Genomic DNA, 111,441 nt, shown 5'->3' with positions numbered 1-111,441 from the left:
GGCGGGATTCAAGGTGAGGGTGACGTTGTCGATCAACCGGGTGGTGCCCACCGTGGCGGCGACCGCGAGCACGGCCATCCCCGCGTACGACTCGTCGACCTCGGCGAACGTCGCCGGATCGACCAGCGCCAGATAGTCGGTCGTCAGCCGGGGCCCGGCCGCGTCGAGCACCTCCTGGGCCACCGTACGGACCCGGGCCGGGGTGAGCTCGGCCGCGCCCGCCCGCAGCGCGCGGGAGAGCGCCAGCGCCACCTGGCGGTCGTCGTCGGACAGGTAGCGGTTGCGGCTCGACAGGGCCAGGCCGTCGGGCTCGCGTACGGTCGGCGCCCCCAGGATCTCGATGGGCAGGTCGAGGTCGGCGACCATGCGGCGGATGAGGGCGAGCTGCTGGGCGTCCTTCTGCCCGAAGACCGCCAGGTCGGGCTGGACCAGGTTGAACAGCTTGAGCACGACCGTCAGCACGCCGTCGAAGTGGCCGGGCCGGAAGGCGCCCTCGACGATCGAGCCCATATGGCCCGCCGAGACGCTCACCTGGCGGTCGGACGCGTACATCTCCGCGGCGTCCGGATGGAAGACGACGTCCACGCCCTCGGCCCGGCACACGTCCAGGTCGGCGTCGAATGTACGGGGATAGCGTGAAAAATCCTCGCTTGGGCCGAATTGCAGGGGGTTGACGAAGATGCTGACCACGACCTGATCGGCGCGGACGCGGGCCTGCCTGATCAGCGACCTGTGCCCCTCGTGCAGCGCACCCATGGTGGGCACCAGAGCCACTGCACCACCCCGACGCGCCTTGACCAGGTCTTCCCGGCCCTTGGCGACGATCAACTCCATAAGATGCCCCTTACCGTCAGGTCCATATATTGCCCCCCAGCGCGTCGAGGAGCCGCTCCGCCTCCTCCGGTTTGAGCAGCCCCGCGGCCAGCGCGCGGTCGGCCGTGAGGCGGGCCAGCGCGATGTAGGCGTCCGCCGCCTCGGGCGCCGCCAGGATCAGCGCGTCCACGTGCCTGCGCACGGTGCCGGCGTCGCCGCGGACGACCGGGCCGGTCAGCCCCGTGATGCCCAGCCGCAGCACGTTGTCGAGCGCGGCCCCGAGCAGCGGGCCCAGCATCCGCCCCGGGTGCTCGACGCCGATGCGCCCCAGCAGCTCCTGCGACTCGGCGATGAGGGTGACCATGTGGTTGGCGGCCCCGGCCAGCGCCGCGTGGTAGAGCGCGCGGTCGGCGTCGGCGATCCAGACCGGCTCGCCGCCCATCTCGATCACCAGGGCCTCGGCGATGGGCCGCAGCACGTCGGGGGCGGTCACGCCGTACGAGATGCCGGTGAGCTTGTTGAGGTCGTCGTCCCTGCCCGTGAAGGTCATCACCGGGTGCAGCGCGAGCGGCAGCGCGCCGGCCTTGGCCGCCGGCTCCAGCACGGACAGCCCGTACGCCCCGCTGGTGTGCACCAGCAGCTTGCCGTGGAGGTCGGCACCCGTCGTGGCCAGCCCGTTGACGAGGTCGGGCAGCGTGTCGTCGGGCACGGTGAGCAGGATGAGCTGGGCCTGCGCGACCACCTCGTCGGGCCTGGACGGCTTGACGCCGAGCCGGTCGGCCGCCCATCGCTGTGAATTGTCCGAAACGCCGCTCGCGGCCGCGATCCGGTGGCCCGCCTGAGCCAGTGCGGCACCGAGGGCCGAGCCGACCTTGCCCGCCCCGAGTACGCCGACAGTCAGCCGTGCCGGGCGATCCCCTGCGTCCATGACGTCACACCCCTGTCGACCTGCTGATGAGAAGCCTGCCGGGCGGACTGCCGCCCTGGCCTCAACCAGGCACGACGAGCTGGACTCCGGTCCGACGAGCAGGCTTCTGTTGTGGCACTGCCGACCAGCGTAACGGCCTCCCAAGGGCTGCGGACTGTCGGGCGCGTCTCGCGACTCGCCCGAGGGCTCCTACGTGACCGCGGTTTTGCCGCCCGTTGAGTTAACGACAAAAGCGACAAGGGCATACAAAACGTGCACCCCCTGTCGGAAGAGATGAGGAGAGGGGTTTCATCGCATGGCAGCGGGCGCCGAGTCCCCTCATCCAGGACCCGACGCCCGCAGGATGTGACCTCTTGGAGGTGCGACCGGCCGGCCGCTCGCCGACCGACCAGCCGGAGTCGGAGCCCGGGCCGGACGAGTGCCGGCCCGGGCTCTCTTCTTTCAGTGGTGGCTCGGCACGTAGGCGGTGGCGCCGCCCTGGCAGCCGGCGAACGCGGCGCCGATGACGGCCACGGCGTTGCCACAGATGTTGATCGGGATCGCGATCGGAAGGTGCAGCTGGTTGCCGCCGAGCACACTGCCGTTGCCGCTGGTCGTGTCGGCGTGCGCCGGGGCCGCGAGCGACAGCATGGCGACGGCTCCTGTGACGACCATGACCTTCTTCAGCACGAGGGCTCCTCTCGGTTTCGCGGCCTGGGGCCGCTGGTGCTTGCTCGGGAGCGGTCGGTCGCGCCAAATGGGGGTGACGCAACGCGCACGCTCGATGACATTAGGTAAACGTACCGCAAGTCGGCGACAATGAGTAGCCAAACGATGACGATGCGTGTCACCCGAAAGTCATGAGATAGTCCTGACATGTGGCTCACCTGGCGCGCCGCAATGGAGCGCGCGCTGTACGGCGAGGAGGGCTTCTACCTTCGCGAACGCCCTTCGGGCCACTTCCGGACCTCGGTCAGCGCCTCCCCGGCGTTCGCCGACGCGGTGCTGGCATTGCTGTCGGAGGTGGACGCCGAGCTCGGCGGTCCCGACGTGCTCGACCTGGTCGACATCGGCGCGGGCGAGGGCACGCTGGTCGCCCAGGTGCTGGAGGCCGCCGAGCCCGCGCTGCGCGACCGGCTCCGCGTCACCGCCGTCGACCTCTCCCCCAGGCCGGACGGCCTGCCCGAGCGGATCGCCTGGCGGCGGAGCGTGCCCACCGGCATCACGGGCCTGGCCATCGCCAACGAGTGGCTCGACAACGTGCCGCTCGACGTGGTGGAGCAGACCTCCGCCGGGCCACGCCTCATCATGGTGAACGTCCGCACCGGCGAGGAGCGCCTCGGCGGGCCGCCGCGACCGGACGACTGCGCCTGGCTCGACCGGTGGTGGCCGCTGACCCGGGTGGGCTCGCGCGCGGAGATCGGCCGCCCCCGCGACGAGGCGTGGGCCTCCGTCCTGGGACGCCTCACAAGGGGCCGAGCGATTGCCGTGGATTATGCACACCCTGTGGATAACCGGCCGCTCTGTGGCACGTTGACCGGTTACCGCGACGGCGCGGTCGTTGCCCCGATCCCCGATGGGACCTGCGATATCACGGCTCATGTCGCGCTTGACGCGTGCGCCGAGGCCGGGCGCCAGGCCGGCGCGATATCCACAGCCTTGTCCACACAGCGCGACGCGCTGAGGGCTTTGGGGATCACCGGCACCAGGCCCCCGATCGACCTGGCCCGCACCGAGCCGCGCACCTACATCCGGGCGCTGGCCAGAGCGTCGGAGGAGGGTGAGCTGATCGACCCGGCGGGGCTCGGCGGGTTCGGCTGGCTCAGCCAGCGGCGGTGACCTCCAGCGACCGCAGCCCCCTGATGATGTAGCCGGGCTTCCAGCTCGGCTCCTCCCGCAGTTCGAGCTTGGCCGCCCGGTCCAGGAGAGCGCCGTACGACTCGATGAGCTCGATGCGGGCCAGCGGCGCGCCCAGGCAGAAGTGGATCCCGGCCCCGAACGAGATGTGCGGATTGTCGGCCCGCCCCACGTCGAGCCGGTCCGGGTCCTCGAAGACCGCCGGGTCGCGGTTGGCGGAGCCGAACAGCAGCGCCACCTCCGACCCGCGCGGGATCTCCACCCCGTGCACCTCGATGTCCTCCAGCACCCAGCGTTCGAACATCTGCAGCGGCGTGTCCCAGCGCATCACCTCCTCGACGGCCGTGGGCAGCAGCGAGCGGTCCTCGCGCAGCCGGGCCAGTTCGGAGGGGTTGCGGAACAGGGACCACCAGCCGTTGCCCGTCACGTTCACGGTGGCCTCGTGTCCGGCGTTGAGCAGCAGCACGCACGTGCCGACCAGCTCGTCCTCGGTCAGCTCGTCGATCTGCGCCAGGGCGCTGATCAGGTCGTCGCCGGGAGCCCGGCGGCGCTCCGCGGCCAGGGTCTTGAGGTAGTCGGCGAACTCCGACGCCGCCCGTACCGCCGTGTGCTGGGCCTCAAGGCTCGGGTTGAGCTCGTACATGCCGCAGATCTCCGCCGACCAGGGGCGCAGCAGGTGGCGGTCGGCGTGGGGGATGCCGAGCATCTCCGCGATCACCGTCACCGGGAGCGGCTCGGCTACCTCGGCGAGCAGGTCGCCGCCGCCCTTCTCCACGAACGCGTCCACCAGGCCCGCGGCGATGGCGCGCACCCGGGGACGCAGCGACTCGACCATGCGCGGAGTGAACGCCTTGGAGACCAGCCGGCGCAGCCTGGTGTGCACCGGCGGCTCCACGTCGAGCATGCCCGCCCTGATCACCCGCCAGAACGGCTCCTGGAACTCCGGCTCCGCCGGCCTCCCGAACTCCTCGTTGGTGGCCACGTGGAGGTGGGACCGCCCCAGGCGGCGGTCCCTGAGCAGGGCGTTCACGTCGGCATGACGTGAGATCAGCCACTGGTTCGTCGGCTCGAAGTAGCTGACCGGCGCCTCGCGCCTCAGCTCGTCGTACACCCGGTACGGGTGCGCCACGAAATCCGGATCCCAAGGGTCAAATCGCACTATTTCATCTTAAGGAGTGAGGTCCTCCTGTGGCGCCGTCCGCTTGCTCCGCATCCGGATGTTCAGCAGCTCGACGACGAGCGAGAACGCCATCGCGAAGTAGATGTAGCCCTTGGGGATGTGCTGGCCGAAGCCCTCGGCGATGAGCACCACGCCGATCAGCACGAGGAACGACAGCGCCAGCATCTTGATGCTCGGGTGCCGGTCCACGAACCTGCTGATCGGCCCCGACGCGAACAGCATCACCAGCACCGCCACCACGACCGCCGCGATCATCACGCCGAGCGTGTCGACCATGCCGACGGCGGTGATGACGGAGTCGAGCGAGAACACGATGTCCAGCACCATGATCTGGATGATCACCGAGGCGAAGGAGGCGGCCGCGGCCTTCTTGCCGTCCTTGCCCACGGGGCCGTCCATGCTGTGGCCGATCTCGGTGACGCTCTTGCCCAGCAGGAACAGTCCGCCGAGCAGCAGGATCAGGTCGCGTCCCGATATTTCGTGACCGAAGACGGCGAACAGCGGCTCGGTGAGCTGCACCACCCACGACAGGGCGAGCAGCAGGAGCAACCGGGTGATCAGCGCCGCGCCCAGACCCAGCACCCGGGCTCTGTCCCGTTGTTCGGGAGGTAGTTTCCCGGCCAGGATGGAGATGAAGATGATGTTGTCGATCCCCAGCACGATCTCCAGGGCGACCAGGGTGAAGAAACCGATCCAGATCTGCGGGTCGGTTACCCAGTCCAACATTTACGCACCTCCATGACACATGAGCGGGATTTCCGGTAGCAACGAGTCAGCCGCCGGATAAGTTCACCGACTTGCGATCGATGGAGGGGATTGGGTTATAGTCTCCGCCGTAGGTCATGAGTGCCAGCGACAAGCCCCGGCTAGCTGGCCGGCAACCCTCGCGTCCGCGGCGGGGTGCCCCGGGTGAAGACCTGGTCCGTCACGAAGTGTGGCGGGCAAGCGCGGGCTCCGTGGCTGCTTCCAGGGGTCCGATGACCCTGAGGGAGATGTGCCGTGTCCACGTTGACGATCTTCAGCTCCGTCCCCGCTCGCGCCGCCGAGGCCGAGGCCGTTCCGGTCGCCACGGGCAGGCCGATCCCCGCCGTGCTCGGGGCCGACCTCGAGGTGCCGGTCAAGGGCGGCCGGCTCGTCGGCTACGCCAACCTCGACTACGCCGCCAGCGCCCCCTGTCTCGAGCCGGTCAGCGCCGCCGTCACCGCGGCGCTCCCGGCCTACTCCAGCGTCCACCGGGGCGCGGGCTACGCCTCGCAGCTCACCACCGCCCGCTACGAGCAGGCCCGCCACACGGTCCGGGCGTTCGTCGGGGCCCGCCCGGACGACGCCGTGATCTTCACCCGCAACACCACCGACGCCACGAACCTCCTGGCCCGCTGCCTGCCCGCCGGCACCACCACCGTGGTCTTCGACACCGAGCACCACGCCTCTCTCCTCCCCTGGGAGAAGTCCGTACGGCTGGCGCCGCCCGCCTTCCCCGGCGAGGCCGTCCGCGCCGCCGACGCGGCCCTGGCCGGCATCGACGGCCCCAAGCTGCTCGTGGTCACCGCCGCCTCCAACGTCACCGGCGAGCTGTGGCCCATCGCCGCCCTGGCCCACGTCGCGCACCGGCACGGCGCCCGCATCCTGGTGGACGCCGCCCAGCTCGTACCGCACCGGCGGCTCAACCTGACCGCGCTCGACCTGGACTACGTGGCCTTCTCCGGGCACAAGCTGTACGCGCCGTTCGGCGCCGGGGTGCTGGTCGGGCGGCGGGACTGGCTCGCGGACGGCGAGCCGTACCTCAAGGGCGGCGGCGCGGTGCGCTCCGTGGGCGACGACACCGAGTGGCACGACGACCCGGAGCCGCGCCACGAGGCGGGCACCCCGAACGTGCTGGGCGCCATCGCCCTGGCCGCCGCCTGCGACGCGCTCACGGCCACCGGCTGGACCGCGCTGGTGCGGGAGGAGGAGCGGCTGATCGCGCGCCTGCGGTCCGGGCTGGCCTCGATCGAGGGCGTACGGGAGCTGTCGCTGTGGGGGGACGACCACCCGCGCGTCGGCATCGTGTCGTTCACCGTGGCCGGCTACTCGGCCCGCGAGGTGGCCGAGGTGCTGTCCGGCGAGTACGGCATCGGGGTGCGCGACGGCAAGTTCTGCGCGCACCCGTTCGTCCGGCACCTGTTGGGTGAGGCCGACGGCGGATGTGAGGACGGCACCGCTTCCGCGGTGCGGGCCTCCATCGGCATCGGCTCCACGCAGGAGCACGTGGACCGGCTGGTCGAGGCCGTGCGGGACCTCGTGAATCGCTGAGTCGGCCGCTGGGTGAGCCGCTGAGTGAGCCGCTGGGTGTGCCGTTAGACGGCGTCGGAGCGGTTCGGCGGCTTGCGGTGCGGCGGCGGCTCGTCGGAGACCAGGGCGTCGATGTCCCTCATGTCGTCGTCGTTGACCCCGCCGGCCCGGTGCTCGGTCGGCTGCCTGGGCACCCGAGGCGCCTCGGCGGGCGTCGTGAGGCCGGCGGGCCTGGTCGTGACGTTCGACGGCTCCGGACGCTGTGGCCGCGCGGCGCTTTCCTCCTCGGCGGCCCGGCGTTCCGAGCGCCGGCGGAACATCGCGGCGAAGATCCCGTCGATCCCGATCCGGCCGCCCCCCAGCGCCAGGAACAACAGGGCCAGTGCCCCGAGCGCGCCGGGCAGCTCCCAGCCGCCGGCGCTGGACAGCACCCCGTGCCCCGCGTGCACGTACGTGATGGCGCCCAGCATGTTGATCAGCAACAGCAGCCCCACCAGGCGCACCAGCAGGCCCAGGATCAGGAAAATGCCGCCTGCCATCTCGATGAGGGTCGCGAACATGGCGGCGAGCTCCGGCATCGGGATCCCCATCCCCTTGAACGCCTGCCCGGTGGCCGCAAGGCCGCCCTCCCACTTCTGCGCGCCGTGGACCAAGAAGATCACGCCGGTCACCACCCGTGCGATCAACGCCGCGACATCAAACACAACTCTCTTCATGGTGTTATCTCCCCCCGGTTCCTTGTATTCCTCCCCGTGTCCGAGTTAGGGATGCGTTTCCGTACCATTCCTTGACCCGGCCCCGCCCTGGCCCAGCAACCGGCGCGGTGGCAGCATTGCCATATGACGGAACGTGTGGTCGGGATCGGCGCGGGTGCAAAAGAGCTGGCCACCGAGGACATGATCCTCAACATCGGCCCGCAGCACCCGTCGACCCACGGGGTGCTCCGGCTCAGGCTGACGCTCGACGGCGAACGCATCACCGCCGCCGAGCCGATCATCGGCTACATGCACCGGGGCGCGGAGAAGCTGTTCGAGGTCCGCGACTACCGTCAGATCATCATGCTGGCCAACAGGCACGACTGGCTGTCGGGGTTCGCGAACGAGCTGGGTGTGGTGCTGGCCGCCGAACGCCTGCTCGGCATGGAGCCCCCGGTCCGGGCCGTGTGGGCGCGCACGCTGCTGGCCGAGCTCAACCGGGTGCTCAACCACCTGATGTTCCTCGGCTCCTATCCGCTGGAGCTCGGCGCGATCACGCCGCTGTTCTACTCGTTCAACGAGCGCGAGCGCATCCAGGCGGTCATGGAGGAGATCTCCGGCGGCCGCATGCACTACATGTTCAACCGGGTCGGGGGCCTCAAGGAGGACCTGCCGCTCGGCTGGCTCGACCGGGTGTCGGAGGCCGTCGCGGAGACCCGCCGCCGCGTGCCCGACATCGAGAACCTCATCCTGCACAACGAGATCTTCATCGCCCGCACCAGTGGCGTCGGCGTGCTCTCCCGCGAGCAGATCACGCAGTACGGCGTCAGCGGCCCCATCGCCAGAGCCTCCGGCGTGGACTTCGACCTGCGCCGCGACGACCCGTACCTCGCCTACCCCGAGTTGCCCGTGAAGGTCGTCACGCGGCAGGCCGGCGACTGCCACTCCCGGTTCGAGGTGCTGTTCGACCAGCTCAAGGTCTCGCTCGACCTGGCCGAAGCCTGCGTCTCGCGGCTGCGCTCGCTGCCTCCCGGGCCGATCAACCAGCGCCTGCCGAAGGTGCTCAAGGTGCCGGAGGGCCACACGTACGCGTGGACCGAGAACCCTCTCGGCATCAACGGCTACTACCTGGTCTCCAAGGGAGACAAGACCCCGTGGCGGCTCAAGCTGCGCTCGGCCTCGTACAGCAACGTCCAGGTGCTGCGGGAGATGCTGCCCGGCCACCTGGTCGCCGACATGGTGGCCATCCTCGGCTCGATGTTCTTCGTCGTGGGTGACATCGACAAGTGAAAGTCGAGCGCGACAAGTACGTCGACTGGCTCCGCGCCCTGAGCCTCTGCGTCGTGGTGGTCTGGCACTGGGCGTTCACCATCCTGGAGTGGAAGCCGAGCGGCCCCGAGCCCACCAGCCCCCTGGGCTTCACCTCGGGGCTGTGGATCCTGACCTGGCTGCTGCAGGTGCTGCCGCTGTTCTTCTACGTCGGCGGCCACGTGCACCTGCTGTCCTGGGAGCGGGCCAAGGAACGCGGCGTCGGCATCGGCTCGTTCGTCTGGCGGCGCATCCGCGCGCTGGCCTTACCCGCCCTGTTCCTGTCCGGGGTGTGGATCGCCATCGGGGCGGTCGTGACGTACACGTTCCAGGTCGACTGGATGTGGCGGGTGGTGCTGCTGGTGCTCAGCCCGCTGTGGTTCCTGGGCGTCTACCTCGTCCTGATCGCGCTGCTGCCCGTGGCGCTCTGGCTGCACCGCCGCTACGACGTGCTGGCGCTGATCTGGCTCGGCGGCGCGTCGCTGGTGGTGGACGTGGTGCGCTTCCGGTACGGGGTCGACTGGGTCGGCTGGCTCAACATGATCATCGTCTGGGGGCTCGCCCACCAGGCCGGGTTCTTCTACGACCGGATCGTCATCCTGCCCAGGCGCTATGACGTCGCGGTGCTCTGGACGGGGCTGTTCGCCCTGTTCGGCCTGGTCTATTCGGGCATCTACCCGGGCTCGATGGTGGGCGTGCCGGGCGACAAGTGGTCGAACATGGCGCCGCCCACGTTCGTGATCGTCGCCCTGCTGCTGTTCCAGGTCGGGCTGGTGGAGGTGCTGCGGCCGTCGATGGAGCGGGTGCTGGAGCGTCCGGGCTGGCGCCGGGTGAACGAGTTCATCAACCGGTACTCGCTGCCGCTCTTCCTCTTCCACACGACCGGGATGGCCATCGCGCTGGGCCTGTCGTGGTGGCTCTTCGGCAGCCTGGGCACCGAGATCCCGCCGGACCTGAAATGGTGGCTGGAGCGCCCGATCGCCATCCTCGGCCCGCTGATCTGCACCGCCCCGGTCATCTATCTTTTCGGCAGGCGCTCGTCTTAGTCCGGTTTGTGCTCGTCCTGGTCCTTGGGGATCCGGCAGGCGTGCTCCAGGTAGAGGGCGGCGCAGATCAGCGCCACGCAGGCCACGAACGACCCCGCCGCGACGAAGAACTCCGCCCGCGGCGTCTCCCGGTCCAGGATCTGCACCGTGTAGAGCCCGAACCCGGCGAACAACCCGCCGAACACCGCCCCCGCGTACGCCGACGCCTTGGCCAGCGCCGCCAGCCGGGCCACCGACAGCGGCTCCACCGGCTTGGTGCCCGGCTTCCTGGCGATCCTGGCCTTGGTCACCCAGGCGCTGTAACCCTCGCCGATGGCCAGCAGCAGCACGGTCGGGATCGCCGTCCACGGCATCAGGGGCAGGTCTGAATAGAAGGGCCTGACCGCCGCCCACGCGATCAGCGCGACAACAGCGATGATGCCGACCAGGCGGCCCGGATGGGTGGGCTTCAATCGGGCCTCTGCAGCTTCAGGTCGTCGCGCAGGCGTACCCCCTGCTGGTCGATGCCCGCCAGCAGCTCCGCCACCCGGCCGCGTCCGGGCACCACCGCGTCGGGGTCGGCCTTCGCCCACGGCACGAGCACGAACGCGCGCTCGTGAGCGAGCGGATGCGGCAGCGTCAGCTCCGGCTCGTCGCAGATCGTGTCGCCCACCACGATCAGGTCGACGTCGAGCGTGCGCGGACCCCAGCGCTCGGCGCGCACCCGCCCGAAGGCGTTCTCCACGCTCTGTGCCCGCTCCAGGAGCGTGCGCGGCTGCAGGGTGGTCTCCGCGATCACGACCGCGTTGAGATACGGCTTCTGTCCCGGCGGACCGCCCACAGGGTCGGTCTCGTAGACCGGCGACGCCTGGACGAACTCCAGCCCCGGGGCGTCGAACAGGGTGTCCACGGCGCCTTGCAACGTCTGGAACCGGGGCCCCAGATTGCTGCCGAGAGCGAGGACGACTTTCATACGCGGCTCCGCTCAATGGTCACGACCACGTCGTCGAACGGCAGCGGGATGGGCGCCGCCGGTTTGTGCACGCTCACCTCGACCCTACGCACCAGCTCACTGGCCAGGCACACGTCGGCCAGCCGCTGCGCGAGCGTCTCTATCAACGCGACCGGCTCGCCCTCCACGACCTTGACCAGCGCCTCGGCCAGCTCTCCGTAGTGGACGGTCTTGGTGAGGTCGTCGCCGGCCGCGGCCGGCGCGGTGTCGAGGAACAACGTCGCGTCCACGACGAACTCCTGCCCGAGCTCCCGCTCGGCAGGGAGCACGCCGTGCCTCCCCCTGGCCCGCAGGCCCTTGAGAGCGATGCGATCAGGGCTCAAGCTCGCCTTCCTCCTCCTCGTCGTCATCTCCCTGGAGCACCGGCGAACCGTGGTGCATCCACAGCCGCCAGCCCTGCGGGGTGCGGATGTAGACGTTGCTGGCCACCACCTTGCCCGCGGCGAAGCTGGACTCACCCTCCTCGCCGGCGGTGAGGATGTTCTCGACGCAGGTGAGCACGGCCACATCGCCCAGCACGGTCGTGTCGACGTCGGTCAGCACGAACTGGATGTAGGTGGTGTTGGCCATGATCAGGGCCCACGACCGCAGCACCTCGGACCGGCCGCTGAGCAGGGTCCAGCCCGGGTGCACGCAGCTCACCTGGTCGTCGGCGGTGTCCTCGGCCCAGATCTCGGTCATCTTGTCGAGATCCGCGTTCTCGATCGCGGCGTAGAACTCCTGGTTGATCGTCTCGATCGCGACGGTGTCGACGCTCATGTGTTGGCTCCGGCTCTCTTCCATGCGGCTGCCACGCGTACGGCATCGGCGTTGGGACCCACCTCGTGGACGCGTACGCACCAGGCGCCCGCCTGGGCGGCCAGTGCGGTCACGGCCAGCGTCGCGGCGTCGCTGCGGCTGAACGGCCGGGGTGTGCCGTCAGGACCTGCCAGCAGGCGCCCGAGGAAGCGCTTGCGCGACGCTCCGATGAGCAATGGGTAGCCGAGCTCGGCCAGCTGGGGGATCCCGGCCAGCAGTGCCCAGTTGTGCTCGGCGTTCTTGGCGAAGCCCAGGCCGGGGTCGAGCACGATCTGCTGCTCCGTGACGCCTTCGGCCAGGACCAGATCGACCCGCTTGCCGAGCTCCTCGCGGACCTCGGTGACCACGTCGGCGTAGACCGCGCGGTTGTCCATGTCATGACTGTGGCCGCGCCAGTGCATCACGACGTACGGGACGCCGGTCGCGGCCACCACGCGCGGCATCTCCGGGTCGGCGAGACCACCGCTCACGTCGTTGACCAGCCGCGCCCCCGCCTCGACCGCGGCCTTGGCCACCTCGGCCCGCATCGTGTCGACGCTGACCGCCACTCCCTCGGCGTGGAGTGCCCTGATCACGGGGACGACCCTGGCCAGCTCCTCCTCGAGGGACACCCTGGCCGCGCCCGGACGGGTGGACTCGCCGCCCACGTCGACCAGGTCGGCCCCCTCCTGGACCAGCTCAAGGCCATGCTGGATGGCGGCCGCCTCGTCGAACCACAGGCCGCCGTCGGAGAACGAATCGGGGGTCACATTGACCACACCCATGACGAGGCACCGATCCGCACCTCCCGGCACGCTGATGGGCACGCTAGTCATGGGCCAAGCCTAGGCGCTCCCCCACACATGTTGACATCGTGGGTCCCCGTTCGGTCATCAACGACCCAGGATCAGCGCCATCGCCTCAGATCGGGTCTTGTCGCTCGTGCGGAAATCGCCGCGAACCGCCGAGGTGACGGTCTTGGCGCCCGGTTTGCGTACGCCGCGCATCGTCATGCACAGATGCTCGGCCTCGACCACCACGATGACTCCGCGCGGCTCCAGAACCCGCATGAGAGCGTCGGCGATCTGGGAAGTCATGCGCTCCTGGACCTGGGGGCGGCGGGCGAACACGTCGACCAGCCGGGCCAGCTTCGACAGGCCCGTCACCTGGCCGCGGTCGTTGGGGATGTAACCCACGTGGGCCACACCGTGGAACGGGACCAGGTGGTGCTCGCAGGTCGAGTAGACCTCGATGTCCCGGACGAGCACCATCTCGTCGTGATCGACGTCGAAGACCTTGGTCAGGACGTCTTCGGGCTTCTGGCCGAGCCCCGAATACTGCTCGGCCATGGCGCGGGCGACCCGGGCCGGCGTGTCGAGGAGGCCGTCGCGGTCGGGATCCTCGCCGATGGCGTAGAGGATCTCGCGTACGGCCTTCTCGATCCGGCCCAGGTCAACGTCGTACTGAGTCACACACTGTCCCCGGACGGGAGGGCGTCCTGGTGGCCCGCGGTGAGCGAGCCGTTGGCCGACTGCTCCTTGGGGGTCAGGATCGGCGGACGGTCGGAGGGGAGCCGCTTGCCGTAGCCCGCGTAGGACGGGCGGTGAGCCCTGACCACGACCGAGGCGAAGATCTCCAGCACCTGCTCGCGGGAGAGCGTCTCCTTCTCCATGAGCTCGAGCACCAGGTTGTCGAGCACGTCGCGGTATTCGACCAGGATGTCCCACGCCTGGTCGTGCGCCGTCTCGATCATCCGGCGGACCTCCTCGTCGATCGTGGAGGCGATCTTCTCGGAGTAGTCGCGCTCGTGGCCCATCTCGCGGCCCAGGAACACCTCGGCCTGGCCGGTGCCGAACTTACGGGCGCCGAGCTGCTCGCTCATGCCGTACTCGGTCACCATGCGGCGGGCGACCGCCGTGGCCTTCTCGATGTCGTTGGAGGCGCCGGTGGTGGGCTCGTGGAAGACGAGCTCCTCCGCCGCGCGGCCGCCGAGCAGCATCGCGAGCTGGTCCATCATCTCCGACCTGGTGGCCAGGAACTTGTCCTCCATCGGCAGCGTCATCGTGTAACCGAGGGCGCGGCCGCGGGACAGGATCGTGATCTTGTGGACCGGGTCGGAGTTGGGCAGCGCGTGCGCCACCAGCGCGTGACCGCCTTCGTGGTAGGCGATCATCTTCTTTTCCTTGTCGGACATGACCCGCGACTTGCGCTCGGGCCCTGCCATGACGCGGTCGATCGACTCCTCGAGGACGTCCATCGTGATCAGCTTCTGGTCGGCCCGCGCGGTGAGCAGGGCGGCCTCGTTGATCACGTTGGCCAGGTCGGCGCCGGTGAACCCGGGGGTGCGGCGCGCGATGACGTCGAGGTCCACGTTGGGGGCGAACGGCTTGCCGCGGCCGTGGACCTTGAGGATGCCCTTGCGGCCCTCGAGGTCGGGGCGGTCGACGGTGACCTGCCGGTCGAAACGGCCCGGGCGCAGCAGCGCCGGGTCGAGGATGTCGGGCCGGTTGGTCGCGGCGATGAGGATCACGCCGCCCTTGACGTCGAAGCCGTCCATCTCGACGAGCAGCTGGTTGAGCGTCTGCTCGCGCTCGTCGTGACCGCCGCCCAGGCCGGCGCCGCGGTGGCGGCCGACGGCGTCGATCTCGTCGATGAAGATGATCGCCGGGGCGTTGGCCTTCGCCTGCTCGAACAGGTCGCGCACACGCGAGGCGCCGACACCGACGAACATCTCGACGAAGTCGGAACCGGAGATCGAGTAGAACGGCACGCCCGCCTCACCGGCCACGGCACGGGCCAGCAGGGTCTTACCGGTGCCGGGCGGGCCGTACAGCAGCACGCCCTTGGGGATCTTGGCGCCGATCGCCTGGAACTTGGCCGGGGCCTGCAGGAACTCCTTGATCTCCTGGAGCTCCTCGATGGCCTCGTCGGCGCCTGCGACGTCGGCGAAAGTCGTCTTGGGGGTGTCTTTGGTGATGAGCTTGGCCTTCGACTTGCCGAAGTTCATCACCCGGGAGCCGCCACCCTGCATCTGGTTCATGATGAACAGGAAGATCAGCACGATGAAGACGATCGGCAGGAAGCTCACCAGGATGCTGACCAGGAAGTTCTCCTGGGGCACCTCGGTGGTGAAGCTCTTGGTCTTGCCGGCCTCGTACTGAGCCTGGAGTTCGTCGGTCAGCTTGCTGCCGTAACCGGTGACCCAGTTGGACTGGATCAGCTTCGTCGGGGCGTCGCCGGCCTTGACCGTGATGGGGTTGGTCAGCGTCACCTCGATCCGGTTGTCCTTGTCGACAATCTTGGCGTTGCTGACGTTTCCGGCGCGAATCTGCTGGAGAACCAGTGACGTGTCGGCCTGCTTGTAATTACCGCCGCCACTCCAAAGCTGAGTGACGAGTAGGAGCAGCACGACGATGCCCAGGATCCACAGCAGTGGCCCACGTGTAAATCGCTTGAGATCCATCCGATGCGGAACCCCTTGCGGGCCCGTCCCTTCCTGACCATGGCCTGGAACCCCGGGCTGGCCCGGGGCCGCGGCATCCGGCACCGCGACTTCTGACTACCCGAGGGGGACACGCGGTCACCCTCCAGGAGTCTGAAGGTACACCGGCAGAGCGCACGGGGGGACCCGCCCGCTGCACCGGCCTTGCCCTATCAACGTACGTCACGGTGCGCGGTGTTCCCGGCCGAGGTCCAGATTGCTACTTGTAAACGTGTGGGGCGAGTGTGCCGATGAACGGCAGATTCCGGTATCGCTCGGCGTAGTCGAGGCCGTAACCGATGACGAACTCGTTGGGAATGTCGAACCCCACGTATTTCACATCGATCGGCACCTTCACCGCGTCGGGTTTCCGCAGCGCGGTGCAGATCTCAAGTGAGGCGGGATTACGCGACTTCAGGTTTTCCAACAGCCAGTGCAGGGTCAGGCCGGAGTCGATGATGTCCTCGACTATCAGCACGTCGCGGCCCAAGATGTCGGTGTCGAGGTCTTTCAGCACGCGTACGACGCCGGATGACTTCGTGCCCGCGCCGTACGACGACACCGCCATCCAATCCATTTGCACGGGCACGTGCAGGGATCTGGCCAGGTCGGCCATCACCATGACGGCGCCCTTCAGCACGCCCACGAGCAGCAAGTCTTTACCCGCGTAGTCCTCGTCGATCCGCCCGGCAAGCTCTTTGATCTTGGCCTGGAGCTTGTCCTCGGGAATGAGGACATTTTCCAGGTCATGGCCCATGTCGGCAGCGTCCACCTGTGGTTCCTTATGCGATGGGACTGATGGCGAGTATCAGGGTGCCATACCGCCGGACAGCGAACAGACCCCCGGGCAGGTCCACGGCCTTCTGCCCGCGCCAGCTCGTGACCAGCCGGTCCACGGCCAGCACGTGCGTGGCCGAGAGGGCTCCTGACGGGGTTCCCGCCGCGATGGCCGCCCGCCGCAGCACCCGCCGCCTGACGGCGTCGGGGAGCTTCTCCAGCTCTGGCAAGGCCAGTGTCACCGATCCCGGAATATCGCTAAGAGCGCAATTTTGGTACGCCGATTCGGCCCATTGATCGAGAGCGTCGGCGTCCTCCCGCGCCATCCCCGCGGTCCTCGCGAGCGCCTCGGCCACCCCGGGGCCCAATTCCGCCTCGAGGACGGGCAGGACCCTCCTTCGCACGCGGACCCTCGTGTAGCGGGGGTCCTCGTTGTGGGGGTCGTCCCAGGGGTCGAGCCCCATGGCCTCGCAGGCCCTGACGGTGGTGGCCCTGGGGATGTTCAGGAACGGCCTGCGGTAGCGCCCGCTGCGTGCCGCCATCCCGGACAGGGACCTGACGCCGCTCCCCCTGGCCAGGCCCAGGAGCACCGTCTCCGCCTGGTCGTCGCGGGTGTGCCCGAGCAGGACCGCCTCCGCCTGGAGCCGGTCCGCCGCCTGGGCCAGCGCGGCGTACCTCGCGTCCCGCGCCGCCGCCTCGGGGCCGCCCTCGGTGCCGACCGTGACGGTGAGCACCTCGGCCGGGCTCAGATCCAGCCGGCGGGCCCCGATGTCCGCGACCGTCCGGGCCCGCTCGGCCGAGCCGGGCTGAAGCTGGTGATCCACGGTGAGCAGCCCTGCCCTGAGGCCCGTCCTGGGCGCCACGAACGCCAGCGCCGCCGCCAGCGCCAGGGAGTCGGCCCCGCCGCTGCAGGCGGCCAGCACGAGCGCGCCTTTCTCGACGTCGGCCAGCGCCTCACGCACTGCCCGGCGCACGTCGGCTACGGCTGGATGTGGACCCACGGGTGCCATTCTCACCCCCCGCCGCCCACCCCAGCACCACGCGCGCTGCCCGTTGCCTGCGCCACCCGCGCCCGCCGCCAACCGTCCGCCGCCAGCGCCGCCCACCAGCGCCGCCCACCAACGCCCGCCACCTCCGCGGCCCGCCACCTGCGCCATGCCGCTCACCGGCGCGGGGCGCCGAACTCCCCCGCACCACGCCCTATCGGCGCGGCACCCCAAGGGGACGGAGCGTTGGCCTCATGCACCTGCATCACGAGGTACTTGCGCCACCCACCCACCGCCGGCCGCCTTCGCAGCCCGCTGGGCGGTCGCTGGCGTAAGGGGCCGGGGCGGGCCGGGAGGGTCAGGCCGGGAGGGTCAGGCCGGGAGGGTCAGGCCGGGAGGGCCGGGGTGCCGATGACGCGGCTGATCCAGGCGTCCGGGTCGGAGATCTCCGACGTCGTCGGAAGCGTCTCGGGAGAGGTCCAGATCTTGTTGAAGCCATCCATCCCCACCCGGTCCACCACCTTCCGCACGAACGCCGACCCCTCCGCGTACTGCTTCATCTTGAGGTCGATCCCCAGCAGCCGCCGCACCGTACGGTCGAGGCGGGAGCCGCCCTCCCGGCGCTGGGCGAACTTGGCGCGGATGTCGCCCACCGAGGGCACCACGGACGGGCCGACCGCGTCCATGACGTAGTCTCCGTGCCCCTCCACCAGGGTCATCACGGCCGTCAGGCGGTCGAGGATCTCCTTCTGCCCCGGCGACTGGATGGCGTCGATGAGGTTGCCCTCCCCGCCGCGCACCACGTCGGCCACCGTGTCGGCGGCGCTGCGGAGGCGTTCGAGCAGCGTGGGCAGGTCGAGGTCGGAGGCGAGCAGGAACTCGGTCATCTGCGACCGGACGTATTCGCGCAGCCACGGCACACCCGTGAACTGCACCCGGTGCGTCTCCTCGTGCAGGCACACCCACAGACGGAAGTCGTGCGGGTCGACGCCCATCTCGCGCTCGGCGTGGACGATGTTGGGGGCGACGAGCGTCAGCCGGCCCGCGGGCTCCTGGCCCGTGGGGTCGGGCGGGAGGAACAGCTCGTACTGCCCGAGGACCCGCGAGGCGAGGAAGGCCAGGACGGCCCCGACCTCGACGCCCGTGATGCGGGAGCCCACGGCGGTGACGATGGCGGGCGGCTGGTTGTCGCCGCCGCCCATGCGCTCCGTCAACGGCTCGAGCACCACGCGGAAGCCCTCGACGTTCGCCTTGATCCAGCCGGGCCGGTCGACGATGGTCGCGGCCTGCGGCGCGGCCTCCGCGTGGATCTTGGTGAACTCGCGCACGTGGCCCTCGGCCTCACGCGACAGGGTACGGAGCTCGGTGACGGCCTGCCTGGCCTCCTCCCGGCTCACTTGAGGACCGGGGCGCACCAGGCGCGTGCCGGTCGTGACGGCCAGATCCCAGTCGATCACCTGCATACCGTCCACCGTACGTGCTCGATGCCCAACCTGCGAAGGAGCGACCATCCCAGGGATCGCCGATCAGGACCTTGCCACGGTGGCGGCGAGGCGGTCGAGTACGGGTTCGGCCGTGACCGGGACGCGGTCCGCCATGAACGCGAAGGTCACCAGCCGCCCGTCCTTCGTGGTCGCCATGCCCGCCAGCGTGTTGACGTTGTTCAGCGTGCCGGTCTTGGCGCGTACGAGCCCCACCTGCCCCCTGCTGTCGCTGCCCGTGAACCGCCGGCCGTTCCCCAGCGTGCCGGAGAAGCCCGCGATCGGCATGCCGGAGGCGACGGCGTGCAGGTTGGGCTGGCTCGTGGAGCCGGCCATGGCGATCAGCTTGGCCAGGGCGCTGGGGCTGATGCGGTTGCGGGTGGACAGGCCGCTGCCGTCGGAGAGCGAGATCCCCTGCGCGGCCCCGAGCCGCTGGAGCACCGCCACAACCGCCTTGTTGCCCCCTTCGAACGACGCCTCCTGGCCTTCCTTGATGGCCACGTGCCTGGCCAGGGCCTCGGCCATGTCGTTGTCACTTCGGGTGAGCGTGTGCTCGACGAGGGAGTAGATCGGGGCGGAGTCCACCCGGCCCAGCTCGGGGGCACCTGCCGGGGCCTTGTCGGGCTTCACGGACCTGGAGACCGTGATCCCCTGCTTGGCCAGCAACTTGGCGAAGGCCGCGGCGGCGTACTGGGGCGGGTTGGCGACCCGGGGCTGATGGAAACGGGGATTCTGGCGGCCTTCGTCGATGGTCAAGGCGTAGACGGGAGCGACCTCGCCGTCCGGGACGTAGTTCGGCTTCCAGCCGGGCGCGATCGGTGAACCGACGAACAACGAGGTGTCGTACGAAAGGGTGATTTTTCGAACGTTTTGCGACTTGAGGGTGGCGGCCGTGCGGGCCGCCAGGGTGGCCAGGCTGGCCTGCTTCGGGTACGTCGGTTTCGCCGACGGGCCGGCCAGCATCGGGTCGCCGCCTCCGACCAGGATGGCCGTGCCCGGCTTCGCGCCCTGGACGACCCTGGTGGACAGACGCGTGTCCGGGCCGAGGGAGGCGAGGGCCGCGGAACACGTGACGATCTTCGTGGTCGAGGCCGGGACGATGGGGACGTCGGCGTTGGCGGCGAAAATCCGTTCGCCGGTGGCCGCGTCGAGCACCACCGCACCCACATGAGAGCCGAGCGCTTCGTCACCCAGGGCGCTGGTGAGCTGGCGCGTCAAAGTACCCTTAGTCGGGAGAGGTCCGCCCCCTGACTTCACCGAAAGCTGGGCCAGCACAGGCCCTGAGGTGACCACGGGGACGGAGGAAGACCCTTCCGGCGGGGACGCCGTCGGCTTGGTCGGTGGAGACTGCCTCGTCAACGCGCCCAGGCTGAAGTCGGTGGTCATCGCGTAAACGCCGATGACGATCGTCAGGGCCTGCAGCACGGCGAGAGTGGTCAACATCACCCACCGGTCGTGCCGCGCCACGTCGTCTGCCTCTCTCCTGTGTTCGCCTACGAGACATTAACGCCCAACCGGGGGTCCCCGGGGGCTTGAGTGCGGGAGACGAAGCCGAACCAGGCACTGCCCGGTGAAGCGGAATCGGCCCATGAGAAAGGACCGCGGTGGAGTTCGACGTCGTCGTTGAGATTCCGAAGGGGAATCGGAACAAGTACGAAGTGGACCACGAGACCGGGAAGATCAGGCTCGACAGGCTCCTGTTCACCTCCACGCAGTACCCCGCCGACTACGGCTTCATCGAGAACACCCTCGGCGAGGACGGCGACCCGCTGGACGCGCTGGTGCTGCTGCAGGAGCCGACCTTCCCCGGGTGCTACATCACCTGCCGGGCGGTGGGCATGTTCAGGATGACGGACGAGAAGGGCGGAGACGACAAGGTCCTCTGCGTCCCCTCGACCGACCCGCGAATGCACCACATCCAGGACATCCATCACGTGTCGGAGTTCGACCGCCTGGAGATCCAGCACTTCTTCGAGGTCTACAAGGACCTGGAGCCGGGCAAGTCCGTCGAGGGCGCCAACTGGGTCGGCCGCATCGAGGCCGAGGCCGAGATCGAGCGTTCCTTCCGCCGGGCCAAGGAGGAGGGTCACCACTGACCCCCTCAGCGGGGCCTGGTGGCGCCCACCAGGTCCCCGCGCCAGATCGAGGCGACCCGTACGACGTCGCCGGTCTGCGGCGCGTGCACCATCTGACCGTTGCCGACGTAGATCCCGACGTGGTGGATGGTGCCCGGGTCGCTGCTGACATAGCCGAAGAACAGCAGGTCGCCCCGTCTGAGCTGGTCCAGCGGCACGTGCGGGCCCGACGTCCACTGGGTGCCCGTCCAGTGGTCCAGCTGTATGCCCACCTTCTCCCAGGCCCGCATCACGAGCCCTGAGCAGTCGTACGTGTCCGGGCCCGCGGCCGCCCACACGTACGCCTTGCCCAGCTGGGTCAGCGCCCAGTCGGCCGCCACGTCCCCCATGGCCGAGCCGCCGGTGGCCATGCTCTGCAGCGCCGCGGCCCGCTGCCTGGCCAGCAGCTCCGCGCGGGTGCGCGCCGCGTCCACCCGGCGCTGGAGGACCACCGTACGGGCCTGCAGCTCCGTCGTCTCCTGCCGCTGCCGGGCCACCGCCTGCTCGGCCACGGTCTTGGCCAGCGCGACCCGCTCCGAGAGGACCCGGTGGGCGGCGTAGGCGTTCGCGGCCTGCGTACGCAGGATGGCGGCCACCTCCTGCGCGTCGCGCATGCTGCCGAGGGTCGCCGACTGCTCGCTCCTCATCTGCGCCAGCAGGCCCGCTCTGCGCAGGACACCCTCTCGGTCGCCCTGATCGACGATCATGCTGACGACCGGGGTCATCAGCCCCAGCCCGCCGTAGCTCTGCGCCGCAAGCAGCGCGACGGCCTGCCTGGCCCGCTCGACCTCCGCGTCCGCCGATGCCAGCCGCGCCCTGGCCTGCGCGTAGGTCTGGTCGGCCTGCTGCAGCCTGACCAGCTCGCCGTTGTACGCCTCCACCAGCCGCTCCACCGCGGCCGCCATCCCGTCCAACCGCGCCTGCGCGGTGGCCAGGTGGGCGCTGGCCGCCCCCAGCTCCCGCGAACGGTCCTGCGCGGCCTGCCGGGCCTTGCGCACCTCCCGCGAGGAGGGGACGGGGTCGGCCACGACGGGCGGGCACAGAGCGACGACCAGGCAGCACACGAGGAGCCCGGCCCGGAATGCGCGCATTGGTCCCCCCGGAAACGCATGGTTACTCTATGCACACAGTTCCCGGCAATTCACTCACGTAACGTGATCGCGGCTCGCAGATTCAGACGAGGGCGGCATCAAGCCCCCGGTGGACCGGTCAGCCGGTGGTGGTGGGTGAGGGGGCTTCGGTGGGGGTGGTCGTGGCGGGTGGGGTGGGGGTCTGGGTGGGGGTTTGGACCGGGGTGGGGGTCGGGGTGGGGCAGGGGGTTCGGGTGCCGGGGGCGGAGGGTGGCGGGTTGTCCTCATGCGGTGGGCCGCCCGCCGGTGGCCGGTGCGTCGGCGGGGACGGTGGAAGCTGGGGGACGTACGTCGGGGGTTGCCAGTCCGAGGGCGGAGGAGGGTCGGAGGGGTCGTGGGAGGCGGGCGCCTCGGCCTCAGGCGAGGAGCGTACGGAGTCGCGGACCGGCGCGACGGACGGCACCAGCATCGGGACGCCGGTGACGCCGATCGGACGGGTGGTCCTGCTGTCCAGGACGGGATCGCCCGTCACCACCACGTCCGGGGAGTCGGAGCGCCAGGGCAGGTGGATGGCGGGCGGCTCGCCCGTGGCCGGGAACGCGGCCGTCGCCACCCCCGACACCCCGCCCTCCTCGGTCTCGAACTGATGGAAGATCAGCGCTATCGCCACCACGGCCGCGACCGCCGCCAGCGCGCCTGCCAGCGCCTTAGGCCACCCTCGAACGTTCCTGTCCGCGGGAACGGGAAATCCGGCGGCGCCGAGGTTGCCCGTACGCCTGGCGACGTAACGGCGGTACGGCAGGAGTTCGGGGTCGACGAAGCAGCTCATCACCCGCAGGCGGAGCGTGTCGGGCAGGGTCTGCTGGGGCAGCAGGCCGAGGACCTTGGCGGGCGACACCTCGCGGGTGCGGTGCGGCGCGCAGGTCTCGCAGCGCCGCAGGTGCCGGACCAGGCGCTCGCGCATCTCCTGGGTCAGCTCGCCGGAGAACCCGGCCAGGATCGCGGCCCGCTGCGGGCAGTCGTACGGCCCCTTCAAGGCGAGGATCTCGGCGGTGATCGCGTCGCGCAGCCGCTCGCGCGCCCCCTCCAGGACCTGCTCGACCTGCCGCGTCCCCAGCACCTGGGCCAGCTCCGGCGCGGGCAGCGAGTGCCGGTACGTGAGCTCCAGGGCCTCGCGGTCGGCGACGGGCAGGCTCTGGACGGCGTTCCAGGCCATGACCCGCAGGTCGGCGTCGGCCGCGTCGTGCGGCGGCGGCGCCTTGGCCAGGGCCTCGGCGGACCCCGGCGGCGCGGCGGCCCGGCGGCGCAGGCACTCGGCGCGGGCCAGCGCGTACAGCCAGGTGCGCAGCCGGTCCGGGTCGGCCAGCGCGCCCGCGTGCGCCTCCGCCGCGATGAGGGTGTCGCGGAGCGCCACCTGGGCGCTGTCCGCGTTCAGCAGGAGGGACCAGCAGTAGCGGTAGACGCTCTCCGCGTACGTGTCATAGAGCGCGGCGAGCGCGCCCGGGTCACGGGCGCGGAGTGCTTCGACCAGGACGCGGTCATTCATATGACCGAAGGTAATTGATTGGTAACTAGTAGTTCTACCGCTTTCGGGGTGTCGGTATAACAACGCCTTTGGATTTTACCCAATTCATTGTTTATGCTCCGACACGACCTGTGTGCTCCGGTCTACCGAGAACGGCTCGGTCACCGGCTTGACGGTATGGACCGGTGCGGCTCCGGCGAGCGCCAGCTCCTCGTAGGGACGGCCGGTCGAGCCCCAGGTCCTGGCCGTGATGTCGGTCCTCGCGACCTTTGTCCCTTGGGGCAGCCCTGACACGGTGAGGATGAATCGCGGCGGGCTTCCGGCTTTGACATCGTCCACGAATGTGCTCCCGCCGCCGAGGAGTTTGCCCGCTTTGTCGCGCAGCAGCGCGTTCACGACGAGGCTGCTGGCCGACATTTGATAGGGATTGCCGACATATCCAGTAATAAGGTATGAGCCGTCTTTCTGGGGCAATGTCTGGACTCGGCTCACAGGGAACCGCTGGAACGCGGAGGGAATCCGCGCCGCCGCCCGCCAGCGCGCGGGACGGTACTGGATCGTCACCTTCGCCGGCTTCTCGGATGCGGTGGCCTGGCCGGTGAAGGCCAGCGAACCGCCCGGCGGCACGGCGTCGAGCGGCTGGTCCATCCTGACCACCTCGGTGCCCTTGGCGTCGTGTCCGACGATCGTGGCCACCACGTGCTCGCCGAAGTGCCACGGGTTGGCGTTGCTGAGCACACCCGCCCAGGTGACGGCGTACCCGTCGGCGGATTTGACGATATTGGAGACCTGCTCCTTGAGCGCAAGGGGCTTGAGCTCTTGCACGGGTCGCTTCTCGCTCGCGCACCCGGAGAGGCAGATCGCCCCGAGTGCGCAGAGTGCGAGCAGGCTGACGGTTCGGCTGCGCGGGATCACTTTGCCGTGATAACCCGTGCATGGGCACGGCTGGCAGAGGACACGCGCCAGGCGTACCAACTCTTTAACGGGGACGTACGACCCTGGCCTCGTCCCAAACGGGCTCGGACGACTCGTAGACCGTGCCGTCGGAGCCGAAGACCAGGTAGCGATCGAAGTCGGCGGCGAACCAGCGGTCGTGGGTGACCGCCACGACCGTGCCGTCGAACGCGTCGAGGCCGGCCTGCAGCGCCTCCGCACTGGCCAGGTCGAGGTTGTCGGTCGGCTCGTCGAGCAGCAGCAACGTGGCCCCGGACAGTTCGAGCAGCAGGATCTGCAGCCGGGCCTGCTGCCCGCCGGAGAGCGTGTCGAACCGCTGTTCGGCGATCAGCCCCGCCAGCTCGTAGCGGGCCAGCGTCTTCATGGCCTCGTTCTTGAGCTTGGCGTGCTCGGTCATGACGATCTCGACCGGGGTGCGGCCGAGCAGGTCGGGCCTGGCGTGCGTCTGGGCGAAGTGGCCGGGGACCACGCGGGCGCCGAGCTTGGCGACCCCCTCGTGGTTGACCGGCTCTCCGGCCAGCAGGCGCAGGAAGTGGGACTTGCCCGAGCCGTTGGAGCCGAGGACCGCGACGCGTTCGCCGTACCAGACCTCCAGGTCGAACGGGCTCATGAGACCGGTGAGCTCGAGCACCTCGCAGATGATCGCGCGCTTGCCGGTGCGGCCTCCCCTGAGGCGCATCTTGATGTTCTGGTCGTTGGGGGGCGTCTCGGGCGGGCCCGCCTCCACGAACTTGCGCAACCGGGTCTGGGCGGCGTGGTAGGGGGCGGCCATGCCGTCGTTGTATCTCGCCTTGTTCTTGAGCATGTTGACCAGGGCCTTGAGCTTGGCGTGCTCTTCGTCCCAGCGCCTGCGCAGCTCGTCGAGGCGTTCGTTGCGGGCCTTGCGGGCCTCGGCGTACGTGCCGAACCCGCCGCCGTGGATCCAGATGTTGCCGGACTCGACGGTCACGATGCGGTCGGCCGCGTTCGCCAGGAGCTGGCGGTCGTGGCTGACCAGCAGCACGGTCTTGGGCGTCTCCCTGAGCTGCTGCTCCAGCCACTCCTTGCCGGGGACGTCGAGGTAGTTGTCGGGCTCGTCGAGCAGCAGCGTCTGGTCGGGGCCGCGCAGCAGCGCCTCCAGGACGAGCCGCTTCTGCTCGCCGCCGGACAGCGTGGACACGTCCCGATATTTCACCCTTTCGTACGAGACGCCGAGCGCGGCCACCGTACACGTGTCCCACAACACCTCGATGTCGTAGCCACCCGCGTCGGTGTAGTCGCTGATGGCCTGCGCGTAACGCATCTGCGTCTTCTCGTCGTCGCGCTCCATCATGACCAGCTCGGCCGCGTCGAGCCGCTCGGCCGCCTTGCGCACCGCCGGCGGGGCGACGCCGAGCAGCAGGTCGCGCACGCTGCTCCCGTCGCGCACGCTGCCGATGAACTGCCGCATCACGCCCAGCCCGCCGGAGCTCGCCACGCTGCCGTCGACCGGCTGGAGGTCACCGGCGATCAGCCGCATGAGCGTGGTCTTGCCCGCGCCGTTGGGCCCGACGAGCGCCGCTTTGACGCCTTCGCCGATCCGGAAGGACACGTCGTTGAGCAGGGGCCGCCCGTCGGGCAGCACGTACGTGAGATGTCCTACTTCGACGTGGCCCATCCCGGCAGGCTACCGGGCCCCTTCCGGCGCGGTCACCACATTTTCCGCCGCTCAGCCGGCCGCGACACCGCGCAGAAGGGCCGTCTCCTCAGACGAGGGCGGACTTGTAGAAGATGCTGGCCTTGCGGGCCCCCGCGACGCCCGAGGCGAGGCCGAGGCACAGCCTGGGCCGTCCCGAGACGATCTGGATCGCCATGCCCTCCGGCTCGCGGTAGTCCAGGGACTTGCCCGCCTGGCTGAGCGAGCGCTGGACCTTGGCGCCCGTGCGCAGGTCGACGCAGGTGATGTACGTGTTGCCCGGCGCGGGGTTGGAGGAGCCGTAGGCCGTGCCGTCGAGCAGGTAGAGGTAGTTGCCGTAAGCCGTGTAGCCCTGGAAGACGCCCAGGCCGGACGGCTGCGCGACGTCGTACAGCTTCTTGGCCGTGCCCGCCTTGACCGCCGCCAGCGAGTACGCCACGAACCGCGCCTGGCCGCCGACCCGGCAGCGCATGATCAGCCGGTTGGTGGACGGGTCGATGGCGCAGGTGGTGCTGGTCGCGCCCGAGATCAGGGTGTACTTGGTGAGCGCCGAGGACGACGGCGTGAGCGTCTGGCCGTTGACGAACTTGAACCTCGCCAGCCTCCGCCCCCACGCGTTCCCCGAGCCGTCGGCGACCGCGTCGGTCTCCGTCCACAGGTAGGCGGAGCTGCCCGACGGCTCGACGCCGATCTGCACGCCGTGGCCGAAGCCCTTGAGGTACATGTGGCCGAGCACCGATCCGGACAGGCTCAGCTTGGTCACGCAGAGATCCCCGGCCGCCGCCGAGCCCGAGCCGTTCTTCAGCTGGGCCAGGTAGATGTGCCCGTGGGTGTTGTCGAAGGCGAACGACTGCAGCACGGTCTCGTCGTACAGCGCCTTCTTCCAGATCAGCTGGTCGGCGGGCGCCGCCAGGTCGAACCGGCCCGCTGCGGAGGCGGCGGCCGCCGCCGTCTCCGTGCCTGCCAGAGCCGCCGCCGCGGCTCCGGCGCCGACCTTGAGCAGATCTCGGCGAGTGACCGGCATACGACCCCCATAACGGATATTTACGGATATTTCAGGAAGTCACTCACCCTAGTGCAGCTCGCTGAGGATCACCTCCGAACTCCAACGATCTGATTCAGCCGAGTGTGAGAGGGCCCTAGACAGTAAGTGATCTAATGACTAGAACTGTAGGGAACTTCCCTCCCCCAAGGACGAGTGATGACGCGATTCCGCTCCGCCTTAGCACCCCTCGCCATCGCGTTGGCCGGCCTGACGGCCGTACCGCAGCAAGCCTGGGCCGCCCCGCCCAAACCCGTCCCCTCGGTGGCCCAGCAACAGCAGCCACCGGCCGCACCGAAGGCCGCGTGCGGCCCGACCGTCAAGGCAACCACGACCGACGCCCGCCTGACCAGCCTTTTCACCAACTACGGCAACGACAACAGCCGGCTGGACGACTGGACGGGCGCCGACGGCACCTACTCGGTCAAGCTGCCGAACGGCAAGGAGTTGTGGATCTTCTCCGACACGTTCCTCGGCCGGGTGAACGCCGACGGCTCGCGCCCGCCCGTGGTCGGGGAGGGCGGGGACACGGTCTTCCTGAACAACTCCTTCGCCGTCGAGCGCGACGGCAGGCTGTCCACGATCCACGACGGCACCGCCGCCGCGCCGACCGCCGTCATGCCTCCGCGCGACCAGAACCACTGGTACTGGGCCGGCGACGCGACGGTGGCCGGCGGGCTCGTGGAGGTCACCTACCAGGAGTACGAGCGCTACGGCACCGGCGCGTGGGACTGGCGCTGGCACCGGAACGTGGTGGCCAGGTTCGCCCCGGGCCGGCTGAACGCGCCCGTCAGCGTCACCGACCTGCCGTCCGGGCACGGCGTGGCGTGGGCCTCCGCGATCCTGAAGGACGGCGGATACACCTACGTGTACGGCGTCGAGGACCTCGGCTCCCCCAAGTACATGCACGTCGCCAGGGTCAGCGGGCAGAGCCTGCTGGGCACGTGGGAGTTCCTGAAGGCGGACGGCACCTGGTCCCCGAACGAGGCCGACTCGGCGCGCGTCATGAGCGGCGTCGCGAACGAGTACAGCGTCACCAAGGTCGGATCCGGATATGTCCTGATCACGCATGACACGACCGAAGTGCTGAGCCCCAACATCGTGGCCTACACCTCGTGCTCCCCGTTCGGCCCGTTCACCGGCAAGCAGCACGTCTACACGACCCCCGAGACCAAGGGGAACATCTTCACCTACAACGCCCACGCTCATCCCGAGGTCGCGGGCAACGGTCTCGTGATCTCCTATAACGTCAACAGCTTCGTGAACACCGACCACTACCGGGACGTGACCATCTACCGGCCGAGATTCCTGGATGTGACCTTCCAGTGAGGCGTAACTGGGCGGCCCGCCTGCGGCCCGTCACGATCGACGGGCTGCGGGCGGTCGTGCTGGAGAACGAGCGGCTACGCGTGACCGTCCTGCCGGACAAAGGCGGCGATGTGCTGGAATTTCTGCACAAGCCCACCGACACGGACTTCGTCTGGCTCTCCCCGCAGGGCCTGCGCAACCCGCACGACCACCTCCAGGGCGCGGCCGACGACGTCGCCCAGTTCATCGACCACTACGAGGGCGGCTGGCAGGAGGTCTTCCCGAACGGCGGCGCGCCCAGCGAGTATCGGGGCGCGCGGCTGGCGCAGCACGGGGAGGTCTCCGGGCTGCCGTGGCGCTGCGAGGTCGTGGCCGACTCCGAGGAGGAGGTCGCGGTACGGCTCAGCGTACGGACGCGGCGGCTCCCGTACCGGATGGAGAAGGTCTTCAGGCTCAGGTCGGGCACGGCGGCGCTGGAGATCGAGGGCCGGGCCACCAACGAGGCCGATCTCCCGCTGCACGCCATGTGGGGGCAGCACATCGTGTACGGCCTGCCGTTCCTGCGTCCCGGCGCCCGGATCAGGCTGCCGGAAGGCGTCAAGGTGATCCCCCACGAAAGCGCGATAAATCCGGCGGGCCGCCGGGTCCGGGCAGGCGGGCCGTGGGAGTGGCCCGTCGTCCCGGCCGACGGCGGCGGCGAGACCGACCTGAGCGTGGTGCAGGAGCCGGGGTCGCCGAGCGACATCGTCTACCTGACGGGCTTCGACGAGGGTTGGTACGAAATTTCGGGGGATATCGGTATGCGGGTGGAGTGGGATGCGACTCTCCTGCCGTACCTGTGGATGTGGCAGGAGCTCGGCGCGTCCACCGGCTACCCCTGGTGGGGACGGGCGTACACGCTGGGGCTCGAACCGTTCTCCAGCATGCCGACCGACGGCCTGGCCGCCGCGGTGGACAACGGCACGGCCCTCGTCCTGGGCCCGCACGAGACGAAGGTGTTGAGAATGCGCGCGGAGGTTCTGGCGTGAGTGAGCGTAGCAAACGAACAATTAGACGCAGTAGTGAATCACTCATGCGCCCGACGAAGGAGGGCGCATGAGTGAGTTCAGCGGGAAAGTGGCGCTGGTCACGGGTGGTTCGATGGGCATCGGGCGGGCCGTGGTGGACCGGCTGGCCGACGGCGGGGCATCCGTGGTGTTCTGCGGGGTCGACAAGGACGCGGCGCTCGATACCGAGAGCGTCACCGGCGTGGTCGCCGACGTGCGCCGGGCCGGCGACATGCGCGACCTGGTGGACCTGGCCGTGACCAGGTACGGCGGGCTCGACGTCGTCGTCACCTGCGCGGGCGTGCAGCGCTACGGCACGGTCGAGGACACCCCGGAGGAGGTCTGGGACGAGGTGCTCGACATCAACCTCAAGGGCGTCTACCTCACCTGCAAGGCGGCCGTCCCCAAGCTGAGGGCCCGCGGCGGCGGCTCGATCGTGATCATGTCGTCGGTGCAGGCGTTCTCCTCGCAGGCGCAGGTGGCCGCCTACACCGCGAGCAAGGCCGCGCTCAACGGCCTGACCAGGGCCATGGCGCTCGACCACGCCGCCGACGGCATCCGGGTGAACGTGGTCTGCCCGGGCTCGGTGGACACCCCGATGCTGCGCTGGGCGGCGGACCTGTGGCGGGGCGACCTGTCGCAGGAGGAGCAGGTCGCGCAGTGGGGCCGCTCCCACCCGCTGGGCCGGGTGGGCCGCCCTGAGGAGGTGGCCGAGCTGGTGGCGTTCCTGGCGGGGCCGCGCTCGTCGTTCATCACCGGGGCCGAGCACCGGGTGGACGGCGGCCTGCTCGCGCAGAATCCGGCTGCCCTTCCCGAATAGCCCACAGGTTCCCCTGGGGGCGTACCAAAGCTGGCAAGTGTTGTGTCAACGCGAGGAACTTGCAGGTCGTACCACTGATACCAGTGGTCCTCGGCGTGCCGGGCACGCGACCCGATCCGCGGGCGCGCAGCCCTTGATCGTGCGGCGAGTCATAGCGGCTCGTGATCGATCTTGCACGTTAGGTTACGAGGTCGAAACGACTCACCGAGGAGAGACCTGTGAGGCTATCGAGAAAGGCCGCCGGCATCGTCGCCGCGGCCGCGCTGTTGACCGCGGTCGTGCCGGCCACCGCAGCGGTGGCCAGCCCCCGCTCGACCTGCTACGGCGGTCGAGTCTGCCTGTACGCCAGCTTCGACTACAACCGCGGTCAGGTCGACCACTGGCGTGACTTCATCGAGGACGACTCGGACTTCGCCGACAACAACTGGCTGAACTGGGACTTCAGCAACTCCTGGGAGACCATGGACAACGAGACCAGCTCTGTCAGGAACCGCATCGGCTGCAGCGCCACCCTCTGGCAGCACCCGGGGTACACGGGAGCCCACAGCACGTTCATGCACAACTCGAACGACGGCTTCCTGGCGAACAACGCCATCGGCAACAACCGCGCCAGCGCGCTCGACATCTGGTGCCGCTGAGCAGTAACGGGAGTGCCGGTTTCCGGGCTTGGCCGCCGGAAACCGGCTGTCGCGGACTCCTCGCGGGCGCACTGCTGCTGACCACGGTCACGGCCTGCGCCGCCGACGAGCCCGCGCCGCGAGCGCCGGTGAAAGGCGTCTCCTCGGTGTCGGAGCTGGTGCTGCCGTTCGACGCCTACAAGACCACTCCCGAGCAGCGGGCCGTCCTGGGCAACGCCCACAACCAACTCGTCGTGCAGTGCATGCGCAAGCAGGGCATCACGATCGACCCACCCGCGGAGGACGCCGCCGCCCTCGCCGCGGTGGACCCCGGCAACTCCCGCCGTTACGGCGTGGCCGACATCGAGGCGGCCAGGACCTACGGCTATCACCTCGCCCGGCCGCCCTCGCCCGACACCACGGGCGCCTGGGCCGGCAAGCTCCCCAAACCCGCCCGGCACCGCCTGTACGGCACCGCCGCCGACCGCGGCTGCCTGGACCGGGCCACGCTCACCCTGGACAAGGGCTCGACGAAGGCCGACTGGCCGTGGCTGGCCCTCCAGGACTCGCTCACGCTGGAGCAGGCCGCCAAGGATCCGTCCGTGACGGCGGCCGCCAAGCGCTGGGAGACGTGCATGGGCCAGGCGGGCGAGTCATACCCGGCTCCCGAGGCCGCCATCGCCGACAGCCGCTGGGACCTGGACAAGCCTGCCGTCAGCGAGGACGAGAAGCAGACCGCGACCGCCGACACGACCTGCAAGTGGTCGTCGGGCCTGGTGGCGGCCTGGTTCACGGCCGACGCGGAGCTCCAGCGGGCGGTCGTCCGGGACAACCCCGACCGCTTCGCCGCGCTCCGCGACAACCTCAAACAGCGCCTGGCCCGGGCCTCAGCCCTGCTGACCGAGCACGAAGGCGGCCAGGTCGGCTGACTGCCGGAGCCTGCTCGGCTCGTGGACGTACATCATGTGGCCGGCCTCGTAGTACCTGAACTCGACGTTGGCGGCCAGCTCCGCGGGCACGGGCAGGTGCGCGAACGCGTGCTCGGCGGCGTAGTACGGCGTCGCGCCGTCGTGGTAGCCGCAGGCCACGTGCACGCGCAGGTGCGGGTTGGCCCGCATCGCGTCGGCCAGCTTGTCGACCACCGCGACGTGGGCGCCCTCGAACTCCTTGAACGACCACGGGTGCACCCGCGACGTGAGCACCTCGTACGGCAGGTCGTTGGCGTAGCCCAGCTCGGCGCGCAGGTAGTGGTTGAGCGCGGCGCTGTAGGGGCCCATGATCGCGTTCATGCTCGGGTCGGCGGAGAAGTGCTCGCGCCCCGAGTCGGGGTCCCAGCCGGTGAACCGGCCGTCGAGGCGGCCGACCACCTGGCGGCGCGAGCGCAGCACCTCGGTGAAGAACCTGATGTGCTCGATCCGCAGGTCCACGCGGTCGACGTAGTCCTCGCTCAGCCCGGTCAGCGCGGCGACCGTGGAGACGGCGGCCGAGCGCTCCTCACCGGTGAGGCGGTTGCCGCGGGCCAGCGCCCACGGGTAGTCGCGCTCGGCGTACGCCTCGGCCTCGCGCAGCACGTCGGGCAGCGGCCGGTCACCGTGCAACCCGTGATAGTGCGCAATAGCGGCATAAGTCGGCAAGTAGAGGGCGTAGGACAGGTCGTTGCCCTGGTTGAAATCCCCGGTGATGAAGTCGAGCACCGAGGAGATCAGCATCACGCCGTTGAGGTACATGCCGTACCGCGACTGCAGGTGGTCCGCCAGCCCGGCCGCCCTGACCGTCCCGTACGACTCCCCCGCCAGGAACTTCGGCGACATCCACCGCCCGTTCCTGGTGGTCCACAACCGGATGATCTCCCCGACGGACTCGATGTCGCCGGTGAAGCCGTGGTACGGCTCCGGCTTCTCGCCCTCGGCCGCCCGCGAGTAGCCCGTCGAGACCGGGTCGATGAAGACCAGGTCGCTCACGCTCAGCAGGCTCTCCTCGTTGTCGGCCAGCCCGTAAGGGGGAGGCAGGAGCGCGCCCGCGTCCCCCATCACGACCCGGCGCGGCCCGAGCACGCCCAGGTGCAGCCACACGCTCGACGATCCCGGGCCGCCGTTGAACGCGAACGTGACCGGCCTGCTCAGCGGCTCGGCCCCGTCGAGCGTGTACGAGGTGACGAACATCTCGGCCTTGGGCCGCAGGCCCCCGAACTTGCCGTCGTCGATCACCTCCTCGCGCAGCACCATGGTGCCGGTGGTGGCGGTGTACGCCTGCCCGGACGGCAGCGTGTGCGAGGTGGTGACGAGATTGTCAGCCGGCGGGGCCGGCTGGGTTTCTTCCGACATGTCGCCCAATTATGGAGCTATATCGAGGGACACGGTGGGGTCGGCGAACCGTTCGTTCGGCACAGTGGCGTACCAGCCGGGCCGCCCGGGGTCCCGGTCGTACGGATAGCCGCCCGTCTCCCGGTAGAACTCGGCGTACTGAGCGACCCGCTCGGGATCCAGGCGCACCCCCAGCCCGGGGCCGGACGGCACCGCGATGGCGCCCTCCGAGTACGCCAGCTTCCCGCCCTCGATCACGTCGTCCCTGAGCTGGTGGTAGTGCGCGTCGGCGGCGTAGGTGAGGTTCGGCAGCACGGCGCCGAGGTGCAGCATGGTCGCCAGCTGGATGCCCAGCTCGCCCGAGGAGTGCACGGCCACCCCGAGCTGGAACGTCTCGCACACCCCCGCCGCCTTCACGCACGGCCTGATGCCGCCCCAGAACGTCGTGTCCAGCAGCACCACGTCGGCGGCCCTGCGCATGACGTTGGAGGCGAGCTGCTCGAAGTTGACGACGACGGTGTTCGTCGCCAGCGGCACCCTGACCTGCTCGCGGATGGCCCTGAGCCCTTCGAGCCCCCAGACGGGGTCCTCCAGGTAGTCGTTGTTCAGCCCCTCGATGGCCCGGCCGAAGCGCAGCCCCTCGGCCACCGACAGCACGGCGTTCGGGTCGTACCTGAGCCGGTCGCCGGGGAACGCCTCGGCCAGCGCCCGGTAGCACTCCAGCTCGTGGTCCGGCGGGAACACGCCGCCCTTGAGCTTGTGCACGGTGAACCCGTGGTCGGCCTTGAGCTGCTTGGTGTGCTCGACGAGCTGGTCGGGCGTGCGGATCTCGCCGTACCCCTTGGCCGCGTACCGGAAGAACAGGTACGAGGCGAACGGCACGGCGTCGCGGATCCGCCCGCCGAGCAGGTCGTGCGCGGGCACGTCCAGGTGCTGCCCGATGAGGTCGATGCAGGCGAACTCGATGGCCGCCAGGAGCTGCGTCCTGTTGTTGTAGAGCGAGGCCGTCGGGTTGGCGATCTTGAAGCGCAGCGCCTCCAGCTGGAAGGGATCATGGTCCTTCAGGTACGGCACGAGCGCCCGGAACGCCGCTTCCGCGCTCTCGCCCCCGCCGCCCATCTCGCCCAGCCCGACCAGCCCGTTGTCGGCCTCGACCTCGACGATCGTGCGCACGAACCGGCCCCAGTGGGCGCCGTTGCTGTGCCGCAGCGGCGCCTCCAGCGGGACCGCGACCGTCGTGGCCCTGATGTCAACGATCTTCACGAACACGTCCCCCAAACAACGGCCACCCCGCACGCGGGCAGCCGTACCTTGACCGTCTCGTCCACGACATCGAGCCTGCGGGCCGAGCGCAGGCCCGGCAGGCCGACCGTCACCTCGACCGGCTCGGCGGCCAGCGACTGCAGCCGCACCACGCGCTCCTCACCCGTCCGACCGAGGGACGTGACGAGCACGTCGGGGTGGTCGACGGACACGTAGGTCTCGGTGACGTCGGGGCTGTCGGTGACGAGCGCGCCGACGAACGGCTCGGTCAGCCCCGAGGCCACCGCCGCGCCGAGCCGCCTGCCCTGGGCCCCGGCCTCCGAGGTCACGGCGTAGCGGAACGTGGTCTCGCCCTGCTGCTGGGCCGGGAAGTTCGTGTCCCAGATGTTATTGAGCGCCCACGAATAGACCGTGCCGTCCTCCTGGTCGAGGGTCGGCGGGAACGGCGCGTACGGCATGTGGATGGTGCCGAGCTGCACCAGCGGCGCTTCCAGCGTGGCCCAGGCGACGGTCAGCTCGGGGTCCTCGAAAGCGATCCAGTGCCTGATCGGCAGCATGTACTCGGCCGAGCCGGGCACGCGCGGCACGTCAGGACCGCCGACGCCGCCGGTCAGCTCCCAGGCGGTGGCCGGCCCGGTGGCGAACGGGAAGGCCAGGAAGACGGCCTCCTTGGCCGGGGTGCCCTGCTTGGCGAGCTGGTAGGTCAGGTCGACCCTGGGCACGCCGGCGTGCAGCTCGATCGTCGTGCGGATCCAGTCGACGCCCTTGCCGTGCAGCTCGACGACCAGCTTCTCGCCGACGGCCGTGCGCTGGACCTTGGTGATCGTGGCGCCCTTGCCGATGGCGCGGTCGCCGAGGAGCGTGCGGTCGTGCGCTCCGACGTGTCCCGACAAATGGTTGAAATGCGGGGCGGTGGCGTACTGGTCGTAGACGTACTGGCCGAAACCGGCCGCCGCGTCACCGTTGACCAGCTCGCGGCCGGCCCGCTTGTCGAAGATCGAGCCGACGTAGCCCTCGCGGACGTCGTAGGCCACCCGGTAGAACTCGTTCTCGATCACCCCGCTCGGGTCCAGCTCGACCGGCTCGGGGGCCTGGTTCACGCCGGGCACGACGTCGAGGCGGGCGTAGCTGTAGCCGGGCACGCCGGGGACGACCGCGTGGACGTGCCGCCCGATGGGCCGGGTCGGCCAGTCGTCCGGGTGCACCAGCTCCTCGTGGTGCGGGAGCGTCTCCCCGGTCCGCGAGTCCACCAGCGCGATCGGCACGTCCACGCCCACCACGTCCCTCGGCAGGAACGCGCGGACCACGTCGGTCCGCGTCCAGGTGCCGGGGTTGAAGACGGCGAACGAGGCCAGCGCGCCGCCCTCGGTGCCCGCCTCCGACAGCGCGGCGCCGAACCTGCGGACCGCGGCGTGCAGCAGGTCGGCCGCGTCGTCCTGGGCGTCGTAGGCGCCGGACGACTTGCGCGTCCACTGCAGGCCGCCCGAGTCGCCCGCCTCCTCGGCGTCCTCCCACGGGTTGGCCGCGCCCCAGGTGTGCTCGTTGAACAGGGCGACCTTGTCGTAGGCCGCGTCCACCTGCTCGGTCGCGTCCACCCCGGCCAGCGTGTGCAGCGTCTCGGCGACCCGCAGGGCCGACTGCGCCCGGCGCACGTAGCCGAGCGGGCGCGCGCCCGAGCCGAGCCCGTCGGCCCACCAGTCGGTCCAGTCGCCCTCGTGCACGGCCAGCCGGTCGTGGTAGCGCTCCTCGACGTGCTCGAAGAAGTCGCTGTTCACGGCCGAGCGCAGGCGCGGGTAGGCCCATTCCTCGTTCCACCGGCGCGCGATCGACGCGGGCACGATCGACGGGCCCGCGTTGTCGGCGTGCGCTCCCTGCACGCGCAGGTGCAGCACGTCCAGCTCGTACGGCTCCTTCGGCGCGTCCGGCCCCTGCCAGCCGAACGTCCCCGGCCCGTACGGGTAGCCGCGCGTGGCCAGCGCCGACAGGTAACGCGGCAGCAGGTCGTCGGCCAGCTCGTAGGAGTCGGTCAGCCCGACCGTGTTGCCCTCCATGTACGCCATGCCGTGCGGCGTGTCCGTGAACCAGACGATGATCTCGTTGCCGCTCGGCGCCCGCCAGCGGAACGGCCTGGTCAGCTTGTCGCCGCCGTGCAGGTAGGGCACGGAGCGACCGGCCCAGTTGTGCGCCGCGGCCAGGTAACGCACGCCGTGCGAGTGCAGCGCGTCCACCAGGCCGACGACCGCGCCCGGCACGTCGGTGTGCATGGCGGACTTGGTGGCGAAGCCGTACTTCTGCTCCAGCTGGGTGGTGAAGCGGAGCTGGCGGTGCAGCTCCTCGGTCGAACACGCCTCCGTGTGGAGCTGGAACGGCAGCGCGGTCACCTCGATCACGCCCTCGCGGGCCTTCTGCGCGAAGGACTCCACCATCTCGGCCGGCCGCGCGGCCAGCCACTTCAGCGCCGGCATCGACGACTCGACCGACCAGCGGAACTTCGCGTCGTCCGGCCAGGACGCGGTCTCCTCGGCCAGCCGCAGCGCCGCGTCCAGGTAGTCGAGGTGGTGGCGGAGCACGGTGCCCTGCGGGTCGGTGTAGCCGATGTCCAGGTGCGAGTGGTGGACGACGAACACGCTCCACTTGCGCTGCGGGGTCACCGTGACCTGCGCGGTGCCGACCACCCCCGCGTCGTCGCGGCACTCCAGCGTGAACGCGCGCGGCGCGTCCACCTCGGGCACCAGCAGCGTCACGTCGCTGCCCGACGCGCTGTCCACGCCCACCAGCACGTGGGTCAGCGGCTCGGTGCTCGACACCCTGACCGCCTGCCGGCCGTCATGGGTGAACAGCGGCAGCACCGCGACCCGAACCTCCAGCCCGCGCACGCTGATCACCGGTGTCGAGGTGTCGTCGCGCAGCGCCTGCCTGATCCCGTCATAGTCGGGACTGCCCAGACTCCGCTGGAGCAACCGGCTCGTCATCAAACACTCCCTAGAGACAGGCCCCTGGCGAAGAGGCGCTGGGTGGCGAGGAACAGCACGACGGTCGGCAGCGAGACCACAAGGCCCGCGGCCAGGCCGACGGGCACGGGCGTCCCGGCGTACACGTCGGTCATGAGGCCGGCGATGGCGGTCATCACCGGCCGCACGTCCTCGGTCTGGGACAGGGTCAGACCGAAGATGAGGTCGTTCCAGACGAAGGTGAACTCCAGGATGAACACCGCCGTCAGCGCGCTGAGCGAGATCGGCAGGTAGATGCCCCAGAAGATGCGCCAGGTGGAGGCGCCGTCCATCCTGGCCGCTTCGAAGATCGAGAACGCTACGCCAGTGTAGAAGTTGCGCAGCACGAAGGCGGCGAGCGGCACGCTGATCGCCGTGTAGATGAGGATCATGCCGAGGCGGCTGTCGTACAGGCCGGCGTCGCTGTAGCCGACGAACAGCGGCACCAGCAGCATCTGCGAGGGGAAGACCGTGCCGCCGAAGATCAGGATGAACCAGAAGAACCCGTGCCGGAGCCGCAGCACCACGATCGTGTACCCGGCCAGCGCCCCGATGAGCACGCCGAGCAGCGGCGAGACGACGGCGTAGAGCGCGGTGCTGGCCAGGCTCTGCGTCAGGTTGGCGCTGTCGAGCGCCCGCGCGAAGTTCTCGAACAGCGCGAAGTCGGACGAGGGCGCCCACGCCCGGCCCGGATCGTACGAGGCGGCCGGGCGCGAGGCGTTCACGAGCAGCAGGTACGTCGGCCCGAGCCAGACCAGCCCGAGCACGACCAGGACGGCACGCCGGATCACTGGGACACCTGCCGCTTGAGATAGAGGTAGGACGCCAGCCCCGTGACGACGGTCAGCATCACCGCCACGGCCGAGCCGTAACCGTAGTCGCTGGCCACGAACGTCTCCTTGTACATGGTCACCGCCAGCGTCTCCGAGTTGCGCCCCGGCCCGCCCTGCGTCAGCACCCACACGATGTCGAACGTCTTCAGGCTCGCCACCAGCGCGAGCCCGACCACGACCGCCGTCAATGGCCTCATGAGCGGCCAGATGACGTACCTGAACAGCCGCCACCCGCCGGCCCCGTCGAGCCGGGCGGCCTCGATCGGCTCCTTCGGGATCGACTGCAGCCCCACCACGAACAGCAACATGTTGACGCCGAGCTGCTGCCACGTCCAGACCAGCAGCATCGCCAGCGTGTTGACCGGCGCGTCCTGCAGGAACGCGGTGTCCACGCCGAGCAGCTTGTTGGCGATGCCGTCGTGCGACAGGATCGGGCTCCACACCATGGCCAGGCCGGCGCCGCTCAGCGCGTACGGCAGCAGGAACGGCACCCGGAACCACACGCCGCCCTTGATGTCGTACGACAGCACCGCGACCAGCAGGCCGAGCCCCACGGGCAGCACCATGGTGCCGATGACCCAGAGCAGCGTGTTGCGGATCGAGGTGAGCAGGGCGGGGTCGTCGAGCAGCTTGCCGAAGTTGTGCGCGCCGATCCACTGGGCCGGCTCCAGGCCGTCATAGCGGGTGAAGCTGAGGTAGGCCGTCCACAGGAACGGCGCGTAGAGCAGCCCCGCGACCAGCAGAACCGCGGGCGCCACATAGCCGAACCCGAACCGCCCGAGTATGGGAGCCCTTGTGCTCACTGATGGGTGCTCCAGTACTCATCAGCCGCCTTCTGGATGGTCTCCAGGACCTCCTTGTAGCTGCCGGGCTCCGTCACGAACTTGCCGAACCCGTCCAGCGCGGCCGTCAGGACCGGCGGCGGCGTGGCCTCGAAGTACCGGTTGACCAGGCGGTACTGGCCGCTGCCCGCGTCCTTCGTGACGGTGCCGAGCGCCTTGTCCGAGATGCTCACCTTGGGGTTGGCGCTCACGTCTCCCCTGCTGCTCGCCCACTTCTCCTGCGCCTCCGACGTGGTCCACCACTTGAGGTACTTCTGGTTGGCGGCGGGGTCGGCGCCCTTGGTCAGCGAGCAGAGCGGACCGCTCTCGAAGATCATCGAGGTCTTGGGCAGCGAGGGGTTGACGTTGGGGATGACGAAGAAGTCGTAGTCCTCGCCGGCCTTCATGTTGCGCTGGGTCATGCTGGTGTTGAACCAGGTGCCGAAGGAGACCATCGCCGCCTTGCCGTTCTTCAGCACGTCACCCGGGTCCGTTTTGTCGCCAGGGTTGATGAAATATCCGGCGTCGATGAGGGACTTCCACTTCTCCATCACCTGGACCACGCCCGGGTCGGTGTACTTGGCCTTGCCGGTGGACAGGCGGTCGTACAGGTCGGGGTCGGAGCCGGCCATGAGCTGCTCGAACCAGACGAAGGAGAACAGCACGCTGGTGTGGTAGAAGGCCTTGACGCCGTTCTTCTTCAGCGTGTCGGCCACCTTGACCAGGTCGTCCCACGTCTTCGGCGCGGTGAGCCCGTACTTGTCGAAGATCTTTTTGTTGTAGAACATGCCCCAGTACGCGACGTTCATCGGCACGCAGTACTGCTTGCCGTCGATCGTGTAGTACGGCGCGAGGTCCTTCGACAGATCGCCGGCCTGGATCGCCTGCTGCCAGATGTCCGTGGTGTCGGCCACCTGTTTCTGCTTGACGATCTCTTCGAGCATCCCCCCGGTCTGCCAGGTGAACAGGTCAGGCTTGACGTTCGTGCGGAACGACGCCTTGATGAACGCCTGGTATTGGGCCGAGTCCGTGTATCCCGTCGGCTTCATGCCCAGGCCGATGCTCTGCTTGGACAGGGCGCCCATCTGGTCGAAGTACTTCGTCCAGGCGCCCTTGTCGTTGTACAGGGTCAGCTCGCTCTTCTTCTGCGTCTCGGCGCCGTTTCCGCCGCAGGCGGTCAGGACGAGCGCCGCCACGCCGAGCGTGACCACACGTGACCGGAACATGGACCGGCCTCCTTGTTTCTTCAGGGGTCTTACGTCAGGGGTGATTGCAACCTGTGCTCTATAACCGTCTTGACGTCCACCAGGTGGGCCCGCATGCGCTCCTCGGCCTGCGCCGCGTCGCGTGCTTCGATGGCCTCCAGGATCGCCAGGTGCTCGTCGTAGTCGCGGCGCCGGTCGTCGAAGATCTGCAGGATCTCCTGCTGCTCGGGTCCGTGGACGGTGAGCAGCGAGTCGACGACCTCGTGCAGCACGCTGTTGCCGGCCAGCCGGGCCGTCGCCCGGTGGAAGGACATGTTCGCGTCGTGCAGGAGGGCGTCGTGGCCGCGCAGGTGCCTGCCCGCCTCTTCGAGCACCCGCTTGAGCGGGGCCAGCTCCTCGGAGTCCGCGTTGTGCGCGGCCATCGCGGCGAGCGGCGGCTCGATCACGATCCGCGCGCCGAGCAGCTCCAGGAGCTGGGCGGCGTGCATCTCGCGCATGTTGGGGTTGGGCAGGACGACCCGCTCGATGTCGGTTCCGACGTAGATGCCGGAGCCGTGCCGCATCTCGATGGCCCCGGTGGCCTCGAGCCTGCGCAGCGCCTCGCGCAGTGTCGGGGTGGTGACGGCGAAACGCTGGGAGAGCTCCCTGGTCGAGGGCAGCCTGTCGCCCGGCCGGTGCCCTCCCGTACGGATGAGCTCCAGCATGCGCTCGGTCAGAGCGTCGGACAGCGTCGGCCGCGTTACCTCGGACATATCAAGTGATCTAATCACTTATTCGTGTGGCCGTCTATGATTTCGTCATGAGACGTGTGCTGGCGTGGATCGCGGCCGTCCTGGCGGTCCTGGCGCTGGTGGGGCTGGGTGGCGCGGGCTGGTATTACTCCGGGCTGGTGATCGACCCCTCGCACGGGGGATCGTACCCGCTGGAGGTGGTGGCCTTCGACGGCTCGAAGGTCACGCTGAAGGGCGGCTCCGACACCGCGGCGCCCGGCACGTACGGGCTGACCTGGCGCGGCGGCAACGCCACGCTGGGACCGGTGGTCTCCGTCGCCGGCTCCACGGTCGTCAGGAAGGTGACCCGCGTGCGGAGGGGCACGCTCGCGCCGGGCGTCCACGCGTACCTCGACCGCTGGATCTGGGGTCACGAGGACCCGCGCTCGGCGCTCGACCTGCCGTACGAGACGGTGTCGATCCGCGGCGAGTTAGGCGACTTCCCCGCCTGGCGAACCCCCGGCACCTCCAAGACCTGGGTGATCGCCGTGCACGGCCGCAACGCGAACGCCTCCGAGACCCTGCGCTTCCTGCCCGTCCTCCACTCGCTGGGGATCCCGGTGCTGGCGATCAGCTACCGCAACGACGAGGGCGCGCCGGCGAGCGAGGACGGCAAGTTCCACCTCGGCGCCACCGAGTGGCGCGAGGTCGCCGCGGCCATCTCCTACGCCCGCGGTCAGGGGGCGACCGGGGTGGTGCTGTACGGGTTCTCGATGGGCGGGGGCATCGCTCCGATGGCGGCCAGGATGTTACCCGGCGAGCCGATCAAGGGCCTGATCCTGGACAGCCCGGTCATGGACTGGAACGCGCCCATCGACCTGGGAGCGCGGCAGCGGGGGGTGCCGGGCTGGCTGGCCTCGGTGGGCAAGTTCGTGGTGGAGCGGCGTACGGGGATCTCGCTCGACGACCTCGACCACGTGCGGCACGGGAAGGAGTTCAGACAGCCGATCCTGCTCTTCGTGGACGACGACGACACCAGCGTGCCCGTCGAGCCCTCGCTGCGGTTCGCGAAGCTCAGGCCGGACCTGGTGACGCTCGTACGCACGAAGGGCGGCGGCCACGTGGGCTCCTGGAACGTCGACCGGGCTCGCTACGAGGGGGCCCTCCGGGACTTCCTCACCGCTTCAGCAGCTTCATCATGATCTCGATCTGCCCCTTGCGCGAGGTCCGCACCTGCCCCGCCCACTGCTGAACGGCCGGGTTGGCCCCGCCCGCCACCTCGGCGGCGGCAAGCTGCACGGCGTCGTCCTGATGCGCGATGAGCAGGTTGAGCAGGTCGTGCTCGAAGCTCTTGGACTTCCGCAGCGCCTGGATCCGCTTGACGTCGGTCTCGGGCATGCCTCCGTGGTGATCGTGCGCACCGCTCGGGGGCGTGAGCGGCTGGTCCCAGGAGTGCAGCCAGCGCAGCATCCGCTCGACCTCACTCTGCTGCGTGCCGGCGATGGCCGCGACCAGCGTCCTGAGCTCCGGCGTGGTGGCACGCTCCGCCCCCACCTTGGCGATCTCGATGCCCTGCCGATGGTGCGGCACCATCATCTGCACGAACATCACGTCCTCGGCGTTGACCGGGGCCTCCTGGGTCCGGGCCGGGCCGCAGGCCGTGATCAGCAGCAGAGCCGCTAAGGCGGGCAGCGCGCGCATAATCGATAGGAAACCTTCCTAAGGGTTTCCTGTCAGGCTACGTGACTTCGTAACGAAGGTAAACGATCCCCGAGGGGAACGCCCGGGTTTCCAGCAGCCGGGTCCTGATGGAGGCGTCGAGCTGGGGGAAGAACGGCTTGCCCGCGCCCAGCACGAGCGGGTGGACGAAGATGCGGAACTCGTCCACCAGACCGAGCCGCAGCACGCTCCACGCCAGCGTGGCCCCGCCCAGGTCGAGGTCGCCGCCGTCCTGCCGCTTGAGCGTGGTCACCTCCTCCTCGAGGTCGCCGGTGACGAGCGTGCTGTTCCAGCCGACCTGGTCGAGAGTCTTGGAGAAGACGTACTTGGGCATGGCCCGCCAGATCCTGGCGAAGTCGACCTCGAGCGCGTGGGCGTCGGGGCTCTGGTCGGCGGTGGGCCAGTAGGCGGACATGTTCTCGTAGAGGCGCCGGCCGTACAGGGATCCGCCCATTTCGCGGGACATGTCGTTGATGAACGCGTGGACCTCTTCGTCGGGCGCGGACCAGCCGATGTCGCCGTTCGGGGACTCCACGTAGCCGTCGAGGGAGATCAGCATCGAGTAGATGATTTTCCGCATGCCCTTAAGACTGCTCCGGCCCGCGGAACTCATCGCCTTCCCGCGAGGAACTCCAGCGCCTCCCCGCTGTGGAACTTCGAGATCCCCAGCATGAACTCCCGGTCCGGGAAATCGCCGTCGAGCAGCCGGAGCGGCCCCGCGGTGAGCGACAGATGCTGGGCCAGCTCGTACAGCCTCATCCGGCCCTCGTCCAGCCCGTCGACGCGCAGCCGTTCGTAGTGCTCGTGGAACCGGATCCGCAGGAAGACGTGCTCCCATTCGACGTCGAAGAACATCGTGCCTTCGATGTCGATCAGCACCGGCGCGTCGTGGTCGTCCACCAGCACGTGGTCGGGCCCGAGCTCCCCGTGGATGAGCCCGTGATCCGCCCGCGGCCGCACGCCCGCGGCCATCTCCCGCAGCGCGCTCTCGAACTCCTCCCGGACCGCGCCGATCCGCCCGACCCGGACGGCCGCCTCGTCCAGGTCCCGCAGCGCGTGCTCCAGCACGACCTCGACCGCGGATCGCCGTCGGATCCCCTCGATCTTCCCCACCCACGGGGCCCGCTCCCGCCCCATGGCCTCAAGGTTCTCCGCCAGCCGATCCATCACGCCGCCCGCCCGCGCCGGGTCGTCGCGCAGCAACGCCTCCAGCGTCCCGCCGCGTACGTCCTCGACCACCACGACGTCGCCCGGCCGGTCCACCAGGTAGACCTCGGGCACCCGCACCCCGAGGCCGCTCAATCGCCCATGGGCGACCTCGAAGAACCGCAGCCCGGACGCATGACCGAACGGGGTCTCCGCGTCGGCGTTCGCCGCGGCGGGCCAGAAGTCCTCCTCCTGGGACCAGACGTAGACGATCGCGCCGGGCCCGTCGTCGTCGAACGAGAGCCGATAAACGCCCTTCTTGCTCCCGCCCTTGAGCCGCTCGACCCCTGCCGGCCAGCGCCCCTTCCCGAAGGCCGCACGCGCGATCTCGGCGAACCGCTGACCATCCATCACATGCCCTTCATCGCTGTGCCGTGGATCCTCAAGCGCCCAGACTCCACACCCGGAGGGTCTTGTCGATCGCCTTGGCCGGCGCGCTGCGGATTTTCCTCATGGTCCCAAAGCTGATCATCCAGATCGCCGCAACGTCAGCGACTGGAACCGGAGTTTGTCAGATCCCACGACGTGGAAATCCACCACCTCGAAAGTCTTTCGTGCGTACTCCTGGAGCTGCTCATCGCTGCGGAAAGAGAAGAACCGAGGAGGATGGTGATCGTCCCCTTCGAAGGGACCCTCACCCGTCACGCTGCCTCCGCCATACACGCCGAAAAAGAAGAGGCCACCGGGCCGCATGAGCGTGTGGATCGTATCCAGTACCGCTGGAAGGTCGCTGTTGGGCACATGCAGCAAGCAGTTCAGCGCGTACACCGCGTCGAACGAACACGGTGCGAAATCGAGGCTCAGAAAGTCCATGACATGCGCTTCAATGCCCTTCTCCCGGCAGAGAGCCACCATGGCAGGCGACAGATCGACGGCCACGACTTCCAGGCCGTTTTCCTGAAAGTACGCGCTGTCCTGGCCCGTTCCGGCGCCGACCTCCAGCAGTCGCCCGCGACGGTCGCCCTGCAGACGGCTCAGGAACGCCTCCCGCTCCGCCAGCTTCCACGGGGCTTTGCCGCTGACCTCACGTCGCTCGGCGCCATCGTCGTATGCCGTTCGGAGGGGGCCGATCACGTCGTCGTAGCGCACGCTCATCGCGCCATGATGCCCTACGAAGGATCTTCGACGACAGGCACCCGTCAGCCTGGAGCCGCCTTGGGGACGGCAAGACCTGCGACCGCCAGGGATGCGGCTCAGCGCGGCTTCGCCGGACGGCGGCACGAGGCCGGAGCCAGCCGGCGCTGTCCTACGAGGCGTCGTGGACGACCAGGGCCAGCTGAACGCGGTTGTCCAAGCCTGCCTTGGTGAGGATGCGGGAGATGTAGCCCTTGACCGTGCCCACGCTCATGTGCAGCTCACCGGCGATGATGGCGTTGGTCTTGCCCTGCCCGACCGCGAGCGCCACCTCCCGTTCGCGCTCGCTGAGTGCCGACAGCACCCGCCGGGCGTCGGCCCGCCGCCGGTTGTCCTCCTCGGGCACCAGGTGGGCGATCAACCGCCGGGTGACGCTCGGCGACAGGCTGGGCTCGCCGGCGGCGACGCGCCGGATCGCCTCGACGATCCCCTCGGGCGGCGTGTCCTTCAGCAGGAACCCGCTGGCTCCCGCGCGCAGCGCCCGGAACACGTGCTCGTCGGCGTCGAACGTGGTCAGGATGATGACCTCCGGCGCGTCCTGGCGGGCGCGCAGCCTGCGGGTCGCGTCGATGCCGTCGACGCCGGCCATCCGGATGTCCATCAGCACCACGTCGGGAGAGTACTCGCCGACCGCGGCCTGGACCTGCGCACCGTCGGCCACCGCGCCCACCACCTGGAGGGCGGGCGCGCCCTTGAGCATCAACGTCAGCCCGGTACGGACGAGCGCGTCGTCGTCCACGATGAGCACCCGGATCGCGGCGGACGCACCCCCACCCCCGGCCACACCCGCAGACCCACCCCCGGACGGACCCGCACCCCCGGACGGACCCGCAGACCCACCCCCGGCCGCACCCGCAGCTCCGCTCACGGGCGGATCCGTGGACCCGCTCACCGGCTCACTCATGGGGCCGCTCACGTGGCCATGGTAGCCGCGCCGCCAGCCGGAACCCGCCGCCTTCGGTACGTCCCCGCTCCAGGCGCCCGCCCGCCAGCGAGACCCGTTCCTCCAGCCCGGCCAGCCCGGCCCCGCCCCCCGTCGTGGCCAGCTCCGCCGCCTCCCGCCCGGCGGCCGGCGGGTTGCGCACCTCGACCGTCAGCTCCCCACCGGCCGCGCCGGAGACCACGACGGTGACGGGCCGGCCGGGCGCGTGCTTGCGCGCGTTGGTCAGCCCCTCCTGCACGACGCGGTACGCCGTGCGCCGCGTCGTCTCCGGCAGGTCAGCGAAGCGTACGTCGTGCTCGTACAGCTCGATGCGCATCCCGGCCCGCCGCGACTCCTCCACCAGCGGCGCGAGCCCGGTCAGCGGGAGCTCGGCCGACGGGCTCTCGCGCAGCACGGAGATGACCGCGCGCAGCTCCTGCAGGGCCTGGTGGGCGCTGGTCCGGATCACCCCGGCCGCCTCGGCGACCTCGTCCGGCCTGGCGCCGGCATTGAACTCCAGCGCCCCGGCGTGCACCGCCAGCAGCGACAGCCGGTGGGCGAGAACGTCGTGCATCTCGCGGGCGATGCCGAGGCGTTCGGCGCGGCGGGCCTCCTCCGCGCGCAGCCGCTGGTCGGCCTCGGCGCGGCGGGCCCGTTCCGCCAGTGACGCCAGCAGCTCCCGCCGGGTCCTGGCCAGGATGCCCCAGCCGGTGATCGCCCCGCCGAACAGCACGCCGACCAGCGCCCACACCGGATACGGCGCCAGCCCCGGCGGCCGCCAGGCGAACCTGACCAGCGTCGCCGCCACCCACGCCACCCCCACCGCGACGGCCGCGGGCGGTCGCCGGTAAAGCGCCGCGACGAGCGTGGCGATCCCCGCGGCCACCGACGCGGCCGCGGCCGGGATGGACAACGCGATGACGACCAGCGAGGCCGCCATTGGCCACCGCCGGCACAACCACAGCCCCACGCACGCCAGAGCCCCGCCGGCCACGTCGGCCCACAGATACCAGCCGGGCATCCCCGGGACCAGATCACCCCAGACCACCGCCCCGGCCCCGGCCACGGCGAGCACGATGCCACCGGCCCCGACCGCCCAGTCACGCCGCGACCGCCCCGCCCTCGGCCGCCCACCCGCCCCCGATCCCCAGCCACTCCCGCCCTGGCCACCACTCCCGGCTGCGCGATCCCGTCCCGAGCGGTCATCGCCTGCGGCTTCTCCATGCCTCCAGGGTTCGCCGTCGCGGCGGCCCCCGTCCTGGCCCTGTGCTTGTGCTGCGAACACAACCGCAGATCGTATCCACCAGCCTTACACCTGGTAAGCAACCAAGGTCACCATCACCGCCCCGCCATGGCAACCAAAGTCACCACCCGGAAGCGACCGAAGAGGCCAAGGACCGGCCTGGCGGCAGCAGCGCCCCGCGCCCGCCGCGGGAGACCGTAGGCGCATGGTCACCTCACGAGCACGCGGCCGGTGGGCCGCGCTCCTGCTGGCCGGGCTCACCCCGGTCGTCGCCGAGCTCACGCTCGGCAATCCGCCCCTCCGCCAGGCGTGGCTGCTGCTGCTGTGGGTGCCGATCTACGGCGCCGGCACCGTACTGATCCGCGAGCTGGTACGCCGTACCGGCCGGGGCTGGCTCGCCATCCTGCTGCTCGGGGCGGCGTACGGGATCGTGGAGGAAGGGCTGGCGCTGCAGGCGCTCACCAGCCCGACCATCTACGGCGTGGCCGACTGGGCGCCCAGGATCCTCGGCCTCAACAGCGCCTACACCGAGCTGAACATCCCCTACCACGCGGTCTTCAGCGTGGCGCTGCCGATCCTGTTGGTGGATCTCATCGTCCCGGATCTTCGCCATCGTCCCTATCTGGGGCGGACCGGGCTGGTCGTGGCGGGGGTGGTGTTCGTGCTGGGCGCCCTGCTGCTGCGGTGGACGACGGCCTTCATCGACCCCGGCTACCAGGCGCCGCCGGCGGTACTGGCGGCGTTCGTGCTGGCGATCGCGGTACTCGCGGTGCTCGCGCTGCGGTTCGTCCCCCGCCCGACGGACGTGCCGGCCGCCGCGCCCCGGACGCTTCCCGCGCCGCCGGTCGTCGCGTGCCTGGCCGGGGTGATGGCGTTCGGATATCTCGCGCTCCTGTTCCCCTTCGGCGGCGCCCAGCACCCGGCCTTCACCCAAGGCGGCTGGGTGGCGGTCCCGATGCTGGCTGCGGCGCTCCTGGCGGTGGTGGCAGCGGTACTGCTGCGCCGATGGACGGCACACGGCGGATGGCGCGACCGGCACAGCCTGGCGCTGGCCGGCGGGGCGCTCGTGGCGCACACCGTGTTCGGGGTGATCGCCAACGGCGAGAACACCGCCGACCGCCTGTCGCTGGCCGCGCTCGGACTCGTCATGACCATCCTGCTGGCCCTCCTTAGTCGGATCAATCGCCCTGCTTGACCAACCCAGACCGTGGCCGGGTACGTGTGCGCGGTGGCGCGGTTGTGTCAGCGTGGGAGCGCCGCAGGTTGATCACGAGAGGATCCCGGATGGGGGATCCGATCCTCTTCCAGATCTTGGGGATACATACTGGTGCACACCTCGATCCCCCCTTCCGAAGGCCTCCAGGTGATGCAGCTCTCTCAAGGGCGATTGCGCCCGGTCGGTGGCGTCGCGCTCTTCGCCATCGCGGCCGTGGTGTCCGATTCCCTCGCCGGGGCCGCCACAGTGGGGATCAACCTCTGGTATGCGTCGCTCGTGGATCGTATGAGCAGTGATTTCGAATCCGTCTCCGAGGCGGCGATGCGAACGGGGGAGCTGCTCCTCCAAGGGTCCGGGGTCGCGCGATTCTTCATCTTCCTCGTGGCCGTGGCCGGGTTCCTGGCCTGGTTGTTCCGCGTCAGAACCAACGCCGTGAGCCTCTCGCTGAACGGTCACCGGCACAGCAGTGCCTGGGTGATCGCCGGGTGGGTGATGCCGATCAGCTGGTTCTGGATTCCCAAGCAGATCGTGGACGACATCTGGCGCGCCTCCACGCCCCCAGGCTCTGCAAAGGGGCTGATCAACGCCTGGTGGGCGGCCTGGCTTGCCGCCTGGGTGATGACGAAGGCGACCTGGGGCCTGCTCAACTTCTCCATCAACCTGGAGGGAATCGCCTTCGCCCTGCGCTTGGAGGTGGTCGGCCTCGGGCTGATGCTGATCGCGGCCGTTCTGGCGATCGGCGTCATCCGCAAGATCACCTCGGCCCAGGAGACGCTCCGCTCAACGCCTCCAGCCAACCCCGCTGCCGGCTCGGGTGCGCCTCCGGCACCCGGCGGAGCACCCGAGCCGGCCGCGGCGTCATAGGGCTTCGCCCCAGTACGGCGTCTCCGGGTCACGTCCACGGACGCGGTACGTGAACCGAGGATCTCCCGGCGGCCGTCGGCGTTGATGATGCGGCCGCCCTTGCGCACCTTCTGGGTCAGCGCGTCCAGCCAGACGAAGGTGTCCTTGCTGCTGGGTAACCCCGATGCGAGTTACGCCGAGACGGTTGGCCTGAGCGCTCGCCCTCTCGAAGCGACCGAGGACGTCCATGATCGAACGCCTTCGTTGTCAGCCACTTCGTCACCCGGTCGGGTCGGCAAGACCTTCGAGCGCCAGGCACAAGGATGCAGCTCAGCGCGCCCAGCTTCTCAGAAGAGCGCGCCTGCAGGGATGGCCCGCAAGCCTGCACGCATGGGCCACAGCGAGCGAAGAGAAGCCCGTGGTCAGCAACAGTTGGCCGAGGCGCTGACCGGCTCGGTGGCCTGCTCGCCGGCCGGGGTGCAGCAGGCCGAATCGGTTTCCTTGGTCAGCGTGCCGGCGTCGCCCTTGACCACGTACACCTCCCATGGCTCGGCGCCAGGACCGTGTACCCAGACCTTGTCCTGGAGGGCGTAGCAGCAAGAGGTGTCGTTCTCCTCGAAGGTGGCCAGCCCGGCGTCCTTGAGCCGCTGGGTGGCGGCGTTGACCTGGGCGGTGTCCTCGACCTCGACGCCGAGGTGGTCCATGCGGGTCGGCTCGCCCTCCTCCCCCTCGATGAGCACCAGCTTGAGCGGGGGTTCGGCGATGGCGAAGTTGGCGTAGCCGGGGCGGCGCTTGGCCGGTTCGGTGCCGAACAGCTTGGAATAGAACGTGATCGAGCTCTCCAGATCGGCGACACGGAGGGCGAGCTGGACACGAGACATGACGATCTCCCATCGTTGCTTCGACGGATGTCTAAGTAGTGTTGAGTTTGCGCCGCTGCTTAGGAATCTGTCAAATTAGAGATATGTCGAAACAGGAGCTGCCGGTGCTCGCCCCCGAGTGCTGCACACCGTTGATCGCCGAGCCGATCGCTGAGGACGAGGCCGCGGAGATGGCTCGCGTGTTCAAGGCGCTCGGCGACCCGATCCGGTTGCGGCTGCTGTCCCTGATCGGCGCGCAGGAGAACGGCCGGCGGATCGGCGACGGGGTGTGCGTGTGCGAGTTGACCGGCGCCTTCGAGGTCACCGCGCCGACGATCTCGCATCATCTCAAAGTGCTGCGTGAGGCCGGCCTGATCGACAGCCAGCGGCGCGGCACCTGGGTCTACTACTGGATCATCCCGGCCACGCTGAAGCGCCTGACCGGCGTACTGGCCCTGCCCGAAACGCTTGTCGCGGACGCGCGGTGAACCTGGCACGCCGGGCGCTTGCCGAGTTCGCCGGCACCGCCGCCCTGGTGGCCGTGGTGGTCGGCTCCGGCATCATGGCAACCGATCTTTCGCGTGACGTCGGCGTACAACTGCTGGCCAACAGCCTGGCCACGGCGGCAGGTCTGGCGGTGCTCATCCTGATCCTCGGACCCGTGTCCGGCGCGCACTTCAATCCGGTCGTCTCCGTGGCGGCCTGGGTACTCACCCGACGCGACGCTGCCCCGGCGATGCGCGGACGGGAAGTGGCGGCCTACCTGCCCGCTCAGGTCACCGGAGCCGTCGCGGGGGCAGTCCTGGCGAACGCCATGTTCGCGCTCCCGGCCGTTCAGATCTCGGCTCATGACCGGTCGGCCCCTCACCTGCTGCTGGGTGAGGTGGTGGCCACCGCGGGGCTCATCGTGGTCGTCTTCGCGTTGGCCCGGCAAGGCCGCGCCGTGCTCGCCCCGGTCACGGTCGGCGGCTACATCGGCGCCGCCTACTGGTTCACCAGCAGTACGAGCTTCGCCAACCCTGCTGTCACCCTGGGCCGGGCCTTCACCGACACCTTCGCCGGGATCGCCCCTGCTTCGGTGCCCGCTTTCATCGTCGCCCAGTTGGCCGGAGCCGCGCTCGGCGGCCTGCTGCTGGTCGCGCTCTACCCGAACAGCCCGCAGCCCGCTGCGGAGCCCGTCCCCGGCTCCGCCTACCAGCCTCGATAGGAGGAACCCGTGCCGGACCAGATCGACGCGCCGCCGCAGGTGTTGTTCGTGTGCGTGCACAACGCGGGCCGCTCCCAGATGGCCGCCGCCTTCCTGACCCACCTGGCCGGCGATCGGGTACGCGTGCGTTCGGCCGGTTCCGCGCCCGCCGATCAGGTGAACCCGGCCGTGGTGGAGGCGATGGCAGAGCGTGGCATCGACATCTCCGCCGAGATTCCCAAAGTGCTCACGGTCGATGCCGTCCAGGCCAGCGACGTCGTGATCACCATGGGTTGCGGCGACGCCTGCCCGATCTTTCCCGGCAAGCGCTACGAGGACTGGGTGCTGGACGACCCGGCCGGCCAGGGCGTCGAAGCCGTACGCCCGATCCGCGACGCGATCGAGGCCCGCGTACGTGCGCTGATCTCCGACCTCACCTCCACTACCGCGGACACGGCGACCAGGTGAGCGTGGACGGGACGGCCCATGGGCCGCTCATCGAGTCCATGCGTGCCGCTCATGCCGATCAGGTTCTGGCCGTCTACCAGCTCGGCATCGACGAAGGCCGGGCCACCTTCGAGACCACCGCCCCGACCTGGGCCCAGTTCGACACGTCCAAGCTGCCCGACCGTCGCCACGTCGCCCTCGGCACCCTCGACGGCCCGCCTGATCGGCTACTCGGCTGGATCGCCACATCGGCCGTTTCGGCCCGCAGCGCCTACGCCGGGGTGGTCGAGCATTCGGTCCACGTGCATCCTGGTGCCCGCCGCCGTGGCGTCGGCCTGGCGCTGCTGCGGCCACTGATCGCCTCCACGGAGCCCGCGGGCATCTGGACGATCCAGTCCGGCATCTTCCCCAAAGACGCCGCCAGCCTGACCCTGCACGCTCGCGCCGGGTTCCGGGTGATCGGCGTCCGCGAACGCATCGGCCGCCACCACGGGATCTGGCACCAAGGCCCGCGAGTGGTTCGACAGCGGCTATTTCGGAGACAGTAACGTCAACAACCTAAGCCGCTCCATCCTGGAGTTCGCCATCGCGCTCGTCGAGGAGCGCTACTTCTTCGATGCCATGGACAAACAGCGACACAGAGCACTCGCCGCCGCAACAGCCCGCGTCACCGCGCCGCTGATTGGTCTTTAAGCTCCGGACGACGGCTGAACTTTCGGCTAGCACCCTGGTCATCTCCACCGCCGCGGGGACGGGCATCGACGGCTACGGCGAGGGACGGCGGCCCGGCCGCCAACGCCAAGCTGCACAGCCCTGAGGGTGGCATTGGTAGGCAGGGCGCGGTCTGGCCCACCAGCCTGAGAACGCTGGATAAGCACAGGTGAGGGGCGTATCCGTTGGATCCTGCGCCGTTACTACCGGGACCCCTAGAAGCTCACGTAGGTGGGCACCCCGGCGATTGCCTGTCTAGTCGTTGTCCTGGGCGATGAACTCGGCGTAACCGTCCGCGTCCCAATTGAAATCGGACTTGGGCTTGTGGTCATGGATCTCCATCTCAAACAGCCAGCCCTCGCCGTAGGGGTCCCTGATGAGTAGCTCCGGAGTGTTGGCGAGCTCGGTGTTGACGGCGACGACTTTCGCCTCGACTGGTGCGCAGAAATCGCTCCAATCCTCGTCAGGAGCAGCATCCCCGTCCTCCCACTCCTCGTCAGAATCCCCCTCCTGACTCCAACTGACCCGACCGAAGTAGTCACCCAACTCGACGTAGCTACCTACCTCAGGCAACTGCACCCGCAGCCCTCTGTCGGGGATCTGACCTATGAAGAAGGTGGTGAAGCCGACCCTCACCCGGTCGCCAGGCGTGTCCAGCTTCCTGTTGCGCTTGAACCACTCCCCGTTGCCCCACATGTGCAGCTCGCCGGCGTACAGGCGATCCTGGGGATACTCGCTCACTTCTTCCTCCCGTAGAAAGGCAAACCGAACTCTTCTGATCTTCACCGGCGGCGGACATAGTGTCGAGGCCCCCGGACGGAGCGGTGCTGGACGACCGCCTTGGCGACCCTGTAGCGGAAGTAGGTCGCCCACCCGCGCAACATCCGGTTCAGACTCGTGATCGCTCGCCTGGCGGGCCGTCCCTTCCGAGCGGCCCGCCAGCGCCAAAACCTGCTGCAACACCGGGGCCCCTAGGGTGTTACGGCCTGCCTTCCGCGCGCAGCGCGCTCAGAAAGGCGTGGTTCACAACAAGACCGTCACCGACCCACTACCGATGATCCGCCTACACGATCTACGCCACGTGCATGCGACCCTGCTGCTCCTGGCCGGCGTCCCCGTACACGTCGTCGCGACCCGCCTCAGCCACGCCGACCCCGCGATCACCCTCCGCGTCTACGCCCACGTGATCCGCTCGGCTGAGACGGCCGCCGCTGACATCTTCGCCCACGCTCTGGAGAGCGGACCATAACCAACTCAACCAGCGCTCAGGCCCTTGTGCTCCGACGCAGGGGCCTGCAACATTTCCCCTGCCGCCGACGCGGGCCGCCGTCTCCAAAGACCACGAGGTGGGACGTTGGTGCCGACGTGGATCCTCAGGTCACGTCGGGCCTGCTCGTAGAAATAGTCTCGCGCCGCCCCGGCATCCGCGTAGACCGACGCCCACTCCTCGGGGTCGTTCCGGCTACCGTGAGCGAACTCTTCCATTCGAAGCGCGAGAGAGTGCCATGCGCGTCCCGCCTCGATTGTCTTGTCATCGCCAAGCAGCAGGACCGATTCCCATTTGGCCGAGCGCTCAAATGCGACGCGGGCGAGCTCCTTGAGACTCTCCTCAACATCGACCTTGTTCACGATCCTGAACCGAGTGTTGACACCTCGCGCTGCGGCTATCTCGGCCGACATCTGAATCACCGCCTTGACGGAGTGCGCGTACTCCGCGTAAGCCTTTCGACGTTCCTCATCCCACCGAGTCGTCTGTTGCCGGTTCCAACGGACACGCTCTACCAGGTAGGTAGCCATATAGGAGCCCACTGCGCCGACGATCACTCCCAGTAGGGCGGGGAGTTGCGAGAGTAAGACGTCCACAGCCCCATGCTGCATCACAACGATCATCTGGGCGAGCGCCCGTTAGCAGAAGTGTTAGCAAAAGGCCCTCCCGGATCATCCGGAAGGGCCTCTGACCTGGAGCCGCCTTGGGGATTCGAACCCCAGACCCCTTCATTACGAGCAAAATAAAGGACCTGCTCATCCTCCCCCGCCGAGGAGGTGACCTGCCTTTTGTGGTCCGTCAGAGTCCGTGGACGTCCATGATCGAACGTCCTCATTGTCACCCACTTCGTCACCCGGTCGGGTCGGCAAGACCTTCGAGCGCCAGGCACAAAGATGCGGCTCAGCGCGGCTTTGCCGACCGGATCGCTCTCAGGCCGCATGCCTGGTGAGCGGCAGGCGCACGGCTGGGTGACGGCGCCCAGCGCCGCCGCCCCTTGATCCCCATGAGATCCATTCGGCAGGGCACTGGACGCCGTTTGGACTCATTCCTTCAGTTCGGTCTTGGCTGCGAACAGAGTTCCCCGTTCCGTGCCCTGCCCCCGGCGAATGTTCAGCCCCTCCTTGCGGAAGCTGATCCAGCCTTCACCGTCAGTCAGTCCCCGCACGACTCTGGTTTTCACGATGTCGTGGGTCGCATAACCGACGTCCAGATGAGTCAGGTGGCTGTTGTCCTTCCGGTGGACTTTGAGCCCCTCCACGGGGAAGGTGATCCATCCGTCGTCGGCGCTTCGTCCTTGCACCCATTCGGTGTTGATGCCGTTGAGGTCAGCCTTGTCGGCGTGCACGGTTCCCCAAGCTCCGCTTCCGTTGCGGACATCGAGCCCGTCCTTGGGGAAGGTGATCTTTCCGTCGTCGGCGCTTCTCCCCTGCACCCATTCGGTGTTCACTCCGTGCAGGACGGCCTTGTCGGCGTGCACAATTCCCTCAGCTCCGCTTCCAGTGCGGACGTCCAGCCCGTCCTTGAGGAAGGTGATGCGCCCCTTGGTCGCGTTCGCCGCCCCCTGGACCCAGGGTGTGTCGATGCCGGTAGTGGCGGTGAGTGTTTCCAGGACGGGATGGCGCACCTGAACGGTCGTGGTGAGGAAGTGTTCCTGCTTGGGCGTGGTGCCGGAGGTGGCGACGAGGGTGTAGGTGGTGGCCCGCTTCGGCGGGTCGGCCAGGGTCCAGGTACGCGTGCCCACGGAGAAGGGCATCTCTCCGCCGGGGAACAGGATCTTGTAGGTGAAGTCGTCGGAGCCCTCCCAACTCAGCGTGAGGGAGTCTCCGACGTCCAGCATGGCCTTGTTGGGGCGGAAGTCGCGCGGCGCCGGAATCTCCTTCGGAGTGGCCTTCACCAGCGGTACTGCCGCGAAGCTGACTTCATACCCCCGCCGCGTTGGCCTGGTCTCCTTCACTATCAGCACGGCCAGCCCGGCGACCTTGGCGACAACGATGTCCTCCAGCGCCAGCACCATGTAGTCGCCGGGGGAGAAGCTGTCGGCACCCCCCGGAGGGGTGGCCTGGAAGACGTTGGTGTTCTGCAATCGCTGGAATGTCACCGACTGGGTGGCCGGCGAGGTGAGCAACTGGGCGTTCACATGGGTGTGGGTGTACGTGCCCCTGGGCGTGATCGCGTCGATATTCGGGGTGAGGTCTCCGGGCACCGTTACCTCGATCGTGGACCATTTCACATTCTTGTGGGTGTTGGTCACGACCAGATACACCTTTCCCTTGGATGGGGACCGGTCGGCCTGTGACGCCTCCAGATGCGCCGGGTCGGTGAGGAGGGTGTAGGTCAGCATGGTCACGGTCATGACTCCTTTTCTGGGAGGACGGCGCAGTCCGATGACCTGTCCACGACGAGAGGACGGTGCAAGGCAGGACCGGCGACACGGGTGACGCATCCGAAAGCGCCGCTTGCAGCGCACTGCGGAAGATCACCCCTAGATCCAAACGCCAGCATTGGACCGCGACAAGAGCACTCAAGGACGCCATAAGGGGGCGCTTCGGCAACATCTTCAGCGTCTTGACATGAATCCGGACAATGCGTTATTGCGCCGCTACGAGCAGTAAGCGCGCCTCGTCACACTGTGGCCCGTCCGGGGGGAAACCTGCTGCAACACCTGGAAGCCCCCAGGTGTTACAGCTGGTCTTCCGCGCGAAGCGCGCTCAGAAGGCGTGCGGAGCACCATTCGATTTCTCGATTTGCGATCGATGTAGTCACCGGCACCAGAGACAGCAGGGACACTGACTGCTGCAGCCGATGGCTATCTTGGGTTGTTGACCTCTTCCACGCGGAGCCTCTAAGCCGCCAGAGCACAGGCCAACGCTCAGACCGACGCTCACCCAGTACGCCATGATTCCGGTGCGTCTGTCGGGCTGGCTGAGGATGGCGGCGGTGCCGACCTGCCCGACGCAGTACGCGTAACGCATCACGACGTCGCCGCTACCAACTCTCCCATGGCACACCCGCTCCGTCTGCCTCCGGCTCAGAACGGGTGAGTTCCGTCGGAGCTTCAGGTGCGGGCGCCGCTCCGACGCAAGATAGTGCTGCCCATGGGCCGGAGCTGGGACACCAAGATCAAGGATTGAATTTTGTCGGAGTACTGCGTCCGGTCGCGTCGACCCGAGCGGCGAGCTTACAGCGTGGTCATACGGGCCGGTCATTGACCGTTGCGCAAGCTGTCCGGGAGCAAACAGCGCTGTGTGGAAGCGCTCAAAGCACAGAGGGCTCAGCGGGAGGCGGACAAGGAAGTGGCGGGCAAGCGGTGGGTGGAACACGGGCTCGTGTTCGCCTCGACCGTGGGCACACCTCTCGACTCCCACAACATACGGCGCGCCTTCCGCGCGGTCATCGCCAAGACTGACCTCGACCCCGACAAGTGGACCCCCCGAGAGCTACGCCGCAGCTTCGTGTCCCTGCTCTCAGACCAAGGCATCCCCTTGGAGGAGATCTCCCGGCTGGCCGGCCACAGTAGTACGGCGGCGACCGAGCTGGTCTGCCCCGTACTCCAGGAGGGCGCGGTGGCCATGGATCGGATCTTCAAGACATGAGATCGGGAGGCTTAGTCACTCACTTGGACACCCAGAAGCCCCCCGCGATCACGCGGGGGGCTTCTGACGTGGAGCCGCCTTGGGGATTCGAACCCCAGACCCCTTCATTACGAGTGAAGTGCTCTGGCCGACTGAGCTAAGGCGGCGTGCTCTGCGACTTGCAAGAGTCTACAGGAGCCGGAGGGGTCCTCGCTCCCCTCGATCACGCCTCGGCCGGATCCCCGTACGTCGAGTCGTACGCCTTGCGCGGCGCGCACACACTGGCCTTCGAGCAGGCGCAGCGCCGCCCCCCGTCGTTGAGGCGCACCACCACGGAGTCCGACGGGACGTTGTGGCCGACCACGACACCAGGCCCCTGCGGGGTCTCCACGTTCGCCCCCGCCCGCGGGGCAGAGGCGCGGAACTCCTGGTAGAGCGGGTGTTCGTACTTCAGGCAGCACATGAGCCGGCCGCACGCCCCAGCGATCCGCAGTGGATTGACCGGAAGGTCCTGGTCCTTGGCCATGCGTACCGAGACCGGCTCGAAGTCCTTCAGGAACGTGGCACAACACAGGTCACGGCCGCAGGGCCCGATGCCGCCCTGCAGCCGCGCCTCGTCCCTCGGCCCGATCTGCCGCAGCTCGACCCTGGCCCGCAGGTTGCGGGCCAGGTCGCGGACCAGGGCGCGGAAGTCGACCCGGTGCGGCGCCGAGAAGTAGACCGTGTAGACGTTGTCCTCGTCGAGGTAGTCGATCCCGACCACCTTCATCGGCAGCGTGTGCCGCTTGATCAGCCGTTTCGACACGCTGCGGGCCTCGGCCCTGCGGCGCTTGTTGGTCTCGTCGCGAGCCAGGTGCTCCTCGCCGGCCAGGCCCGCGCACAGGGGCAGGCCGTCGACGTCCTCGCTCGTGTACTGCGGCGCCCAGACGCACTCCGCCACCTCGGGGCCCGAGTCGGTCGGCACGAGCACCTTGTCGCCCACCTTCGGGCTGTGCTCGCCGGGATCGAGGTAGTAGAGCCTCCCGTAACGGGTGAAGCTCACGGCCATGATCATTCCCATGGGCTCGAGCTCGCCTCCTGACGCCTAAGGGGTCGTACGACCTTCCCTGCCACATTACGTGTGCCGCGCCCGGATGGTGAGGGGGGAGCCGGATCACTTGTCCGTCGGGCACACCTTGCTCTCGGGCAGAGTCAACCCGTAGTAGTACTTCAGCCGAGTGCCGTCATTCATGCATCGGTGCAGAACCTGGCTCACCCCTGGTTCCCGCCTCAACCTGTTGGCGGCCTTGCTCCAGTCGGCGTCAGGCATCAGCAAGATCCTGAACGATTGGGGCATGTCACTGACTTTCGTGGCGTCGACCAGCGCCTTGTTGACTTTGTACATGCGGCGGAAGTTCTCGTAAGCCGCCGCCTGATCCTCGAAGAACACCTCTTTGGCGCCGGGCATCGAGATGATCAGCTTCCGGATGGCCTCCCTCTGCGCGGGCGTGACTCCTTTCCCCTCCCTCGTGACGATGGGGCTGACTGTACGGTCGGACTTATGCTCGGCGCCGCAGGACGGCATGCTCGACGAGGGGGTGCAGAGGAAGACCGTCACATCCCATTTGTCCGCCGGAGTGGACTCGTAGGGCGTCACTTCCTGAACGGTCAAGATCCCGGGCACCCCACGCAGCGCCTCCTGCACACGGCGCGGATCAGTGCCCTTCGTGAGGGTCAGCCCGAACGAAGCGGGGAGGTCATCGACGCCGACGGCGGCCAGCAGGGCCTTGTTGCGCTCGAAATCGCGCCGGAAGTTCTCGTACGCCGCGGTCTGATGCGTGTAGCTCACCTCTGTGACCCCCGGCGCCTTCCGCACCGCCGCCGCGATCTTCTGCGTCTCCTCCTCGCTGACAGCGCCCTTGCACGCCGTCTGCTCCCGGTCCGACGACTTCGCGCACAGGAAGACGTTCATCTTCTGCCCGTCGCCCGCCGGATCGGCCGCCACCGCGCGGTCCTCGTCACCCGGACCGCTCAGCAACCCGACAGTGGTCGCCGCCCCCGCGAGCACCACGGTCGCGGCCACCGCCACCAGCCGGAAATCCACCCTGAACCGCCGCCGCTCCGACGCCCTCAGCGGCCTGAGCGTGGTGGGGTCCACCGTCGCCCCAGCCTCGGCGAAGGCCTCCCGCAGCCTGTCTTCCATGGCGCTGTTCATGAATACTCCCCAAGTGCCCGGCCGAGGGCGGCCAGCCCCCGCGCGATGGTGGACCTGACCGTGCTGGCGCCGATCCCCATGGTGTCGGCGATCTCCTGGTCGGACAGGTCGAGGTAGTAGCGAAGAGTGAGCGCCTCCCGCTGCCTGCGCGGCAGCTCACGCAGGGCGAGCAGCACCCCGCGCCGCTCCTCGCCCATGAGCGCGGCGCTCTCCGCCGACCAGACGGGCGGTTCGTACGGCACCGCCCGCCGGAACACGGTCGCCCGCCTGCGCAGCACCGACCGGCACCCGTTGAGCACCGCGGAGCGGACATAGGCCAGCGCCTTGTCGGCGTCACGCAACCTGCCGCGCCCGGCATGGGTGCGCGCGAACGCCTCCTGTACGACGTCTTCCGCGGTCGCCTGATCGCCGACCATGATCAGGGCAAGCCGCACGAGGCCCACGTGGTGCTCGGCGAAGATCGACGCCACGTCTATTCGCTGCCGCGCCCGAGCCTCTTGTTGGGTGAGTAGTTCGACTTCCACGTATCAGAGACGCCCGTCAGCCCCATCTGCTGCTCGCGTCACCCGACGGGTTCACTGGCTCGGCGCGCAGACCTTGCTGTCGGGCAGGTCATCACGCCCGTACTCCGCGACAAGCTTGATCTGGGCGTCCATACACCTCTGGTTCCGCACCTGACTCACCCCTGACAGCCGCGCCAGCCTGCGGCTGACCGCGTTCCAGTCGGCCTCGGGCCGCATCGTCAGCCGGTACGACTCAGGAATGTCCGACATCCGGGTGGCACTTACGAGCGATTCGTTGTCGGCGTAGCTCTCGACAAAGTTCCGGTACGCCGTCGCCTGATCCTCGAAGACATACTTCTCAACCCCAGGTGTCCGCTCGATCTCCGCGACGACGGCCTTCTTTTCCTTGAGAGTCGCGATCTTCCCGTTCGCCTTGCCACGACTGGACAGGCAGGCCGGCGTGGCCGAGTCCTTCACGCACAGGTAGACACTGATGTCCCATTCCGACGCCATAGGCTGCGTATCGCCATAGAGCACGGCCTGGTCGATGACGTCGCCCACCCCGGGCCGCCGATACACCGCGTGCCGCACCCGATCCGGGTCGGCCCCCTTCTTCACCTGGAGGCGGAACGACTCCGGCAGGTCCTTCGCCCGTACGGCCTTCAGCAGCGTCCTGTTGCCGGCGAAGTCCCGCCGGAAGCTCTCGTACGCGCTCGCCCGATCGACGAACCGGACCCCGCTCAGCTCCGGCCTGGACTCCAGGAACGTCCTGAGCGCCCGCTTCTGCCTCGCCGTGGCACCGCGCCTGTGGCACCCGTACGTGGTCGGAGTGCACAGGAAGACGGCGATCTCCCACTCGTCGCTCGTGCTGACCTCCGGGGCGGTCACCGGGTCCGCCGCGGCCGGCGTGCCCACGAGGACCGACATCCCGGCCAGCAGCACGGCGATCAACGACCGTAAGCCCGAGGGTGCCTCGTCAGCCACTGCCGCTCCTCATCCCCGCCCAACGCCCCATGATCACGAGTCAGGAACGCAGCGACAGCATCATCGCCTCTACGGCCATCTGCGGGTTGACGTTCGCCGCCAGCCGCTCCCTGCACTGCATGATCGCATCGATCCGGCGCAGCGTCTCCTCGGGCGTGGCCACCTTGGCCAGCTGGTCGAGGTCGAAGCGGAGATCGTCGTTGGCCAGCTCGACCCCGGCCCCGAACTGCATGGCCAGCACGTCCCGGTAGAACGACACCAGCTCCAGCAGCGCCGCGTCCAGCGAGTCGCGCTTGATCCGCGTGGCCCGCGACTTCTGCCGGTCCTCCAGCTCCTTCAGCGCCCCGGCCCCGCCGCGTACGAGCCCTCGGTTGAGCCCCTTGCCCGTGGATCCCTCGCCGTAGAGCTTGCGCAGCTCGGCGGTCTCGTTCTCGTTGAGCGCGGCCGTGGCCGCGGCGGCCTCCTCCTCCGCCGTCTTGACCAGCCGCTCGGCGGCCGAGACGCACTCCCCCACCCCGGTCAGCGAGCGCGGGATGCCCAGAACGGCCTCACGACGCCGCCTGACACCCTCGTCGAGCGCCAGCGCCCGCGCCCTGCCGATGTGCCCCTGAGCGGCCTTGGCGGCGAACCTGGCCACGTCCGGCGGCACGCTGTCGCGCGTGGCCAGCACATGGGCGACGGCCTCCGTGGCCGGGGTGGTCAGGTTGACCACCCGGCAGCGCGACCTGATGGTGATCATGAGGTCGTCGGGAGCGGGCGCGCACAGCAGCCAGACCGTACGTGGCGGGGGCTCCTCGATGGCCTTGAGCAGGGCGTTGGCGGCCGACTCCGTGGCCCGGTCGGCGTCCTCGAACAGGATGACCCGCCACCGCCCCTGCGTCGGCGCCCCGGCCGCCCGCAGGATGAGCTCGCGGGTCTGCTTGACGCTGTAGGACAGGCCCTGGGGGCGTACGGACTCCAGGTCGGGATGGGAGCCGATGAACACCTGGTGGCACTGGTCGCAGTGGCCGCACCCGCCGTCGGGGCAGAGCAGCGCGGCGGCGAAAGCGCGGGCGGCGTCCTCCCGGCCCGAGCCCGGCGGCCCGGTGAACAGCCACGCGTGTGTCATGCCCGCGCCGCGCCCGCCCCTGACGACCTCCCCGGCCGCCGCCGCGGCCCGCGACAGCACGGCCACCGCCTGGTCCTGCCCGACGAGGTCATCGAAAACTGCCACGACGTAAGGCTAACCGCCGACGGCAGTCCCCACGCCCGTACGCGACTCTCGCCGACGCGCCCGCCTGAAAGAAGACCCCGAAAGAAGACCCCGGAAGAACCCGGGCGACATCCGCCATCTCCCGGGGCCCCGCCCACGCGAGGGCTAGTCGCGGATGGTCGGCATCGTCCAGTCGCCGCGGATGGCGGGCATCGTGCCCGTGGCGTCCTCGGACTCCTGCGGCACCGGGTCCGGCAGGATGTCGCGGATCCGGTCCTGGATCTGGCGGGTGATCACCTCGGGCTCCAGCGTGCCGTCCACCACCAGGTAACGCTCGGGCGCCGCCGCGGCCAGGGCCCGGAACTCCCTGCGTACCCGCTCGTGGAAGTCCAGCGGCTCCGACTCGATCCGGTCGGCGGCCCCGCCCAGCCGGGTCAGCCCCACCTGCGGCGGGGTGTCGATGAGCACCGTCAGGTGCGGCACCAGCCCGCCGGTGGCCCAAGCGTTGATCTTGGACACGTCCTTCGGGTCGAGCGCCCGCCCGGCCCCCTGGTAGGCCAGCGAGGAGTCCACGTACCGGTCGGTGATCACGAGCGAGCCCCGGTAGAGCGCGGGACGGATCACCTTCTCCACGTGCTCGGCCCGGTCGGCGGCGTAGAGCAGGGCCTCGGAACGCGCCGACAGCCCGCGCTCGGCCGCGTCGAGCAGGATAGCCCGCAGCCGCATGCCGACCTTGGTCGAGCCCGGCTCGCGCGTCTGCACCACGTCGTAGCCCTGGTCACGCAGCCAGATGGCGATCAGCCGCGACTGGGTGGTCTTGCCCGACCCCTCGCCGCCCTCGAACGCCACGAAGAGCCCGGGCACCGCCTCGGCCGCCTCGGCCGGGAACCGCTCGCCGCGCACCGCCGCGATCAGGTCGCCGGCCAGCGAGACGCCCTTCCTGTCGTCCATGTGCCGCAGCGCGAGGACGCCCACGACCATGGCGAGCACCCCGCCGATGACCAGCACCAGGTTGGAGCCGTCGAACCGGTAGGCGATCGTGCCGAACCGCAGCCAGTGGACGTCGAAGATCGCCGCCAGCGGGTTGGCCACGGCGACCACCAGCAGCAGGGTCACCCGCGCCGTGGACTGCAGGAACGAGAACGTACGACCCCGCAGCCCGTCCTCGACCTCGAGCCCGATCAGCGTGTAGCCGATGATCCACGCGATGCCCGCGCACGCCCCCAGCAGCACGGTCAGCATGACCACGATCACCAGGTTGTGCACCAGCGCGGTGGCCACCAGCACGAGCCCCGCCACGGTGATGGCCAGGCCGAACAGCCGCCGCCGCGACAGCTCGCGCAGCAGCCTGAGGCCGAAGAACATGCCCAGCGCCATGCCGACGAAGACCGCGCCGAACACGACGCCGTAGGCCGCGTCTCCGCCGCCGAGCGCCTGGACATAGATCTTGGCGACGCCGACCACGGCCCCGCCCGCGGCGAAGGCGCCCAGCATGCCGATGATCAGCCCGCGCACCAGCCGGTTGCCGCCCACGAACCGCCAGCCCTCGACGATCTGCTTGAGCACGGAGGGCGTGGAGATGGCGCCGTCACGCTTGAGGATGTCGCGCAGCGTGAAGATCAGGACGGCCGAGACGAGGTAGGCGCAGGCGTTGACGACCAGCGCGAGCGACGTGGCGTCCTGGCCGGCCATGGACGGCACCATGCTCGTGATCACACCGCCCACCACGGACAGCGCCGCGAACAGCATGGCCGCGACCGGCGCGGTGCCGTACGTGACCAGCAGGTTGAGCCGGTTGGCCGACTCGAGCTGGTCCTTGCGCACCAGGTTGGGCACCGTGGCGTCCTTGGCGGGAACCCAGAACAGGTTGACGCACTCGACCAGGACGGTCGCGACGATCACCCACTGGTAGCTGCGGACGAACGGGATCGACAACACCACGGCGAACCTGAGCAGGTCGGCCACGACCATCATCAGCCGCCGGTCGAACCGGTCGGCGAACACCCCCGCGAGCGGCCCGAGCAGCACGGCGGGCAGCATCTTGGCGATGAACACCCCGCCGACCGCCAGCGACTGCAGACGGTAGTCGTTCTGCGTGAGATTACCGGCCAGGGCGGTCAGCGCCAGGATGTTGAGCCAGTCGCCCAGGCTGCACACCGACATGGCCATCCAAAGCCGTCGAAACGGCGCATTGGCCAGCACGTGGGTCGGGCGGCTTCGACCAGGGGCAGTCATGATTTCAGCGTATCCAGGAAGTGGGCGGACAACAGACCAGCCGGATATTCCCGGCCGACTCGGGGCTGAGGGTATTACGTTCGCGGGCCAGCGTGCAGGGTGCAGACCTCGAATAGGCCCCCAAAAGCATCATCAATTCATAACTCCGGCCTCACGTCGGGCCTCTTCCACCAATGGCCCCCACTCCGCGCGGATCTCCCCGGGCAGCTCCAGCTCGCCCCACAGCTCCACGAGCAGCACCCCGTCCACGTGATCGAGCAGCTCCTGAGGCTCGCCCTCGCACAGCAGCACGGTGTACGCGGCCCGGCGCGCCTCCCGGTCGGCCAGGTCGTAGACCCGCTCCCGCAGCCGCACGACGCCCAGCGCCGCCCCGACCGGCAGCCGCCGCAACCGGCTCGGCACGTGGAACGTCCGACCGTCGCCCGCGCGGGCCGCGAACTCGACCTTGGCCTCGAGCGCCAGCCGGAAGCCGGCCGCGTCGAGAATGCGCCCCGCGGTCTCCAATGTCGGTGACTTCCTGCCGTGCTCGTAGGCCGACAGCGTGGTCCTCGACGTGCCGCTCACGCTGGCCAGGACGCGCTGGTTCATGCTCGCCGCATGGCGGGCCTGCTTGAACAGCTGCCCGCCGCGCTCGGCCCAGAAGGCGGCGTGCGCCGCCTCCATAGGCGAGGAGACCATCCCCCACCTCCGATCAGTATCCGGTTGGATACTCTACGCCATCATGACCGCAGGTGACCAGTAGATCGCGGAAAGTCAGCGCAACTCCAGCAGCGTGATCTCGGGCGGCGCCCCGACGCGCACCGGCGGGCCCCAGAACCCGGCGCCCCTGGTGACGTAGACCTGCACCCCGTCGACCGTGGCCAGGCCGGAGACCACGGGCTGCTGCAGGCCCACCACCAGGTTGAACGGCGCGATCTGCCCGCCGTGCGTGTGGCCGGACAGCTGCAGGTCGACGCCGTGGCGAGCGGCCTGGCCGACCTGGACCGGCTGGTGCGCCAGCAGCACCGTGGACCGGCCGGCGTCCCGGCCGCCCAGCGCCTTGTCGAAGTCGGGCCCGTCGCCCGCCGAGGCGCCGTTGAGGTCGTTGACTCCGGCGAGGTCCAGCACGGCACCCTGGTGCCTGATCTCCACGCGCTCGTTCCGCAGCGAGCGTACGCCGAGCTGATCGAGCTCCTCGATCCACTCCAGGGGCCCGCTGGGAGCGAAGTATTCGTGGTTGCCGGTCACGAAATATGCCCCGTAACGGGACTCCAGGCTCTTCAGCGGCTGAGCCAGCGGCCCCAGCTGGGCCACTGACCCGTCCACCAGGTCGCCCACGATCGCCACCACGTCGGCCTCCAGGCCGTTGATCATGCGGACGATCCGCTCGGTGTGTCCCCTGCCCGTGAGGGGCCCCAGGTGGATGTCGCTCACCACGGCGAACCGCAGGCCGCCGAGCCGTGAGTCCAGCTTCGGCAGGGCCACCTTCACGCGTTCGATCACGGGGTCGCCCAGGGCGCTCGTCATGCCGTACCCGACCGTGCCGAGCGCTCCCACGCCCGCGATGGCGGCGGTGGTCCGCCCCAGGAAGAGCCTCCGGCTGATCGGGGCCACCACGGGAGCGGGCTCGGGGGGCGCCGGGGCGCCCGCCATGGCGGGCACGGGCACCGGCGCCGCCTCGAGCGTCACGGCCTTCCGCGAGGCCCTGCGCAGGACGAGCGCGGCCACCGCCCGCGGCGCCTCCAGCACCACGAGGAAGACGATCAGGTAGAACATCAGCGCCAGCCAGACGTAGCCCGGCCAGGCCAGCCAGTGCCCGAAGTCCATCCGCGTGGCCGCGAACGTGGCCACGACGAGCACCGTCAGCCCCACCACGCCCCATGTCAGCGCCTTGCGCAGCCGCCCGGGGGCCGTGGTGGAACGGACCATCCGCTGCCACAGATAAAGGTGTGCCAGCAGGATCAGGCCCGCGAAGAACAAGACGATCACAGCGTCGATGCTACTTGCGGGGCCGCGTCCTGCGGCCCCGCCAACCTCGCGGCTCGCCTTACGACTTGGCCGCCGGCTTCTTCGCGGGAGCCTTCTTCGCCGGCGCCTTCCTCGTGGTCGTCTTCTTGGCCGCCGGCGCCCGCTCGCGCCGCTCGGCCAGCAGCTCGGCCGCCCGCTCGGTCGTGATGTCCTCGACCGTGTCGCCCTTGCGCAGCGACGCGTTCGTCTCGCCGTCGGTCACGTAAGGCCCGAACCGCCCCTCCTTCACCACAATGGGCTTCTTGGAGTGGGGGTCGGCGCCCAGCTCGCGCAGCGGCGCCGCCGCCGCGGCCCGCCGGCCGCGCTGCTTCGGCTGCGCGAACAGCTCCTTGGCCTGCTCGATCGTGACCGTCAGCAGGTCCTCTTCCGAGGCCAGCGAGCGCGAGTCGGTGCCCTTCTTCAGGTACGGGCCGAACTTGCCGTTGGAGGCCACGACCTCCTCGCCCTCCAGCTCGCCCACGAGCCTGGGGATCGACAGCAGCTTGAGCGCGTCCTCGAACGTGATCGTGTCCAGCGACATCGTCTTGAACAGCGACGACGTGCGCGGCTTGGGCGCGTCGGCCTTCTTCGTCCGCCTCTTGGGCGCCTCGTCCTCGGGCGGCTCGGGCAGGACCTCGGTCACGTACGGGCCGTAGCGGCCGTCCTTGGCCACGATCATGTTCCCGGACACCGGGTCGCGCCCGAGCTCCCGGTCGCCCGTCGGCCTGGAGAACAGCTCCTCGGCCTTCTCCGCCGTCAGCTCGTCGGGCGTCATGTCCTCGGGCACGTTGACCCGCGCGCCGTCCCTGTCGAGGTAGGGCCCGTAACGCCCGACCCGCAGCACGATGTCCGTGCCCTTGACCGGGAACGAGCTGATCTCCTTGGCGTCGATGTCACCGAGGTCGGTGACCATCTCCTTCAGGCCCTCGTCGCCGTCGGAGCCGTAGTAGAAGCGCTGCAGCTCCGGCACCCGCTCGGCCCGGTCGTTGGCGATGTCGTCGAGGACCTTCTCCATCTCGGCCGTGAAGTCGTAGTCGACCAGGTTGCCGAAATGCTGCTCCAGCAGGTTGACCACGGCGAACGCCAGGAACGACGGCACCAGCGCCGTGCCCTTCTTGAACACGTAGCCGCGGTCGAGGATGGTCCCGATGATCGAGGCGTACGTGGAGGGCCGCCCGATCTCGCGGTCCTCCAGCTCCTTGACCAGCGACGCCTCGGTGTAACGCGCGGGCGGCTTGGTCGAGTGGCCCGCCACGTCGAGCCTGGTGACGCTGAGCGCGTCGCCCTCCGCCAAGTTCGGCAGCCGCTTCTCGGAGTCGTCGCGGTCGGTCGAGGGGTCGTCTGCCCCCTCCACGTACGCCTTGAGGAACCCGTAGAACGTGATCGTCCGCCCGGACGCGCTGAACTCGACGTCCTCGCCCGACGACGACCTGCCGCCCACCTTGACCGTGACCGACTCGCCCACCGCGTCCTTCATCTGCGAGGACACCGTACGCTGCCAGATCAGCTCGTACAGCCGGAACATGTCGCCCGACAGCCCGGTCTCGCCCGGCGTGCGGAACTCCTCGCCCGACGGCCGGATCGCCTCGTGCGCCTCCTGCGCGCTCTTCACCTTGCTGCTGTAGACGCGCGGCTTGTCGGGCACGTACGCGGCCCCGTACAGCTTGATCGCCTGGGACCTGGCGGCCGCCACGGCGGTCTCCGACAGCGTGATGCTGTCGGTACGCATGTAGGTGATGAAGCCGTTCTCGTAGAGCCGCTGGGCCACCTGCATGGTGTACTTCGCGGAGAAGCCCAGCTTCCGGCTGGCCTCCTGCTGCAGCGTGGTCGTCCGGAACGGCGCGTACGGCTTGCGCGTGTACGGCTTGCGCTCCACGGACTTGACCGCGAACGACGCGCCCGTCAGCCGCCCGGCCAGCTCGCCCGCGGCCTCCTCGGACAGGTGGAGCACGTCGACGTTCTTGAGCCGCCCGGTGCTGGCGAAGTCGCGGCCCTGCGCCACCCGCTTGCCGTCGACCCCCGTGAGGGTCGCGGTGAAGTCACGCGGCCGCTCCTCGGGCTTGTTCGTGTCGAAGAGCGCCTGCAGGTCCCAGTAGTGGGCGGGCGTGAACGCCATGCGCTCCCGCTCGCGCTCCACCACGAGCCTCGTCGCCACCGACTGCACGCGGCCGGCCGACAGGCGGGGCTTGACCTTCTTCCACAGGACCGGGCTGACCTCGTAGCCGTAGAGGCGGTCGAGGATGCGCCGGGTCTCCTGGGCGTCGACCAGGCGCAGGTTGAGGTCGCGCGGGTTGGCCACGGCGTCCTGGATGGCCTGCGGGGTGATCTCGTGGAACACCATGCGGTGGACCGGGACCTTAGGCTTGAGGACCTCTCGCAGGTGCCAGGCGATGGCCTCGCCCTCGCGGTCCTCGTCAGTGGCCAGATAGAGCTCGTCGGCGTCCTTCAACAGCTGCCGCAGCTTGTTGACCTGCGACCGCTTGTCCGGGTTGACGACGTACAGCGGCTCGAACTCGTGCTCGACATTGACCCCGAGGCGAGCCCATGGGGCTCCCTTGTACTTCTCGGGGATGTCGTCGGCCCTCTCCGGAAGGTCACGGATGTGGCCGATGCTCGATTCGACGATGTAGCCGCGCCCGAGGTACCCGGCGATCGTCTTCGCCTTCGCGGGCGACTCGACGATCACCAGGCGTGTTCCGCCGGCGCTGCCGTTCTTGGCTGGCACGCTGCTTCCTACCTCGCTGTTCGCTTTGCAAATCCCCCTGCCGGGAGTCGGTACAGACTGAAAGGTAACCCGACTCGCGGAAATTTCCTTCCCCCGGGCTACCCACTAGCTTCCGGGTCCACCCACAAGCACGCAGAATAAGGCCCATCGAGCGGCATGGCGCCCTGACTCACCCTGGAGACTAATCGTTGTGCTCGACTACTCCTACATGGATATCTTCATTCCACGCGATCTCACTCGTGAAGCAGCACGTCAGCTGCTGACCGAACACGCAGAGTACGGGCAGTGGGAGCTGGCCCGCGTACGCGTCTACCCCGACGGTAGCCGCCACGTACGGCTGCGTCGCAAGGTCATTCGGGTACGCAGCACGCTGTGAACCCCGGACATGGCTTTGCCCGCCCCGGGCCGCGCCCCCGGAACGGGCAAAGCGTCTAACGCTGACCGCTCACAGGCTGTGAGCGGTAGCCGTCCTTGTTACGTGCTGCCTGATTCCCTTACTTCCGGCCGATCCGGAACCGGCGGGCGGTCCCGAACAGCGTCGCCGAGGCGGCGAACATCGCGCCGATCATGAGGGCGAGCAGGGAGCTGGAGTTCATCCCCCCGAGGCCGGCGGGCTGCTCGGCGCTCATCAGGCCGCTGACCGGAAGGCCGTGGGTGGCCGAGGTGACGGCGCCGCCGACCGGGGTACCGGCCACGAGGCCGGTCGCCGGGTCGAGCACGGACACGGCGCCGCTCGAGGAGGCGGGGCGCCCGGCGCCGTCGACCTGGCCGGCCGCGTGCTTCTTCTTCGGCTGGGCCGGGCTCTGCGCCTGGCCGGGCAGGCCGGGCAGCTCGGGCAGGCTCGGCAGGCCGAACGTCTGGGCGGCGTCCTCGACCAGCGGCACCGAGGTCAGGCCGGTACCCGTGACCTCCTGCAGCTTGCCGGTCACGCCCAGTTGCTGGGGAACCCCGGCCAGGTCGTTGCCCTTCTGGGTGACGCCGGCGAGGTCCTGCACGCCGCCCAGGACCGGGACGGCGGGCAGCATGGGCAGCAGCCCGCCCTTGGAGCCCTTGCCGGCCGTCCGCTCGACGCCGCCGCGGACGAATCCGTGCCCGTACTCGGGCCTGCCGACGTTCGCGCCACCGAGGCACCCGGCCGCGGCGTCGCCGAGGACGGCGGCCGCGTTGCCGCAGACGTTGATGGGAGCGGCGATCGGCGCGATGATCTGGTTGCCCGCGAGCACCCCGGCGCGGCCGGAGGTGTGGTTGCCGCCGCCACCGGTGCGGTCGACCTTGGCCCCGCCCTTGCAGTGGGCCCTGGAGGCGCCGAGGACGGCTGCCGCGTTGCCGCAGATGTTGATCGGGGCGGTGATCGGCGCGATGACCTGGTTGCCGCTCAGCACGCCGGCCCGGCCGGAGGTGCGGTTGCCACCGGCGCCGGTACCGCCGTTCTTCACGCGGGCGCCGCCCTTGCAGCCGGCGAACGCGTGCCCGACCAGGGCCACCGCGTTCCCGCAGACGTTGATGGGCGCGCTGATCGGCGCCACCACCTGGTTGCCGCTGAGGACGCCCGCCTGGCCGGAGGTGACGTTGCCGCCCGCCCCGGACCCGCGGCGGGTGTTCTCGACCTTGGAGCCGCCCTCGCACCTGGCGGCGGCGTTGCCCACGGCGTTGCCGCAGATGTTGACGGGCACGCTGATCGGGGCGATCACCTGGTTGCCGCTGCCGACCCCGAAGCGCCCGTCGGTGTCGTTGCCCGAGGAGCCTACGGGGCCGCGGGGGCCGTGGTAGCCGTTCCGGTGGCCGCCGCCGTTGGTGACGGTCGAGCCGCCCTTGCAGCCCGCGAACGCCCGGCCGACGACGGCGACGGCGTTGCCGCAGATGTTCACCGGCGCGGAGATCGGCGCGACGACCTGGTTGCCGCCCAGCACGCTGGCGTTGCCCGAGGTGCGGTTGCCGCCCGCGCCCACTCCGGTGTTGTGGACGCTGGAGCCGCCCTTGCAGCCCGCCGTCGCGCTGCCGAAGATCGCGACCGCGTTGCCGCAGACGTTGATCGGCGCGGAGATCGGCGCGGTGATCTGGTTGCCGCCCAGCACGCTGGCGTCGCCGGAGGTACGGTTACCGCCCGCGCCGCCCTTGCCCTGGTTGCGAACGGTGGCACCGCCCTTGCAGCCCGCGTCGGACCTGCCGACCAGCGAGACGGCGTTGCCACAGGCGTTGACCGGGGCGCTGATGGGCGCGTTCACCTGGTTGCCGCCGAGCACGCTCGCGTTGCCCGAGGTGCGGTTGCCCGGGATGCCGCCCTTGTTGACGACCTCGGCGCCGCCCTGCGAGGAGGCAGAGGAGCTGCCGACCGCGCCGACGGAGTTGCCGCTGATGTCGATGGGCAGGGAGATCGGCAGGTCGACCTGGTTGCCGCCGCCGACGGACGCGTCGCCCGAGGTGTCGGCCAGGGCGGTGCCGCCGCCGAACGACATGACGGCAACGGCGAGCAGAGCCGCGGGAGTAGATGCCTTTGCCCACGTACGCATGATGAATGCTCCTAGTGGTTCTTCTTGGGGGGATAACTTCTTGGGAATAACTTCTTGGGGGATTACGGAACGGTTCGCGGGCAGCCCGAGGCCGTGCGAGGTTTCGCGCACAGCGGAGACCTCGGGTTCGCGAACAGCTGAACTGACGTGTTTGTGCACCCGCCGGCGGAGAGGCGTCTCAGACCGCGCTCAACCGCGTCACTTCGGAAAGGGGCCGGTCAACGAAAGGACCGGCAGCTGCAAGGCGGGTCAGTCAGGCGAGAAGGAGGGGTCGTCCGCCGCTGTGCGGACGACGGGGGCAGGCACCCGCGCCAGGAGGGCGCGCAGCACCTGCAGCCGCGGGTCGAACACAGACCTCGCGACGTCCCCCGCAGCGGCCCCGAACGAGCCGCTGCCACCGCCGTTGGGCACCAAGCCATTGGTGTCCAGGATCTTTCCGGCGGTGGATGGCGATGGCAGGCCAGGATCCTGCTGGCTGTTGAGCCCGTCGACCGTACGCCCGGCCATGGCCTCGGCGTTGTCATCGGGGCTGGTGAGGGAGTGAGGCACCTGAGCGGACGCGGCTCCGTCCACGGTCTGCGCGGCCGTGGTCTTCGCTTGCGCGTCCGCCGTAGGAGTCGCCACTTCGGCCGCCGCCGGGGCGGCGGTGAGCATGCCGAAGATGACGGCGAACAGCCATCCGGCGGCTACCAGGGCGCCGACAGTGACTGCCCGCACGACGAGCCGCCGGGCACCGGCCGCGAACCGCGCCATCCGGTCAACCCGAACGGTGGTCACGTCATGCGCCGGGACGGTCACGGGCAGGCGATGCACACCGAGGGCCACAGCCCTCCGCCGCACCACCATGCGCGCCACGTGACCTCCCGCACTCCAGAACCGGCCTCATTTGTCGTGAGGCCGGTCCATGGACTCACCCCTCAACGGTCCGTAACCGTAGCAGCACTCAAGGTGGTCGCAAGAGCTTTTCAACGGAGACCCAGAAATTCGCCAACTCCCCATGGGCCAAACCGCCACCAACTGCCTCAACACCCTCTGGCGTACGTCAGCAAGGCCCCATCAGGAGCTCCCGCCCGCCCCATATCCCGGCCGGCGGAGACACCTCGGAGGGGCGAGCTGATTCTTGGTATGACGCACCCCTCAGAGTTTGCTAACCTTACTGAGCCGACGCGAGATGACGGTCTCACGTGCAGGCACCAAGTCCGGGTGGCGGAATAGGCAGACGCGCTAGCTTGAGGTGCTAGTGCCCAGTGATGGGCATGGGGGTTCAAGTCCCCCCTCGGACACTTCATATCGAAGCGGGAGAAGTGATGACTTCTCCCGCTTCGCATTTCAACGCCTGTGGAGCGTGTCCTCACCCCCGGGCGAGATCGACGCCATGGTCGAGTGTGTATGAACTTCCTTAGCGGCAGCCGAACCGACAACGTTCGTCCGTACTAGCCGGCCCCGGTCCGAATCGGCCGGCGCCGCCGGCAGCGCAGCGGACTGCGGCCACGGTAACCGCCGCGAGTCAGCCGTCCGAAGTCCCCTACTGGACTGTGGCCTTGAGGGTCACCTCGATGTTCCCCCTGGTGACGTTGGAGTACGGGCACACCTGGTGTGTGGCCTTCACCAACTCGTCGGCGGTGGGCTGCTCCAGGCCGGGCAGGTGTGCTGTCAGCGACACGGCGAGGGCGAAACCGCCGGTCCCCGTCGGGAGCAGGCTCACCTTCGACCGCACGCTCGACTCGGGCAGCTCGACTCCCATCCCCTTCGCGATCAGGCGGAGTCCGTTGTGGAAGCAGGCGGCGTATCCGGCGGCGAAGAGCTGCTCCGGGTTGTTCCTGTCGCCGCCGGGTCCGCCCAGGTCCTTCGGGATCGCGAGAGCTTCGTCCAGGACGCCGTCGAGGGACCGTACGTGGCCGTTGCGGCCGTCACCGGTCGACAGGGCCTCGGTGGTGTACAGCGCAGACATGTTGTTTCCTTTCGCGGGTGCCAGGGATGACGGTGTGGTGCGGAAGGTCGGGCCGGTGCTTCTTCGGAACCGGCCCGGGGAGAGAGGCGGGCCCGAACGGTGGTGCGGGTCAGCGCACGTTGACCGGGCGCAGCGTGAAGCCGTCGTTCGGCTTGCCGGCCAGCAGGGCTGCCAGACCGCCGCTGAGCGCGTAGGTCGTGCCTCGGGGGCCGGCCGTGACGGCGCTGCTGACCGGGTCGGCGACGGTGTCGGTGACCGAGACGGTGGCGGACTTCCAGTGGCGGCCGGGGCGAACCCGTTGCACGACGGCGGCCTTCCCGCTGAGCAGTCCACTGCTGATCGCGGCGATCGACCCGTCCGGCAGGACCCGGATGCCCGCGGTGAGGGCCTTGAGGTTCTTGGAGAGCCTGACCTTGGCGGCGTGTTCGGGGTGGGCGACCGGTACCCGCACCAGGCTGCCGTCGGCCTTCGCGACGATGAGGAGGTTGCCGGGCATCCATGCGACGGCGCTCATGCCCACGTTGTCCAGGAAGTCTGGGATCTTCAGATCACCTGCCAGCAGGTCGTCGCGCAGGAGGACGGAGGCCCGTCCGGCGCGGTCGATGCGGAAGATCGTCGGGGAGAGCTCGTCGACGGCGTACGCCGTGCCGTCCGGAGCGATCGTCACGTCGGACACGAGATGCTGCTTGCCGTCGTCCGCGACCTTGTTCAGGTCGGCGTACCAGAGTCGGCGTCCGCTATTGGCGTCGTAGCCGGCGACACCCGCGACCTTGAACTTGGTGGCGGGCGTGGAGCGGTCGGCCGTTCCGTAGTCCACGTTACCGGCCAGGATCCGGTTCCGCCTGGAGTCCACCCGTACGGCCTGCACGGACACCAGCTTCTTGTCGTCGACGAGGGTGCGCACGTTGCCCTTCTGGTCGACGGAGGAGATGGTGCTGTGCGCCAGCGAACCCGTCACGAACTTCCGGGAGTCCGGGTCGTAGTCCGCGGAGTGAGGGAAGACCCCCGGCCCCTTGGCGTCCACGGTGGGCGCCGCCGGATGGGATCGGTCGGAGATGGTGGCGGCGTACCGGTCGGGAGTGGCGAGGGCGCCGGTGGTGCCGGCCAGCACGATGCCGGGGACCGTCATGGCGGAGAGGGCCAAGGCGATCGCGGACTGCTTCAGCTTCATGGGGTGTTCTTCCTTCCGAAGACGCGGTCCGGCCCGGCGTGCCGGGCGGCGCGTGGATACCGTTGCCAAGTGGTGAGTCAGGTCGAGCAGTTGCCGTACCGGACTCCGGCCCTGCGTCCTGCTCGTGGCGTCGAGTCTGCTGTCGCCGGCCGTTCACAGCCTGTCCCTGGCGGGGTCAGGCTGCCTGGCGCCCCGGTGCTCGATACTCGGCGTATGAACAAGAAGTCGGGGTTGGGGGAGTTCCTCCGGATGCGCCGGTCGCAATTGCAGCCGGCGGATGTGGGACTCCGGGACTTCGGAGAGCGCCGTCGCGTGCCGGGGCTGCGCCGTGACGAGCTGGCACAGCTCGCCGGGGTGGGCCTGTCCTACTACACGCGCCTGGAGCAGGGGCTCTCGCTCAACGCGTCACCGGAGGTGCTGGACGCGCTGGCCCGTGCCCTCCGTCTTGACGAGGTGGAGCGGGCCCACCTGCACGACCTGGCCCGCGCCTCGCGCCGCACCGGCACCCGGCGCAGGCCCGCGCCGGAGCGAGCGGGAGACACGACCCGGCAACTGCTCGCCGCGTTCGGCGACGCGCCCGCGATCGTGCTGGGGCGCCGCAGCGACGTACTGGCCTGGAACCGCACGGGACACGCACTGTTCGCCGGGCATCTGGACCCGCACATCCCCGATCAGCCCGACCAGCGTCCGAACACGGCCCGGCTGGTCTTCCTGGACGCACACACACGGGACCTGTACACGGAGGACTGGCCGAAGAAGGCCAGAGACGTGGTCGGGAAACTGCGGCTCGCCGCCGGGCAGCATCCGGACGATCCTCGGCTGGCCGCACTGATCGGCGAACTGACCATGAAGAGCCCGGAGTTCGCCGGCATGTGGTCCGAGCACCGGGTCAGGAAGTGGGACCTCGCGACCTACCGCATGCACCATCCGGTCGTCGGCCGCATGCAGCTCAACCTCCAGACCCTGAACGTCCCGCAGGAGGAAGGCCAGCGGATAGTCGTGGTGACCGCCGAGGCCGGCACCGGGTCAGCGGCGGCGCTGAGCCTTCTCGCCCGGACCGGGGGTCCGAGCGGTGTTCGGTCCGTGCGCCGGACGGGGCGAACCGAGTCTGCGGGATCCCCGAGGCACAGGGCGGACGGCCAGGCCGGGGAGAGCGCTGATCCCCACCATGATCGCGATGTGTCACTGGAGCGCTAGGCGAGGTCGACGACTTCGTGCATGCGCAGCCGGCGGTTGAACCCGCCGGCGATCCGCGCGACGACGGTGCGCGGCAGCAGGCGCGCGGGCCAGGTCAGGGCGCGGTTCATGGCCCGGCCCGGGTAGGACACCGCGCGTCGCCGGGCGTAGTCGTCCAGCGTACGGGCCGCGACGGTGGCCGGCGTGTCGGCGACCCGGGAGTCGATCGTGGCCGAGGTGCCGTCGAAGAAGCCGGTCGCGATCGCGCCGGGGTGCGCGGCCATGACGTGGACGCCGGTGCCGCGCAGCTCCTCGGCCAGCGCCTCGGTGAAGGAGAGCACGAAAGCCTTGGTCGCGGCATAGCTGGCCTGGTAAGGCATGGGCTGGAAGGCCGCGGTGGACGAGACGTTGATGATGCCGCCGGAGCCGCGGGCGACCAGCTCGGCCCCGATCGCGTGGGTCAGCGCGATCAGGCCGACGACGTTGAGCCCGACGGAGCGCAGTTGCGGCTCGAGCGGGCGGCTGAGGAACGGGCCCGCGCTGCCCGCGCCGGCGTTGTTGAGCAGCAGATCGACGGTCAGGCCGCGGTCACGCAGCTCCCGCAGGACCCGTTCCGGACCATCCGGAGCGGCGAGGTCACCGGTGATGACCTCGGCGTCCGACCTGCCGTGCCGTTCCCGAATGTGTGCGGCGAGCTCCCGCAGGCTCCCGTCCGAACGGGCCAGCAGGATCACCCGCGCTCCCCGGCGCGTCAGCTCCAGCGCGTACGCCCGCCCCAGCCCCTTGGACGCGCCCGTGACGAGCGCGGTGACGCCGCGATAGTCGTCGGCCACAAAGACCTCCATTGTTTCAAGTCTCGAAGCATTGACGCTAGCACGATCCTTCGAGACTCGAAACACCGGTAGAATGGCGGCATGACCACGCCCGAGCTCACCGCGGTGGTCGCCGCGACCCACGACATCTGGATGCGGACCAACGACCTGATCGGGCAGGCGCTGGCCAGGCACGCCCTGACACCGGCGACGTTCCAGGCGCTGTGGGCCATCGACCCGGCCGAGCCGCCACCCTCGATGAAGGTGATGACCGAGCGCCTGTACTGCAACGCCCCCAACCTGACCTTCATCACCAACCAGCTCGTCGATCGGGGGCTGGTGGAGCGCGCCGTGGACCCGGCCGACCGCCGCTCTCGCGTCCTGGTCCTGACCGCCAAGGGCCGCGAGGTTCGCGACGAACTGGTCCGGACGGCGCTGGAGAAGACCCCGCTGGCGGCTCTGAACCGTGACGAACTGCGGCAGCTCATGGTCCTGCTGAACCGCGCCGTCCGCTCCGGCTGACCTGCCCGAGGCGGCCCCGGCGTGGGACCGTCGGCGTCCGGCGGTCCCACGCTCATGCCGTTCGGCGGAGCACACTCACCCGGGTGCGCCCAGCCGGTGCCTACGGCGCGATCGACCAGAGCTGGCAGGTGTTGTTGAGCCACATCCACAGCCGGGCCGGCGTGCCGTTCGCCGTGCCGCAGTTCTGGTCGTCGAGCACCATGCCGCTGTTCTCGACCACCAGCTCATATCGGCCGTTGCCCGCGGGGATGACCGCCCACTGCTGGCAGGTGTTGCCGAGCGGCTCCCACAGGTTGACGGCCGTGCCGAGGGCCAGCCCGCAGTTGACCGCGTCGAGCACCTTGCCGGCGTTGACGTTGGTGATCGTCCACTTGTTCGCGCCGACGCTGTTGAAGCGCCACTGCTGGCAGGTGTTGCCGAGCGCCTGCCACTGGTCGATCTGCGTACCGTTGGCCGTGCCGCAGTTGACTGCGTCGAGCACCTTGCCGCTCGTGAGATTCGTGAGCCGGTAGGTGGCTCCGTTCACGGGGAAGGTGACGCTCTTGCTGTAGCCGACGGAGACGACGTTGGCCTGCACGGCGTTCTCCGTGGCGTCGCTCGGATAGCCGCTGGTCATCACGCCTTCGAAGAACGATCCGACGGAGCCGTTGCTGTTGTCGCCGCCGATGCCGAGGATGATCGCGCCTTGCTTGGTCATCGGGTTGTAGCCCGCCTGGGTGGGGAGCGCTCCGTTGTACCGCGTCGCCAGGCTGCCGGACTGCGCGTTGCCGTCCTTGATGGCGTATGTCGAGGTGCCGTTGTTCTTCAGCATCGCCGTCACGAACGCGGAGCTGCGGCCGGTGTTAGCGGTCCAGGAGCCGTTGCCACCGGCGAACAACCCGTTCTCGAGGTCCGCCGCGACACGCGGTCCGCCCGCGCACGGTGAGAACCAGCAGAGCGTGCCGAAGTAGATCGCGTCCATGTCGCCGTTGCCGGTGTCCATGTTGTTGGTCTCGGCGTTGCCGTAGTCGAAGCAGCACCGGTTGTTGACGTGAGTGCCCTCGGTCACCATGTACATGCCCTCGGGCTGGCTGCCGGTGGCGACGCCGTTCGTCGCGTTGTTGCGGTAGCCGTTGCCCGCGGAGATGTAGACGCCGTAGACCTTGTGGCCACCTGCCGTCACGGGCAGAGCCGCCGCGTTCGCGCCTTGGTCGGCCGTGGGATTGGCGCCGCCGCCGGGAGCGATCGTGAGGTCGTTGTGGCGCGACGTCTGGTCGTAGATGCGAACGATCGTGCAGTACGTACCCGAGCAGAAGGAGTCCTGGGTCGCGGCGTTCGCGTAACCGCCGGCGCTGAGCACGCCGATGTTGGTCGTCGCACCGTCGGACCAGCGCCGCACCTGGTAGAGCGCCCCGTTGTAGGAGCCGAAGAGCGCACGGGTGGTGCTGTGAGCGGCGACGCACGGGGTGCCGCCGCTCGCGTAGATGTCGCAGGACAACGTGCCGGCCGCCTGTGCCGTGCCTGGCACGGCGACCAGCGCGGTGACGGCGAGTGCCGCGAAGGAGGCGACGGTGAGGGCCGTTCGCCGCCAGTGGCGCAGAGACCAGAAACCCATTGTGTGCCTTTCGTGTGGAAAATTGTTAGCGCTAACATTTATGTCGACAAAATTTATTTGTTAGCGCTAACATAGTTATCTCTGTATCAACGGGCTATTGCACGGTTCCTTGGTGTGGGACCGTCGGCATGGCTCTACGCACTCTGACGTGCGCCGCAGGTCAGTCACCGGCGAGCGCTCCGCTATAACATGCGGGTTTCCGCTGCGTTTCGACCAAAGTGTCATCAACGATGCGGCGGCTGTCAATACCCGGCGAAGATCGCCTTCTATTCCGTCACAACGTGCGACAGGAGAACTCGACAAAAAGCGTTATGCCAAAAGGCCCCGGCGCCATGGTGAGGCGTCGGGGCCGCGTGGATGAAGGTTGAGCAGGCGTTCGGCCGGTTACTCCGCCGATCGCTCAGCGCGCGGCCTGCGAGGTGACGTGCTCGATGGCCTTGACGGCGAGCTTGGGCTGGTCGAGGTAGATGTAGTGCCCGCTGTTCTTGGCGGTGCTCAGCTTGCTCCGGCTGGACAGGCCGAGCCACTTGCGCTGGCCCGCGGTCCACGCCCGCTCCAGGCTCGGCCCGTACGTGGGGATGGCCGCCAGGTACTGCTTGCCGTGCTGGATCACCTTGACCGGGATGTTCCCGGCGGAACGGACCTTGCCGTCGGTGATGACCAGCTTCTCCGGGTTCTTTCCCCGGAATATCGCGAGGTTCTGTGCGCGCACCTCGGCCGCCGGGCCCTTGGCGGAGGCGGGGATCGTCGTGGAGATGTCGGCGACCATGGTCGAGGGTGTGGCGTCCATCAGGACCAGGCCCTTGACCCGGTCCCGGTGCTCGGGGGCGTACCTGGCAGCGATCAGCCCACCCAGCGAGTGCCCGGCCAGGACGACCGGGTTGTCACCGGCGACGCGGTCGAGCACCCCGGTCAGGACCTTGCCGGTGCTCGCGAAGTCCTGCGGCCCATCCGGCTGGTCGCTGCCGCCCGCACCCAGCCGGTCGTAGGAACACACCCGGGTCTTCGCGCTCAGCGTCTTCTGCAGGGCAGCCATCTTGTCCAGAGCGTCACCCCCGCCGTGCAGCAGGACGACGACCGGCTTGCCCTCCGCCAGGTCGCCCGAGCAGGACACGTTCACCGACCGCCCGCCGACCTCGATCTTCTTGGTGCCGGAGAACGGATCGGCCTTCCGCGGCGTGGAAGCGAAGGGGTCCCAGGCCTCCGCCTTGGTGGAGGAGAAAGGGTCCCAGTCCTCCGCCGCGGCGCTCCCGGTACCGGCGAGTCCCACACCGACCACGGTGCAGCACAGTACGGCCACAGCGGATGCCTTGAAATTGCGGAGCATGATGTCCTCCAGTCAGAGAAATGACCGAATTGCTGCGGCCATGACGTAACGCTATGGAATCGACAGCCCCGGAATCGTCACCACCTGGGGGACATTCGCCGGTAGCTCGCACGGGGGACAAGCGCGCCGCGCCAGACGTAAGCCGAGGCAGGCGACCCAGGTACGGCAGGGCCGTCAGGGGCTGAGAGGCGGGCGCCGCGGGAATAGCATGGCCTGGTGGGATCGTTGTGGCCGAAGTGCTCGCCCGGCGACGGGCGCCCTTTCCGGTGATCGCCCGTTCGGCTGCTGCGGCCGTGGCCACCACAACACGACCTTTCTTCATGGAGCGCGTATGACCGACCGCCTCACCGCCGGGCTGATCAGCCAGGCGGCCGAACGGCTGCGGCCGGTCATACGCCACACCGCACTGGAGCCGAACCAGCGGCTGTCCGACCTGCTCGGTGGTCAAGTGCTGCTCAAGCGCGAGGACGCGCAGGTCTGCCGCTCGTACAAGGTGCGCGGGGCGTTCAACCTGATCGCCTCCCTCACGGATGGGGAACGGCGGCGTGGCGTGGTCTGCGCGAGCGCGGGCAACCACGGGCAGGGCGTCGCGTTCGCCTGCGCCCGTCTGGGGATCAACGGCCGGGTGTACGTCCCGTCCACCACGCCACGGCAGAAGCGCGAGCGCATCGCGGCGCTCGGCGGCGACCGGGTGGAGGTCGTGGTCGGCGGCGGCACCTACGACGAGGCGAGCAGCGCCGCGCACGCCGACAGCGAGCACACCGGCGCCATCTACGTGCACCCGTTCGACGACGTCAGGACGATGGCCGGGCAGGGCACGGTCGGTCTGGAGATCCTGGCGCAGTGCGGGGAGGCGCCGCACACCGTGGTCGTCCCGGTCGGTGGAGGCGGCCTGATCAGCGGCATCGCCGTCTGGCTGCGCGAGCACTCACCCGCCACCCGCATCGTGGGGGCCGAGCCCGCCGGAGCGGCCAGCATGCGCGCCGCCCTCGGCCACGGCGAGCCTCTCGCCCTGCCCGAGTTGGACACCTTCGTGGACGGCGCCGCCGTCGGGAGGGTGGGAGACGCCACGTTCCCCCTGGTCAAGGACCTGGTCGACGAGGTCGTGGCGGTCGATGAAGGTGCGGTGTGCACCGAGATGCTGGATCTCTACCAGACCGACGGCATCATCGCCGAACCCGCCGGAGCTCTCGCGGGTGCCGCGGCCCGTGAGCTGCTGCCCTACGCCTCCGGAGGGCCGGTGGTGTGCGTGGTGTCGGGCGGCAACAACGACGTCAGCCGGTACAACGAGGTGCTGGAGCGCTCTCTTGTGCACATCGGCCTGCGGCACTACTTCCTGGTGACCTTCCCGCAGCGCCCCGGGGCCCTGCGCCACTTCCTGGACGAGGTTCTGGGAGAGGGCGAGGACATCATCGTCTTCGAGTACGTCAAGAAGAACAACCGTGAAACCGGCCCGGCGCTCGTCGGCATCGAACTCGAGCGGGCCGGCGACCTCGACAGCCTCCTGTCCCGGATGAAGGCCAGCCCGCTCACGGTGGAGCGCATCCCACCGGGCTCGCCGCTGTTCACGTTCCTTCTCTGACGTCCCGTGGCCGCCGTGGCGAGGAGCAGGCGGGCCACGCGCGGTCAGGCCGAGGTCTCGGAGGCGCCACGTGCCGCCAGCATGCGCCGCATCAGGTCGATCTCGGCCTTCTGGGCGGCCAGGATGGCGCCGGCCATGCGGCTGACCTGGGGCTGCTCACTCTGAACGGCAGCTTGGGCCATCTGCACGCCGCCCTGATGGTGCGGGATCATCAGGCGCAGGAACAGCACTTCGGCGTCCTTGCCGTCGGCCTGCTCCAGCTCCTTGATCTGGGCCGCGGTGGCCATGCCGGGCATGGCCTTGTTCGTGCTGTGGTGGCTCTGGCCCATCCAGGCCATGCGCGGCTGCAGCGAGGCCTGGGACAGGCCCCACATGTCCAGCCAGGCGTACATCTGCCCGATCTGCTGCTGTTGAGTGGTCGCGATGTCGTAGGCGAGCGTCCTGACCTCGCGATCGCTGGTGCGATCCCGGACGATGAGCGCCATCTGAACAGCCTGCGCGTGATGAGCCTGCATGTCACGGGCGAACCCCGCCTCCACCGAGGCGTCCGCGGGCGGCCGGGGGCAGAGCAGTCCGAGGCTCAAGACGGCCACCGCGAACGCCAGCGCGGCGGTCGCGGGCACCAGCACGCGGCGCCGCCGCAGAACGGCCGGCAGCCTCATGCGGACGGCTCCCCAACCCCGCCGCTGCAGGTCGCCCCCGGCTCGGGCGTGCCCGGGCCGTTGATGTGGGTACGCAGGAACACCGGCAGTCGCGGATCGTCGGCGCTGTCGAGTTTGAGCTGCTTGCCCCAGGAGTTGAGCGCGACCGGGGACGACAGGCCCGGGTAGGGGGACAGGAGGACGAAGTCGCGTCCCCTGGCCTGGTCGAGCAGCATGTCGAGCTGTTCTTTGGGCAGTCCCGGACGGTAGGCCACCCAGACCGCTCCGTGCTCCTGGCTGTGTACCGCGTTCTCGTTGCGGATCGGATCGGTGTAGACGCCGCAGTTCTGCCAGGCCGGGGAGTGATCCCCGCCGACGGGCGGCGCCTGCGGATACGTGACCGGCTTGCTGGTGTGGTTGCGTTGCGTCACGTTGACCGTCTGCACCGCGTCCAGGGACGTGCGGGCACGGTCGTCGAGCCAGAACACCGTCACCGCCGCGGCCAGCGCGCCGACGCCGGTCACGGAGACGCCGATCACGGCGATCCGGCGCCGCCTCTCCTGTCGTCGCTGCTGAGCCTGCAGCGCGGAGAGCCGCTCCTTGATCGTGCCCTGCGGCTTGTCGCCCATTCGACTGCCTCTCCCTACGAGCTTCTACGTTGCGTAGAAGTTCTACCGCATGTCGAATACAGAGGTCGTAAGAGCGGCTGGTGCGCTCAGTTACAGAGTCGGCGTTCGGGGAAGCGGAACGGGGTGCTCATTCCTGTCGAACAGGACACCGGAGACCGTCACCCTTGGTGATCGTCATCATCGTCTCTCTGGGGGCGGCGTGCCTTCTGGGTATCGGCTTCGTCGCCCAGCAGCATGCCGCGTACCGCGAGCCGCTGGAGGAGATGCTGCACGCGCGCCTGCTCCTGAACCTCATGCGCATGCCGTTGTGGCTGGTCGGGCTCGGGCTGATGGTGTGCGGCCAGATCCTCGGCGCCATCGCGCTCCGGTATGCGGACGTGTCGCAGGTGGAGCCGCTTCTCGCGATGAACCTGCTGTTCGCCCTGACCGCGGCCCATGTCATCTACCAGGAACCGTTCGGCCGCACGCTGCAGCTGGGCGCCTTGCTGGTGAGCGGAGGAGTGGCGCTGTTCCTGTTCGCCGGAAGGCCCCAGGGTGGCCGCCTCCCCGATCCGGTCTCCATACGGTGGCTCGCGGCGCTCCCGGTGGTCGTGGTCGCGGGGGCGCTGGTCCTCTTCGGCCTGCGGCGGACCCTGAAGGTCAAGGCGATCTTGCTGGCGGCCGCCGCCGGGGTGCTGTACGGCCTGCAGGACGTACTGACCCGCGGCTCCCTGCTCACGCTGGACGGCGGGCCGAACATGCTCACGACCTGGCAACTGTACGTCTTGCCGTGCGTCGCCGTGGTGGGGCTGCTGCTCAATCAGAGCGCGTTCGACGCCGCCCCGCTCCAGATCTCGCTACCGGCCACCACGGTCGCGGAGCCGATCTGCGGGATCGTGCTGGGTGTGGCGATCTTCGCCGAACGCCTGCAGGTCACCCCGGCGGCGATCGCGGGTGAGGTGGCCGGTTTGGTCGCGATGGTGACCGGCATCGTCATCCTCGGCCGATCCCCGTTCCTGGCCAAGCCCGCGCAGCCCGTGCTCCAAGGTCAGCACCGAAGGGAGCGATGATCCGGACACGGACTCCAGGCTCAGAAGACCTGGGCCAGGCACCCCAGGGCGACTGCCACCACGACCGTGGCCACCGCCAGGGCTCTTACGGGTGTGGGTATGCGCAACACGATGCCCCTCCAGGTTTCACAGGCAGTACCGCACGAGCCATTCGTCCTCGTCATAGACATCCCGCGCGGGGTCCGGCGCGGTGGCCGCACGCTCTTCGACCGTGTCCTCGAGCCGGATCCGCTCGGGCAGCCGGCCGAATCGGGCGCGGCGTGCCGCTTCGGCGGGGTCCTGAGCCGACCGCACTTCAAGCGGCTTTCGCGTTGATGGTGACCGGGATGTTGCCGCGGGTCGCCTTGGAGTAGGGGCAGATCTGGTGGGCCGCGGCGCCGAGCTCGCCGGCCGTCTGCTGGTCCACGCCTCCGAGCTCCAGGTTGAGCACGGCGCTGAGGCTGAACTCGCCGTCGTCGCCGTGGTGCAGGGTCACCTCCGCCGTGATGGCCGTACTCGTCAGCCTGATCTTGCGCTCCGCCGCCGCCCTTCTGACCGCGCCGAGAAAGCAGGAGCCCCAGCCCGCGGCCAGCAACTGCTCGGGGTTGGTGGCCCCGCCCGCGCCGCCGAGCTGCTTCGGGATGGCGAGCGTGGTGTCGAGGAGGCCGTCGTCGGCCTGGACCCGGCCCCCGTTGCGGCCTTCTCCCGTGACGGTGACGGCTCCGGTGTAGCTGACAGCCATGGCTTTCCCTTCAAGGTTTCCGGGGACACATCGTGCGTCACCGGTTCAACTGGTGACGATATTGGCAAAGCCGCTCGTCACCTGTCAAGCCGGTGACGCGTCCTGGCGGCGGAACAGGCTCGGGTCCCGTTCGGCCCACAGCTCTTCCACCAGGTGGTGGTCTCGCCACTCCTCCGGCGGGTCGGCCGGCCAGTCGTGACCGAAGATCGTGTACGGATGATGCGCGCCGGACGAGTGGACCGCGTTCTCGCGCGCGACCGTCGCGACCTCGCCGACCGAGGCGGCACACCTGATCGTGGGGTTCCTCGACCAGGTCGGCACGCCGGAGGAGGTCACGCTCGTCCTGTCCGGCATGCCGGAGCCCGCGCAGCGGTTCGTGCCCGCGATGCGCGACCAGGCGCGTGCCGCCCTCGCGGTCCTGGCCGGTGCCACGGAAGGCTGAGCGCACGAGACACCTCGCGGTGCCCTCGTCAACCGTTCGTATGCAGGCGGTGCCTAGGGCCGTGCCGTACGGCCGGCGCCGCGCAGCAGTGTGTCGACCACGACGTCGGCGGCCTGTGCGGAGCTCAGCTCGGGCAGGTTCTCGGCGGCGTGCACCAGCAGCGGCGGCAGGATCGTGGCCACCCAGCCGGGCGGCAGGTCGGAGCGCAGCAGGCCCTCGTCGGTGGCGCGCCGCAGGAAGGCGTCGACCTCGTCGATCAGGCCGCGGCGGCGCTCGTGGAGCGTCTTCTCGCGGAGCATGCGACTCGTTTCCACCGGCCATTTGCGGTTGACGGCGATGATGCCCTCGACGTAGCGGTGCAGCGCGACCTCGACCGGGGCCTCGCGCAGCCTGGCCGCCTCGATGGCCTTCTCGACCGCGTCGTAGCGGGCTCCATAGACGGCGGCCATGAGGTCTTCGCGGGAGGCGAAGCGGCGGTAGACCGTGCGGCGGTCCACCCCCGCCGCCACGGCGATGGCGGCGATGGTCGCCGAGGGGTCGTCGGCGAGCATGCGGGCGCCTGTGCTCAGGACGCGTTCGAGGTTGCGGGTCGCGTCTGCTCTCACCCGCCCAAAGATACCCCTTCCGGCGATTTAGTGTCACGCTAACGCTGAGCTTAGTTTTCTAAGTGCTACATTGATGAGGCAGTTAGGCAATATCGACCAAAGGAAGCACCCATGGCCAGGACATGGCTCATCACCGGATCGTCGCGCGGCTTCGGCCGCCACCTCGCCGAAGCGGTCCTCGAAGCGGGCGACCAGGTCATCGCCACCGCACGCAGCCCCAAGCAGCTCGACGACCTGGTGGCCCGCCACGGTGACCGGATCCGAGCGATCGCGCTCGACGTCACCGACGCCGACGCGGCCGCCCAGGCGGTCAAGGAGGCCACCGACGCCTTCGGCAGCCTCGACGTGGTCGTCAACAACGCCGGCTACGGCAACAGCGCGCCGATCGAGGAGATGGCCGAGGACGACTTCCGCGCCCAGATCGAAACCAACCTCTTCGGCGTGGTGAACGTCACCCGGGCCGCCCTGCCCGTCCTGCGCGCCCAGCGATCAGGAGTCTTCGTACAGTTCTCCTCCATCGGCGGGCGCGTCGGCGGCACTCCCGGGATGGGGGCCTACCAGACCGCGAAGTTCGCCGTCGAAGGCTTCTCCGAGGTGCTCGCCAACGAGGTAGCGCCCTTCGGCGTCAAGGTCGTCATCGTCGAGCCGGGCGCGTTCCGTACCGACTGGCAAGGGCCCTCCATGGAGATCCACCCCGTCGGCCCCGACTACGAGCAGACCGTGGGCGCCATCCACCGCTACCGGCGCGACACCGACGGCACCCAGCCCGGCGACCCCGCGCGCGCCGCCAGGATCATCATCGACGTCGTCGGCCACGACGACCCGCCCAGGCGGCTCCTCCTCGGCAGCGACGCCGTCGCCTCCGCCCAGAAGGCCGCCGAGCTCCGTGCCGCCGAAACCGAGAAATGGGCCGATGTCAGCCGCTCGGCCGACTACCCCGCCGACGAACGCTAGTCACCGCCCCGGCCGCGGGGCCGGTGGGGGCGGCGGGAGTGCGAGGACCGCGCGGACCGCGGCCGTCAGCCGTTCTCGGCTGTCGGCCCCGATCACGGGGCGACCGTCCGCGCTCGGGGCCGCCAGCGCCCGCCGGAACACAGCGGTCGGCAGGTCGACCACGCACAGCGTCACCACCTCGACGCTCGCCCCGTCAGCACGATCCCACAGCGCCCGCGACAGGCGGGTCAGCAGCGCCACCAACCGCTTGTCCAGGGCGAACATCTCCTCGGCCAGCTCCTGCGGCACCTCGGGACCGAGCAGCTGGTCACGGCGCACCGCCACGAGCATCCGGGCGGCGGCGGGCCGGCGGTCGGCGAACACCGCGGGCACGCTCGCCACCGCCGCCACCGCCTCGACTGCCGCTTCGCGGTCGCCCCCTTGCACCGCGTCGGCCAGCTCGACCTGGAGATCCAGGAAATCTCCCGCCGCCCTCAGCCATAGCCGCCCGAGCAGCACCGGCAACGACCCGAACGCGTGGTAGATCACCCCGTTCGACACCCCGGCGGCCGTCGCCAGCGCTCGCACCGTGAACCGCTCCGGGCCGCCATCGGCCACCAATTGCTCGGCGACGTCCAGCAACCGGTCGAGATCATGAACTCGAGGACGAGGCATGCCTCGTATCATAACAGAGCGCACGCTCCATAATCACGCGGTGGCGTCCACACGGGTGCGGCGGCCGTCCCAGATCCGGCCGAGCTGAATGACGCTCATGCCGAACATCAGGACGCCCAACGGGACGTGCACGGTCTTCACGTGCGCTATGCCCAGCGCTATCTGCGCCGACGTGACCACGAAGAAACCGGCCGCGTACCGGATGGGCCTGGGCGAGCCGCCGCCCGGCCGCCAGACCAGGATCGAGACCACCAGGTGCAGCAGGGTCACGACGAACGTCGCGTATGCTCCAGCACTGTGCAGTGCCCCACCCCCGGGCCAGGACAAAAGCAGCCCGGCGGTGATCGCCTGGACGAAGACGGCCAAGGTTTGCAGAGTGATCGCGATCCGCAGCAACCTGAGGTTCGTGGGTGTGGACATGTCGGGGCTTCCCTTCTCGATCCCGGTGTCTCGGCAGTCCGACGACACGACCGCCGGGAATGTGAGGTGCGGCGACCTCACGTTCCGGGAAGTTGTCTCGTCTGTCCGGGTGAGGGCGGAAACGACCGAGGAGCAGGCGACACCATGACCACCCCATCCGAGCCAGGGCTCGACCCGAGCCTGAGCGTGATCATGAGCGAGCGGCGCCAGCTGATCAATCTCGCCTACCGCCTCCTCGGCTCCCTTGCCGACGCGGAGGATGTCGTCCAGGAGGCCTGCGCCCGCTGGTACGCCATGACCCCGCAACAGCAGCAGGCCATCAACTCCCCCGGTGCCTGGCTGACGAAGGTCGCCGGCCGCATCTGCCTCGATGTGCTCGGCTCGGCACGCGCGCGGCGCGAGCGCTACGTGGGTGAATGGATCCCCGAGCCGCTGCCCGACCGTACGGAGTGGATCAGCGCGCGGCCGGGCGGCGCCATGACCGACCCGGCCGACCGGATCACCCTCGACGAGTCGATCAACATGGCCTTCCTGGTCGTGCTCGAGTCGATGACCCCGGCCGAACGCGTGGCGTTCATCCTGCACGACGTCTTCCGCTACTCCTTCGCCGAAGTGGCGGAGATCGTCGGCCGTACGCCGGTGGCGTGCCGCCAACTGGCCTCCTCGGCCCGCCGTCGTCTTCGCGAGGCACAGGCTCCCGCGGCTCCGGCGGCCCGGCCCGGCATCGTCGGCGACTTCAAGCGGGCGTGGGAAGCCAAGGACATCAAAGCCCTCATCGGCCTCCTCGACCCTGACGCCACGGCGGTCATCGACGGCGGCGGCCTCGTCAGCGCCGGCCTCCACCCGATCGAAGGCAGCGAGCAGATCGCCCGCTACCTCCTCGCCATCGCCGGAATGTCACCCGGCCTGACGATCCTGGAACGTACGGTCAACGGTCAGCCAGGTCTGGTGGCCCAGCAGGACGGCGTGACGGTGACGGTGGCGGCGTTCGACGTCACGGGCGACCGGATCAAGCACATCTGGGCGGTACGCAACCCCGAGAAGCTCCGGCCTTGGACGGCGCAGCCACAGCCTTAGGACCGGCTCATCCGGCGTGCTCCAGGAAGGCGCGGACCTCTCCGGCCTCCGGAACGCCGAGTTCCTCGTACAGGCCGAGGGCCGCCCGCCCGTGCTCGCAGGCCTGCTCCGCCCGCCCGAGCGCGAGGAGGGCGCGGGCCAGCCCGTCGTGAGCTCGCGCCTGCTCAGGGCGGTTGCGGGCCAGGTCGGCGAGCGCGAGCGCGGCCGTGTGCTCCCCGATCGCCCAGGCCGGGTCGTCGGCCGCCTCGGCCAGCCCGTTGAGTGCGGCCGCCTCGTCGGTGGTGTTGCCGAGCTTGCGGTAGAGGGCCGCGGCCTGCTCGTGGCGGGTGCGGGCCTGGGCGAGCTCGCCCTGGTGCCGGAGAACGACGCCGAGGTGGTTGAGGATCATCGCCTCCCCTGCCGGGTTGCCGACCTTGCGGTGCAGCGCCAGTGCCAGGTCGAGATGGCGCCGGGCCTCCTCCGGGCGGCCGGCCCGGTCGAGGGCCAGGGCGAGGATGCCGAGCACGTTGGCCTCGCCCCAGGTGTCGGCGCCGATCCGGGTGAGATCGAGTGCCTGCTCCAGGTACTGCTCCGCCTGCTCGTCCTGGCGTCGGCGCAGAGCCACGTTGCCCAGGGTGAGCAGTGCACGAGCGCGTTCGTAGGCCTCCTCGCACGCGTCGAGGGCCTGGCGGGCGTGCTCCTCCGCGCGCTCGTACTCGCCGAGCCGCCAGTAGGTCCACGCCAGGTCGGCGAGCGCCCGCTCCTCGAACTCGCGGTGGCCGAACTTGCGGCTGCGCTGCAACGCCAGGGTGTGCAGCGTGAGCGCGTCGTCGTGGTGCGCCTGCCGGTCGAGGAAGGGGCGCATCGTCAGAGCCAGCATGCCGACGCAGATCTCGGGTCCGTGGACGGCGGTCGCGATGATGTTGGAGCGTTCGGCGTCGAGCCAGGCGATCGCCTCCGCGGCGTCCCGGATGGGCGCGATCGGGGCGGCCGGCTGGGGGATGCCCTCCCGCTGGCTGACGCTGTACGGGTAGAGCCGGTCCATCGCCGCCCGAGCGCGGTGCAGGTAGTAGGTGAGCAGTCGCAGGACCTCGCCGTCGTCCTCGGCGATCGAGCGCGCGTGCTCGCGGAGGAGGTCGTGGAAGGTGTAGCGGCCAGGTTCGAACTGCAGGAGCATGTGGGCGTCGAGGAGGCCTTCCAGGAGCTCCTCCGCCTCGTCCTCCGGGATGCCCCCAGCGCGGCCGCGCCGCAGGCGTCGATGTCGCGTCCCGGCGCCAGCCCGAGCAGGCGGAACATACGCTGCTCGGCCTCGTCGAGCTGCTCATATGACAGGGTGAAGGCCGCCGACACCCCGTCCAGGAGCCGGCGATGGTCCCGCAGCCGGCCCGCCAGGTAGGACACGGTCCAGCGCGGACGGTGCTGGAGGCGGGCGGCCGAGATCCGGATGGCGAGCGGGAGGTGCCCGCACAGCTGCAGCACCTCGCGTACGGCCTCCGGCTCATGGCCGGCGCGTTCGCCCACGATCCGCTCGAACAGCTCGGCGGCGTCCTGCTCCCCCAGCACGTCGACCGAGAGCGCGTGGGCGCCGTCCAGGTCGACCAGCCGCCGCCGGCTGGTGACCATGACGAGGGTGTCGGAGTGTCCCGGCAGCAGGGGGCGTACGTGCTCGGCGTCGAGAACGTTGTCCAGCACGGCGAGCGCGCGGCGATCGGCCAGCTCGGCGCGCCACAGGGCGCTCCGCTCGACCAGCGTGACCGGGATGCGGTCGGCGGGCACCCCGAGCTGGCGCAGGAGCGCTTCCAGCGCGGCGGCGGCGTCGAGCGGCTCCCGGCCCGCGGTGTGGGCCTGCAGGTCGATGAAGAGCCGGCCGTCGGGATAGCGGGCGGCCAGCCGATGGGCCACGTGTACGGCGAGCGTGGTCTTGCCGATCCCGGCCATGCCGTCGATCGTGACAACCGCCGGCCCGTGCCGCTCACCCACCTCGCCTATGAGCCGGTCCAGCTCGGTGGTACGTCCGGAGAAATCGGGAATGTCGTACGGCAGGAATGTGGAGCGACGCGGCGGGCCAGCAACCACCGGCGCCGCGCCGGCCAGGCGCAACGCCGGATCGTCCGCCAGGACCGCCCGCTCCAGCTCGATGAAGGCGTGCCCGGGATCCAGCCCCTGCTCGTCCGCCAGAGCCGTCCGGTAGGAACGCGCCGCGGCCAGGGCGTCGGCCTGCCGCCCCGCCCGGTGCAGGGCCAGGACGAGGTGACCGTTGAGCTTCTCGCGGAGCGGGTTGGCGGTCACCTGGGCGGCGAGCTCGTCGAGCAGCTCGCCGTGCCGCCCGGCGGCGAGCTCGCCCTCCACCAGGCGTTCATAGGCCGACAGCCGCCGGTCGTTCCAGAGCTCGCGGACGCCGGTGACGTAATGCGCGTGCACGTCCTCCAGCGCCTCGCCGCCCCACAGCTCCAGGGCCTTGCGCAGCTCACCTGCGGCTGCCAGCTCGGTGAACTCCTGCGCATCGACCTGCCCGGACTCCGGCTGCGCGACATAGCCGCCGGCACGCGTCTCAAGGAGGTTTACGGCTCCCGCTCCGCGCAGCACCTTGCGGATCGCGGTGATCGAGGCATGGATCTGCGACCGGGCGGTGTCCGGCTGGTCGTAGCCCCACATCGCGTCGATCAGCCGCTCGATGCTGATCACCCGGCCGGCGTTGAGCAGGAGGTAGGCCAGCACAGCCCGGTGACGTGGGGCGATGCCCGCCAGCGGCGCGCCGTCGACGATCATCTGGACGGGGCCGAGAAGAGTGAATCGCAGCATTCGTCCCCCATCACCTTCGCATCGTGCACGCATCGCGAATGTATCAACCTGGCCAGACACTCTGATCTCACACGAACCGAGACAGAGGAGAACACGATGGAAGCCCGGATGAAGAACCCCGCCACCCTCATCCCCGCCGCGATGCAGCCGATCATGCAGGTCATGAAGGCCGCTCAGTCGCAGGGCCTCCCCCAGGAGCTCATGGAGATGATCCACCTGCGGGTCAGCCAGATCAACCGCTGCAGCTTCTGCGTCGACGCCGGCCTGAAGAACCTGCGCAAGCTCGGCGAGAGCGACGACCGCATCGGCCTGATCGCCGCCTGGCGCGAGGCTCCGTACTACACCGACGCCGAGCGGGCCGCCCTTGAGCTGGCCGAGGCCTCGACCCGGCTGGCCGACCGCGACGACGCCGTCTCCGACGAGATCTGGGACAACGCCGCCGACCACTTCGACGAGCAGCAGCTGGCCTCGATCCTGCTGATGACCGCCGTCACCAACCTCTTCAACCGCCTGAACGCCCCGATCCGGCAGGTCGCCGGCACCTGGTAAGCCCCTGCTCACACGTACAGAAGGAGACACCGACATGTCCGCCGTCCGCTCGCACCGCTACTCCGTCCCCGAGGCCGACCTGGAGGAGTTCCTGGCCCGCCGCAGGTCACTGATCGCGACCGTCCGGAAGGGTCACCCCGGGCTCACTCGCACCGTGCTGATCCGCCTCGACGACGACACGTTCACCGACACCTGGCACTGGGAGAGCGCCGAGCAGCTGGGCGCCGCGCTCGCCGCCCTGCCCACCTTTCCGGAGGCCCCGCTGACCATGTCCCTCACCAAGGACGCCACCGCCCTGAACGGCCGGCTCGTCGACGAGCACTGAGCCGCCACTGACGAGGAGTCCACCACGTGTCCAACCCGGCCGGCGCCCCATCCACGACGACGAACCGTTCGTACCGCTCGAACCGCTCCTACCGTGACGTGCTGCGCGACAAGCGCGTGGCCGGGCTGCTGCTCGGCGACCTGCTGGCCAACATCAGCACGGGCATGATCCTCGTGGCCATGCCCGTGCAGACCCTGCGCATCCACGGGGACATACCTCCGGCGATCGCCGTCGGGATGGTGGAGGCGGCCCCGTTCCTCCTGTCCACGGTCCTGGCGCTCGGCATCGGCCTGGGCCGGGTCCGGACACCGCCCCGCACCCTGCTGCTCGCCGACTGCGTGCTGCGGGCGCTGACCTTCACCGGCCTGGGCCTGGCCGCGGTGACCGACCGGCTCACCCTGCCCGTACTGGTCGGCGGGCTGCTGCTGGGCGCGGCCTTCCGGATGGCTGGTGCGAGCGGTCGCCGTCTGCTCGTCACCTCGATGGCGAGCGAGTCGGAACGGTACGGCGTCAACGGGCTGCTGAGCCTGAACAGCAACGTCGCACTCTACGTGCTGGGCCCCGTGGCCGGCGGGCTCATGGTGGCGGCCGACGGGCCGGGTGCGGTGCTGTTCGTCGACGCGTGCGGCGCACTGCTGCTGATGGCCTGCGTACTGCGCTGGGCACCACGGGCACGGTCGGAGCCACAGTCACGGCCGCGATCGAAGCCGCAGTCACGGCCGTGGTCGAAGCCGCAGTCGAAATCGGAGCGGTCAGAGCCGCCGCCGGCGCCGCCGCTGGCGTCGGAGCGGCCGGAACCGGAGCGGTCAGAACCGCGATCGGAGCCGCAGTCGCGGTCGAAGCCACAGCCGAAGCCATGGCCGGAATCGCCGCCCGAGTCGCAGCCGGAGCCGCAGTCGCGGTTGGATTCACCGCCGGAGCCATGGTCGGAGTCGAAGCTGTGGTCGGAGCAGTCGGAGCCGGACCGGTCAGAGCCGGACCGGTCAGAGCCGGACCGGTCAGAGCCGGACCGGTCAGAGCGGGGGCGATCAGAGCCGCCGCCCGAGCCGAAGTCGCGGTCGAAACCGTGGCCGGAATCGCCGCCGCAGTCGCAGTCGCGGTTGGAGTCACCGCCGGAGCCATGGTCGAAGTCGGAGCCGTGGCCGGAGTCGGAGTCGGAGTCGCCGCCGGAGTCGCCGCCGGAGTCACCGTCGGAGTCACCGTCGGAGTCACCGTCGGAGTCACCGTCGGAGGAGTCCACCCACATGCGGCAGGACGAATCGGGGTGGCGCATCCTGCGCCGCCGCCCCGTGGCGGCCCGGCTGCTGGTCGTGGTGTTCTTCTTCAACTTCCTCTACATGCCGGTCGAGGTAGCACTCCCCCTGTACGTCCAGGGCACCCTGCACAGCGGCGCGTCCGGCCTCGGTCTGCTCTGGAGCGCCCTGGGCGTCGGCGCGATCGCGGGCGCCGCCCTGGTCAACCTGATGCGCGGCCTCCCCCAGCGCCATCTGCTCATCACGATCATCGGTTTGTGGGCACTCTGCCCGATCGCCCTGGCCACCGCGGGCAACCTGACCGCCGCGATGATCGTGTTCGCCCTGGGCGGCCTGGTCTGGGCCCCGTTCACCCCCGTCGCGTACAGCTTCCTGCAGTCAGACCTGCGGCCCAGCGAACAACAGCCGGTAGTGACCCTCTGGACGACGGGGTCAACAATCGCGGCCCCACTGGGCCTCGTGGCCGGCGGCCCGCTCATCCAACTGACCGGCACGGACACGGGCCTGGTCGTCTCGGGCCTCCTCACCCTGCTCCTGGTGCCACTTGCAGCCGCAACCGTCCTTACCCGCGGCCAGACCGCTGTCGAGACCAGCCGCAGAGCTCCCGGCACCACCACCCGCCAATAACGGCATCTGGCGCGTACGCCAACCCGACTTGACGAGGCCGACCACAGAGACCTCGCCACCACCATCCGCCGATAACCACTTCAGACGCGTACACCAACCCGGCTTGCCAAGACCAACCGCAAAGACCCCGGCACACCACCCGCCCATAACCACTTCAGACGCGTACACCAACCCGGCTTGCCAAGACCAACCGCAAAGACCCCGGCACACCACCCACCCATAACCACTTCAGACGCGTACGCTAACCCGGCTTGACGAGGCCGGCTTCATAGGCGGCGATGACAAGCTGGGCGCGGTCTCGGGCCTGCAGCTTGGCCAGCAAGCGGCCGATGTGCGTCTTGACGGTCCCGGGGCTCAGCTGGAGCTGGGCACTGAGCTCGGCGTTGGACAGACCGTGGGCGATGAGCGTGAGCACCTCACGCTCCCGATCCGTCAGATTGCCGAGCCCGTGGAAGACCCGCTGGGCCGGCCGCCGTACGAACTCCGCGATCAATCGTGTGGTGACGCTGGGCGCAAGCAGCGTCTCACCCGACGCGACCACCCGGATCGCCCTCAGGAGATCGTCAGGGGGAGCGTCCTTGAGCAGGAACCCGCTGGCACCCGCGCGCAGCGCCGCGTAGACGTACTCATCGAGGTCGAACGTCGTGAGGATGAGTACTCGGGTATTCCCGGCGATCTGCCGGGTCGCGGCGATGCCGTCCATCTCCGGCATCCTGACGTCCATGAGCACCACATCGGGTGACTCAGTCCGCGCGAGTGCCACCGCCTGGTGTCCGTCGGCCGCCTCCCCGACGACGATGAGATCGTCCTCCGAGTCGATCAGCAAGCGGAAGCTGCCACGCAGCAGTGCCTGATCGTCGGCGACAAGCACTCGAATCAAGAGATCCCCCACAACACACCCACCACAAGCAGGCTCAACGCCAGGTCCGCAGACGCTCTGCCCAGGTCTCTGCCTCCCACATTGCGCCACTCAACACCACGGACACCGGCTCCTGGGCCAGGATCTTGACATCAGACACTCCCGCATCCATCCATCCCCATCGCGCGGAACCACCGGCCTCGAACGACGTCGCCGGTGTGAGTCACGTAGGTCACGGGATCTCCCATGATGCGTGTACGCCGAACCCACCCCCCGGCAGAGGTCCGGCCTCGAAGGTGCCGCCGTACATCATGGCCCGTTCCCGCATCCCCGCAAGACCGTGCCCGCCCTCCTTGCCCGGCAGCACTCGCTGCCCCGGCCCGTCGTCGACCACCGAGATCTTCAACAACCCGTCGACGACCGACACGCCGGCCCGGCAACGGGCAGGAGCGGCGTGCCTGACGACGTTGGTGATCGCCTCCTGAACGATGCGATAGACGGACAGCCCCATGCTGTCGGGCACGGTTCCGCTCACCGAGAGCTTGACCTGCACACCGGCCTCCGCCGCACGTTGTGCCAGGGACGGCAGGTCGGCGAGGCCGGGGAGCGGCGTGCTCTCGGGTGCGCTGCCTGACGAACGCAGGGCGCCGAGCAACTGGCGCATCTCCACGAGCGAGCCGCGCCCGATCTGCTCGATGGCCCGTAACGCCTCGCGCCCTTCCTCCGGATGCTTGTCCAGGACCTTGGCCGCCACCCCCGCCTTGACGGTGATCATGCTCAGCGAATGGGCGACGACGTCGTGCAGCTCGCGGGCGATCCGCAGGCGCTCGTCGACCACCGCCTTCTCGGCCTGCATCTTGGCCTCGCGCGCGGCGGACACCCGGCGGGTGCGCGCCGCCGTACCGAGACTCCAGCCGGCTCCCACGACCAGCCAGGCCGCCCCGACGATGAAGACGGGATCCGGCCAGCCGTTCACTCGCGGTGCGCCCATCACCGAGGTCAGCAGAGCGCCTCCGGTGACGAGCAGGCCCAGCACGAGGGCGATCGCCGACCGCCGCGCCGGTTGGGTGGCCGACACCGGGTAGATGGTCAAGGCCACTACCCCGACCATCATCAGCCGGTTCACCTGTACCGTGAGCAGAAGGAGGCCGGCCAGGAGCGCAGCGTAGTATGCGGGCACCGGCCAGATCCGCCGCACCGCCACGGGCACCGCGAGCAGCCAGCAGATCAGCACCGACGCGGTGCTCACCGCCAGACCCTCCGGATCCGTCGTGGACCCCAGCGCGAGCAGCACCGCGACCACGGTGTCGGCGAGAACGAGCAGCCAGTGTGGGGGCCGCCGGACGAGCAGGTTCACAGCTCGACGCTATCGAGGAACGACCGCGAGCGAATCGGAGCACGATCCGTCAGACCAGGGTCGTACTCCGCTCTCTTACGCCCGCACCGTATGACCCTGGTCCGAGCCGCAAGACCGGATCTGGCTCCGATGTGCGCATCCGCCGCCGTGCAGGATCGTTTCCCGCATGGATCGACGCACACTCATCGCCCTGAGCCTCGCTGCCTGCCTCGCCGTCTCGCTCGGCGGCATCGCACTGGCGTCGGCGCAAGCGTATCGTCTCGCCTGGAAGGAGTGTGGTGACGGCCTGCGATGCGCCGAGCTGGTCGTTCCCGTGGACTGGGCCGATCCGGGCGGCCCCAAGACCTCGGTGCACGTGGCCAGAATGCCCGCGACGGGCAGGAGCATGGGCCCGCTGATCGTCAACTTCGGAGGCCCGGCCACCAGCACGGTGATGCTCAGGCAGAGAGACGATCCCGACATCCCGCCGGAGCTGCCGACCCTGCTCAAGGAGTTGCGGAGCCGGTTCGACGTCATCGCCCTGGATCCGCGCGGGATGTCCGAGCCCGGCAGCGGCAAGAGAGTGAGCTGCGAGGAGCCCTCGGCCTCCATCTTCGGACTGGTCCTGGCACGGACGAAGCAGGACTGGGACGCTCACGCCGCCAAGAACGCGGCCCATCAGGCGAGCTGCCGCAAGACGGCCAGGTCGGCGTGGTACGGAATGACGGCATGGAACGTGGCGCACGACATCGACGCACTGCGCGCCGCACTCGGCCAGGAGAAGCTCCGCTACGCGGGCAACTCTTACGGCACCGTCTACGCCCAGGCCTACCTGGAGCTGTTCCCGCAGCGGGTGGAGCGGATGTATTTCGACGGGACCGCCGATCACACCCAGCAGGAGTTCGAGCCCTGGTTGCGCAACTACGCGCGGACCCAGGAGCGACATCTCACCCGCTTCCGTGACTGGTGCGCCCGCCGTACGGACTGCGCCCTGCACGGCAGAGATGCGGGCAAGGCATGGGACGAACTGGTCGTAAGAGTGCGCCGCGCGCCACTCCCGGCGTCGGCCGGCAGGACGGTGCACGAGGGACAGCTGTATGCGGGCGCGGTCAAAGGCATGAACCCGGCGTACTGGCCGCGATTCGCGACTGCCATCCGCAAGGCCCTCGACGGCGACGCCGCCGGCTTTCTCACCGAGCTCGCGCCGGATCAGGGCGGCTCGTCCGTGAGCCAGGACTCTCTGTGCAACGACTTCATGCCGAAGCTGCCGACGTACGAGGAGTTCCAAGGCATCGAGGCCAGGCTTCGTGAGATCGCGCCAAGGTTCGGCTGGATCGAGGGACGCTTCGAACTCGGGCGGTGCTGGGGGCGCAGCGGGGGCGCGTCCTGGGCGCCGCACCCGTTACGGGTGAAGGACGTCCCACCGATCCTCTTCGCGATCGGGGAGCTCGACAACAACACCAACTACCTCGGGCAGCAGCACGTGGCGGAGCAGGTTCCGTCTGCACAGGTCCTGTGGCACGGAGACGGCCACGCGGCGTGGGCCGCCAACACCTGCCTGCGGCGGCATGTCCTCGCCTACCTGACCGCGGGGACGCTGCCCGCGCGGGGCACGCGCTGCCCGGCCGAGCTGATTCAACGGGTGGGGAAATGATCGAAGTCATAGATCTGACGAAGGTGTACGGTTCCACGCGGGCGGTCTCGGGGCTGACGTTCGACGTCAAGCCCGGACAGGTCACGGGCTTTCTCGGCCACAACGGGGCCGGCAAGTCCACCACCATGAGGGTGATCCTCGGCCTTCACGCGCCCACCTCGGGCAAGGCGTTGATCAACGGCGTCCGCAAGCGCGACCTCCATGACCCCATGCGTGAGGTCGGTGCCATGCTCGATGCCACCGAGGTGCAGGGCGGGCGCAGCGCGTTCGATCACCTCCAGGCGCTGGCGCATGCCGGCGGGATCGCGCGCCGCAGAGTCGTAGCTGTTCTCGAGGAGGTCGGCCTGGCCGGCGCGGCACGCAAGCGGATCGCCGGGTTCTCCCAGGGGATGCGCCAGCGCCTCGGCATCGCGGCGGCACTGCTCGGCGACCCGGGGGTGCTCATTCTTGACGAGCCGGTCAACGGCCTCGACCCCGACGGCATCCGCTGGCTCAGGACGCTGCTGAGGTCTCTGGCGGCCGAGGGGCGGAGCGTCCTCCTGTCGAGCCATCTGATGACCGAGATGTCCCTCACCGCCGACCGGCTCATCATCATCGGCCGCGGTCAGCTGATCGAGGACACCACGATGGCGGAGCTGCTGGCCCGCTTCCAAGGCGACGTTTCGGTCCGCTCGCCACATGCGGCCCGCTTGTCCGGGGCACTCGAAGCGGCGGGAGCAAGCGTACGCCGCACCCAGACGTCCAGCGCGAGCACGCCTTCGACTTCTACCTCCTGGGCCGAAGGAGAGCTGCTGGTGACCGGCTTGTCAGCAGCCGCCATAGGCGATGTCGCCCTGGCGAACGGCTGCGCCATCCACGAATTGACACCCCGCCAGGCATCGCTGGAAGAGGCCTTCATGGAGATAACCCAATGATCAACATCGTCGCATTGGAATGGCTCAAGCTGCGCTCGCTCCGATCCACCTACTACGTCCTGGCCTCCACGCTCTCGGCCGTGGCGCTCACCGGCTTCGCCGCCCTCTCGATCTCGCGCTACTTCGACACCAAGGGTCCCGGCGGCGAACCCGTCGGCACGGGGCTCACTTTCAGCGCCGACATTCCCCCCGTGCTCTTCGGCATGCTGGGCGTGCTCGCCATCTCCGGCGAGTACAGCACCGGCATGATCAGGCTGACGTTGACCACGCTCCGACGCCCGTGGATCCTGCTCCTGGCCAAGTCCGCCGTGGTGGCCACCGTGGCCGCGATCACGGGTCAGCCGCTGGCGTTCGCCACCTACTTCACCGCACAGGCGGTGGTAGGCGGACGCCCGATCGGCGCCTCGTTCTCCGAACCGACCGCCCTGTCCGAGGTGCTGTCGACAGGCGCAGGCTCCGCCGTCGCAGCGGTGATGGGGTTGTGCCTGGCCACGATTCTGCGTTCGACAGCGGGCGCACTCATCGCACTGGTCTCCTTCCTGACGGCCCCGACCGTGATCGAGCGCTTTCTCCCCGCCCCTTGGAACGACTGGACAGGCTCCCTGACGATCCCCTCACTGACGAGGCAGTTAGCCGGAGTCCCCGACTCCGGCGCCTTCGCCCCTTCGTCGGCCAGCGCCGTCCTCGTCGCTTATGTCACGATTTTCCTCGTCGCAGCAGCCCTGGCAATCACCCGTCGCGACGCCTGACCACAACTGACCCACACGGACGGCGTCCCACGACCACGGACGGCGTCCCGCGACGGTATGGGGGCTGCGGCCCTCGGGCACACGGGGCCCCTTGCACCTCAACCGCTTCCGGCCGCTCGCTTCCACCGCCTCCGTCGCTTGCACCTCGCACCCTCAGGCCTTTCACATCGGTCGACTGCGCCGCTTGCGTCTCGCCAGCCTCGGATCTTTCGCGTCGGGTCGACTCCGTCGCTTGCGTCTCGCCAGCCTCGGAGCTTTCACCTCGGACCGACTACGCCCCTTGCGTCTCGCCAGCCTCGGAGCTTTCACCTCGGACCGACTACGCCCCTTGCGTCTCGCCAGCCTCGGAGCTTTCACCTCGGGGCGCCTCCACCCCTTTCACATCGACCGCCTCGGGGGCTCCGTAGTAGGCGCCGGAGATCCAACACATTTGGCTGACCAGACTCGTCCCCCCGCGCCCAGGCCGAAATTGCGCTCAGGCAGGGCAACCCGTCACTGGGAGGGACCTGCGTCAACGCTCCAGCTTGGGGCTCATGGCCGTTATCCGAGCCCCGGGCCGTGATGGCGTCCTCGACCGTGGCGTGGCGCGCCATCACACAGGTCACGACGGCACACGTGCTCACCCGGCCTCCTGGGCGGCCCACCTGCGCCACACCGTGCGCTTCTCGGACGCGTTGCGCACGCTGCTCACCACCGGCTAACACGCGCTGCTCGAGCTGTGCCCGGGCCGTACTTCAGCAGCCTGGCCCGGCAGCACCCGCTGCACCTCAGTTATTCGGCGTTGCTGACCCGCCTACGGCTACGAGATCGCGGCGTGGTTGCGGGAGCAGCTGTAAGGGCCGTGTCAGGACGGCAACGGCCCGGTATCAGAGCGGTCGGCGATCGTAAAGGCCATGAACGGTTGAACGCCTGCCCGCCCAACCGAATCCCAACAGTTTTGAAGGAGCGCACCACCATGGCCATCACCCTCACCGACCAGGACGAGCTCACCCTTCGGACCGCCGCGTGGGGCGCCGTCTCGCTGATGTCCGCCGCCGGTGCCGCCGGCTCGGCCCACAAGGTCGCCACCGAGGGCTCCATCGCCCTGACCTCCGCCACCGGCCCCGTCGGACACGTGCTCGCCAAGGCGCCCAAGGGCGTCAAGTACGGCAAGACCGTGGCTGCCCTCGCCGACCAGGTGTTGCCGGCGCTGACCGCGTCCATGAACCTGCTCAGGCAGCAGGACCCGGCCGAGGCCGACAACTTCCGCAGCACCGTCATGGTCGCCGTCGAAGCCTCCACCGGAGATCACCAGGGCCGGCCCAGCCCCATCCTGACCGACATGGCCCGCAAGATCACCGCGGCCCTCGACGCCGCCTGACGGGCTGCTGCATCCCCATCGACTCCGGGAGGAACCATGAGAACTATCTTCGGCGTACCCCACCGCAGCAAGGTCTTGCGGCGAGCGGCGGTCACGGTGCTGGCGGCCGCGCTGGTGGCCGGGGCGGCCACCCCCGCCGCGGCTACCGCACAGGACCGTCCGGAGCTGCATAAGGCCATCCAGGAGTGGATCGACGACGGTTTCGCCGGGATGCAGATGCGCGTCCACGACGAGCGGGGCGACTGGGTGGGCAGCGCCGGGGTGCGCAAGCTGGGCGAGAGCGCCAAGCCGCCGACGAACGGGCGCTACTGGATCGGCAGCACCACCAAGACCTTCATGGCGACCTTGGTGCTGCAGTTGGTGGCCGAGGGCAGGGTCGGGCTGGACGCTTCGGTGGCCGGCTACCTGCCCGACCTGGGCCTGGACCCGCGGATCACCGTGCGGATGATGTTGCAGCACACCAGCGGGTTGTTCAACTACACCGGCGATGCCTACGACGACGGCGTATGGGTGCCGGGCCTGCCCTCCGTGGGCAAGGAGTGGGTGGACAACCGGTTCAAGTCCTACCAGCCGGAAGAACTGGTACGGTTCGCGCTGTCCAAGCCTGCCAAGTTCGCGCCGGGGACGAGCTGGGGCTACGCCAACACCAACTACACCCTCGCCCTGCTGCTGATCGAGAAGGTCACCGGCCGCCCGTACGCCGAGGAGATGCAGCGCCGGATCCTGGGGCCGCTACGGCTGACGGGCACCTCGGTGCCGGGCAACCGGCCGGACCTCCCCGGACCGCACGCGCACGGCTACTACCGGTACGAGGACGCCGGTCAGTGGAAGGTGGTCGACGTCACCCGCCAGAATCTCTCCCTGTTGGCCGGCGCCGGCAACATGATCTCGACGACCAAGGACGTGCAGACGTTCATGTCCGCGCTGGTGAGCGGCAGGCTCCTGCCAGCCGCGCTGATGACCGAGATGAGCACGCCGGACCCGAGGAGCGCCGGCCTCTTCGGCAGCTACGGCCTGGGACTGTACGTGCTGGACACCGGCCCGGACTGCGCCGGCATCGTCCTCAACCACGACGGCAGCCCTCCCGGGGGCTACGGATCGCTGATGTACAGCACGCCCGACGGCAGCAAGGTCCTGGCCGCCTCGCTGACCTCCGGAGACGCCGCGGTCGACACGGCGACGGTGTTCCCCAAGGCGTTGAACAGGCTCATCAACGAGGTGTTCTGCGACGGCCGTCAGGCACAGTAGGCGAACCCGGGCCACGCCACGCTCACCGGGCTCGGCGTGGCCCGCCTGCATGGTCGCCCGGAACGTGGTCATCCGATGCCTGGCCGACCCCCGGTGCCGCAGCACGCGGACCCGCCCCCGTCAACCGCTGCCCCCGCGCCGCACGCCGGCTTCGTCCGTCCAGGCCCGCGGCGGATTTCACGCCTTATGACGCGGTACCTGCAGTCGCATGATCTGGCCAGCCGTCGGTGTGGCGCAGGTCTGGTGGTCCGGGCGGGTGCTAGCGGTACTTGTTGAGGGCTGTGGCGACGAGCTTGGCGGCGCGGTCGGCGGTGCCGAATCCGGAGCGTCGGGCTCTGACGGTGATGGTCACCTCGACGTTCGACAGTCGGAAGGAGATCTTGGTCTCGTAGACTCGCCACGGCCAGTTGGGCACCTGCCGGGTGTAGCTGAACGCCTCGTCGCCGACCTTCGGCCCCGTGCGGATCTTGGTCTTTTCGTTGCGCTTCGGCTCGTCCTCCATGTATTTGACCATCTGATCATGGGTCAAGTTGGCCGCGGAGGCGCTCGGCAAGCGGAACGCCATGATGTTCAGGCTGGAAGCGTCCGTATTGGACCAGGAGCAGGTGGTGTCGGTCAGGAACTGGCGCTTCATCGGACCGCCGAACAGCGAGCGCGTCTGGGCGCTGGTCAGCAGATCGCATGCTTCGAAGTCGCGGGAGATGACTGGGGTGGCCTCCGGCGACGAGCCGAACGTCGGCCGCGGGGAATAGGTATAGGTGACGGGGGGCGCGAGCATGGCGCCGAGTAGGCGGATGACGTTCGGGAACAGGTACGGCACGACCACCACCCCTGCCGCCACGACCAGCACCACTGCGAGCAGGGCGCCCACGACGACCTGGACGCGGCGACGCCGGCGTGGGCGGCTGCCCGGGACGGTCCGCGTCCGTGGCGAAGTCGGGACGTCTGTCGTCTCGCCCCGCGAGAGGGCCCTCAACCAGCCGGCCACCTCGTCCGGGGAGCAGCGGCGTACCGGGTCCTTCTCCAGGATCGCGGCCAGCACAGGTGCCAGCGGGCCGGCCAGCCGGAAAGGGGCGGGCTCCTGCATCAGTACGGCGGCCAGGACCGCGGCCTCGTTCGGGCGGGGGAACGGCGGGCCGCCCTCCACCGCCGTGAAGAGCGTGGCGCCGAGCGACCACAGGTCGGCGAGCGGGCCGTCCGCCTCGCCGCGCAGGCGCTCCGGGGCGATGTAGCCGGGCGAGCCGGTCAGCATCCCCGTCTGCGTGAGCCCGGTGTCCCCGGCGATCGTCGCGATGCCGAAGTCGGTGAGCAGCACCCGCCCGTCGTCGGGGAGCAGGACGTTGGCGGGTTTGACGTCCCGGTGCAGGATGCCGGACGCGTGCGCGGCACCGAGGGCGTCGAGCATCTGCATGCCGATCTCGGCTACGCGGTGCGGCGGCAGCGGGCCGTCATCGCGTACGACCCGGTCGAGGGAGCGGCCGCGTACCAGCTCCATGATGATCCACGGCCGGCCGTCGTCCAGGACCACGTCGTGCACGGTGACGATGGACGGGTGGGAGCGCAGCGTCGCCGCGGCGCGCGCTTCCCGGAGCGTGCGTTCGGCCAGTTCGGCCCGCGACGCCTCGTCGAGATCCGACGGGAGCCGGACCTCCTTGATGGCCACTTCCTGTCGGAGGAGCTCGTCCATCGCCCGCCAGACGGTGCCCATGCCGCCCTGGCCGAGCTGCGAAAGCAGCCGATAACGGCCCGCGAGCAACGTCACCGTGCCATTACCGACGTCTCGGACTCCGCGACCATTCGTCGCCTCCTGTCGATATCCGGCTCAGCACGGGCACATCAGATAGTAAGCGAACGGATCGCGAGCGTCAGGGAATGTCGATCAAAGGTCACCCGACACTTTTGGACATTTGACTCAGGCCGATCTCAGCCTTCCTGGGGATACCTGGCTCCAGACGGTTGCCGCCGACGCCGACATCGCGGGTGCTCGCGATGCAGGCGGCGTTCGCGGTGCTTGCGGCGTTCGGTGCTCTCGATGCTCGTTCGGTGCGCGCGGTGCTCCCTACCTTCACGGCGGTCGGTGCTCGCGGTGCTCCCTACTTTCACGGCGGTCGGTGCTCGCGGTGCTCACGGCGATCGGTGCTCACGGTGCTGGCAGGGTTCGCGGTGCCCGCGGGGTTGCGGGCTGCTGGGCTATGGGGTTGCGGGGTTCACGGTGCTCGCGTTCGAGGATCTCGGCGCCGTCCTCACCCCCTTGAGCTGGCCGATGTCCGAGGTCTTCTCCGATGTGCTGGGCCGTTCGTTTGCTAGGTCTGGGCGTCCGATGACGACGTTCGCCGGTTCTGACCTCGGCGGCCCTTCGGTGTCTGGCTCGATGGGCAAGGGGGCCGCGCCGACGTGCCCGCGCTGCGGCTCGGCCCTGGTCTGCGCACCTTTCAGGATGTTTACCAGTGGTGGGCGCCGTGGAGCTGGCCGCGGACCGCGCCGTCGGGGAACTCGGAGGTGTGCAGGTTGGCGTACCAGTTCTTCGGGTTCTTCTTGATTCCGTTGAGGACGCTGGTGTCCTTGACGCGGACGGAGCCGGAGCTCGTGTTGCCGCGGGTGGTGCCGTTGGACAGCAGGTCGATGACGACGGGGCCGTTCGTGCCGGCCTTGCCCCGGTGAATGTGGAAGGCGGTGGGCTTGGCGACCTTCTTCCACTGGACGAAGTAGTAGAGGCGGTTGCCCTTGATGCGGAACTTGGCGGCTGCCAGGCCGTTCCGGTCGTTGACCTTCTTGCCGGCCTCCGGCACCTCGTTCTTGCCGAGAAGAACTGCGGTGAAGTAGTACGTCTTGGCCGCGCTGGCCACCTTTGCGTTGGCCACCTTGGCGCTGGTGAACGTGGCGGGGGCGGCGTTGGCCGGTGCCGAGGTGACGGCCAGGGCCGCGGTCGAGGCCAGCGCCGCGATGGCCGCGCCGGCCACTGCACGCCGCCACTGGATACGCCCGTTGCTGATCTGCTCGAAAGTGTTCATGGGTACCTGCCTCCGGTTGGTCTTACGGATCTCTTCGGACAAGGCAGGACGTTAGTGAGGTGGTCTCCGACGTTCTGTGGACAAATCCGCATAAGGCGTTGGGGTGATCAGTGTCACAAAGCCTGAGGCGGACAGACCGAAACCCGGTGCCGACTTCGTGCAGGGCTCAGGCGAGCGAAGGGCAGTGAGCGGCGAGCGGAAGCTGGCGACGGGCAGGTGAAGACCCGCGACGGGCGTGCCAAGGCCGGTAGACGGCGGGTAAAGCCTGGCGACGGGCGGGTGACGGCCGGGGGCGGGCGGACGAAGGCTGGGGGCGAGCGGGTGACGGCTGGGGGCGGCCAGACGAAGGCTGGGGCGAGCGGGTGAAGGCTGGGGTGGGTGTGAAGGGGTGACGGTATTTGGCTTGGCGTGGGTGGTGTGGTTTTGGGGTGGAGCTGGCTCGGCTGGTTGCTGGTTGGTATGTGGGTTACTGGGTGACGTCGAGTTCTGCGCGCATGCCCATGGCGTAGTGCCCCGGGAAGTTGCAGATCAGCTCGTACCGTCCAGGCTGCAGGGTCAGCGTCGCCCAGCCTGCGGACCCGGGGGCGATGCCTCCGCCCTCGCCTGCGGCGCAGTTGTGGGACGCCTCGCCGATAGAGCCCGTCTCGCTTACGCGGTTGTCGGCTCCGATCGGCTGCTTCCCGATGGGCTTACCCGCCGCGAGCGGCAGTACGACCACCTCGTGGGCCAGGGTGCCGGTGTTGGAGGCACGGAGAGACACGGTGCCTGCCGTGACCTTGGCCGGCTTCACGGTCAGGCGCATGGGCGCTGCGCCGGTCGTGTCGGTCAGGTCGACGTCCACCACCTTGCCCGGCAGCGGTGGAGGGGTGCATTCTTGGGCGAGCCGCGACCCGGCCGCCTGCCCCGTGGCCGTCGATGTGCCGGTGGGCAAGTGCCCTGTGGCTGTTGGTGTGCCGGTGAACAGTGCGGCTGTTATTGCGACTGCTGCGGTGCCTGCGGACCAGACGTCGTGAGGCCTCATCGGGCTCACCCCCCGAGTGCGCGTGTGCTCACCCGTCTCCCGCGTCATGGTCGAGCTCGACCGGCGAGCGTCCCTCTTCCAGACTACGCGTGGCACACCCACCCGGACTCGCGCGAGCCCATCAAGCGCCGTATGGCCTCACGTGAGCGGCGCATCCTCGTACCCAGGCGGGTCTGACTGCGTTCGTGGCGTCGGCGGCAGGGTGAGGAGCGGGGTGGAGGTGATCATCGTGGGAGCCGCCGGCGGCATTGCCGTGACCCTCGTCGGTGCTCTTCCGGGTGAGTACCGGGCCGGCCGGAGCCGGCTGCCTGATGAGACAGGGTTGAATACGTAAGCGCCGGACGTTGAAAGTTTCAGTCACCACGTGGCCGTCGTCGCAGATGGGCGGGACGCGCGGGTCGCGGCGATTGAGGTCCCGCGGTTGCGATGCCTACGGTGCTGAAGTCCGCACACGTGATCCCGTCAAGGAGTCCGTCATGCGCGCCCGTGTCGTACCTGCCCTGATTCTGGCCCTGATCGCCCTCATCGTCAGCGCTCCCGAGGCACGCGCTCAGGTGCTCGGGGGTTTCGACTTCGCCAGGGCGGAGGTGTCCGTCACGGGGTTGCAGGTGCCGTGGGGGCTGGCGTTCCTGCCGGACGGCAGCGCGCTGGTCTCCGAGCGGAACACCGGGCGGATCCTCCAGGTACGGCCCGGCCAGACCCCCACTCAGGTCGCCACCGTGAACGGGGTGAGCGCTTCCGGTGAGAGCGGCCTGCTCGGCATCGCGGCCAGGGACGGCTGGGTGTATGCGTACTTCACCAGCACCGCCGGGGACAACCGCCTGGTCAGGTTCCAGTTGAGCGCCCCTCAGACACAGACGGTGATCTTCTCCGGCGTCCCGAGCGCCACCATCCACGACGGCGGCCGCCTGGCGTTCGGCCCGGACGGCATGCTCTACCTGAGCACCGGCGACGCCAGCAACACCAGCAACGCCCAGAACCTCAACAGCCCCGCCGGCAAGATCCTGCGCATGACGCCCACCGGTGGGGTGCCTTCGGACAATCCGTTCGCGGGATCCCGCGTCTGGAGCTACGGCCACCGCAATGTGCAGGGCCTGGCCTGGGACTCCCAAGGCAGGATGTACGCCAGCGAATTCGGCCAGAACACCTGGGACGAGATCAACCAGATCGTCGCGGGCGGCAACTACGGCTGGCCCACCTGCGAAGGCAACTGCGGCAACTCCTCCTTCCGCAACCCCATCGTCACCTGGACGACCGCCGAGGCGTCGCCGAGCGGGCTCGCGTACGCCAACAACACGCTCTTCGCCGCGGCGCTGGGCGGCCGGCGCCTCTGGACGGTGCCGCTGACCGGCAGCGGCACTCCCGGCACGCCGGTGGCCGAGTTCCAGTCCGTGTACGGACGCCTCCGCGCGGTCGCGCTCGGACCCGACGGCTGGCTCTGGGTGACGACCAGCAACCGGGACGGCCGCGGCACACCGGTTGCCCAGGACGACCGCATCATCCGCATCCCGCCCGCCACGAGCGGAACCGACACCACCCCGCCGACCGCCCCCGGCAACCTGGCCGCCTCCGCGACCACCTCCACCGGCACCACGCTGACGTGGACCGCCTCGACCGACAACGTCGGCGTGACCGGCTACGACGTCCTGCGCGCGCCGGGCTCGTCCGGCGGCACCTTCACGCAGGTGGGCACCGCGGCGACCGCCTCGTTCACCGACACCGGGCTGACCGCCGCCACCACCTACCGCTACCAGGTACGCGCCCGCGACGCGGCGAGCAATTTGTCGCCGGTGTCCAACACGGTCACGGTCACCACCGGTCCGGGCGGCACCACCGGCGGATGCACGGCCACGCCGACCACCCAGACCCAGTGGAGCACCGGCTACGTGATCCAGCCGGTCACGGTCGCCAACACCGGGACCGCCACGACCACGGGCTGGACGGTGACGTTCACGCTGCCCAGCGGGCACGCCGTCACCGGCTCATGGAACGCCACGCTGACCGTCAGCGGCCAGACCGTCACGGTCAGGAACGCCGGTCACAACGGCACGCTCGCGCCTGGCCAGAGCACGACGTTCGGCTTCCAGGCCAGCCGCCCCAACGGCGACACCCAGACTCCTTCCGCCTATCGGTGCACGAGTCCCTGACCTGGCCGCCCGTTTCGCCGGGGAGACTGAACGACGTCGCAGGGCCGCGTCATCGGCGGTTGCTGCTGATGGTGGCTTCGGGGAGTGACCAAAGATGTAAAGCCGTACATCGATCGATGTACGGCTCATTTCGCCCGCCGGGACGACAGGGAGCAGCCACCGCGCCACCAGGCTTGAGGGTGTGACCAGACGTATCGACGCGCTTGACGTGTTGCGCGGCGTGGCCATCATGGGCACGCTCGGCACGAACATCTGGATCTTCACCGCGCCAGGCGGGTCCGCCGAGTTCCTTCAGTTCGGGGGCGGGGCCGGTGTGGTGGAGACGTTCCTGCGATTCCTGTCCAACGGCAAGTTCCTCGGGCTGTTGACCCTGCTCTTCGGCGTCGGCCTGGAGCTGCAGTACCGCAGCGCGGTCCGGCGCGGGCTGACGTGGCCGGGCAGGTATCTCTGGCGCGCGACGCTGCTGTTCGTCGAGGGGGCGCTGCACTACGTGCTGGTCTTCGAGTTCGACGTGCTGATGGGGTACGCGATCACCTCGATGATCGTGGCGTACCTGGTGGGCAGGAGCCGCCGCGCGGTCACCGCCTGGATGGTCGCCGCGGGGGCGGTGCACGTCGCCATGGTGACTCTGATCACGGCAGCCCTGATGGCGGGGCCGGCGGGTGGCGGCACCCCGATCTACCCCCAGGACGGCTGGCTCGACCAGGTCGCCTTCCGTCTGCGGCATGTCGCCGTCTTCCGTGCGGAGCTGGTGTTCATCATCCCCATGGGCATCGTGCTGTTCCTGCTCGGCGCCCGCCTGTTGCGCGCCGGCGTCTTCGAGGAGGACGGCGCGGGCCTGCGGAGGAAGCTGATCGTCATCGGCCTCGGCGTCGGTGTGCCGCTGAACCTGGCCACCTCCTTCGCGGGGCCAGCCTGGTTCGCCGTCGACCGCTATCTCGTGGCGCCGCTGGTCGCCCTGGGTCTGCTGGGGCTGATCACCTCGATCGTGCTCGGCATGCGTGGTGCGCCGGGCGTGCTCAGGAGGGGGATCACGAACGTGGGGCGTACGGCGCTGTCCTGCTACGTCTTCCAGAATCTGGCGGCCAGTGTCCTCTGTTACGGCTGGGGTCTGGGGCTGGCGGACCGGTTCGACGGGCTCCGGCCGTGGTGGGTGCCGGTGGCGTGGGCCGGGATCTGCGTGCTGTTCATGGTGCTGTCGTCGTTGTGGCTGCGCCGGTTCAGCCGAGGACCGCTGGAGCTGGCCTGGCAATGGGCCTACCAGGCACCGGCCCTGGCGCGCCGTCCCTGACAACCGGCGGCCATGCGCGGGTGACCGGGCCGAAGCGGCCGGCGGCATGAGGGCGGCCGACGGTCGAGGAACGGCTGGGGGTTGGGGGTGGCCGACGGTCTGAGGCGGCTGGTGGTCGGGGATGGCCGGCGGCAGGAGGGGGCGGCAGGGGGCAGGGGGGCAGCGGGCGGGGCTGCTGGAGGGGGGTGGGGAGACCGTACGCTGGGTCGCGAGTCCGGGACAGGGAGGCGAGCGGAGGATGCGCTACCGGCGAGCGGTGGAGAGGCTGCGGCAGCTCGCCCAGGCCTGCGAGCAGACCCGCCGCGTGCCGGCGGACGAACCCTTCCTGCGCGCCGCGTACGTCTTCGGCGACCTGCTCGCGGGCGCCGACCCCGTCGATCACCTCGAGATCGTCCTGGTGCTGAACCTCCCGCCGGAGGAGGTGACCTGGGGCTCCCAGCCGCCCGGCACCGCGTGGCTGGTCGATTTCCTCCGGCTGGACCAGGGCGGGGTCGCGTACTGGTGGCGCTCCCACCTGGATCCGGTGGAGAACCATCGCATCCACGACGCGGTGCGGTTCTGGTCGCTGGACGGGCCCGAGCAGGACGTGCTCGACGCGCTGGCCGAGCGGCGCTTCGACCGGGTGCGTGAGGTGACGTCCCGGCCTCAGGAGGAGCCCGCCCAGGTCGCCGGGGAGTTGCGGGCGGCGCTGGACCATCTGCGTGCCGTACGCGACTCGTACTGGGACCGGCAGTGGCGCCGGCGGCACCGCAGCCTGGGGCGATACCCCGAGCACCACCTGTGGGAGGCCGTACAGGGTTACCTGGACCTCCTCGAGGCACACGGAGACGGGCACGAGCACGAGGAAATTCGATTGCCGCCGGAATCCGCGGAGGGCTAGGGTCGCGATCACCATCTCGTGACGGAGGAGTTGCTTTTATGCGTGTCGATGAGCTGACCGTTCCGGTACATCAGCCATCACATGTAAGGACTCACGATCTTGGATCTGTCACGTAGCTTCACCATCCGGGAGAGCAGCCACCGGATCATCGACCCGTTCACCCCTGAGAAGCTGGCCACGCTCGGCGCGGCGATCGGGCTGCGGCCCGGAGCCACCGTGCTCGATCTGTGCTGCGGCAAGGGTGAGATGTTGTGCACCTGGTCCCGTGATCACGGGATCACCGGCGCCGGGGTCGACATCAGCACCGTCTTCCTCGCCGCCGCCCGCGAGCGAGCCGCCGAGCTCGGCGTCGGCGAGCGGGTGACGTTCACGCACGGGGACGCCTCCACGTACGTGACCGGGGAGCCGGTCGACGTCGCGGCGTGCGTCGGCGCGACGTGGATCGGCGGCGGGACTGCCGGCACGGTCGCGCTGCTGGAGCGCAGCCTGCGCCCGGGCGGCACGATGCTGATCGGCGGCCGGCCCTGGACCTGCTGCCCACCAGCGCCGTCGTGAACGCCGTCAAGACCGGCGACCTGGCCGTGCCCGCCCTGGTCCTGGCCGCCTGGA

At 69.4% G+C, this 111,441-nt stretch carries 110 protein-coding genes, 2 tRNA genes, 1 pseudogene and 1 riboswitch (1 of these 114 only partly in view); of the genes and pseudogenes, 41 read left to right on the top strand and 72 right to left on the bottom strand.

Going from position 1 to position 111,441, the window contains the following annotated elements; genetic code table 11:
• The 3 genes from panC to ACWEPL_RS17505 all read right to left on the bottom strand — a co-directional run.
• Nucleotides 1-834, bottom strand: the 5' portion of a protein-coding gene (gene panC / locus ACWEPL_RS17515) for a pantoate--beta-alanine ligase (protein ID WP_452436763.1). Its footprint begins 3 nt before the window's first position; the window shows 834 of its 837 coding nt (coding positions 1-834); the start codon lies at nt 832-834; its stop codon lies beyond the left edge, outside the window.
• Between the two features lie 16 nt (nt 835-850).
• Nucleotides 851-1,741 carry a Rossmann-like and DUF2520 domain-containing protein gene (locus ACWEPL_RS17510; RefSeq protein WP_363977705.1) on the bottom strand — a complete coding sequence of 297 codons (891 nt, stop codon included), beginning with the start codon at nt 1,739-1,741 and terminating at the stop codon, nt 851-853.
• A gap of 441 nt (nt 1,742-2,182) precedes the next feature.
• Nucleotides 2,183-2,410: a chaplin family protein gene (locus tag ACWEPL_RS17505; protein WP_350723755.1), complete on the bottom strand. Its 228-nt coding sequence runs from the start codon at nt 2,408-2,410 to the stop codon at nt 2,183-2,185.
• 186 nt (nt 2,411-2,596) lie between these two features.
• Here ACWEPL_RS17505 and ACWEPL_RS17500 point away from each other — a divergent pair, with 186 nt between their 5' ends.
• Nucleotides 2,597-3,559 (top strand): SAM-dependent methyltransferase, encoded by a 963-nt coding sequence (locus ACWEPL_RS17500; RefSeq protein WP_452436762.1) that lies wholly within the window; start codon nt 2,597-2,599, stop codon nt 3,557-3,559.
• On the opposite strand, the gene ACWEPL_RS17495 is transcribed toward ACWEPL_RS17500, so the two are convergent.
• Both ACWEPL_RS17495 and ACWEPL_RS17490 read right to left on the bottom strand, forming a co-directional pair.
• Nucleotides 3,543-4,736, bottom strand: coding sequence for a cytochrome P450 (locus ACWEPL_RS17495; RefSeq protein ID WP_350723759.1), 1,194 nt, complete (start codon nt 4,734-4,736; stop codon nt 3,543-3,545). The two genes, ACWEPL_RS17500 and ACWEPL_RS17495, sit on opposite strands and share 17 nt — an antisense overlap.
• 9 nt (nt 4,737-4,745) lie before the next feature.
• Complete coding sequence (locus ACWEPL_RS17490) at nt 4,746-5,483, bottom strand: TerC family protein (RefSeq protein ID WP_363977695.1); 738 nt, start codon at nt 5,481-5,483, stop codon at nt 4,746-4,748.
• Nucleotides 5,484-5,595: 112 nt separating this feature from the next.
• Nucleotides 5,596-5,711: riboswitch (SAM riboswitch) on the top strand.
• 45 nt (nt 5,712-5,756) lie between these two features.
• Between ACWEPL_RS17490 and ACWEPL_RS17485 the strand changes: the two genes are divergently transcribed.
• Nucleotides 5,757-7,049 carry an aminotransferase class V-fold PLP-dependent enzyme gene (locus ACWEPL_RS17485; protein ID WP_452436761.1) on the top strand — a complete coding sequence of 431 codons (1,293 nt, stop codon included), beginning with the start codon at nt 5,757-5,759 and terminating at the stop codon, nt 7,047-7,049.
• A 44-nt stretch (nt 7,050-7,093) separates the two neighbouring features.
• On the opposite strand, the gene ACWEPL_RS17480 is transcribed toward ACWEPL_RS17485, so the two are convergent.
• Entirely contained in the window at nt 7,094-7,744 is a 651-nt protein-coding gene (locus ACWEPL_RS17480) for a DoxX family protein (protein WP_355193552.1), read from the bottom strand.
• A gap of 123 nt (nt 7,745-7,867) precedes the next feature.
• Between ACWEPL_RS17480 and ACWEPL_RS17475 the strand changes: the two genes are divergently transcribed.
• Nucleotides 7,868-9,013, top strand: coding sequence for an NADH-quinone oxidoreductase subunit D (locus ACWEPL_RS17475; protein WP_452436760.1), 1,146 nt, complete (start codon nt 7,868-7,870; stop codon nt 9,011-9,013).
• Complete coding sequence (locus ACWEPL_RS17470; RefSeq protein WP_363977687.1) at nt 9,010-10,077, top strand: acyltransferase family protein; 1,068 nt, start codon at nt 9,010-9,012, stop codon at nt 10,075-10,077. The genes ACWEPL_RS17475 and ACWEPL_RS17470 overlap by 4 nt, the downstream gene beginning before the upstream one ends.
• Here the strand turns inward: ACWEPL_RS17470 and ACWEPL_RS17465 are convergent.
• From ACWEPL_RS17465 to dacB, 11 genes are all read right to left on the bottom strand, one after another.
• Entirely contained in the window at nt 10,074-10,529 is a 456-nt protein-coding gene (locus tag ACWEPL_RS17465; protein ID WP_350723765.1) for a DUF3180 domain-containing protein, read from the bottom strand. The two genes, ACWEPL_RS17470 and ACWEPL_RS17465, sit on opposite strands and share 4 nt — an antisense overlap.
• Entirely contained in the window at nt 10,526-11,029 is a 504-nt protein-coding gene (gene folK, locus ACWEPL_RS17460; protein WP_452436759.1) for a 2-amino-4-hydroxy-6-hydroxymethyldihydropteridine diphosphokinase, read from the bottom strand. The genes ACWEPL_RS17465 and folK overlap by 4 nt, the downstream gene beginning before the upstream one ends.
• Entirely contained in the window at nt 11,026-11,418 is a 393-nt protein-coding gene (folB, locus tag ACWEPL_RS17455; protein ID WP_350723768.1) for a dihydroneopterin aldolase, read from the bottom strand. The genes folK and folB overlap by 4 nt, the downstream gene beginning before the upstream one ends.
• A complete protein-coding gene (locus ACWEPL_RS17450) occupies nt 11,381-11,827 on the bottom strand; it encodes a nuclear transport factor 2 family protein (protein WP_350723770.1) in 447 nt (148 codons plus the stop codon). The genes folB and ACWEPL_RS17450 overlap by 38 nt, the downstream gene beginning before the upstream one ends.
• Nucleotides 11,824-12,681, bottom strand: a complete 858-nt coding sequence (gene folP, locus ACWEPL_RS17445; RefSeq protein WP_350723772.1) for a dihydropteroate synthase — start codon at nt 12,679-12,681, stop codon at nt 11,824-11,826. The genes ACWEPL_RS17450 and folP overlap by 4 nt, the downstream gene beginning before the upstream one ends.
• A gap of 57 nt (nt 12,682-12,738) precedes the next feature.
• Nucleotides 12,739-13,317: a GTP cyclohydrolase I FolE gene (folE, locus tag ACWEPL_RS17440; protein WP_192788835.1), complete on the bottom strand. Its 579-nt coding sequence runs from the start codon at nt 13,315-13,317 to the stop codon at nt 12,739-12,741.
• Nucleotides 13,314-15,308 (bottom strand): ATP-dependent zinc metalloprotease FtsH, encoded by a 1,995-nt coding sequence (gene ftsH / locus ACWEPL_RS17435; RefSeq protein WP_350723774.1) that lies wholly within the window; start codon nt 15,306-15,308, stop codon nt 13,314-13,316. Before ftsH ends, folE begins: the two co-directional genes overlap by 4 nt.
• 238 nt (nt 15,309-15,546) lie before the next feature.
• On the bottom strand, nt 15,547-16,098 hold the full coding sequence (gene hpt, locus ACWEPL_RS17430) for a hypoxanthine phosphoribosyltransferase (RefSeq protein ID WP_350723776.1): 552 nt from the start codon (nt 16,096-16,098) through the stop codon (nt 15,547-15,549).
• Between the two features lie 10 nt (nt 16,099-16,108).
• On the bottom strand, nt 16,109-17,113 hold the full coding sequence (gene tilS, locus ACWEPL_RS17425; RefSeq protein WP_452436758.1) for a tRNA lysidine(34) synthetase TilS: 1,005 nt from the start codon (nt 17,111-17,113) through the stop codon (nt 16,109-16,111).
• Between the two features lie 362 nt (nt 17,114-17,475).
• The gene (locus ACWEPL_RS17420; protein ID WP_452436757.1) at nt 17,476-18,552 is read right to left on the bottom strand and encodes a zinc-dependent metalloprotease; all 1,077 of its coding nucleotides are present in this window, start codon (nt 18,550-18,552) and stop codon (nt 17,476-17,478) included.
• 63 nt (nt 18,553-18,615) lie between these two features.
• Nucleotides 18,616-20,013: a D-alanyl-D-alanine carboxypeptidase/D-alanyl-D-alanine endopeptidase gene (gene dacB / locus ACWEPL_RS17415; protein ID WP_363978442.1), complete on the bottom strand. Its 1,398-nt coding sequence runs from the start codon at nt 20,011-20,013 to the stop codon at nt 18,616-18,618.
• 161 nt (nt 20,014-20,174) lie between these two features.
• Here dacB and ACWEPL_RS17410 point away from each other — a divergent pair, with 161 nt between their 5' ends.
• A complete protein-coding gene (locus ACWEPL_RS17410; RefSeq protein ID WP_185069348.1) occupies nt 20,175-20,666 on the top strand; it encodes an inorganic diphosphatase in 492 nt (163 codons plus the stop codon).
• Between the two features lie 5 nt (nt 20,667-20,671).
• Here ACWEPL_RS17410 and ACWEPL_RS17405 read toward each other — a convergent pair whose 3' ends face one another.
• The 5 genes from ACWEPL_RS17405 to ACWEPL_RS17385 all read right to left on the bottom strand — a co-directional run bounded on the left by ACWEPL_RS17405 (nt 20,672) and on the right by ACWEPL_RS17385 (nt 26,911).
• On the bottom strand, nt 20,672-21,775 hold the full coding sequence (locus tag ACWEPL_RS17405) for a C40 family peptidase (RefSeq protein WP_350723782.1): 1,104 nt from the start codon (nt 21,773-21,775) through the stop codon (nt 20,672-20,674).
• 118 nt (nt 21,776-21,893) lie between these two features.
• Nucleotides 21,894-23,300 (bottom strand): RNA polymerase sigma factor, encoded by a 1,407-nt coding sequence (locus tag ACWEPL_RS17400; protein WP_452436756.1) that lies wholly within the window; start codon nt 23,298-23,300, stop codon nt 21,894-21,896.
• An 84-nt stretch (nt 23,301-23,384) separates the two neighbouring features.
• Nucleotides 23,385-24,104, bottom strand: coding sequence for a hypothetical protein (locus tag ACWEPL_RS17395; RefSeq protein WP_452436755.1), 720 nt, complete (start codon nt 24,102-24,104; stop codon nt 23,385-23,387).
• Between the two features lie 154 nt (nt 24,105-24,258).
• Nucleotides 24,259-25,869, bottom strand: a complete 1,611-nt coding sequence (locus ACWEPL_RS17390; RefSeq protein WP_452436754.1) for an ABC-F family ATP-binding cassette domain-containing protein — start codon at nt 25,867-25,869, stop codon at nt 24,259-24,261.
• Between the two features lie 88 nt (nt 25,870-25,957).
• The gene (locus tag ACWEPL_RS17385; RefSeq protein ID WP_452436753.1) at nt 25,958-26,911 is read right to left on the bottom strand and encodes a phage baseplate protein; all 954 of its coding nucleotides are present in this window, start codon (nt 26,909-26,911) and stop codon (nt 25,958-25,960) included.
• A 177-nt stretch (nt 26,912-27,088) separates the two neighbouring features.
• On the opposite strand from ACWEPL_RS17385, the gene ACWEPL_RS17380 reads away from it, so the two are divergent.
• The 5 genes from ACWEPL_RS17380 to ACWEPL_RS17360 all read left to right on the top strand — a co-directional run bounded on the left by ACWEPL_RS17380 (nt 27,089) and on the right by ACWEPL_RS17360 (nt 31,649).
• A complete protein-coding gene (locus ACWEPL_RS17380; RefSeq protein ID WP_363977665.1) occupies nt 27,089-28,258 on the top strand; it encodes a DUF4185 domain-containing protein in 1,170 nt (389 codons plus the stop codon).
• Nucleotides 28,255-29,265 (top strand): DUF4432 family protein, encoded by a 1,011-nt coding sequence (locus tag ACWEPL_RS17375; RefSeq protein ID WP_452436752.1) that lies wholly within the window; start codon nt 28,255-28,257, stop codon nt 29,263-29,265. Before ACWEPL_RS17380 ends, ACWEPL_RS17375 begins: the two co-directional genes overlap by 4 nt.
• Before the next feature lie 67 nt (nt 29,266-29,332).
• Nucleotides 29,333-30,103: an SDR family NAD(P)-dependent oxidoreductase gene (locus ACWEPL_RS17370; protein WP_363977659.1), complete on the top strand. Its 771-nt coding sequence runs from the start codon at nt 29,333-29,335 to the stop codon at nt 30,101-30,103.
• A 218-nt stretch (nt 30,104-30,321) separates the two neighbouring features.
• On the top strand, nt 30,322-30,741 hold the full coding sequence (locus ACWEPL_RS17365; RefSeq protein WP_363977656.1) for a peptidase inhibitor family I36 protein: 420 nt from the start codon (nt 30,322-30,324) through the stop codon (nt 30,739-30,741).
• A gap of 128 nt (nt 30,742-30,869) precedes the next feature.
• Nucleotides 30,870-31,649, top strand: a complete 780-nt coding sequence (locus tag ACWEPL_RS17360) for a hypothetical protein (RefSeq protein ID WP_363977653.1) — start codon at nt 30,870-30,872, stop codon at nt 31,647-31,649.
• Here the strand turns inward: ACWEPL_RS17360 and ACWEPL_RS17355 are convergent.
• The 7 genes from ACWEPL_RS17355 to ACWEPL_RS17325 are packed head-to-tail and all read right to left on the bottom strand — an operon-like array spanning nt 31,608 to nt 40,887.
• Entirely contained in the window at nt 31,608-33,044 is a 1,437-nt protein-coding gene (locus ACWEPL_RS17355) for a S10 family peptidase (protein ID WP_363977650.1), read from the bottom strand. The two genes, ACWEPL_RS17360 and ACWEPL_RS17355, sit on opposite strands and share 42 nt — an antisense overlap.
• A gap of 9 nt (nt 33,045-33,053) precedes the next feature.
• Nucleotides 33,054-34,286 (bottom strand): enolase C-terminal domain-like protein, encoded by a 1,233-nt coding sequence (locus tag ACWEPL_RS17350; RefSeq protein WP_363977647.1) that lies wholly within the window; start codon nt 34,284-34,286, stop codon nt 33,054-33,056.
• The gene (locus ACWEPL_RS17345) at nt 34,283-37,258 is read right to left on the bottom strand and encodes a glycoside hydrolase family 38 N-terminal domain-containing protein (RefSeq protein WP_452436751.1); all 2,976 of its coding nucleotides are present in this window, start codon (nt 37,256-37,258) and stop codon (nt 34,283-34,285) included. Before ACWEPL_RS17345 ends, ACWEPL_RS17350 begins: the two co-directional genes overlap by 4 nt.
• Nucleotides 37,258-38,067 carry a carbohydrate ABC transporter permease gene (locus ACWEPL_RS17340; protein WP_363977641.1) on the bottom strand — a complete coding sequence of 270 codons (810 nt, stop codon included), beginning with the start codon at nt 38,065-38,067 and terminating at the stop codon, nt 37,258-37,260. The genes ACWEPL_RS17345 and ACWEPL_RS17340 overlap by 1 nt, the downstream gene beginning before the upstream one ends.
• Nucleotides 38,064-38,912: a carbohydrate ABC transporter permease gene (locus ACWEPL_RS17335; RefSeq protein ID WP_452436750.1), complete on the bottom strand. Its 849-nt coding sequence runs from the start codon at nt 38,910-38,912 to the stop codon at nt 38,064-38,066. Before ACWEPL_RS17335 ends, ACWEPL_RS17340 begins: the two co-directional genes overlap by 4 nt.
• Nucleotides 38,909-40,156 carry an ABC transporter substrate-binding protein gene (locus ACWEPL_RS17330; RefSeq protein WP_355193515.1) on the bottom strand — a complete coding sequence of 416 codons (1,248 nt, stop codon included), beginning with the start codon at nt 40,154-40,156 and terminating at the stop codon, nt 38,909-38,911. Before ACWEPL_RS17330 ends, ACWEPL_RS17335 begins: the two co-directional genes overlap by 4 nt.
• Nucleotides 40,157-40,185: 29 nt before the next feature.
• Nucleotides 40,186-40,887, bottom strand: a complete 702-nt coding sequence (locus ACWEPL_RS17325; RefSeq protein WP_363977634.1) for a FadR/GntR family transcriptional regulator — start codon at nt 40,885-40,887, stop codon at nt 40,186-40,188.
• Between the two features lie 47 nt (nt 40,888-40,934).
• Here ACWEPL_RS17325 and ACWEPL_RS17320 point away from each other — a divergent pair, with 47 nt between their 5' ends.
• Complete coding sequence (locus tag ACWEPL_RS17320) at nt 40,935-42,047, top strand: alpha/beta hydrolase (protein WP_452436749.1); 1,113 nt, start codon at nt 40,935-40,937, stop codon at nt 42,045-42,047.
• Here ACWEPL_RS17320 and ACWEPL_RS17315 read toward each other — a convergent pair.
• The 6 genes from ACWEPL_RS17315 to ACWEPL_RS17290 all read right to left on the bottom strand — a co-directional run bounded on the left by ACWEPL_RS17315 (nt 42,022) and on the right by ACWEPL_RS17290 (nt 46,901).
• Nucleotides 42,022-42,546, bottom strand: a complete 525-nt coding sequence (locus ACWEPL_RS17315; RefSeq protein WP_363977628.1) for a DUF305 domain-containing protein — start codon at nt 42,544-42,546, stop codon at nt 42,022-42,024. The genes ACWEPL_RS17320 and ACWEPL_RS17315 overlap by 26 nt on opposite strands.
• Nucleotides 42,547-42,583: 37 nt before the next feature.
• Complete coding sequence (locus tag ACWEPL_RS17310; RefSeq protein WP_452436748.1) at nt 42,584-43,144, bottom strand: dihydrofolate reductase family protein; 561 nt, start codon at nt 43,142-43,144, stop codon at nt 42,584-42,586.
• Nucleotides 43,145-43,173: 29 nt separating this feature from the next.
• Nucleotides 43,174-44,121, bottom strand: coding sequence for a phosphotransferase family protein (locus ACWEPL_RS17305; protein WP_452436747.1), 948 nt, complete (start codon nt 44,119-44,121; stop codon nt 43,174-43,176).
• Between the two features lie 117 nt (nt 44,122-44,238).
• Entirely contained in the window at nt 44,239-44,865 is a 627-nt protein-coding gene (locus ACWEPL_RS17300; protein ID WP_452436746.1) for a class I SAM-dependent methyltransferase, read from the bottom strand.
• Between the two features lie 151 nt (nt 44,866-45,016).
• A complete protein-coding gene (locus tag ACWEPL_RS17295) occupies nt 45,017-45,652 on the bottom strand; it encodes a response regulator (RefSeq protein WP_452436777.1) in 636 nt (211 codons plus the stop codon).
• Between the two features lie 148 nt (nt 45,653-45,800).
• Nucleotides 45,801-46,901: a sensor histidine kinase gene (locus ACWEPL_RS17290; RefSeq protein WP_363977611.1), complete on the bottom strand. Its 1,101-nt coding sequence runs from the start codon at nt 46,899-46,901 to the stop codon at nt 45,801-45,803.
• 373 nt (nt 46,902-47,274) lie between these two features.
• On the opposite strand from ACWEPL_RS17290, the gene ACWEPL_RS17285 reads away from it, so the two are divergent.
• On the top strand, nt 47,275-48,264 hold the full coding sequence (locus tag ACWEPL_RS17285; protein ID WP_363977608.1) for a hypothetical protein: 990 nt from the start codon (nt 47,275-47,277) through the stop codon (nt 48,262-48,264).
• A gap of 132 nt (nt 48,265-48,396) precedes the next feature.
• Complete coding sequence (locus ACWEPL_RS17280) at nt 48,397-49,149, top strand: DUF4328 domain-containing protein (RefSeq protein ID WP_452436745.1); 753 nt, start codon at nt 48,397-48,399, stop codon at nt 49,147-49,149.
• Between the two features lie 401 nt (nt 49,150-49,550).
• Here the strand turns inward: ACWEPL_RS17280 and ACWEPL_RS17275 are convergent, their stop codons facing one another.
• Nucleotides 49,551-50,009 carry an ArsI/CadI family heavy metal resistance metalloenzyme gene (locus tag ACWEPL_RS17275; RefSeq protein WP_452436744.1) on the bottom strand — a complete coding sequence of 153 codons (459 nt, stop codon included), beginning with the start codon at nt 50,007-50,009 and terminating at the stop codon, nt 49,551-49,553.
• Between the two features lie 83 nt (nt 50,010-50,092).
• On the opposite strand from ACWEPL_RS17275, the gene ACWEPL_RS17270 reads away from it, so the two are divergent.
• The 4 genes from ACWEPL_RS17270 to ACWEPL_RS17255 are packed head-to-tail and all read left to right on the top strand — an operon-like array spanning nt 50,093 to nt 52,169.
• Nucleotides 50,093-50,476, top strand: a complete 384-nt coding sequence (locus ACWEPL_RS17270; protein ID WP_452436743.1) for an ArsR/SmtB family transcription factor — start codon at nt 50,093-50,095, stop codon at nt 50,474-50,476.
• Complete coding sequence (locus ACWEPL_RS17265) at nt 50,473-51,195, top strand: aquaporin (protein WP_452436742.1); 723 nt, start codon at nt 50,473-50,475, stop codon at nt 51,193-51,195. The genes ACWEPL_RS17270 and ACWEPL_RS17265 overlap by 4 nt, the downstream gene beginning before the upstream one ends.
• A gap of 9 nt (nt 51,196-51,204) precedes the next feature.
• Nucleotides 51,205-51,642 carry an arsenate reductase ArsC gene (locus ACWEPL_RS17260; protein ID WP_350723839.1) on the top strand — a complete coding sequence of 146 codons (438 nt, stop codon included), beginning with the start codon at nt 51,205-51,207 and terminating at the stop codon, nt 51,640-51,642.
• 38 nt (nt 51,643-51,680) lie between these two features.
• A complete protein-coding gene (locus ACWEPL_RS17255) occupies nt 51,681-52,169 on the top strand; it encodes an N-acetyltransferase family protein (protein ID WP_452436741.1) in 489 nt (162 codons plus the stop codon).
• A 418-nt stretch (nt 52,170-52,587) separates the two neighbouring features.
• On the opposite strand, the gene ACWEPL_RS17250 is transcribed toward ACWEPL_RS17255, so the two are convergent.
• Entirely contained in the window at nt 52,588-53,118 is a 531-nt protein-coding gene (locus tag ACWEPL_RS17250) for a hypothetical protein (RefSeq protein WP_452436740.1), read from the bottom strand.
• Nucleotides 53,115-53,261: pseudogene (locus tag ACWEPL_RS17245) on the bottom strand (group II intron maturase-specific domain-containing protein); the annotation flags it as partial. The pseudogene ACWEPL_RS17245 and the gene ACWEPL_RS17250, both read right to left, overlap by 4 nt.
• A 47-nt stretch (nt 53,262-53,308) precedes the next feature.
• On the opposite strand from ACWEPL_RS17245, the gene ACWEPL_RS17240 reads away from it, so the two are divergent.
• The gene (locus tag ACWEPL_RS17240; RefSeq protein ID WP_452436739.1) at nt 53,309-53,581 is read left to right on the top strand and encodes a tyrosine-type recombinase/integrase; all 273 of its coding nucleotides are present in this window, start codon (nt 53,309-53,311) and stop codon (nt 53,579-53,581) included.
• Nucleotides 53,582-53,586: 5 nt separating this feature from the next.
• On the opposite strand, the gene ACWEPL_RS17235 is transcribed toward ACWEPL_RS17240, so the two are convergent.
• Nucleotides 53,587-54,195, bottom strand: a complete 609-nt coding sequence (locus tag ACWEPL_RS17235) for a hypothetical protein (protein ID WP_452436738.1) — start codon at nt 54,193-54,195, stop codon at nt 53,587-53,589.
• Between the two features lie 446 nt (nt 54,196-54,641).
• Nucleotides 54,642-55,952 (bottom strand): hypothetical protein, encoded by a 1,311-nt coding sequence (locus ACWEPL_RS17230; protein ID WP_452436737.1) that lies wholly within the window; start codon nt 55,950-55,952, stop codon nt 54,642-54,644.
• Between the two features lie 892 nt (nt 55,953-56,844).
• Here ACWEPL_RS17230 and ACWEPL_RS17225 point away from each other — a divergent pair.
• Entirely contained in the window at nt 56,845-57,192 is a 348-nt protein-coding gene (locus ACWEPL_RS17225) for a tyrosine-type recombinase/integrase (protein ID WP_452436736.1), read from the top strand.
• Nucleotides 57,193-57,261: 69 nt separating this feature from the next.
• Here the strand turns inward: ACWEPL_RS17225 and ACWEPL_RS17220 are convergent.
• The 10 genes from ACWEPL_RS17220 to topA all read right to left on the bottom strand — a co-directional run bounded on the left by ACWEPL_RS17220 (nt 57,262) and on the right by topA (nt 68,990).
• Nucleotides 57,262-57,338: transfer RNA gene (locus tag ACWEPL_RS17220), tRNA-Thr, on the bottom strand.
• Between the two features lie 56 nt (nt 57,339-57,394).
• A complete protein-coding gene (locus tag ACWEPL_RS17215) occupies nt 57,395-58,225 on the bottom strand; it encodes a PSP1 domain-containing protein (RefSeq protein ID WP_350724339.1) in 831 nt (276 codons plus the stop codon).
• A gap of 99 nt (nt 58,226-58,324) precedes the next feature.
• Entirely contained in the window at nt 58,325-59,365 is a 1,041-nt protein-coding gene (locus ACWEPL_RS17210; protein WP_452436735.1) for a permease-like cell division protein FtsX, read from the bottom strand.
• A complete protein-coding gene (locus tag ACWEPL_RS17205) occupies nt 59,362-59,835 on the bottom strand; it encodes a SigE family RNA polymerase sigma factor (RefSeq protein WP_452436734.1) in 474 nt (157 codons plus the stop codon). The genes ACWEPL_RS17210 and ACWEPL_RS17205 overlap by 4 nt, the downstream gene beginning before the upstream one ends.
• Before the next feature lie 105 nt (nt 59,836-59,940).
• Nucleotides 59,941-60,852 carry a permease-like cell division protein FtsX gene (locus ACWEPL_RS17200; RefSeq protein WP_452436733.1) on the bottom strand — a complete coding sequence of 304 codons (912 nt, stop codon included), beginning with the start codon at nt 60,850-60,852 and terminating at the stop codon, nt 59,941-59,943.
• 40 nt (nt 60,853-60,892) lie between these two features.
• A complete protein-coding gene (locus ACWEPL_RS17195) occupies nt 60,893-62,065 on the bottom strand; it encodes a DNA polymerase III subunit delta' (protein ID WP_355193478.1) in 1,173 nt (390 codons plus the stop codon).
• 144 nt (nt 62,066-62,209) lie between these two features.
• Nucleotides 62,210-64,279: a dTMP kinase gene (gene tmk / locus ACWEPL_RS17190; protein ID WP_452436732.1), complete on the bottom strand. Its 2,070-nt coding sequence runs from the start codon at nt 64,277-64,279 to the stop codon at nt 62,210-62,212.
• A gap of 132 nt (nt 64,280-64,411) precedes the next feature.
• Nucleotides 64,412-64,957 carry a helix-turn-helix domain-containing protein gene (locus tag ACWEPL_RS17185; protein ID WP_452436731.1) on the bottom strand — a complete coding sequence of 182 codons (546 nt, stop codon included), beginning with the start codon at nt 64,955-64,957 and terminating at the stop codon, nt 64,412-64,414.
• Between the two features lie 75 nt (nt 64,958-65,032).
• Nucleotides 65,033-66,247, bottom strand: coding sequence for a metallophosphoesterase (locus tag ACWEPL_RS17180; protein ID WP_452436730.1), 1,215 nt, complete (start codon nt 66,245-66,247; stop codon nt 65,033-65,035).
• A gap of 58 nt (nt 66,248-66,305) precedes the next feature.
• Nucleotides 66,306-68,990 carry a type I DNA topoisomerase gene (gene topA, locus ACWEPL_RS17175; RefSeq protein WP_452436729.1) on the bottom strand — a complete coding sequence of 895 codons (2,685 nt, stop codon included), beginning with the start codon at nt 68,988-68,990 and terminating at the stop codon, nt 66,306-66,308.
• A gap of 190 nt (nt 68,991-69,180) precedes the next feature.
• Here topA and ACWEPL_RS17170 point away from each other — a divergent pair, with 190 nt between their 5' ends.
• The gene (locus ACWEPL_RS17170; protein ID WP_313043730.1) at nt 69,181-69,366 is read left to right on the top strand and encodes a DUF5703 family protein; all 186 of its coding nucleotides are present in this window, start codon (nt 69,181-69,183) and stop codon (nt 69,364-69,366) included.
• A gap of 118 nt (nt 69,367-69,484) precedes the next feature.
• Here the strand turns inward: ACWEPL_RS17170 and ACWEPL_RS17165 are convergent, their stop codons facing one another.
• Both ACWEPL_RS17165 and ACWEPL_RS17160 read right to left on the bottom strand, forming a co-directional pair.
• A complete protein-coding gene (locus tag ACWEPL_RS17165) occupies nt 69,485-71,500 on the bottom strand; it encodes a chaplin family protein (RefSeq protein ID WP_452436728.1) in 2,016 nt (671 codons plus the stop codon).
• A 249-nt stretch (nt 71,501-71,749) separates the two neighbouring features.
• Complete coding sequence (locus ACWEPL_RS17160; protein WP_350724341.1) at nt 71,750-72,346, bottom strand: hypothetical protein; 597 nt, start codon at nt 72,344-72,346, stop codon at nt 71,750-71,752.
• A 351-nt stretch (nt 72,347-72,697) separates the two neighbouring features.
• Between ACWEPL_RS17160 and ACWEPL_RS17155 the strand changes: the two genes are divergently transcribed.
• Nucleotides 72,698-72,783, top strand: a tRNA-Leu gene (locus ACWEPL_RS17155).
• Nucleotides 72,784-73,025: 242 nt separating this feature from the next.
• On the opposite strand, the gene ACWEPL_RS17150 is transcribed toward ACWEPL_RS17155, so the two are convergent.
• Nucleotides 73,026-73,451: an organic hydroperoxide resistance protein gene (locus ACWEPL_RS17150; protein ID WP_452436727.1), complete on the bottom strand. Its 426-nt coding sequence runs from the start codon at nt 73,449-73,451 to the stop codon at nt 73,026-73,028.
• 109 nt (nt 73,452-73,560) lie between these two features.
• A complete protein-coding gene (locus tag ACWEPL_RS17145; RefSeq protein WP_452436726.1) occupies nt 73,561-74,622 on the bottom strand; it encodes a hypothetical protein in 1,062 nt (353 codons plus the stop codon).
• Nucleotides 74,623-74,835: 213 nt separating this feature from the next.
• On the opposite strand from ACWEPL_RS17145, the gene ACWEPL_RS17140 reads away from it, so the two are divergent.
• Nucleotides 74,836-75,819, top strand: coding sequence for a helix-turn-helix transcriptional regulator (locus tag ACWEPL_RS17140; protein WP_452436725.1), 984 nt, complete (start codon nt 74,836-74,838; stop codon nt 75,817-75,819).
• Here the strand turns inward: ACWEPL_RS17140 and ACWEPL_RS17135 are convergent.
• Nucleotides 75,816-76,643 (bottom strand): SDR family NAD(P)-dependent oxidoreductase, encoded by an 828-nt coding sequence (locus tag ACWEPL_RS17135; RefSeq protein ID WP_452436724.1) that lies wholly within the window; start codon nt 76,641-76,643, stop codon nt 75,816-75,818. The two genes, ACWEPL_RS17140 and ACWEPL_RS17135, sit on opposite strands and share 4 nt — an antisense overlap.
• A 69-nt stretch (nt 76,644-76,712) precedes the next feature.
• Here ACWEPL_RS17135 and ACWEPL_RS17130 point away from each other — a divergent pair, with 69 nt between their 5' ends.
• Nucleotides 76,713-77,132 carry a MarR family winged helix-turn-helix transcriptional regulator gene (locus tag ACWEPL_RS17130; RefSeq protein WP_397374859.1) on the top strand — a complete coding sequence of 140 codons (420 nt, stop codon included), beginning with the start codon at nt 76,713-76,715 and terminating at the stop codon, nt 77,130-77,132.
• A gap of 100 nt (nt 77,133-77,232) precedes the next feature.
• Here ACWEPL_RS17130 and ACWEPL_RS17125 read toward each other — a convergent pair whose 3' ends face one another.
• Both ACWEPL_RS17125 and ACWEPL_RS17120 read right to left on the bottom strand, forming a co-directional pair.
• Nucleotides 77,233-78,726, bottom strand: coding sequence for an arabinofuranosidase catalytic domain-containing protein (locus ACWEPL_RS17125; RefSeq protein WP_452436723.1), 1,494 nt, complete (start codon nt 78,724-78,726; stop codon nt 77,233-77,235).
• A 400-nt stretch (nt 78,727-79,126) separates the two neighbouring features.
• Nucleotides 79,127-80,053, bottom strand: a complete 927-nt coding sequence (locus tag ACWEPL_RS17120) for an alpha/beta fold hydrolase (RefSeq protein ID WP_452436722.1) — start codon at nt 80,051-80,053, stop codon at nt 79,127-79,129.
• A gap of 331 nt (nt 80,054-80,384) precedes the next feature.
• Between ACWEPL_RS17120 and ilvA the strand changes: the two genes are divergently transcribed.
• Entirely contained in the window at nt 80,385-81,635 is a 1,251-nt protein-coding gene (gene ilvA, locus ACWEPL_RS17115; protein ID WP_452436721.1) for a threonine ammonia-lyase IlvA, read from the top strand.
• Nucleotides 81,636-81,679: 44 nt separating this feature from the next.
• Here the strand turns inward: ilvA and ACWEPL_RS17110 are convergent, their stop codons facing one another.
• Both ACWEPL_RS17110 and ACWEPL_RS17105 read right to left on the bottom strand, forming a co-directional pair.
• Nucleotides 81,680-82,297 carry a DUF305 domain-containing protein gene (locus ACWEPL_RS17110; protein WP_452436720.1) on the bottom strand — a complete coding sequence of 206 codons (618 nt, stop codon included), beginning with the start codon at nt 82,295-82,297 and terminating at the stop codon, nt 81,680-81,682.
• Nucleotides 82,294-82,905: a DUF3105 domain-containing protein gene (locus ACWEPL_RS17105; protein WP_363979206.1), complete on the bottom strand. Its 612-nt coding sequence runs from the start codon at nt 82,903-82,905 to the stop codon at nt 82,294-82,296. Before ACWEPL_RS17105 ends, ACWEPL_RS17110 begins: the two co-directional genes overlap by 4 nt.
• Nucleotides 82,906-83,072: 167 nt before the next feature.
• Here ACWEPL_RS17105 and ACWEPL_RS17100 point away from each other — a divergent pair, with 167 nt between their 5' ends.
• Entirely contained in the window at nt 83,073-83,954 is an 882-nt protein-coding gene (locus tag ACWEPL_RS17100) for a DMT family transporter (RefSeq protein ID WP_452436719.1), read from the top strand.
• Nucleotides 83,955-84,080: 126 nt separating this feature from the next.
• Here ACWEPL_RS17100 and ACWEPL_RS17095 read toward each other — a convergent pair whose 3' ends face one another.
• The 3 genes from ACWEPL_RS17095 to ACWEPL_RS17085 all read right to left on the bottom strand — a co-directional run bounded on the left by ACWEPL_RS17095 (nt 84,081) and on the right by ACWEPL_RS17085 (nt 84,996).
• On the bottom strand, nt 84,081-84,248 hold the full coding sequence (locus ACWEPL_RS17095) for a hypothetical protein (RefSeq protein ID WP_452436718.1): 168 nt from the start codon (nt 84,246-84,248) through the stop codon (nt 84,081-84,083).
• A gap of 1 nt (nt 84,249) precedes the next feature.
• Nucleotides 84,250-84,675 carry an organic hydroperoxide resistance protein gene (locus ACWEPL_RS17090; protein WP_452436717.1) on the bottom strand — a complete coding sequence of 142 codons (426 nt, stop codon included), beginning with the start codon at nt 84,673-84,675 and terminating at the stop codon, nt 84,250-84,252.
• A gap of 84 nt (nt 84,676-84,759) precedes the next feature.
• Nucleotides 84,760-84,996, bottom strand: a complete 237-nt coding sequence (locus ACWEPL_RS17085; RefSeq protein ID WP_452436716.1) for a hypothetical protein — start codon at nt 84,994-84,996, stop codon at nt 84,760-84,762.
• On the opposite strand from ACWEPL_RS17085, the gene ACWEPL_RS17080 reads away from it, so the two are divergent.
• Nucleotides 84,971-85,117, top strand: coding sequence for a hypothetical protein (locus ACWEPL_RS17080; protein WP_452436715.1), 147 nt, complete (start codon nt 84,971-84,973; stop codon nt 85,115-85,117). The two genes, ACWEPL_RS17085 and ACWEPL_RS17080, sit on opposite strands and share 26 nt — an antisense overlap.
• Nucleotides 85,118-85,170: 53 nt before the next feature.
• Here ACWEPL_RS17080 and ACWEPL_RS17075 read toward each other — a convergent pair whose 3' ends face one another.
• Entirely contained in the window at nt 85,171-85,722 is a 552-nt protein-coding gene (locus tag ACWEPL_RS17075; RefSeq protein ID WP_363979191.1) for a TetR/AcrR family transcriptional regulator, read from the bottom strand.
• A gap of 111 nt (nt 85,723-85,833) precedes the next feature.
• On the opposite strand from ACWEPL_RS17075, the gene ACWEPL_RS17070 reads away from it, so the two are divergent.
• Nucleotides 85,834-86,676 carry an oxidoreductase gene (locus ACWEPL_RS17070; protein WP_452436714.1) on the top strand — a complete coding sequence of 281 codons (843 nt, stop codon included), beginning with the start codon at nt 85,834-85,836 and terminating at the stop codon, nt 86,674-86,676.
• Here the strand turns inward: ACWEPL_RS17070 and ACWEPL_RS17065 are convergent, their stop codons facing one another.
• Both ACWEPL_RS17065 and ACWEPL_RS17060 read right to left on the bottom strand, forming a co-directional pair.
• Nucleotides 86,677-87,330 (bottom strand): TetR/AcrR family transcriptional regulator, encoded by a 654-nt coding sequence (locus ACWEPL_RS17065; RefSeq protein ID WP_363979185.1) that lies wholly within the window; start codon nt 87,328-87,330, stop codon nt 86,677-86,679.
• 33 nt (nt 87,331-87,363) lie between these two features.
• Nucleotides 87,364-87,750 carry a hypothetical protein gene (locus ACWEPL_RS17060; protein WP_452436713.1) on the bottom strand — a complete coding sequence of 129 codons (387 nt, stop codon included), beginning with the start codon at nt 87,748-87,750 and terminating at the stop codon, nt 87,364-87,366.
• 144 nt (nt 87,751-87,894) lie between these two features.
• Here ACWEPL_RS17060 and sigJ point away from each other — a divergent pair, with 144 nt between their 5' ends.
• The gene (sigJ, locus tag ACWEPL_RS17055; protein WP_452436712.1) at nt 87,895-88,827 is read left to right on the top strand and encodes an RNA polymerase sigma factor SigJ; all 933 of its coding nucleotides are present in this window, start codon (nt 87,895-87,897) and stop codon (nt 88,825-88,827) included.
• Nucleotides 88,828-88,834: 7 nt separating this feature from the next.
• Here the strand turns inward: sigJ and ACWEPL_RS17050 are convergent, their stop codons facing one another.
• Complete coding sequence (locus tag ACWEPL_RS17050) at nt 88,835-89,686, bottom strand: tetratricopeptide repeat protein (RefSeq protein WP_452436711.1); 852 nt, start codon at nt 89,684-89,686, stop codon at nt 88,835-88,837.
• Complete coding sequence (locus tag ACWEPL_RS17045) at nt 89,674-91,608, bottom strand: BTAD domain-containing putative transcriptional regulator (protein ID WP_452436710.1); 1,935 nt, start codon at nt 91,606-91,608, stop codon at nt 89,674-89,676. The genes ACWEPL_RS17050 and ACWEPL_RS17045 overlap by 13 nt, the downstream gene beginning before the upstream one ends.
• Before the next feature lie 96 nt (nt 91,609-91,704).
• Here ACWEPL_RS17045 and ACWEPL_RS17040 point away from each other — a divergent pair, with 96 nt between their 5' ends.
• Genes ACWEPL_RS17040 through ACWEPL_RS17030 form a run of 3 tightly spaced genes read left to right on the top strand, consistent with a single transcriptional unit; the run spans nt 91,705 to nt 94,362 of the window.
• Nucleotides 91,705-92,157: a carboxymuconolactone decarboxylase family protein gene (locus ACWEPL_RS17040; RefSeq protein WP_350723914.1), complete on the top strand. Its 453-nt coding sequence runs from the start codon at nt 91,705-91,707 to the stop codon at nt 92,155-92,157.
• 34 nt (nt 92,158-92,191) lie between these two features.
• Nucleotides 92,192-92,482, top strand: a complete 291-nt coding sequence (locus ACWEPL_RS17035) for a hypothetical protein (protein WP_452436709.1) — start codon at nt 92,192-92,194, stop codon at nt 92,480-92,482.
• Nucleotides 92,483-92,508: 26 nt separating this feature from the next.
• Complete coding sequence (locus ACWEPL_RS17030) at nt 92,509-94,362, top strand: MFS transporter (protein ID WP_452436708.1); 1,854 nt, start codon at nt 92,509-92,511, stop codon at nt 94,360-94,362.
• A 241-nt stretch (nt 94,363-94,603) separates the two neighbouring features.
• On the opposite strand, the gene ACWEPL_RS17025 is transcribed toward ACWEPL_RS17030, so the two are convergent.
• Complete coding sequence (locus ACWEPL_RS17025) at nt 94,604-95,242, bottom strand: response regulator (RefSeq protein ID WP_452436707.1); 639 nt, start codon at nt 95,240-95,242, stop codon at nt 94,604-94,606.
• Between the two features lie 211 nt (nt 95,243-95,453).
• On the bottom strand, nt 95,454-96,578 hold the full coding sequence (locus ACWEPL_RS17020) for a sensor histidine kinase (RefSeq protein WP_452436706.1): 1,125 nt from the start codon (nt 96,576-96,578) through the stop codon (nt 95,454-95,456).
• Between the two features lie 166 nt (nt 96,579-96,744).
• Between ACWEPL_RS17020 and ACWEPL_RS17015 the strand changes: the two genes are divergently transcribed.
• The 6 genes from ACWEPL_RS17015 to ACWEPL_RS16990 all read left to right on the top strand — a co-directional run bounded on the left by ACWEPL_RS17015 (nt 96,745) and on the right by ACWEPL_RS16990 (nt 102,482).
• On the top strand, nt 96,745-98,211 hold the full coding sequence (locus ACWEPL_RS17015; RefSeq protein WP_452436705.1) for an alpha/beta fold hydrolase: 1,467 nt from the start codon (nt 96,745-96,747) through the stop codon (nt 98,209-98,211).
• Nucleotides 98,208-99,125, top strand: a complete 918-nt coding sequence (locus ACWEPL_RS17010) for an ABC transporter ATP-binding protein (protein WP_452436704.1) — start codon at nt 98,208-98,210, stop codon at nt 99,123-99,125. The genes ACWEPL_RS17015 and ACWEPL_RS17010 overlap by 4 nt, the downstream gene beginning before the upstream one ends.
• Nucleotides 99,122-99,874 (top strand): hypothetical protein, encoded by a 753-nt coding sequence (locus ACWEPL_RS17005; protein WP_452436703.1) that lies wholly within the window; start codon nt 99,122-99,124, stop codon nt 99,872-99,874. The genes ACWEPL_RS17010 and ACWEPL_RS17005 overlap by 4 nt, the downstream gene beginning before the upstream one ends.
• A gap of 533 nt (nt 99,875-100,407) precedes the next feature.
• Nucleotides 100,408-100,575, top strand: a complete 168-nt coding sequence (locus ACWEPL_RS17000; protein WP_452436702.1) for a hypothetical protein — start codon at nt 100,408-100,410, stop codon at nt 100,573-100,575.
• 254 nt (nt 100,576-100,829) lie between these two features.
• On the top strand, nt 100,830-101,234 hold the full coding sequence (locus ACWEPL_RS16995; protein ID WP_452436701.1) for a hypothetical protein: 405 nt from the start codon (nt 100,830-100,832) through the stop codon (nt 101,232-101,234).
• Between the two features lie 36 nt (nt 101,235-101,270).
• A complete protein-coding gene (locus tag ACWEPL_RS16990; RefSeq protein WP_452436700.1) occupies nt 101,271-102,482 on the top strand; it encodes a serine hydrolase domain-containing protein in 1,212 nt (403 codons plus the stop codon).
• Between the two features lie 259 nt (nt 102,483-102,741).
• Here ACWEPL_RS16990 and ACWEPL_RS16985 read toward each other — a convergent pair whose 3' ends face one another.
• The 3 genes from ACWEPL_RS16985 to ACWEPL_RS16975 all read right to left on the bottom strand — a co-directional run bounded on the left by ACWEPL_RS16985 (nt 102,742) and on the right by ACWEPL_RS16975 (nt 106,424).
• Nucleotides 102,742-104,244, bottom strand: a complete 1,503-nt coding sequence (locus ACWEPL_RS16985; protein WP_363979139.1) for a serine/threonine-protein kinase — start codon at nt 104,242-104,244, stop codon at nt 102,742-102,744.
• 679 nt (nt 104,245-104,923) lie between these two features.
• Nucleotides 104,924-105,493, bottom strand: a complete 570-nt coding sequence (locus ACWEPL_RS16980; protein WP_355193126.1) for a CHRD domain-containing protein — start codon at nt 105,491-105,493, stop codon at nt 104,924-104,926.
• A 466-nt stretch (nt 105,494-105,959) separates the two neighbouring features.
• Nucleotides 105,960-106,424: a plastocyanin/azurin family copper-binding protein gene (locus tag ACWEPL_RS16975; RefSeq protein ID WP_452436699.1), complete on the bottom strand. Its 465-nt coding sequence runs from the start codon at nt 106,422-106,424 to the stop codon at nt 105,960-105,962.
• 566 nt (nt 106,425-106,990) lie between these two features.
• On the opposite strand from ACWEPL_RS16975, the gene ACWEPL_RS16970 reads away from it, so the two are divergent.
• From ACWEPL_RS16970 to ACWEPL_RS16955, 4 genes are all read left to right on the top strand, one after another.
• Nucleotides 106,991-108,661 carry a PQQ-dependent sugar dehydrogenase gene (locus ACWEPL_RS16970; RefSeq protein ID WP_397374893.1) on the top strand — a complete coding sequence of 557 codons (1,671 nt, stop codon included), beginning with the start codon at nt 106,991-106,993 and terminating at the stop codon, nt 108,659-108,661.
• Nucleotides 108,662-108,842: 181 nt separating this feature from the next.
• Nucleotides 108,843-109,952, top strand: coding sequence for a DUF418 domain-containing protein (locus ACWEPL_RS16965; protein WP_452436698.1), 1,110 nt, complete (start codon nt 108,843-108,845; stop codon nt 109,950-109,952).
• Nucleotides 109,953-110,190: 238 nt separating this feature from the next.
• The gene (locus tag ACWEPL_RS16960) at nt 110,191-110,832 is read left to right on the top strand and encodes a DUF7711 family protein (RefSeq protein ID WP_452436697.1); all 642 of its coding nucleotides are present in this window, start codon (nt 110,191-110,193) and stop codon (nt 110,830-110,832) included.
• Nucleotides 110,833-110,931: 99 nt separating this feature from the next.
• Nucleotides 110,932-111,387, top strand: coding sequence for an SAM-dependent methyltransferase (locus ACWEPL_RS16955; protein WP_452436696.1), 456 nt, complete (start codon nt 110,932-110,934; stop codon nt 111,385-111,387).
• Nucleotides 111,388-111,441 lie beyond the last annotated feature (54 nt).

This window comes from Nonomuraea sp. NPDC004186 (assembly GCF_053603495.1).
Note: the sequence above shows the minus strand (reverse complement) of the source record. Positions and strands in the feature narration are given on the sequence as shown.

Excerpts from the sequence above, each read along its gene's own strand:
- ACWEPL_RS17480 (WP_355193552.1), bottom strand. The coding sequence starts at position 7,744 with ATGAAGAGAGTTGTGTTTGATGTCGCGGCGTTGATCGCACGGGTGGTG.
- ACWEPL_RS17135 (WP_452436724.1), bottom strand. The coding sequence starts at position 76,643 with ATGGAGGTCTTTGTGGCCGACGACTATCGCGGCGTCACCGCGCTCGTC.
- ACWEPL_RS17405 (WP_350723782.1), bottom strand. The coding sequence starts at position 21,775 with ATGCGCGCATTCCGGGCCGGGCTCCTCGTGTGCTGCCTGGTCGTCGCT.
- ACWEPL_RS17345 (WP_452436751.1), bottom strand. The coding sequence starts at position 37,258 with ATGACGAGCCGGTTGCTCCAGCGGAGTCTGGGCAGTCCCGACTATGAC.
- ACWEPL_RS16995 (WP_452436701.1), top strand. The coding sequence starts at position 100,830 with ATGGCCATCACCCTCACCGACCAGGACGAGCTCACCCTTCGGACCGCC.
- ACWEPL_RS17015 (WP_452436705.1), top strand. The coding sequence starts at position 96,745 with ATGGATCGACGCACACTCATCGCCCTGAGCCTCGCTGCCTGCCTCGCC.
- ACWEPL_RS17320 (WP_452436749.1), top strand. The coding sequence starts at position 40,935 with ATGAGACGTGTGCTGGCGTGGATCGCGGCCGTCCTGGCGGTCCTGGCG.
- ACWEPL_RS16960 (WP_452436697.1), top strand. The coding sequence starts at position 110,191 with ATGCGCTACCGGCGAGCGGTGGAGAGGCTGCGGCAGCTCGCCCAGGCC.
- ACWEPL_RS16980 (WP_355193126.1), bottom strand. The coding sequence starts at position 105,493 with ATGAACACTTTCGAGCAGATCAGCAACGGGCGTATCCAGTGGCGGCGT.
- ACWEPL_RS17005 (WP_452436703.1), top strand. The coding sequence starts at position 99,122 with ATGATCAACATCGTCGCATTGGAATGGCTCAAGCTGCGCTCGCTCCGA.
- ACWEPL_RS17210 (WP_452436735.1), bottom strand. The coding sequence starts at position 59,365 with ATGAACAGCGCCATGGAAGACAGGCTGCGGGAGGCCTTCGCCGAGGCT.
- dacB (WP_363978442.1), bottom strand. The coding sequence starts at position 20,013 with ATGTTGACCACTCTCGCCGTGCTGCAGGCCCTGACGATCGTCATCGGC.
- ACWEPL_RS17380 (WP_363977665.1), top strand. The coding sequence starts at position 27,089 with ATGACGCGATTCCGCTCCGCCTTAGCACCCCTCGCCATCGCGTTGGCC.
- ACWEPL_RS17130 (WP_397374859.1), top strand. The coding sequence starts at position 76,713 with ATGACCACGCCCGAGCTCACCGCGGTGGTCGCCGCGACCCACGACATC.
- folP (WP_350723772.1), bottom strand. The coding sequence starts at position 12,681 with ATGACTAGCGTGCCCATCAGCGTGCCGGGAGGTGCGGATCGGTGCCTC.
- ACWEPL_RS17045 (WP_452436710.1), bottom strand. The coding sequence starts at position 91,608 with ATGCTGCGATTCACTCTTCTCGGCCCCGTCCAGATGATCGTCGACGGC.
- ACWEPL_RS17145 (WP_452436726.1), bottom strand. The coding sequence starts at position 74,622 with ATGAAGCTGAAGCAGTCCGCGATCGCCTTGGCCCTCTCCGCCATGACG.
- ACWEPL_RS17255 (WP_452436741.1), top strand. The coding sequence starts at position 51,681 with ATGCGTGCCGCTCATGCCGATCAGGTTCTGGCCGTCTACCAGCTCGGC.
- ACWEPL_RS17475 (WP_452436760.1), top strand. The coding sequence starts at position 7,868 with ATGACGGAACGTGTGGTCGGGATCGGCGCGGGTGCAAAAGAGCTGGCC.
- ACWEPL_RS17270 (WP_452436743.1), top strand. The coding sequence starts at position 50,093 with ATGTCGAAACAGGAGCTGCCGGTGCTCGCCCCCGAGTGCTGCACACCG.
- ACWEPL_RS17325 (WP_363977634.1), bottom strand. The coding sequence starts at position 40,887 with ATGTCCGAGGTAACGCGGCCGACGCTGTCCGACGCTCTGACCGAGCGC.
- ACWEPL_RS17165 (WP_452436728.1), bottom strand. The coding sequence starts at position 71,500 with ATGCGTACGTGGGCAAAGGCATCTACTCCCGCGGCTCTGCTCGCCGTT.
- ACWEPL_RS17300 (WP_452436746.1), bottom strand. The coding sequence starts at position 44,865 with ATGAGCGTGCGCTACGACGACGTGATCGGCCCCCTCCGAACGGCATAC.
- ACWEPL_RS17450 (WP_350723770.1), bottom strand. The coding sequence starts at position 11,827 with ATGAGCGTCGACACCGTCGCGATCGAGACGATCAACCAGGAGTTCTAC.
- ACWEPL_RS17050 (WP_452436711.1), bottom strand. The coding sequence starts at position 89,686 with ATGCTGGCTCTGACGATGCGCCCCTTCCTCGACCGGCAGGCGCACCAC.
- ACWEPL_RS17275 (WP_452436744.1), bottom strand. The coding sequence starts at position 50,009 with ATGTCTCGTGTCCAGCTCGCCCTCCGTGTCGCCGATCTGGAGAGCTCG.
- ACWEPL_RS17390 (WP_452436754.1), bottom strand. The coding sequence starts at position 25,869 with ATGGGCCACGTCGAAGTAGGACATCTCACGTACGTGCTGCCCGACGGG.
- ACWEPL_RS17035 (WP_452436709.1), top strand. The coding sequence starts at position 92,192 with ATGTCCGCCGTCCGCTCGCACCGCTACTCCGTCCCCGAGGCCGACCTG.
- ACWEPL_RS17040 (WP_350723914.1), top strand. The coding sequence starts at position 91,705 with ATGGAAGCCCGGATGAAGAACCCCGCCACCCTCATCCCCGCCGCGATG.
- ACWEPL_RS17330 (WP_355193515.1), bottom strand. The coding sequence starts at position 40,156 with ATGTTCCGGTCACGTGTGGTCACGCTCGGCGTGGCGGCGCTCGTCCTG.
- ilvA (WP_452436721.1), top strand. The coding sequence starts at position 80,385 with ATGACCGACCGCCTCACCGCCGGGCTGATCAGCCAGGCGGCCGAACGG.
- ACWEPL_RS17110 (WP_452436720.1), bottom strand. The coding sequence starts at position 82,297 with ATGAGGCTGCCGGCCGTTCTGCGGCGGCGCCGCGTGCTGGTGCCCGCG.
- ACWEPL_RS17065 (WP_363979185.1), bottom strand. The coding sequence starts at position 87,330 with ATGCCTCGTCCTCGAGTTCATGATCTCGACCGGTTGCTGGACGTCGCC.
- ACWEPL_RS16970 (WP_397374893.1), top strand. The coding sequence starts at position 106,991 with ATGCGCGCCCGTGTCGTACCTGCCCTGATTCTGGCCCTGATCGCCCTC.
- ACWEPL_RS17010 (WP_452436704.1), top strand. The coding sequence starts at position 98,208 with ATGATCGAAGTCATAGATCTGACGAAGGTGTACGGTTCCACGCGGGCG.
- ACWEPL_RS17305 (WP_452436747.1), bottom strand. The coding sequence starts at position 44,121 with ATGGATGGTCAGCGGTTCGCCGAGATCGCGCGTGCGGCCTTCGGGAAG.
- ACWEPL_RS17400 (WP_452436756.1), bottom strand. The coding sequence starts at position 23,300 with ATGAATGACCGCGTCCTGGTCGAAGCACTCCGCGCCCGTGACCCGGGC.
- tmk (WP_452436732.1), bottom strand. The coding sequence starts at position 64,279 with ATGACTGCCCCTGGTCGAAGCCGCCCGACCCACGTGCTGGCCAATGCG.
- ACWEPL_RS17310 (WP_452436748.1), bottom strand. The coding sequence starts at position 43,144 with ATGCGGAAAATCATCTACTCGATGCTGATCTCCCTCGACGGCTACGTG.
- ACWEPL_RS17160 (WP_350724341.1), bottom strand. The coding sequence starts at position 72,346 with ATGGTGGTGCGGCGGAGGGCTGTGGCCCTCGGTGTGCATCGCCTGCCC.
- ACWEPL_RS17150 (WP_452436727.1), bottom strand. The coding sequence starts at position 73,451 with ATGTCTGCGCTGTACACCACCGAGGCCCTGTCGACCGGTGACGGCCGC.
- ACWEPL_RS17185 (WP_452436731.1), bottom strand. The coding sequence starts at position 64,957 with ATGGTCTCCTCGCCTATGGAGGCGGCGCACGCCGCCTTCTGGGCCGAG.
- ACWEPL_RS17385 (WP_452436753.1), bottom strand. The coding sequence starts at position 26,911 with ATGCCGGTCACTCGCCGAGATCTGCTCAAGGTCGGCGCCGGAGCCGCG.
- ACWEPL_RS16990 (WP_452436700.1), top strand. The coding sequence starts at position 101,271 with ATGAGAACTATCTTCGGCGTACCCCACCGCAGCAAGGTCTTGCGGCGA.
- ACWEPL_RS17140 (WP_452436725.1), top strand. The coding sequence starts at position 74,836 with ATGAACAAGAAGTCGGGGTTGGGGGAGTTCCTCCGGATGCGCCGGTCG.
- ACWEPL_RS17285 (WP_363977608.1), top strand. The coding sequence starts at position 47,275 with ATGGTCACCTCACGAGCACGCGGCCGGTGGGCCGCGCTCCTGCTGGCC.
- ACWEPL_RS17060 (WP_452436713.1), bottom strand. The coding sequence starts at position 87,750 with ATGTCCACACCCACGAACCTCAGGTTGCTGCGGATCGCGATCACTCTG.
- ACWEPL_RS17510 (WP_363977705.1), bottom strand. The coding sequence starts at position 1,741 with ATGGACGCAGGGGATCGCCCGGCACGGCTGACTGTCGGCGTACTCGGG.
- ACWEPL_RS17120 (WP_452436722.1), bottom strand. The coding sequence starts at position 80,053 with ATGCTCCGCAATTTCAAGGCATCCGCTGTGGCCGTACTGTGCTGCACC.
- ACWEPL_RS17105 (WP_363979206.1), bottom strand. The coding sequence starts at position 82,905 with ATGGGCGACAAGCCGCAGGGCACGATCAAGGAGCGGCTCTCCGCGCTG.
- ACWEPL_RS17355 (WP_363977650.1), bottom strand. The coding sequence starts at position 33,044 with ATGTCGGAAGAAACCCAGCCGGCCCCGCCGGCTGACAATCTCGTCACC.
- ACWEPL_RS17370 (WP_363977659.1), top strand. The coding sequence starts at position 29,333 with ATGAGTGAGTTCAGCGGGAAAGTGGCGCTGGTCACGGGTGGTTCGATG.
- ACWEPL_RS17000 (WP_452436702.1), top strand. The coding sequence starts at position 100,408 with ATGGCCGTTATCCGAGCCCCGGGCCGTGATGGCGTCCTCGACCGTGGC.
- ACWEPL_RS17215 (WP_350724339.1), bottom strand. The coding sequence starts at position 58,225 with ATGATCATGGCCGTGAGCTTCACCCGTTACGGGAGGCTCTACTACCTC.
- ACWEPL_RS17490 (WP_363977695.1), bottom strand. The coding sequence starts at position 5,483 with ATGTTGGACTGGGTAACCGACCCGCAGATCTGGATCGGTTTCTTCACC.
- ACWEPL_RS17315 (WP_363977628.1), bottom strand. The coding sequence starts at position 42,546 with ATGCGCGCGCTGCCCGCCTTAGCGGCTCTGCTGCTGATCACGGCCTGC.
- ACWEPL_RS17070 (WP_452436714.1), top strand. The coding sequence starts at position 85,834 with ATGGCCAGGACATGGCTCATCACCGGATCGTCGCGCGGCTTCGGCCGC.
- ACWEPL_RS17500 (WP_452436762.1), top strand. The coding sequence starts at position 2,597 with ATGTGGCTCACCTGGCGCGCCGCAATGGAGCGCGCGCTGTACGGCGAG.
- ACWEPL_RS17230 (WP_452436737.1), bottom strand. The coding sequence starts at position 55,952 with ATGACCGTGACCATGCTGACCTACACCCTCCTCACCGACCCGGCGCAT.
- ftsH (WP_350723774.1), bottom strand. The coding sequence starts at position 15,308 with ATGGATCTCAAGCGATTTACACGTGGGCCACTGCTGTGGATCCTGGGC.
- ACWEPL_RS17090 (WP_452436717.1), bottom strand. The coding sequence starts at position 84,675 with ATGGCTGTCAGCTACACCGGAGCCGTCACCGTCACGGGAGAAGGCCGC.
- sigJ (WP_452436712.1), top strand. The coding sequence starts at position 87,895 with ATGACCACCCCATCCGAGCCAGGGCTCGACCCGAGCCTGAGCGTGATC.
- ACWEPL_RS17420 (WP_452436757.1), bottom strand. The coding sequence starts at position 18,552 with ATGCAGGTGATCGACTGGGATCTGGCCGTCACGACCGGCACGCGCCTG.
- ACWEPL_RS17125 (WP_452436723.1), bottom strand. The coding sequence starts at position 78,726 with ATGGGTTTCTGGTCTCTGCGCCACTGGCGGCGAACGGCCCTCACCGTC.
- folK (WP_452436759.1), bottom strand. The coding sequence starts at position 11,029 with ATGAAAGTCGTCCTCGCTCTCGGCAGCAATCTGGGGCCCCGGTTCCAG.
- folB (WP_350723768.1), bottom strand. The coding sequence starts at position 11,418 with ATGACGACGAGGAGGAGGAAGGCGAGCTTGAGCCCTGATCGCATCGCT.
- tilS (WP_452436758.1), bottom strand. The coding sequence starts at position 17,113 with ATGGCACCCGTGGGTCCACATCCAGCCGTAGCCGACGTGCGCCGGGCA.